General features: G+C 71.3%; 76 protein-coding genes and 3 pseudogenes (1 of these 79 only partly in view). 45 read left to right on the top strand and 34 right to left on the bottom strand.

Annotated features, from left to right (window positions below; translation table 11 throughout):
* Nucleotides 1-111: 111 nt before the first annotated feature.
* Entirely contained in the window at nucleotides 112-1,563 is a 1,452-nt protein-coding gene (locus tag AB0M39_RS03735; RefSeq protein ID WP_365359744.1) for a regulator, read from the bottom strand.
* Between the two features lie 296 nt (nucleotides 1,564-1,859).
* On the opposite strand from AB0M39_RS03735, the gene lipB reads away from it, so the two are divergent.
* The 4 genes from lipB to AB0M39_RS03715 all read left to right on the top strand — a co-directional run bounded on the left by lipB (nucleotide 1,860) and on the right by AB0M39_RS03715 (nucleotide 5,035).
* Nucleotides 1,860-2,702: a lipoyl(octanoyl) transferase LipB gene (gene lipB / locus AB0M39_RS03730; RefSeq protein ID WP_365359742.1), complete on the top strand. Its 843-nt coding sequence runs from the start codon at nucleotides 1,860-1,862 to the stop codon at nucleotides 2,700-2,702.
* Between the two features lie 111 nt (nucleotides 2,703-2,813).
* Complete coding sequence (gene lipA / locus AB0M39_RS03725; RefSeq protein ID WP_365359740.1) at nucleotides 2,814-3,782, top strand: lipoyl synthase; 969 nt, start codon at nucleotides 2,814-2,816, stop codon at nucleotides 3,780-3,782.
* Nucleotides 3,783-4,098: 316 nt separating this feature from the next.
* Nucleotides 4,099-4,308: a hypothetical protein gene (locus tag AB0M39_RS03720; protein WP_365359738.1), complete on the top strand. Its 210-nt coding sequence runs from the start codon at nucleotides 4,099-4,101 to the stop codon at nucleotides 4,306-4,308.
* Nucleotides 4,309-4,327: 19 nt separating this feature from the next.
* Complete coding sequence (locus AB0M39_RS03715) at nucleotides 4,328-5,035, top strand: DUF4191 domain-containing protein (protein WP_365359736.1); 708 nt, start codon at nucleotides 4,328-4,330, stop codon at nucleotides 5,033-5,035.
* Nucleotides 5,036-5,265: 230 nt separating this feature from the next.
* Here the strand turns inward: AB0M39_RS03715 and AB0M39_RS03710 are convergent, their stop codons facing one another.
* Entirely contained in the window at nucleotides 5,266-5,733 is a 468-nt protein-coding gene (locus tag AB0M39_RS03710; protein WP_365359734.1) for an RDD family protein, read from the bottom strand.
* Between the two features lie 209 nt (nucleotides 5,734-5,942).
* Here AB0M39_RS03710 and glnA (AB0M39_RS03705) point away from each other — a divergent pair, with 209 nt between their 5' ends.
* Nucleotides 5,943-7,352 (top strand): type I glutamate--ammonia ligase, encoded by a 1,410-nt coding sequence (gene glnA / locus AB0M39_RS03705; RefSeq protein WP_365359732.1) that lies wholly within the window; start codon nucleotides 5,943-5,945, stop codon nucleotides 7,350-7,352.
* A 206-nt stretch (nucleotides 7,353-7,558) separates the two neighbouring features.
* On the opposite strand, the gene AB0M39_RS03700 is transcribed toward glnA (AB0M39_RS03705), so the two are convergent.
* Entirely contained in the window at nucleotides 7,559-8,089 is a 531-nt protein-coding gene (locus AB0M39_RS03700; RefSeq protein WP_365359730.1) for an NUDIX domain-containing protein, read from the bottom strand.
* 176 nt (nucleotides 8,090-8,265) lie between these two features.
* Between AB0M39_RS03700 and AB0M39_RS03695 the strand changes: the two genes are divergently transcribed.
* The gene (locus AB0M39_RS03695; RefSeq protein ID WP_365359728.1) at nucleotides 8,266-8,526 is read left to right on the top strand and encodes a hypothetical protein; all 261 of its coding nucleotides are present in this window, start codon (nucleotides 8,266-8,268) and stop codon (nucleotides 8,524-8,526) included.
* Here the strand turns inward: AB0M39_RS03695 and AB0M39_RS03690 are convergent.
* Entirely contained in the window at nucleotides 8,520-8,711 is a 192-nt protein-coding gene (locus tag AB0M39_RS03690) for a hypothetical protein (protein ID WP_365359726.1), read from the bottom strand. The two genes, AB0M39_RS03695 and AB0M39_RS03690, sit on opposite strands and share 7 nt — an antisense overlap.
* Before the next feature lie 534 nt (nucleotides 8,712-9,245).
* Between AB0M39_RS03690 and AB0M39_RS03685 the strand changes: the two genes are divergently transcribed.
* Nucleotides 9,246-10,400: a helix-turn-helix domain-containing protein gene (locus AB0M39_RS03685; RefSeq protein ID WP_365359724.1), complete on the top strand. Its 1,155-nt coding sequence runs from the start codon at nucleotides 9,246-9,248 to the stop codon at nucleotides 10,398-10,400.
* A gap of 53 nt (nucleotides 10,401-10,453) precedes the next feature.
* Here the strand turns inward: AB0M39_RS03685 and AB0M39_RS03680 are convergent, their stop codons facing one another.
* Nucleotides 10,454-11,023, bottom strand: coding sequence for a peptide deformylase (locus AB0M39_RS03680; protein ID WP_365359722.1), 570 nt, complete (start codon nucleotides 11,021-11,023; stop codon nucleotides 10,454-10,456).
* A 200-nt stretch (nucleotides 11,024-11,223) separates the two neighbouring features.
* Here AB0M39_RS03680 and AB0M39_RS03675 point away from each other — a divergent pair, with 200 nt between their 5' ends.
* Entirely contained in the window at nucleotides 11,224-12,873 is a 1,650-nt protein-coding gene (locus AB0M39_RS03675) for a hypothetical protein (RefSeq protein ID WP_365359720.1), read from the top strand.
* Nucleotides 12,874-13,169: 296 nt separating this feature from the next.
* Here AB0M39_RS03675 and AB0M39_RS03670 read toward each other — a convergent pair whose 3' ends face one another.
* The 4 genes from AB0M39_RS03670 to AB0M39_RS03655 all read right to left on the bottom strand — a co-directional run bounded on the left by AB0M39_RS03670 (nucleotide 13,170) and on the right by AB0M39_RS03655 (nucleotide 15,123).
* Nucleotides 13,170-13,577: a hypothetical protein gene (locus AB0M39_RS03670; RefSeq protein WP_365359718.1), complete on the bottom strand. Its 408-nt coding sequence runs from the start codon at nucleotides 13,575-13,577 to the stop codon at nucleotides 13,170-13,172.
* A 53-nt stretch (nucleotides 13,578-13,630) separates the two neighbouring features.
* Complete coding sequence (locus tag AB0M39_RS03665) at nucleotides 13,631-13,981, bottom strand: hypothetical protein (RefSeq protein WP_365359716.1); 351 nt, start codon at nucleotides 13,979-13,981, stop codon at nucleotides 13,631-13,633.
* Nucleotides 13,978-14,559 (bottom strand): RNA polymerase sigma factor, encoded by a 582-nt coding sequence (locus AB0M39_RS03660; protein ID WP_365359714.1) that lies wholly within the window; start codon nucleotides 14,557-14,559, stop codon nucleotides 13,978-13,980. Before AB0M39_RS03660 ends, AB0M39_RS03665 begins: the two co-directional genes overlap by 4 nt.
* A 294-nt stretch (nucleotides 14,560-14,853) precedes the next feature.
* Nucleotides 14,854-15,123: a hypothetical protein gene (locus AB0M39_RS03655; protein ID WP_365359712.1), complete on the bottom strand. Its 270-nt coding sequence runs from the start codon at nucleotides 15,121-15,123 to the stop codon at nucleotides 14,854-14,856.
* Nucleotides 15,124-15,245: 122 nt separating this feature from the next.
* On the opposite strand from AB0M39_RS03655, the gene AB0M39_RS03650 reads away from it, so the two are divergent.
* Nucleotides 15,246-15,608 (top strand): arsenate reductase family protein, encoded by a 363-nt coding sequence (locus AB0M39_RS03650; protein WP_365359710.1) that lies wholly within the window; start codon nucleotides 15,246-15,248, stop codon nucleotides 15,606-15,608.
* Nucleotides 15,609-15,808: 200 nt separating this feature from the next.
* Here AB0M39_RS03650 and AB0M39_RS03645 read toward each other — a convergent pair whose 3' ends face one another.
* Complete coding sequence (locus tag AB0M39_RS03645) at nucleotides 15,809-16,342, bottom strand: carboxymuconolactone decarboxylase family protein (RefSeq protein WP_365359708.1); 534 nt, start codon at nucleotides 16,340-16,342, stop codon at nucleotides 15,809-15,811.
* 47 nt (nucleotides 16,343-16,389) lie between these two features.
* Between AB0M39_RS03645 and AB0M39_RS03640 the strand changes: the two genes are divergently transcribed.
* From AB0M39_RS03640 to AB0M39_RS03630, 3 genes and pseudogenes are all read left to right on the top strand, one after another.
* Nucleotides 16,390-17,862 carry a PLP-dependent aminotransferase family protein gene (locus AB0M39_RS03640; RefSeq protein ID WP_365359706.1) on the top strand — a complete coding sequence of 491 codons (1,473 nt, stop codon included), beginning with the start codon at nucleotides 16,390-16,392 and terminating at the stop codon, nucleotides 17,860-17,862.
* Between the two features lie 204 nt (nucleotides 17,863-18,066).
* Nucleotides 18,067-18,693, top strand: a pseudogene (locus AB0M39_RS03635) (hypothetical protein); the annotation flags it as partial.
* A gap of 120 nt (nucleotides 18,694-18,813) precedes the next feature.
* Nucleotides 18,814-19,068 (top strand): annotated as a pseudogene (locus AB0M39_RS03630) (hypothetical protein); the annotation flags it as partial.
* Between the two features lie 161 nt (nucleotides 19,069-19,229).
* Here AB0M39_RS03630 and AB0M39_RS03625 read toward each other — a convergent pair.
* Complete coding sequence (locus AB0M39_RS03625) at nucleotides 19,230-20,147, bottom strand: Gfo/Idh/MocA family oxidoreductase (RefSeq protein WP_365359704.1); 918 nt, start codon at nucleotides 20,145-20,147, stop codon at nucleotides 19,230-19,232.
* A gap of 178 nt (nucleotides 20,148-20,325) precedes the next feature.
* Here AB0M39_RS03625 and AB0M39_RS03620 point away from each other — a divergent pair, with 178 nt between their 5' ends.
* The 5 genes from AB0M39_RS03620 (at nucleotide 20,326) to AB0M39_RS03600 (ending at nucleotide 26,206) form a co-directional block, all read left to right on the top strand.
* A complete protein-coding gene (locus tag AB0M39_RS03620; RefSeq protein ID WP_365359702.1) occupies nucleotides 20,326-21,753 on the top strand; it encodes a hypothetical protein in 1,428 nt (475 codons plus the stop codon).
* On the top strand, nucleotides 21,750-22,889 hold the full coding sequence (locus tag AB0M39_RS03615; protein WP_365359700.1) for a hypothetical protein: 1,140 nt from the start codon (nucleotides 21,750-21,752) through the stop codon (nucleotides 22,887-22,889). Before AB0M39_RS03620 ends, AB0M39_RS03615 begins: the two co-directional genes overlap by 4 nt.
* Before the next feature lie 92 nt (nucleotides 22,890-22,981).
* Nucleotides 22,982-24,013, top strand: coding sequence for a glutamine synthetase (glnII, locus tag AB0M39_RS03610; protein ID WP_365359698.1), 1,032 nt, complete (start codon nucleotides 22,982-22,984; stop codon nucleotides 24,011-24,013).
* Nucleotides 24,014-24,411: 398 nt separating this feature from the next.
* Entirely contained in the window at nucleotides 24,412-25,035 is a 624-nt protein-coding gene (locus AB0M39_RS03605; protein WP_365359696.1) for a winged helix-turn-helix domain-containing protein, read from the top strand.
* Between the two features lie 178 nt (nucleotides 25,036-25,213).
* Nucleotides 25,214-26,206 carry an NAD-dependent epimerase/dehydratase family protein gene (locus AB0M39_RS03600; RefSeq protein ID WP_365359694.1) on the top strand — a complete coding sequence of 331 codons (993 nt, stop codon included), beginning with the start codon at nucleotides 25,214-25,216 and terminating at the stop codon, nucleotides 26,204-26,206.
* 57 nt (nucleotides 26,207-26,263) lie between these two features.
* Here the strand turns inward: AB0M39_RS03600 and AB0M39_RS03595 are convergent, their stop codons facing one another.
* Nucleotides 26,264-28,426: an MMPL family transporter gene (locus AB0M39_RS03595; RefSeq protein ID WP_365359692.1), complete on the bottom strand. Its 2,163-nt coding sequence runs from the start codon at nucleotides 28,424-28,426 to the stop codon at nucleotides 26,264-26,266.
* A 230-nt stretch (nucleotides 28,427-28,656) separates the two neighbouring features.
* Here AB0M39_RS03595 and AB0M39_RS03590 point away from each other — a divergent pair, with 230 nt between their 5' ends.
* Together AB0M39_RS03590 and AB0M39_RS03585 are read left to right on the top strand one after the other, a co-directional pair.
* Nucleotides 28,657-29,925: a histidine kinase gene (locus AB0M39_RS03590; RefSeq protein ID WP_365359690.1), complete on the top strand. Its 1,269-nt coding sequence runs from the start codon at nucleotides 28,657-28,659 to the stop codon at nucleotides 29,923-29,925.
* The gene (locus tag AB0M39_RS03585; protein ID WP_365359688.1) at nucleotides 29,910-30,557 is read left to right on the top strand and encodes a response regulator transcription factor; all 648 of its coding nucleotides are present in this window, start codon (nucleotides 29,910-29,912) and stop codon (nucleotides 30,555-30,557) included. The genes AB0M39_RS03590 and AB0M39_RS03585 overlap by 16 nt, the downstream gene beginning before the upstream one ends.
* 260 nt (nucleotides 30,558-30,817) lie before the next feature.
* On the opposite strand, the gene AB0M39_RS03580 is transcribed toward AB0M39_RS03585, so the two are convergent.
* Entirely contained in the window at nucleotides 30,818-31,351 is a 534-nt protein-coding gene (locus AB0M39_RS03580) for a GNAT family N-acetyltransferase (protein ID WP_365359686.1), read from the bottom strand.
* A gap of 262 nt (nucleotides 31,352-31,613) precedes the next feature.
* Here AB0M39_RS03580 and AB0M39_RS03575 point away from each other — a divergent pair, with 262 nt between their 5' ends.
* Nucleotides 31,614-33,176 carry a DUF1996 domain-containing protein gene (locus tag AB0M39_RS03575; RefSeq protein ID WP_365359684.1) on the top strand — a complete coding sequence of 521 codons (1,563 nt, stop codon included), beginning with the start codon at nucleotides 31,614-31,616 and terminating at the stop codon, nucleotides 33,174-33,176.
* Between the two features lie 251 nt (nucleotides 33,177-33,427).
* Here the strand turns inward: AB0M39_RS03575 and AB0M39_RS03570 are convergent, their stop codons facing one another.
* Entirely contained in the window at nucleotides 33,428-33,919 is a 492-nt protein-coding gene (locus tag AB0M39_RS03570) for a hypothetical protein (protein ID WP_365359682.1), read from the bottom strand.
* Between the two features lie 105 nt (nucleotides 33,920-34,024).
* Between AB0M39_RS03570 and AB0M39_RS03565 the strand changes: the two genes are divergently transcribed.
* The 6 genes from AB0M39_RS03565 (at nucleotide 34,025) to AB0M39_RS03540 (ending at nucleotide 43,273) form a co-directional block, all read left to right on the top strand.
* The gene (locus tag AB0M39_RS03565) at nucleotides 34,025-37,156 is read left to right on the top strand and encodes an alpha-N-acetylglucosaminidase (protein WP_365359680.1); all 3,132 of its coding nucleotides are present in this window, start codon (nucleotides 34,025-34,027) and stop codon (nucleotides 37,154-37,156) included.
* 132 nt (nucleotides 37,157-37,288) lie between these two features.
* Nucleotides 37,289-38,089, top strand: coding sequence for a tyrosine-protein phosphatase (locus AB0M39_RS03560; RefSeq protein WP_365359678.1), 801 nt, complete (start codon nucleotides 37,289-37,291; stop codon nucleotides 38,087-38,089).
* Between the two features lie 282 nt (nucleotides 38,090-38,371).
* On the top strand, nucleotides 38,372-40,318 hold the full coding sequence (locus tag AB0M39_RS03555) for a hypothetical protein (RefSeq protein ID WP_365359676.1): 1,947 nt from the start codon (nucleotides 38,372-38,374) through the stop codon (nucleotides 40,316-40,318).
* 227 nt (nucleotides 40,319-40,545) lie between these two features.
* Nucleotides 40,546-41,430, top strand: a complete 885-nt coding sequence (locus AB0M39_RS03550; protein ID WP_365359775.1) for a metal-dependent hydrolase — start codon at nucleotides 40,546-40,548, stop codon at nucleotides 41,428-41,430.
* 1 nt (nucleotide 41,431) lies between these two features.
* Nucleotides 41,432-42,469, top strand: coding sequence for a PDR/VanB family oxidoreductase (locus AB0M39_RS03545; protein ID WP_365359674.1), 1,038 nt, complete (start codon nucleotides 41,432-41,434; stop codon nucleotides 42,467-42,469).
* A gap of 108 nt (nucleotides 42,470-42,577) precedes the next feature.
* A complete protein-coding gene (locus tag AB0M39_RS03540) occupies nucleotides 42,578-43,273 on the top strand; it encodes a TetR/AcrR family transcriptional regulator (RefSeq protein ID WP_365359672.1) in 696 nt (231 codons plus the stop codon).
* Between the two features lie 375 nt (nucleotides 43,274-43,648).
* Here AB0M39_RS03540 and pulA read toward each other — a convergent pair whose 3' ends face one another.
* From pulA to AB0M39_RS03505, 7 genes and pseudogenes are all read right to left on the bottom strand, one after another.
* Nucleotides 43,649-48,967, bottom strand: a complete 5,319-nt coding sequence (pulA, locus tag AB0M39_RS03535; RefSeq protein ID WP_365359670.1) for a pullulanase-type alpha-1,6-glucosidase — start codon at nucleotides 48,965-48,967, stop codon at nucleotides 43,649-43,651.
* Between the two features lie 169 nt (nucleotides 48,968-49,136).
* Nucleotides 49,137-50,516, bottom strand: a pseudogene (locus AB0M39_RS03530) (alpha-amylase family protein); the annotation flags it as partial.
* Between the two features lie 838 nt (nucleotides 50,517-51,354).
* Entirely contained in the window at nucleotides 51,355-52,422 is a 1,068-nt protein-coding gene (locus AB0M39_RS03525) for a LacI family DNA-binding transcriptional regulator (RefSeq protein WP_365359668.1), read from the bottom strand.
* Complete coding sequence (locus AB0M39_RS03520) at nucleotides 52,410-54,080, bottom strand: glycoside hydrolase family 13 protein (RefSeq protein ID WP_365359666.1); 1,671 nt, start codon at nucleotides 54,078-54,080, stop codon at nucleotides 52,410-52,412. The genes AB0M39_RS03525 and AB0M39_RS03520 overlap by 13 nt, the downstream gene beginning before the upstream one ends.
* Nucleotides 54,081-54,169: 89 nt before the next feature.
* A complete protein-coding gene (locus AB0M39_RS03515) occupies nucleotides 54,170-55,099 on the bottom strand; it encodes a carbohydrate ABC transporter permease (RefSeq protein ID WP_365359664.1) in 930 nt (309 codons plus the stop codon).
* Nucleotides 55,100-55,161: 62 nt separating this feature from the next.
* Nucleotides 55,162-56,160 carry a sugar ABC transporter permease gene (locus AB0M39_RS03510; protein ID WP_365359662.1) on the bottom strand — a complete coding sequence of 333 codons (999 nt, stop codon included), beginning with the start codon at nucleotides 56,158-56,160 and terminating at the stop codon, nucleotides 55,162-55,164.
* 136 nt (nucleotides 56,161-56,296) lie between these two features.
* Nucleotides 56,297-57,565 (bottom strand): extracellular solute-binding protein, encoded by a 1,269-nt coding sequence (locus AB0M39_RS03505; RefSeq protein ID WP_365359660.1) that lies wholly within the window; start codon nucleotides 57,563-57,565, stop codon nucleotides 56,297-56,299.
* Nucleotides 57,566-57,930: 365 nt separating this feature from the next.
* On the opposite strand from AB0M39_RS03505, the gene AB0M39_RS03500 reads away from it, so the two are divergent.
* From AB0M39_RS03500 to AB0M39_RS03490, 3 genes are all read left to right on the top strand, one after another.
* Complete coding sequence (locus AB0M39_RS03500) at nucleotides 57,931-59,568, top strand: alpha-amylase family glycosyl hydrolase (protein ID WP_365359658.1); 1,638 nt, start codon at nucleotides 57,931-57,933, stop codon at nucleotides 59,566-59,568.
* A 25-nt stretch (nucleotides 59,569-59,593) separates the two neighbouring features.
* A complete protein-coding gene (locus AB0M39_RS03495; RefSeq protein ID WP_365359656.1) occupies nucleotides 59,594-60,613 on the top strand; it encodes a LacI family DNA-binding transcriptional regulator in 1,020 nt (339 codons plus the stop codon).
* 121 nt (nucleotides 60,614-60,734) lie between these two features.
* Complete coding sequence (locus AB0M39_RS03490) at nucleotides 60,735-61,607, top strand: phosphatase PAP2 family protein (RefSeq protein ID WP_365359773.1); 873 nt, start codon at nucleotides 60,735-60,737, stop codon at nucleotides 61,605-61,607.
* Nucleotides 61,608-61,751: 144 nt separating this feature from the next.
* On the opposite strand, the gene AB0M39_RS03485 is transcribed toward AB0M39_RS03490, so the two are convergent.
* Nucleotides 61,752-64,751 (bottom strand): bifunctional [glutamine synthetase] adenylyltransferase/[glutamine synthetase]-adenylyl-L-tyrosine phosphorylase, encoded by a 3,000-nt coding sequence (locus tag AB0M39_RS03485; RefSeq protein ID WP_365359654.1) that lies wholly within the window; start codon nucleotides 64,749-64,751, stop codon nucleotides 61,752-61,754.
* Nucleotides 64,752-65,264: 513 nt separating this feature from the next.
* Here AB0M39_RS03485 and AB0M39_RS03480 point away from each other — a divergent pair.
* The 3 genes from AB0M39_RS03480 (at nucleotide 65,265) to AB0M39_RS03470 (ending at nucleotide 68,560) form a co-directional block, all read left to right on the top strand.
* Nucleotides 65,265-67,322 carry a PIG-L family deacetylase gene (locus tag AB0M39_RS03480; protein WP_365359652.1) on the top strand — a complete coding sequence of 686 codons (2,058 nt, stop codon included), beginning with the start codon at nucleotides 65,265-65,267 and terminating at the stop codon, nucleotides 67,320-67,322.
* A 229-nt stretch (nucleotides 67,323-67,551) separates the two neighbouring features.
* Nucleotides 67,552-68,070 carry a pyridoxamine 5'-phosphate oxidase family protein gene (locus tag AB0M39_RS03475; protein WP_365359650.1) on the top strand — a complete coding sequence of 173 codons (519 nt, stop codon included), beginning with the start codon at nucleotides 67,552-67,554 and terminating at the stop codon, nucleotides 68,068-68,070.
* 58 nt (nucleotides 68,071-68,128) lie between these two features.
* Complete coding sequence (locus tag AB0M39_RS03470) at nucleotides 68,129-68,560, top strand: VOC family protein (protein ID WP_365359648.1); 432 nt, start codon at nucleotides 68,129-68,131, stop codon at nucleotides 68,558-68,560.
* A gap of 471 nt (nucleotides 68,561-69,031) precedes the next feature.
* On the opposite strand, the gene AB0M39_RS03465 is transcribed toward AB0M39_RS03470, so the two are convergent.
* From AB0M39_RS03465 to AB0M39_RS03455, 3 genes are read right to left on the bottom strand one after another with little or no spacing between them, the layout of a single operon-like run.
* On the bottom strand, nucleotides 69,032-69,991 hold the full coding sequence (locus tag AB0M39_RS03465; protein ID WP_365359646.1) for an ATP-binding cassette domain-containing protein: 960 nt from the start codon (nucleotides 69,989-69,991) through the stop codon (nucleotides 69,032-69,034).
* A gap of 6 nt (nucleotides 69,992-69,997) precedes the next feature.
* Nucleotides 69,998-70,813 (bottom strand): ABC transporter permease, encoded by an 816-nt coding sequence (locus tag AB0M39_RS03460; protein ID WP_365359644.1) that lies wholly within the window; start codon nucleotides 70,811-70,813, stop codon nucleotides 69,998-70,000.
* Nucleotides 70,806-71,606: an ABC-2 family transporter protein gene (locus AB0M39_RS03455; RefSeq protein ID WP_365359642.1), complete on the bottom strand. Its 801-nt coding sequence runs from the start codon at nucleotides 71,604-71,606 to the stop codon at nucleotides 70,806-70,808. The genes AB0M39_RS03460 and AB0M39_RS03455 overlap by 8 nt, the downstream gene beginning before the upstream one ends.
* 224 nt (nucleotides 71,607-71,830) lie before the next feature.
* Here AB0M39_RS03455 and AB0M39_RS03450 point away from each other — a divergent pair, with 224 nt between their 5' ends.
* Nucleotides 71,831-72,262, top strand: a complete 432-nt coding sequence (locus tag AB0M39_RS03450; RefSeq protein WP_365359640.1) for a VOC family protein — start codon at nucleotides 71,831-71,833, stop codon at nucleotides 72,260-72,262.
* A gap of 180 nt (nucleotides 72,263-72,442) precedes the next feature.
* Nucleotides 72,443-73,006, top strand: coding sequence for a peptidase inhibitor family I36 protein (locus AB0M39_RS03445; RefSeq protein WP_365359638.1), 564 nt, complete (start codon nucleotides 72,443-72,445; stop codon nucleotides 73,004-73,006).
* Nucleotides 73,007-73,085: 79 nt separating this feature from the next.
* On the opposite strand, the gene AB0M39_RS03440 is transcribed toward AB0M39_RS03445, so the two are convergent.
* The 3 genes from AB0M39_RS03440 to glnA (AB0M39_RS03430) all read right to left on the bottom strand — a co-directional run bounded on the left by AB0M39_RS03440 (nucleotide 73,086) and on the right by glnA (AB0M39_RS03430) (nucleotide 77,572).
* The gene (locus AB0M39_RS03440) at nucleotides 73,086-73,481 is read right to left on the bottom strand and encodes an excalibur calcium-binding domain-containing protein (protein ID WP_365359636.1); all 396 of its coding nucleotides are present in this window, start codon (nucleotides 73,479-73,481) and stop codon (nucleotides 73,086-73,088) included.
* Between the two features lie 366 nt (nucleotides 73,482-73,847).
* Complete coding sequence (locus tag AB0M39_RS03435) at nucleotides 73,848-75,764, bottom strand: LamG domain-containing protein (protein WP_365359634.1); 1,917 nt, start codon at nucleotides 75,762-75,764, stop codon at nucleotides 73,848-73,850.
* Between the two features lie 446 nt (nucleotides 75,765-76,210).
* On the bottom strand, nucleotides 76,211-77,572 hold the full coding sequence (gene glnA / locus AB0M39_RS03430) for a type I glutamate--ammonia ligase (protein ID WP_365359632.1): 1,362 nt from the start codon (nucleotides 77,570-77,572) through the stop codon (nucleotides 76,211-76,213).
* 224 nt (nucleotides 77,573-77,796) lie between these two features.
* Here glnA (AB0M39_RS03430) and AB0M39_RS03425 point away from each other — a divergent pair, with 224 nt between their 5' ends.
* The 6 genes from AB0M39_RS03425 (at nucleotide 77,797) to AB0M39_RS03400 (ending at nucleotide 82,739) form a co-directional block, all read left to right on the top strand.
* The gene (locus AB0M39_RS03425) at nucleotides 77,797-78,150 is read left to right on the top strand and encodes a winged helix-turn-helix domain-containing protein (RefSeq protein WP_365359630.1); all 354 of its coding nucleotides are present in this window, start codon (nucleotides 77,797-77,799) and stop codon (nucleotides 78,148-78,150) included.
* A complete protein-coding gene (locus AB0M39_RS03420) occupies nucleotides 78,147-78,401 on the top strand; it encodes a hypothetical protein (RefSeq protein WP_365359628.1) in 255 nt (84 codons plus the stop codon). Before AB0M39_RS03425 ends, AB0M39_RS03420 begins: the two co-directional genes overlap by 4 nt.
* A gap of 223 nt (nucleotides 78,402-78,624) precedes the next feature.
* Nucleotides 78,625-80,757, top strand: coding sequence for an MMPL family transporter (locus tag AB0M39_RS03415; RefSeq protein WP_365359626.1), 2,133 nt, complete (start codon nucleotides 78,625-78,627; stop codon nucleotides 80,755-80,757).
* A 255-nt stretch (nucleotides 80,758-81,012) separates the two neighbouring features.
* Complete coding sequence (locus tag AB0M39_RS03410) at nucleotides 81,013-81,369, top strand: hypothetical protein (RefSeq protein ID WP_365359624.1); 357 nt, start codon at nucleotides 81,013-81,015, stop codon at nucleotides 81,367-81,369.
* Between the two features lie 66 nt (nucleotides 81,370-81,435).
* Complete coding sequence (locus AB0M39_RS03405) at nucleotides 81,436-82,080, top strand: DUF3105 domain-containing protein (protein WP_365359622.1); 645 nt, start codon at nucleotides 81,436-81,438, stop codon at nucleotides 82,078-82,080.
* A 5-nt stretch (nucleotides 82,081-82,085) separates the two neighbouring features.
* The gene (locus AB0M39_RS03400; RefSeq protein WP_365359620.1) at nucleotides 82,086-82,739 is read left to right on the top strand and encodes a DUF305 domain-containing protein; all 654 of its coding nucleotides are present in this window, start codon (nucleotides 82,086-82,088) and stop codon (nucleotides 82,737-82,739) included.
* Between the two features lie 7 nt (nucleotides 82,740-82,746).
* Here the strand turns inward: AB0M39_RS03400 and AB0M39_RS03395 are convergent, their stop codons facing one another.
* On the bottom strand, nucleotides 82,747-83,193 hold the full coding sequence (locus AB0M39_RS03395) for a DUF5990 family protein (RefSeq protein WP_365359618.1): 447 nt from the start codon (nucleotides 83,191-83,193) through the stop codon (nucleotides 82,747-82,749).
* Between the two features lie 108 nt (nucleotides 83,194-83,301).
* Between AB0M39_RS03395 and AB0M39_RS03390 the strand changes: the two genes are divergently transcribed.
* Nucleotides 83,302-83,721, top strand: coding sequence for a CBS domain-containing protein (locus tag AB0M39_RS03390; protein ID WP_365359616.1), 420 nt, complete (start codon nucleotides 83,302-83,304; stop codon nucleotides 83,719-83,721).
* A gap of 314 nt (nucleotides 83,722-84,035) precedes the next feature.
* Here the strand turns inward: AB0M39_RS03390 and AB0M39_RS03385 are convergent, their stop codons facing one another.
* Nucleotides 84,036-84,893, bottom strand: a complete 858-nt coding sequence (locus tag AB0M39_RS03385; protein ID WP_365359614.1) for an alpha/beta hydrolase — start codon at nucleotides 84,891-84,893, stop codon at nucleotides 84,036-84,038.
* A 160-nt stretch (nucleotides 84,894-85,053) separates the two neighbouring features.
* Between AB0M39_RS03385 and AB0M39_RS03380 the strand changes: the two genes are divergently transcribed.
* From AB0M39_RS03380 to AB0M39_RS03370, 3 genes are all read left to right on the top strand, one after another.
* Complete coding sequence (locus AB0M39_RS03380) at nucleotides 85,054-85,587, top strand: hypothetical protein (RefSeq protein ID WP_365359612.1); 534 nt, start codon at nucleotides 85,054-85,056, stop codon at nucleotides 85,585-85,587.
* Between the two features lie 105 nt (nucleotides 85,588-85,692).
* Complete coding sequence (locus AB0M39_RS03375; protein ID WP_365359610.1) at nucleotides 85,693-87,264, top strand: multicopper oxidase family protein; 1,572 nt, start codon at nucleotides 85,693-85,695, stop codon at nucleotides 87,262-87,264.
* Between the two features lie 85 nt (nucleotides 87,265-87,349).
* Nucleotides 87,350-89,107, top strand: a complete 1,758-nt coding sequence (locus AB0M39_RS03370; protein WP_365359608.1) for an NAD+ synthase — start codon at nucleotides 87,350-87,352, stop codon at nucleotides 89,105-89,107.
* Here AB0M39_RS03370 and AB0M39_RS03365 read toward each other — a convergent pair.
* The 4 genes from AB0M39_RS03365 to AB0M39_RS03350 all read right to left on the bottom strand — a co-directional run bounded on the left by AB0M39_RS03365 (nucleotide 89,076) and on the right by AB0M39_RS03350 (nucleotide 94,267).
* On the bottom strand, nucleotides 89,076-90,317 hold the full coding sequence (locus tag AB0M39_RS03365; protein ID WP_365359606.1) for an MFS transporter: 1,242 nt from the start codon (nucleotides 90,315-90,317) through the stop codon (nucleotides 89,076-89,078). The genes AB0M39_RS03370 and AB0M39_RS03365 overlap by 32 nt on opposite strands.
* 201 nt (nucleotides 90,318-90,518) lie before the next feature.
* A complete protein-coding gene (locus tag AB0M39_RS03360) occupies nucleotides 90,519-91,541 on the bottom strand; it encodes an endonuclease/exonuclease/phosphatase family protein (protein ID WP_365359604.1) in 1,023 nt (340 codons plus the stop codon).
* Nucleotides 91,542-91,843: 302 nt separating this feature from the next.
* A complete protein-coding gene (locus tag AB0M39_RS03355) occupies nucleotides 91,844-92,446 on the bottom strand; it encodes a TetR/AcrR family transcriptional regulator (RefSeq protein WP_365359602.1) in 603 nt (200 codons plus the stop codon).
* Between the two features lie 186 nt (nucleotides 92,447-92,632).
* The gene (locus AB0M39_RS03350; protein ID WP_365359600.1) at nucleotides 92,633-94,267 is read right to left on the bottom strand and encodes an MFS transporter; all 1,635 of its coding nucleotides are present in this window, start codon (nucleotides 94,265-94,267) and stop codon (nucleotides 92,633-92,635) included.
* A gap of 157 nt (nucleotides 94,268-94,424) precedes the next feature.
* Between AB0M39_RS03350 and panB the strand changes: the two genes are divergently transcribed.
* Nucleotides 94,425-95,241: the 5' portion of a 3-methyl-2-oxobutanoate hydroxymethyltransferase gene (panB, locus tag AB0M39_RS03345; protein ID WP_365359598.1), read on the top strand. It continues 44 nt past the right edge of the window; 817 of the gene's 861 nt are visible here — the first part of the coding sequence; its start codon is at nucleotides 94,425-94,427; its stop codon lies beyond the right edge, outside the window.

Here is a 95,241-nt window from a genome sequence, read left to right as displayed (position 1 = left end):
CGGCGGGCCGGCCCCCCCCCCCCCCCCACGCCTGCCCTCCGCCGACCCGACCCCGACCGACCCTGTCCTGCAGCCGGCCTGCACCCGCCCTACGCCTCTTCTACGCCTGTCTCAGCCGAGCGCGGCCACCCGGTCGCGGTAGTTGCGCACCGCTGCCGCGTCCCGGTACGGCTCCAGCCGTCGTTCGAATTCGCGTACGTACTCCACCGCGCGCGCCGAGCGCATCTCCGACGCCTGGAGCGCCGCCTCCGCGCCCAGGGCGCACGCCTGGTCCAGCTCGCCCAGGCCCAGCCGGGCCGTCGCCAGGACCACCCGGCAGAACAGCCTGCTGCGGGCGAACGCCGGAGCGCGCAGCTGGAGCGCGCGCTCCGCGTGCTGCACCGCCGAGCGGTACTGCTGGAGGTCCCGGTGGCAGTGCCCGAACTCGTCCGCCAGCTGCGCCTCGTCGAAGAAGCGCGCCCAGTACGGCACGTCGTCGCCGGGCCGCGCCGTCTCCAGCGCCCGCTCGGCGCGCACCAGCGACGCCGTGCACGCCCGCACCTCGCCCAGCACGCCGTGCCCGCGCGCCTCGACCGAGTGCAGCAGCGCCTGCACCACCGGCGGGGCCGCGGCGCCCACGCCCTGCTGGGCCACCCGCGTCAGCTGCACCGCCTCGCGCCCGTGCCCCAGATAGACCGCCTGCCGGCTCATGGTGACCAGCACATACGAGCCGTACGCCCGGTCGCCGGCCGCCTGGGCCAGCCGCAGCGCCTGCACGAAGTACCGCTGGGCGAGCCCGTGCGCCGCGATGTCGTACGACGTCCACCCGGCCAGCCGGGTCAGGTCAGCCGCCGCCGCGAACAGCCGCCGTCCCGTCGCCTCGCCGTAGCTGCCGCGGAGCATGGGCTCCGCCTCGTGCTCGAGATAGCGCACCAGGGCCTGCCGGGCGTGACCGCCGCCGTAGGCGTGGTCCAGCGTGCGGAACAGCTCGCCCACCGACCGCAGCGCCGCGATGTCGCCGCTGGAGACCTTCTGGCCGGGTCCCCGGTCCGTGGTCCGCTGGCGTGGGACGGAGGCCCTGCCCTGGAGCGGCACGCGGGGCGGCGCCGCGCCGTTGTGCACGGGCTCGCCCCGGCCGACCCGCTCGTCGGCCCGCCCGATCAGCCAGTCCCGGCTGGGCACCACCAGGCCTGCGGGCGTGAACGCGATCTTGCGCAGCTCCGCGTGGCTGCCGGAGTCCTTGCGCCAGAGCCCGCTGACGATGTCGACCGCCTCCTCGGGCGTCGCCGCGAACTCCAGGCCGGCGTAGACCGGAGCGCACGCGTCCAGCCCCAGGTCCTGCGCGGACAGCCGTCGGCCGAGGCGCCGGGTGAACACCTCGGCGATCAGGGCGGGCGTCGTGCCCCGTGGCTGCTGGCCGCGGAGCCAGCGGGTGACCGAGGTCTTGTCGTAGCGCAGATCGAGGCCGTGTTCGAGGCCGAGCTGGTCGACTCGGCGGGCGAGGCCTGCATTGGAGAATCCGGCTTCTGCGATGAGCGCGGCGAGCTGTCGGTTGGGGATGCGCTGCGGGGGTCGTTCCGTCATCAGCTGTGCGGTCTCCTGCCTTCCGGGCCCGGGTGCAGCCCATGGGGGTACCTCCTGGGGGTCCCCCCAGGAGGCAGCTCTGGGGGAGAAGCTCTGGGGGAGGAACGGCGCGAATTTAGCTGCCCTTACTGCCCGGACCGCCGCGTTCGTCCCACATTCATCCGATCGTGTGAGAATTGCGGGCGTCGCTGACGAGCCACCCGGAGAACCGACCTGCCCGGCCCGCCGCGGACCGGCGGCCGTACAGTGGCTGGGCGTGCATGCGTGCAGGGTGAAGGTTCTAGGGAGGCACAGCCGTGAGTGACCTGCGGTTCGTCCAGCTGGGCTTCGGCGAGGAAGCCGTCGAGTACCAGGAGGCGTGGCAGCGGCAGCGCGAGGTCCACGCCGCCCGCTTCGCCGACGAGATCCCCGATACCTGCCTGTTGCTGGAGCACCCTGCGGTGTATACGGCCGGACGGCGCACCGCGGACAGCGAGCGCCCCCTGGACGGCACCCCCGTCGTCGACGTCGACCGCGGCGGCAAGATCACCTGGCATGGCCCCGGCCAGCTGGTGGGCTACCCGATCCTGAAGCTGCCGCGCCCGGTCGACGTGATCGCGCATGTGCGCCGCCTCGAGGACGCGCTGATCCGCACCTGCGCGGAGTTCGGCCTGGAGACCACCCGGCTGGAGGGCCGCAGCGGCGTCTGGGTCCTGGGCGACCCGGTGGAGCAGCGTCCGTCGATCGGCGGCCTCTCGCTCGACTTCGACCCGCGCCTGGCGGACGAGGAGTTCGACCCGCGGCTCAACGGCCCGGAGTACGCCCCCTCCAACGCCGGCCAGCGCCGCGAGGACCGCAAGCTCGCCGCGATCGGCATCCGCATCGCCAAGGGCGTCTCGATGCACGGCTTCGCGATCAACGTGAACCCGGACAACACCTGGTTCGACAAGATCGTGCCCTGCGGCATCCGGGACGCGGGCGTGACCTCGCTCTCGTACGAGCTGGGCCGGGAGATCACCATCGCCGAGGTGCTCCCGGTCGTCGAGCGGCATCTGCGGGACGTGCTGGAGGCCGCGGATCCGAGGCCGCGCGAGATCGTGCGGGAGGCGGCCCCGCAGCCGCAGCCCGCGGAGCTCGAGCGGGACGGGGCGACCGCCTAGGCCGTCTGGGGAATGCGCCCCGTCGGCCATCGGTTGGCCAGACGTAAGGCCGCACTTTTAACGGGCGTACTCTGGTGTTCGCCGAAGAATCGAAGCTGTAGGGAGCCGGTCGTGTCCGCAGTCGCACCCGACGGACGCAAGATGCTGCGCCTGGAGGTCCGGAACAGCCAGACGCCCATCGAGCGCAAGCCCGAGTGGATCAAGACCCGGGCGAAGATGGGCCCCGAGTACACGCAGATGCAGAAGCTCGTGAAGAGCGAGGGTCTGCACACCGTGTGCCAGGAGGCCGGCTGTCCCAACATCTACGAGTGCTGGGAGGACCGCGAGGCCACCTTCCTCATCGGCGGCGACCAGTGCACCCGGCGCTGCGACTTCTGCCAGATCGACACGGGCAAGCCCGAGGCCCTGGACCGCGACGAGCCGCGCCGCGTGGGCGAGTCGGTCGTCACGATGGACCTGAACTACGCCACGATCACCGGCGTCGCCCGCGACGACCTGGAGGACGGCGGCGCCTGGCTGTACGCCGAGACGGTGCGCCAGATCCACCTCCAGACCGCGGACCGCGAGGGCGGCCACACCAAGGTCGAGCTCCTCGCCCCTGACTTCAACGCGGTGCCCGAGCTGCTCGATGAGGTCTTCGCCTCCCGCCCCGAGGTCTTCGCCCACAACGTCGAGACCGTGCCCCGCATCTTCAAGCGGATCCGTCCCGGCTTCCGCTACGAGCGCTCGCTCGAGGTCATCACCCGCGCCCGCGCGGCGGGGCTGGTCACCAAGTCGAACCTCATCCTCGGCATGGGCGAGGAGCGCGCGGAGGTCAGCGAGGCGCTGCGGCACCTGCACGACGCGGGTTGCGAACTCATCACGATCACGCAGTATCTGCGGCCCTCGGTACGCCACCACCCGGTGGAGCGCTGGGTGAAGCCGCACGAGTTCGTGGAGCTGAAGGAGGAGGCCGAGGAGATCGGCTTCTCCGGTGTGATGTCGGGTCCGCTGGTGCGCTCCTCGTACCGCGCGGGCCGGCTGTACCAACAGGCGATGGAGCGCCGAGGCGCGACGGCGACGGCCCCGCAGGGCGTGTGAACTCAGGCACAAGCAACTACCGGCGAGTAATAGCCGGTTCGACGCGGTCCAAACGCTTCCCGCAGGTCGGGGCGGCGTATGGGCCGCGTCAGTGTTTTGGCGCAATGAGTAAAGGTTTCATCGGCGTTTGACCGCTCGGTCATGCGCTGGTAACACCAATCAGTAACGATTACTTCACTCACAGCACGCACCGTGTCTCCCCGCACCGCACAGCACCGCCTGGCGCCGCCGTCTCGTACGGCGCCGCCTCGTACCGCACAGCACCGCACCGCACTCCGCTCGTCGCCGTTGCCCACCCCGAGGAGGGACCTCCAAAATGCAGGCCGCGCCGGTTCGTCCCGTACGCGCTAACGCCATTCCGTCCGTCACCGACGCCCTGCGCGTCATGGAGTCCCTGCTCCTGGGCAGCGGCCAGCGCACCGCCCGCCGCAACGCGTGGACGGCGGTCCTCGAAGACCGGCGCCGGGCCAAGGACCGAGTCGAGGCACAGCATGTACTGGAGGCCGTGGCGGGACGCACTTCCTAGGCCACGTAAACTTCCTGTCATGGCGAGGAAGGCAAACACCGACAGCACTGACGCTGCTGCGAATCCCGGGCGACTGAAGCAGATCGCTCTGACGTACAAGATGACCCGAAAGGCCGATTCCAAGATCGGTCTTGTGCTCGCGGGTGTGGGACTCGTCACGTTCGGCGTCTTCCTCGCGATCGGCTTCTTGATCGGCCACCCCATCTATCTCGGCGTCCTGGGCTTCCTGCTGGCCTTCCTCGCCACGGCGATCGTCTTCGGGCGACGCGCCGAGCGAGCGGCCTTCGGGCAGATGGAGGGCCAGCCGGGCGCCGCCGCGGCGGTGCTGCAGAACGTGGGCCGCGGCTGGAGCACGACTCCGGCGGTCGCGATGAACCGCAGCCAGGACGTGGTGCACCGGGCGGTCGGCAAGGCCGGCATCGTGCTGGTCGCCGAGGGCAACCCGAACCGGCTCAAGACGCTGCTGGCGGCCGAGAAGAAGAAGATGGCCCGCATCGTGGTGGACGTGCCCGTGCACGACATCATCGTCGGCACCGGCGAGGGCCAGGTGCCGCTGAAGAAGGTCCGCACCACGATGCTGAAGCTCCCCCGCGTGCTCACGGGCCCGCAGGTGACGGCGGCCAACGACCGGCTGCGCGCCATGGGCGACCTGATGAGCAACATGCCGCTGCCGAAGGGTCCGATGCCCAAGGGGATGCGGATGCCGCGCGGCGGAAAGATGCGCTGACGTACGGCTGACATACGAAGGAGGGGCGGGCGCCTGGTTCGGGCGCACGCCCCTCCTTCGTGTTCGCGCTTGTCTCTCACGCTCTGTTCTTCGCGCCCGTCTGGCCTGAGCGCCCGCCTGGCCTGCGCGCTCGCCTGGCCGTCTCCCGCGTCCGCTGCCGGGCTTCCTGCCCAGCTGGCGCCCGGGCCGCCTCCTGGGCTGCCTATCGGGCTACCGGGCTGCCTCTGGGCTCAGATCCGGACCTGTACGGCACGGCCGAGGCGGTCGTGCAGCCCGCGGCCGTCGCGGTCCCAGATGAGGGCCGGGATGGCGATGGCGAGCAGGAGGCAGCGCACGACGGTCCGCAGGACGCCGAGGCGCCCGCCGTCCTCGGCGATCACCCGGAGGCCGAAGAGCCGCTTACCGGGAGTGCTGCCGATGGTGCCGACGGTGAGCAGGCTCAGGACGAGGAAGACGGCGAGCGCCCAGTTGCCCGCAGCCTGCTGATCACCCTTTGCGAACAGTCCGTATGCGATCAGGAGGCAGAGCCCCCAGTCGACGAAGAGGGCGCCGAAGCGCCTGCCGAGCGGGGCGATGGAGCCCGGGCCGGCCTCCGGCAGGCCCAGCCGCTCGCCCCGGTATCCGAAGTCGGCCCCCATGTCCTCGGCGGCCGCGCGCGGCCCGGAGAGCCACGATCCGATTACTTGCCTGTTGTCCACGGGACAACGGTACTGCGCCCGATTTCGATCACTTCGGGCCGGGTCCTTGACGCGCCTCAGACCCCTCGCCCGGTTAACTTGTGCGAAACAAATGGGTCATGCTTGAGAAATCCCGTCTGCCTATGGTCGGGACCAGCGTGTGCCACCGCACTGGCCGCACGACCGAGCTGCAACCCCGCCCCTCCCGGGTCGGGAGTAGGAGGAGTTGGATGTTCCAGAACGCCGACGAAGCGAAGAAGTACATCGCCGACGAAGACGTCAAGTTCATCGACGTCCGGTTCTGCGACCTGCCCGGTGTGATGCAGCACTTCACGATCCCGGCAGCGGCGTTCGACCCGTCGGAGGAGCTCGCCTTCGACGGCTCGTCGATCCGCGGCTTCCAGGCGATCCACGAGTCCGACATGGCGCTCCGTGCCGACCTGTCCACGGCCCGTGTCGACCCCTTCCGCCGGGACAAGACGGTCAACGTCAACTTCTTCATCCACGACCCGATCACGGGCGAGCAGTACAGCCGCGACCCGCGGAACGTCGCCAAGAAGGCGGAGGCGTACCTCGCCTCGACGGGCATCGCCGACACGGCGTACTTCGGCCCCGAGGCCGAGTTCTACGTCTTCGACAACGTCCGTTTCCAGACCTCGGCGAACGAGAGCTTCTACCACATCGACTCCGAGGCAGGCGCCTGGAACACCGGTGCGGTGGAGAACAACCGCGGTTACAAGGTCCGCTACAAGGGCGGCTACTTCCCGGCCCCGCCGGTGGACCACTTCGCCGACCTGCGCGCGGAGATCTCCCTGGAGCTGGACAAGAACGGCCTCCAGGTCGAGCGCCAGCACCACGAGGTCGGCACGGCCGGCCAGGCGGAGATCAACTACAAGTTCAACACGCTGCTGGCCGCGGCGGACGACCTGATGCTCTTCAAGTACATCGTGAAGAACGTCGCCTGGCGCAACGGCAAGACCGCGACCTTCATGCCGAAGCCGATCTTCGGCGACAACGGCTCGGGCATGCACGTGCACCAGTCGCTGTGGCAGGGCGGCGTCCCGCTCTTCTACGACGAGCAGGGCTACGCGGGCCTGTCGGACACGGCGCGCTACTACATCGGCGGCATCCTGAAGCACGCGCCGTCGCTGCTGGCGTTCACGAACCCGACGGTGAACTCGTACCACCGCCTGGTCCCGGGCTTCGAGGCCCCGGTCAACCTGGTCTACTCGCAGCGCAACCGCTCGGCTGCGATGCGTATCCCGATCACGGGCTCGAACCCGAAGGCGAAGCGCGTGGAGTTCCGCGCCCCGGACCCGTCGTCGAACCCGTACCTGGCGTTCTCGGCGCTGCTCCTGGCGGGCCTGGACGGCGTCAAGAACAAGATCGAGCCGGCGGAGCCGATCGACAAGGACCTCTACGAGCTCGCCCCCGACGAGCACGCGAGCGTCCCCCAGGTCCCGACCTCCCTCCCGGCGGTCCTCGAGGCCCTGGAGGCGGACAACGAGTACCTGCAGGCGGGCGGCGTGTTCACGTCGGACCTGATCGAGACGTGGATCGACTACAAGCGGACAAACGAGATCGCCCCGATCCAGCTGCGCCCGCACCCGCACGAGTTCGAGCTGTACTTCGACATCTAGGAGTCGGGGTCGGGCGACCTGGGCGGAAGCCGTGGAAACAGGCTGTGACCTGCGAGAACTCTGCTCAGTAGTTCTCGCTGTCACATGCGCCGCCTGGCCGATCCTCTGACGTGATGCCGGAACGCTGCGAGGGCCGCTACCTATCAGGGTGGCGGCCCTCAGCTGTGGCGCCGGCCGCGCGTTCATGCCCTGGTCGGTCGTACTGGTCAGTGCCAGCCGTCCAGGGACACCTCGGGCCCGGCGCTCAGGTACTGGCGGAGGGCGCTGGCTGTGGTGTCCACGAAGGCATCGGGGATGGCATCGGTATCGACCCAGCGAACCTGGGAGTGCTTGCGGGGTTCGCGGTTCTCGGGTTCGCCGGTCCATTCGTGGGCGGCGAAGACGACGGTGAGGAAGCCGTTGGGGGCTTCGACACCCCGGGCGGCGTGGATGATGTGGGCGACTTTGAGGGACTCGGGCTTCACCGTGAGGCCGGTCTCCTCGTAGAGCTCGCGGACTGCGGTCTCGGTGATGGGCTCGCCCGGCTCGCTCTTGCCGACGGGGATATCCCACAGGCCTTGGGCGAACTTGGCGTTCTCGCTGCGCTGGAGGAGCACGACGCGGTTGGTGGCCCTGTCGTGGACGATGACGGCCGCGACCAGCAGGGTCATCGATTCGAGCGCCGGCTTGAGAGCTCGGGAGCGGTCGTCGGTCTGCTGAGCCACGGGGTTCCCTTCGTCGGGCGGGTTGTTGGGCATGTTAGGCGAGGGCCTCGCGGGCGCGGCGGACGAGATCGGGGGCACCTATTCGCAAGGAAGCGCCCCCAGCCGCCGGGGGATGCGAGCGGCTGGGGGCGCCGGACCCGTAACCGGTCGGGACATCGGCACGGGTGCTCTGCGGGGCGCTGGGCGCCCTGTTGCTGCCCTTGCCCGGAATGGCAGCCATCGGGTTGTTGCTGACGTGCCGTACCTGGGCGCTTCTAGTTCCTCGTTACGCGTGCATGATCGGTCACGACGCGACGGAACACGACATGGCCAGTACGGCCGGTATGGCGCAGGCACCAGTCCTGGGCCGCTTCCTGTTCCATCTGCGGGCCGGAATCCTCGCCACAGTGGGGCGCAGTGCAGAACGCCTCGAACGTGACTCCGCCATCCGGCAAGTGCCGGATCGTGTGCTCGACGAAACGCACTACTGAACGCGGCACGATTCCTCCCGCTCCTGCCGTTTCGCCGTGCACTGCGGGCATTCGCAGGGCGGGAATCCGAATCCCTTGTCCGACGGATTGCCCATGGGGCACAGGTGCGTCGTCTTGCCCTGAATCTCCGTCCGGGCGCCTGTCTCGGCGTTGATCCGATAGACGGCGATCGTCATGGTGGTCACGTGGTCACGCCGCCTTTCCGGTTGGCTCCGTGCGCCATTCCTCGCCCAGCGAAGCGAGCAAGTACGGCCGGACCGGGGTCAGGGGCCGTTCCCATGGCGCAGGCGGGAACCACTGTGCGCGAGGCTCCGGCAGGAGTGGCACGCATGGCGCGCGCCCCTCGCGGAGCCTGCGTGCTACGACGAGGCGGGCGCCCCAGACTTCAGGAGAGATAAGCCTTACGACCTGCGGAAATGCGGGCGGGACGGGCGGGAGAGACAGCCTGCGGTGCCTACCCGGCTTTCGTCGGCCAAGTAATACCGCAGTCACCCAAACGAGTGCGCGACGCATATGATCGGTCACTGTCGACGCTCCTACTTCAGCGTTGGCCACGCCCCCGGATCGTGTGCAGCGATCGCGGGGGTCCTTGTCGTCATGAGTCAACGCCCCATCTGATCGCCCGACTTGCACACCTCTTGCACAGATGCCGGACGAGCCGCACGCTCCTTTGGGACGATGGGACGTGAGGACGTCACCGAGCGGGGAAGACGCAAGGCATGAGCGCTACGCAGGTACCCGGACCAGGCGCCAACGTCGCTGTGCGCCGAAAGGAAGTCGGGCTGAGCCAGGTAGCCCTGGCCCGTAGGGCGGGGGTGTCAGTGTCCCTTCTCAGCAAGATCGAGGTCGGGGACCGGGCACTCACCCAGGGCGTAGGCGCCGCCCTTGCCCGCGCAATGAATCTGACCCTTGACGAGCTATTGGGCAGCGCCCCGGAAGCGAAGCTCAACGAGCTGAATTACGCCATCCGCAGGTTCGACATTCCAGGGGAACCCCCGGTGCGCCCTGAGCGGTTGCCATCGGAAGTGGACGAACTGAATCGGCTTCGATGGAATACGGAGCTGTCCAAGGTCCTCCAGCGGCTGCCTGGAGTACTCATGAGGGTTACCAACCATGCCCACTTGACAGGGCACCCGCGGGCATGGGGGCTGGTCGCGGACGTATATGGGGTCATCTATTGGCTGGCCGCTAGGCATCGATGGATGCATCTGGCGGAATTGGCGACGCTCAAGCAGCGCATGGCGGCCGAAAGGGCGGACCCGATTGCGGCTATCGTAGCCGCGCGGGATGACGCGGGCACATTCCTCAACTCGGGCGACTTCTCCGGCGGCTTGGCAATCATTGACCGTGCCATTGTCCGGGCAGAGTCCTCACTGGTTGGACGTGACCGGGAGTTCGGACTGGGAGTTCTGCACCTGCGAGGCATGACTCTGGCCGGACGACTGCGAGACAAGCAGGCAACCCGAAAGCACATCGACGCCGCCTGGCGGATGGCTGAGGAAATCCCGGAAGAAATGGCCAAGCACGGAATGCAGTTCGGGCCCGAGCAGACGGCGACACATGTGATCTCTACTGCGTCCGACATGGACCAGCACCGAAAGGCGTTGGAGACTGCGGACGCCTTGATTCGGGCAGGCATGACGCTTCCCGCTAACCGGGTCGCTCCGGTCTACATGAATCTTGGACGCTCTCAGCTAGCGCTAGGCGACCAGGACGGCACACTTGAAAGCCTTGAAAAGGCTTGGGCTGCCTCACCGGAGATGGCCGCCGTGCACCCGACCAGCCTGGAGCTCACGCGAGTGATGGTGTCCAAGCACAGGCGGAGTAACGAGCGACTCTCCAGGTTGGCGCAGAAGGTCGGCATCGCCCTCTAGAGGCAGCGTGAGGCGACAGCACGAGGCCCCTTCGCAATCCCGGCCGCGCAGTTTCAGGAACCGCCGTACACCCAGGCCCGGCCGGTCTGGCGGTACTCCTCCACAGGAATCGGCTGGACCCCAGTCTGCATGCGGGCGAGGTACAGCAGGCCGTCGAGGTGGTCGATCTCGTGGTGGACGAGGCGGGCGAGGCCGCGTTCGTACACGGTGGTCACGGTCTCGCCGGTCAGGGCCGTGGTCTCGACAGTGATCGTCAGGGGGCGGGGAACCAGGCCCCTGACGTCGAAGAAACTCAGACAGCCCTCGTACTGCTCGTCCATCTCCTCGGAGGCGGTGGTGATCCGGGGGTTGAGGAGGATGATCGCGGGCGCGTCGCCGCCAGGCGGTTGGACGACAGCGGCAGCGCGTGCGATGCCGATCTGCGGGGCCGCGATGCCCATGCCCTTGGCGAAGGGGTGGACTTGGCCGATTCGCTCCATGGCGGCGAACAGCTCGTCCGTGATGCGTTCGGCCTCGTCGCGTTCGGCGGGCAGGTCGAAGGCGCGGGCCGGTTCGGCGAGGATGCCGGCGCCGTGCTGGACGACGCCTAGGTCTCGCATCTGCTGGCTGGGCCGCACGCCCATCACCTGAACTCCCTTTGATCTGAGTCGCGTTCGTTCCATGCCCGAAACCGCCGCTCCAGACGGTACCGAGCATGCAGGGCGGGTGTAGTCGTGATCCACGTGAATTGCCGTAGTTCACCGTTGTCGCTGCGAAAACTCACAGGCTCGCAGGGTGGGGCTGATGCGAGGATGATCCTCCACTACCTGGGGGTTTCATCCATATGCCCGGTTCGCTGACCATCCATCGCATACTCGGGGACCACCCCTTCGCCGAGATCGGCAAACCCTCAACCGTGGCTATCAACGAGGAGCGTGGCCTCGTAGCCGTAGGCGGCGACCTGGGGTTTCTGCAGTGGTCCGGGTGCGCGACCGCCACGGACCGGTTTCGGCCGTACCGGGTGGGAATCTATGGCGCGGAAGATCTGCTGTGCCGGTGGGTCCTGGAGTCCAGGTGGCCCGTGCATTCCTTTGCCTTCCATCCGACGCTGCCGATCGTGGCCGTCGGGACCGGTGCGTATGACGGGGGTTACGCCTTCGAGGGTGAGCTGCTGATCCTCGATCTGAGGTCGGGGCGGTCGACCTCGGTGATATGTGGCGAACGTGAGGTGTTGCACGTGGAGTGGCGGAGCGAGCGGGATTTGGGGCTCGTGGTGGCTCCGCCCGACGATCACGCCTTCGACAAGGCGCATGCACATGGGTTCGCTGTGGTCGTCGAACGGTTCGACTGGAGCGATGTCGCGCGCGGCTCGGTACAGCAGAAAGAGTTGAGCGGGCAGTGGGTCGAGTTCGAGCGACCCGCAATGAAGGAAGCGGCCAGTCGGGGCATCGAGTCGCTTGCAAGGTTGGCCGGTGAACCGTGGTGGGAGCCGCGCCGGCAGGTGTGGGATGTTCAGAGGCTGCAGGACGGACGAGTGCTGGCCTGCTTGGAAGGTGTACTGGCCGAGGCGTGGTTGCCGGACGGGCAGCTGGAGTGGCGTGTCCCGGACGAGGAAGGCGGACGGCAACTCGCGGTCCGGGCCGGTCAGCTTGACGCCTGGGTCAACGTGGAGCGGCGACGAGTGCGCTGGGTGGGCAGGGAACGGGTGACCGATCCGCCGCTCGTCGTCCGGGTGTCCCTCGATGACGGGAGGGTGCTCGACTCCCTCCGTCTCGACTCTTCCGTCGCATTCGCGACGCGCGACGACGGTTGGCTGGCGCTCCGCTCCACGGACCTGGACCGGTGCCACCAGGGGCTGGCCGCGCTGGTCCGCCCTACGGGCGAAGCTCCTGAGGTGCGAGTGCCGCTTGGGGGATTCGACCTCTTCAACCATGCTTTTCCGATCCGCCGCAGCAGGCAACTGCTCTTCCTCCAGGGCAAGGAGCGCGAGCCATGGCGGGACAAATGGGTGGTTGCCGTCAATCCAGCTGGTCCGGACGGTGAGCCCCCGGTGCGACAGCTATTCCCCCTCGACTGGGAGGCCAAGGGCGCCAGGCACCTCTTTGGCGGGCCCGGCCTCGAGATCGGCAATGCGGAGAACCGCGACTTGGTGCACGCGGGAGCCGTGCACGACGGTGCTGGCCTGCTGCCCGGCAACGCCTTCGTCGTACGACGGAGCATCAGAGACGGAGCCGTGCGTTGGGTGTTCGCCGCCGACTTTCCGGCCACCGCCCTGGACGGGGACGAGAGTACGGTTTTCGTCGCCTTCAACTCTGGCGAGCTGGTGGCTTTGCAGACCTCAGACGGGGCCGTGCGATGGCGGCAGCATCTGGAAGTCGGCGGCCAACCCGTTGTACCCCTGTCGCTCACGCTCACCAGGCCAGGGCGGCTTCTGATCGGAACCGTGGATGGGCGGATCCTCGAGTGTTCCGTGGCCGACCCAGCGGTTCAATAACCGAGTCCGGCTGTTTGGTAGTCGGCTCGACGCCGGGAACCGACAGGGATGAGACGCTGTCGCCTCCGCTCCCCCGTCTATGAGCACCGGTTGTGCACCGCCCATACCCCAGCAGCCGTATACATACAGGTCAGAGGGATTCCACACCTCTACATCAACATCTGAGGTCACCACAGGTCAGAGCAGGGTTTCCGCGCGCCCGGCCCGTCTGAGGGCCGTCGGCCGTAGCCTTCCCCGGTGGAAGGCGCGGCCGGCGGCCCTCGGCGTTACCCTTCGCCGGCTGCGACACCTCCCGCTCAGCGGCCGACTGCCGCTGGGCCCTGTCGGGTCACGGAGCCGATCACGGCGGAGACGACGGTCGTCGTGAAGAGGCTTCCGATCATGACCATCCCCACGCCGATGACGAAGAGCCCGCTGGCGTCGTCCGACCAGTCGTAGAAGGCGGCGGCCGTCAGGCCGAACGTGGTGCCCAGCACGGCGCCGGCGAAGTAGCGCAGGTATGCCGCCCCGCACACCGGCGCCAGCAGTGTCAGCGCGAGTCCGATCACCTGCCAGGCCTGGTAAGGGCCGGTCTCCGACCCGTCTGGTTGCACATCGCGCTGCTGGTCCCAGCCCAGCCAGGCAGCCCAGGCCGCGAGTGCTGACAGCGTCAGCACGAGAGTGGCGATCAGCTGGGGGGCGAGTTTCAGAGGTCGTTGTCCCATGGCCCCCAGGGTTCCCGCTCGCGGCAGGGCCGAGCAGAGCGCACATACTCAGTTCAACCCGAGTGAACTGAGTACGACCGTGCCCGCCGCGCGTCTTCGGCTGCCGCGCCGTCAGAGAGCCCGCGGGTCTCCAGGGTGCAGACGCCGTCCGTGCAGGTGCGCTTCAGACGGCCGCGGGAGATGGTCTGGGCCAGGCCGATCACCCAGCAGGTCGGGCAGCCGCGGAAGGCGAGCAGGCTCAGGGGTGCGGCCAGCAGGGGGGCGGGGCCGGCGAAGGGCACCAGGGCGATCGTGCCGATGATCAGGCCGAAGCCCAGAGCACCGCGCAGAAGGTGCCGCGGGACCGAGGCGCTGGCGAAGTCCGCTGCCGCGCCGACGGGCTTGCCGGTTTCCACGTTGTTCACGGTCGTACCTCTCCTTCGCCTGCTTCGTCGATCGGCGCCAGGGCTTGCCGCAGGGCGGCCCGGGCGCGGTGGAGCCTCGATTTCATCGCCGCGTCGCTCAGGCCGAGCGACCGGGCGACGAAGCTGCCCGGATACCCCTGGACGTCCCTCATGATCAGCACCTGCCGCTGGTCGCGGGGAAGACCGCTGACCGCGACGGCGACCCGCTCGGCATCCAGTCGCCGCAGGACCGCGTGCTCCGCGGAGGGCGCCGTCTCGCTGCCGGCCTCTTCGGCAACGGAAGCGGTGGCGGTGGTGGTGGTGAGCAGTCGTAGGTGCCGCAGGCATTCGTTGCGCACGATGCGGAACATCCAGGAGGCCAGGGCGCCGGACGCACGGAGCGTGCCGATCTTCCGGTAGAGGATGATCAGTGCTTCCTGAGCCGCGTCCTCGGCGTCCTGCGGTGTCGCGCACAGGGACAGGGCGAACCTGCGCACATGGGGCTGCGACTCCATGATCACGGTGGTCAGCGAGGTGATGTCGCCGTCCTGAGCGGCTTTGATCAGCCGCTCGTCGGGCCACGTGCGGGTTCGGCTCATGCGCCCTGCCCGTGTCCGGCGATCTGCGGCAGCGACCGGTGCGGATCAACCACGGCTCCGGCTCCTCCGCTTGAGCAGCGTCACGGCGCAGACGCAGACCAGCAGTACGCCGACGACGGCGATGGTCGCGATCATCATGCTTCGTTCCTCCATGTATCCGACCGGCGCCCTCGCGGCCGGTTCGCACATAAGAGGCGGCGGAGGGAGAAAAGGATTCAGCTCCGCTGCGGCCATCAAGGGGGACGGGCGCGGGACTCCGTGAAGTCCCGCCCCCGCCCGAACGACCCTTGCCTCTCAGCGGCCGTAGCGGATCAGCGCACGCACCATCCGGCACGTCGTGTCGGACGGCGCGTGGACTCCGATCAGCTCCGCGGTCGCCCGTATCTTGCTGTTGTCGGCCGTCGCCGGGTGGTAGACCCCCGAGTCGAGCAGGGCGATGGCCAGGCGCATGGCCTTCAGACGGCGGTTGTGCGAGACGTACCACTCGCGCGGCTGTCCGGCCGGGAGCGGCTTCTTCTTCAGCGGCTGGCAAACGGGCTTCGTCATGAGTGTGGCAACGGCCATCGGCAACCTCCAGGCGCGGTGGCGGGACCATCCCGAACTACTCCCCATTCTACTTCCGGGCACTGACAATCGTCGCTGGCCAGACGGTGTTTGAGGGGGCTCGGAGAGGTACGGTTGCCGTCATGGAGATCTGGATCAACCCCGCCTGTTCCAAGTGCCGCAGCGCCATCGACCTGCTCGACGCCGAGGGCGCCTCGTACACCGTCCGGCGCTATCTGGAGGACGTGCCGAGCGAGGAGGAGATCCGGGCCGTGCTCGAACGGCTCGGGCTGGAGCCGTGGGACATCACACGCACCCAGGAGGCCGCGGCGAAGGAGCTGGGGCTCAAGGACTGGGCGCGGGACGACGCTTCGAGGGAGCGCTGGATCACCGCGCTCGCCCAGCACCCGAAGCTGATCCAGCGGCCGATCATCACCGCCGAGGACGGGACGGCGGTCGTGGGGCGTACGGAGGAGGCTGTACGGGACGCCCTGGGGCGCTCTTGACCCTCCTGGAGTCTCCCGTCGGCTACGTCGAGAGCTGAGGCGCCGCGCGGGGCCCGATCGGGACCCGCGCCTCTCCGCCCGGCGCGCCTCCGACCCGGGGTGCGTCCGCCTAGCGCTCCTCCGCCCGGGGAACCTCGACCGGCGCGCCTCCACCCGGTGCCCCCGGTCGGGCCTCGCGCGCCCCGCGCCCCCGCCCCCCGTCAGCGCTCGTCCGTGCCCGCGACCTTCCCCGTCGCCAGCGCGATGCGGTTCCAGGTGTTGATCGTGAAGATCAGGGCGAGCAGTTGAGCCAGCTCCCCGTCCTCGAAGTGCTCCGCCGCCCCCGCGTACACCTCGTGCGGCACTCCCCCGTCCGCGATCAGCGTCACCGCCTCGGTGAGGGCGAGCGCCGCCTGCTCCTTCTCCGTGAAGAAGTGCTTCGCCTCCCGCCACACGGCCGTCATGTGCAGCCGCTCCTCGCTCTCGCCCGCCTTGCGGGCGTCGCCGGTGTGCATATGGAGGCAGTACGCGCAGTGGTTGAGCTGCGAGGAACGGATCTGCACCAGCTCCACCAGCACCGGGTCGAGTCCCTCGCGGGCCGCCGCGTCCAGGCCGATCACGGCCCGGAACGCCTTAGGAGCGGCCTTGGCGAAGTCGATACGGGCCGGGGCTGTCTCTGTCGCCGTCGTCTTGATCTCTGCCGTCTTGATCTCTGCCGTCTTGATCTCTGCCGTCTTGATCTCTGCCGTCGTCATGTGTACGAATCTAGGTGCACGAACGACCGGGTACGGGGGGCATTTCCATGGCGGATTCATGGGTCAATTCGGCGGAGAGCCTCGGCGCCGACCTGCATCTGGAGCTGACGGGTCCGGGCAGTCGGCGTGCCGTTCTGATGCGGGCGCTGCGCGACGCCGTGCGCAGCGGACGGCTCGCCCCCGGCACCAGGCTGCCGCCCTACCGCTCCCTCGCCGCCGACCTCGGGATCGCCCGCAACACGGTGGCCGACGCGTACGCCGAGCTGGTCGCCGAGGGCTGGCTCACCGCACGCCAGGGCTCGGGGACCCGGGTCGCCCAGCAGGTCGCCCCCATCGCCCCCGCGCCCCGACGGCGCACCCCCGCCCGTGCGCACCGGCCCGTCTACGACCTGGTGCAGGGGAAGCCGGACCCCTCGGTGTTCCCGCGTGCCGCGTGGCTGGCCTCGGCCCGCCGGGCGCTGTCCGCCGCGCCGCACGAGGCGTTCGGTCCCGGCGATCCGCGGGGGCGCGTGGAGCTGCGGGAGGCGCTGGCCGGGTATCTGGCGCGGGTGCGGGGCGTGCGGACGACTCCGGAGCGGATCGTGCTGTGCTCGGGCGCCGCGCACGCGCTCAGACTGATGGCGGCCGTGGCGGGCGGGCGGTGGGCGGTGGAGTCGTACGGACTGCCCTTCCACCGCGGGCTGCTCGCCGGGGAGGGAGTGGCCACCCGACCGATCGGCGTCGACGAGCACGGGGCCCTGGTCGAGGAGTTGGCGGGCGAGGACGTCGTACTGCTCACTCCGGCGCACCAGTTCCCGACCGGCGGGCCGCTGCGTCCGGAGCGGCGCGCGGCCGTCGTGGACTGGGCGCGGTCGTCGGGCGCTCTGGTGCTGGAGGACGACTACGACGGCGAGTTCCGCTACGACCGCCAGCCGGTCGGCGCGGTGCAGAGCCTGGACCCCGACCGGGTCGTACTGATGGGGTCGGTGAGCAAGAGCCTCTCCCCCACGCTGCGGATCGGCTGGATGGTGCTGCCCGAGCGGCTGGCCGACGACGTGGTGGAGGCGAAGGGCGAGCGCGAGCAGTGGTCGAGCGCGACGGAGCAGCTGACGCTCGCGGACTTCATCGTCTCGGGGGCGTACGACCGTCATGTGCGCAAGATGCGGCAGCGCTACCGGCGCCGGCGCGACCAGTTGGTGTCGGTCCTGGCGGAGCGCGCGCCGCAGGTGCGGGTCACCGGGATCGCGGCGGGGCTGCACGCCGTGCTCGAACTGCCGCCGGGGACCGAGCGGGCCGTGGTGAAGGCGGCGGCGTGGCAGGGGCTCGCGGTGGAGGGGCTCGCCGACTACCGCCACCCCGGCCTCCCGGCGAACGAGCGGGACGGCCTCGTCGCGAACGGACGGGACGGCCTCGTCGCGAACGGACGGGACAGCCTCGCCGCCCACGCGCGGGACGGCCTCGTCGTCGGCTACGCGACCCCGCCCGAGCACGCGTACGCGGCGGCGCTGGACACGCTGTGCCGCGCCCTGCCGCTGGACTGAGACAGCCTGCGAGAGAGCTCGCCGGCGCCCGCGCGGGAGTCGGCGACGGGACGGACGAGAGGGCCCGCCCAACAGCCGCCACCTTAAGGAAAGTTAAGGAAGAGGCGGGTGAAACGGGTGAGCACCTCTGTGCGGCTACTCGTACGTAGGGACACAGGAGAACCCATCCGGCCGCCGTTCACGGCCGGGGACAGGAGCCCCCACGTGTCACGCAAGAAGACCCTCAGCGGCAAGAAGAAGATCGTCCTCATGGTCGGCGCCGCGGCGCTCGTCGGCGGCGGCGCCTTCGCCATGACCGGCACCAGCAACGCGTCCAAGGCGTCCAGCGCCTGCGACGGCCTGACGCAGGCGATCAAGAACAACGAGAACTTCATCGCAGGGCAGCGGGCCAATCCTGACGCCCAGTCGGAGGCGCGGATCGCCAACCGCGAGGCGGTCATCGCGCAGATCAAAGTCCAGCAGAAGGCCGCCGGGTGTGAGGGCGGCGCGGGCGGCGACCAGGCAGCCCCGCCGGCCGAGCAGCCCCCGGCCGAGCAGCCGCCCGCCGCGGAGCAGCCTCCCGCGGGCGGCGAGGCCGGCGGCGCCGGCGAGGTCGTCTGCGCCGGCTCGACCGTGACGCTGTCCGGCGAGGGCGGCGCCCCCGCGGCCTCCAGCGGCGAGTTCCCCATCGGCACCACCCTCAAGGTGACCAACCTCGACAACAACAAGTCCACCACCGTCAAGGTCACCTCGACGTCCGGAAGCTGCGCCCTGCTCAACAACGCGGCCTTCGAGCAGGTCCGCGAGCCCGGCAAGAACCTCATCCGCAAGGCCAAGATCGAGAAGCTCGGCGGCGCGGCCCAGGGCGGGAACGAGGCGGGCGACCAGGCGGGCGGCGACGCGACCGGCGACCAGAACCAGGGCGCAGATCAGGGCGCCGACCAGGCCGGGAACCAGAACGGCGGCGGCCAGGCGGCCGGCGAGGTCGTCTGCGCCGGCTCGACCGTGACCCTGTCCGGCGAAGGCGGTGCCCCCGCAGCGTCCAGCGGCGAGTTCCCCATCGGCACCACCCTCAAGGTGACCAACCTCGACAACAACAAGTCCACCACCGTCAAGGTCGCCTCCACGTCCGGAAGCTGCGCCCTGCTCAACAACGCCGCCTTCGAGCAGGTCCGCGAGCCCGGCAAGTTCCTGATCCGCAAGGCCCGGATCGAGAAGATCGGCTGACCCCGAACGGACTCGGGACGGCGCCGTCCCGCCCGCACCGGACCGTTCGGCCGCAGGGAATCCTCCCTCCTGCGGAGCCGAGCCGGATGTCCGGCGGCGAGCACGGCGCCGTCCTGGCCTTGGGCTCCCCGGCCGGCCCCGCCCGCACGACGAGGCGCTGGCTACACCCCTGGGAGCCCGAGGCCGCGCTCGGCCTCCGCGAGGATCTCGGTGAGCCGCAGCCCGAACCGTATGTCGCAGTCGTGCGCCCGCCCGGTGCGCGCCGCCTCCAGCAGCGCGTCGACCGCCGCCTCGAACGAGCGGACCGGTTCGCCCCACGACGGCAGCGCCGCCGTCCCGCTCTCCCCGCTGAACTCGACGCTCACGCCAGCCGCCTCGACCGGCGCGCTCAGGCTGAGCGTCGCCGTGCTGGAGGCCCCCGACGCGTGCCGCAGCACCAGGTGCACGGTGTCGGACGGGCCGCGGGCGGCGGTCGCCTCCGTCGCGTCGCCGAGGACCGGGAGCAGCACGGACAGCACGTGCGGGCCCACGTCCCACAGCCCGCCCTTCTCGCGCCGCCACGGCGACCGCGCGTACGGGCTGTCCTGGCCGGGCGCGTAGAGCGAGCCGAGCCACCGCGCGTGGGCGGTGTACCAGCCGCCCGCCGCCGTCTGCTCCGCGATCCAGGGCGCGGTGCCCGCGGCGAAGCGCAGCGTGCAGAAGACCACCGAGGCGACGCCCGCGCGCCGCACCGCGTCCGCCGCCTCCTCGGCGGCGGCCGCCGTCGTGGCCACCGGCTTGTCCAGCAGCACATGGCAGCCGGCCGCGGCGGCCCTGACGACGAGCGGCGCCTGCACGTCCGGCGGCAGGGCGAAGGCGACCGCGTCGCAGGAGGCGAGGAGCGCGTCGACGCCGTCGTCGCCGGAGTACGCCCGCACGCCGTGCGCCTCGGCGAGGGCGGCGGACGCCTCGGGCCGTCTGGCCCACACCCCGGCGAACTGGACGCCGGGGTGCGCGGCGAGCGCGGGGGCCTGGGTGCGCTGCGCCCAGGGGCCCGCGCCGAGGAGTCCGATGCGCGGCTGCTTCGCGGTCTCAGTCATGCCGCCCAGTGTGCCCGCCGCCGGAAAATCCAGGAGAGGCGCGAAGGGATGCGGTGCTACGTTCTCAGGGCCGGTCGCGGGACTCCGGCGCGACTTCCGGGACTTGCCTGTACAGCAGTGATTTCGCTGATCGCGCCCTCATTCCCCGGCCGGCTCCAGCGTTCTCACGGGGGAGACGATGACGGAGCCTGGTGCGCGTACGGAGTCCTACGCCGACCTGATCGCGTCCGAGGACGTGCTGCTGTTCGTGAACGCCGCCGTGACGGCGACCGGGCAGCGCGAGTTCCACTCGCAGGCGGACGAGCAGCGGCTCTCGCTGTCCTTCCTCCACGAGTACGTATGCGTCAACTACCGCTCGGTGTACGCGTCCGCGCTCGCCCTCGACGTCAACGACCACAACGCGGCCCTGATCGTCGAGCAGCTGCTGCGCACCGCGGACGAGGCGAGCGCCGAGCAGAAGCGCGTCGAGGGCCGGCTGATCGCGGCCCGGCTGGCCGCGCTGCCGCCGCAGCGCGTGTACCGGCTGTTCCGCGCCCTGCGCGCCGCCAAGGTCAACAACCGCCGCACCCGCGCGATCGTGCGCGACTGGCTGGCGTCCAGGCCCGATCTCGCCCTGGACGCGGTGAAGTACCGCGGCGGGCTCAAGACGGCGGCCCGGCACGCCCATCTCGTGCTCCCCGGGGGCGAGACGGGCGACTTCCTCTTCGCGCCGGGCCGGCGCGTCCGCTACGAGCACGGCTTCCTCGACGCGCACCGCCGCGCCCACTACGAGCAGGGCGCGGTCTACGAGCTGCCGTTCACCGTCGCCGAGGGCTTCGCGGCCCGGCACGGCATCGCGCGCGAGGTGTTCCTGGAGCGGATCGCGCCGCGCATGACCCGGCTGGAGCGGCTGCGCACCCAGCGCGCCGGGACGGCGGCCGAGCTGGGCTCCATGCCGCTCACCCGGCTCGCGCTGTACGTCCTGTCGCTCGGCTTCGAGGAGCGGGTGCGGCGGCGCGCCGAGCTGACCGGCGCGCTGCGCGCGGCGGCGCTGCGGGCGGCGGGGCCCTATGCCGGGGCGTGGGGGCGGGTCGCGGCGGTGCTGGACGACAGCTACTCGTCGTACGGCTCGGGGGTCAAGCGCCGCCGTCCGCTCGCGGTCGCCCTCGGCTGCCACTTCCTGCTGGAGGCGCTGGCCGGCTCGTACCGTGCGCACTGGACCTCGGGGGCGGGCGACCCGCTGCTGGTGCGCCCGTGGGGTGCGACGCCGCTGGGCGGCCGGATCCTGGACGCTCTGGAGGGCGCCCCCGACCGGCTGGTGATCGTCTCGGACGGCTGGGACAACGCTCCTCCGGGGCTGGCCGGCGAGGTGCTGCGGGTCTGGCGCACCCGGCTCGACCCGGGCCGGAGCACGAGTGTCGTCCATGTGAACCCCGTATACGACGCGGACGGCTTCGACGTGCGCCGCCTCGCGCCGAGCGTGCCGACCGCCGGGATCCGCGACGCGGAGGACCTGGCGGCGCTGGTGGAGATCGCGCAGTTCGCGGAGGGGCGCACGGGGCTCGTGGAGCTCCAGGCGTATCTGGACCGTCGCGTCGCGTCGTACGTGAGGGAGGTTCCGGCATGACCCGCATCGATCTGACGGGGCTCGAGACCCGTCCCGCCCAGGTGTGGGGCGGCATCCGGCTCGTTCCGCTGGTGCGCGAGCGGCCGGTCGAGGGGCTGCGGCTGCGCCACGAGGTCTACGGCGCCGAGTACGGCTCGGTGGACGTCGGCGACGGGACCCGCTACACGTCCTACGTGCCGCACGGCTTCGTCGCGGACTGGTCGGGCGACGGCGGGCAGAGCGCGACGTACGGCACGCAGCTCGGCGGGGGCGCCGCGTGCTGCATGCCGGTCCGCCGCCACCACCGGATGGCCAAGCGCCGGCACGCCGAGAACCGGCTCCGGTTCCTGCCGCTGCACCTCGCGCTGGAGGGGTATCTGGCGCTGCACTTCGGCGGCCCGTCCATGGTCTGGGAGGAGTGGTCCCAGCAGGCGCTGCGCGAGGGGCTCTCGCCGCGCGCCGAGGACGCGTACGCGGGGTGGGAGGTGCGGGGGCTGGCGGAGGCGCTGCGGGCCTTCGAGATCCATCCGGGCCAGTGCGGGGTGATGGTGTACGCCTCCGACGCGCTGGCCGCGGCCTTCGTCGTCCCGCACCCCGACGACTACCGCGCGCTGCATCCGTCGCTCGTCCAGGATCTGTACGGGGAGCTGGTCCACCAGTACGGCTGGTTCGGGGCGCCGGTCCCCGAGTTCGGCGCGCGCGTGCGGGACGCGTACGTGGACTCGCTGGCGGATCTGCGGGCGGCGGCGCGGGCTCAGGAGACCGCCTGGGCCGCGTCGCACGGCTCGCTGATGGCGCGGGACCTGCTGGAGACTCCGTACGCCTTCGAGCGGGTGTACCGCATGGACTCCTTCGCGCTGTACCGCTTCCTTCCGCCGTTCCAGCGCGGCGGGCGGGAGCAGCACATCGGCGAGCTGATCACGGACCACAAGGGGCGGGCGGCCTATCTCAAGACGTTCCGGCTCTCCGAGAACCAGATCCGGCGCGGTCATCTGCTGCGCCGGCTCGCGGACTGCGACTGGCATCTGGAGCGCACAGCAAAAGCGATGGGCACCGGCTACCGCGAGCTGGTGCGGCGTATCGAGGCCGCCGGATTCGAGTCCCTGCTGAACGCGCACGTCGTCGCACGCCGCGCGGCCGCTCTGCGGGAACCTTAGGTAACACGGGGTTCACAATCGGGCAACCGCCGGGAAATCGCGCCTTGACAAGCTGCGCGGCATACCGCTGCACCCGCAAAGGATGAGGCCCCGTGACCTTCAAGGCTGAGTACATCTGGATCGACGGCACCGAGCCGACCGCCAAGCTACGCTCGAAGACGAAGATACTGACGGGCTCCGCCGCCGGCGTCGCTGAGCTGCCCATCTGGGGCTTCGACGGGTCCAGCACCAACCAGGCGAAGGGCCACGCATCCGACCGCGTCCTCAAGCCGGTCTTCGCCTGCCCGGACCCGATCCGCGGCGGCGACGACGTGCTGGTGCTGTGCGAGGTCCTCAACACGGACATGACGCCGCACTCGTCCAACACGCGCGCCGCGCTGGCCGAGGTCGTCGAGACGTTCGGCTCGCAGGAGCCGATCTTCGGCATCGAGCAGGAGTACACGTTCTTCAAGGGCGCCCGTCCGCTGGGCTTCCCCGAGGGCGGCTTCCCGGCCGCGCAGGGCGGCTACTACTGCGGCGTCGGCTCGGACGAGATCTTCGGCCGCGACGTCGTCGAGGCGCACCTGGAGAACTGCCTCGCCGCAGGCCTGGGCATCTCCGGCATCAACGCCGAGGTCATGCCGGGCCAGTGGGAGTTCCAGGTCGGCCCGCTGGCCCCGCTGGAGGTCGCCGACCAGCTGTGGATCGCCCGCTGGCTGCTCTACCGCACGGCCGAGGACTTCGAGGTCTCCGCGACCCTGGACCCCAAGCCGGTCAAGGGCGACTGGAACGGCGCCGGCGCGCACACCAACTTCTCGACCAAGGCCATGCGCGAGCGCTACGACGCCATCATCACCGCCTGCGAGTCGCTCGGCGAGGGCTCCAAGCCGCTCGACCACGTCAAGAACTACGGCGCGGGCATCGACGACCGCCTCACCGGCCTGCACGAGACCGCCCCGTGGAACGAGTACAGCTACGGCGTCTCCGACCGCGGCGCGTCCGTCCGCATCCCGTGGCAGGTCGAGCAGGACGGCAAGGGCTACATCGAGGACCGCCGTCCCAACGCCAACGTCGACCCGTACGTCGTGACCCGCCTCATCGTCGACACCTGCTGCGCCGCTCTGGAGAAGGCCGGCCAGGTCTGATCCGCCGCCCATGGGCACGCCTTTGCGAGGACGTCCGCCGGTCAGACCGGCGGACGTCCTCGCGCGCTGCGCCGCAGGGAGCATGCTCGCGCGCCGAACGCGCCGATCTCGCCAATCGGCCGTCAGGTCCGTATCAACGGGCGGAAGCCCACTGCTGCCGCAGCATGACATCTGCTTCAATAGGGACATGGCCAGCCTCCAGCACCTCGCGACAGGTCGCAGCGACCTCGAGCCGTTCTGGCCGTCCCGACAGCACCACGACTTCGACCGGGTGTGTTGCCGCGCGATGAACGCGCCGGCCCTCTAAAGCCGCTCACCCCGGTCTTCGGCCAGCGCGCACGACGTACGTCCGTCCTACCGACACGACGACTTCCTCCGCGCGAAAGAGCTGACCTCTCATGGCGAACACCCGTACCTTCTCCGCCGTCTCCGCTGCGACCGCTTCCGTTCAGGCCCCCTCGGGCCGTCACCGACTCCGTGCCGTCGACCGGGACGAGGTCGTCCACGTAGCGGACTTCCTGCCGCCGGGCGCGACCTGGCTGCCCGCGCCGCAGCACACCCTGCCCACCCTGCCGGGCCAGCCGCCGATGATCGGCTACCTGGTGCTCGTACCGGCCGACCAGCAGCCGCCCGTCGCGTTCGTGCCACAGGCCGCGCAGGCACCGCAGACCGCACAGACCGCGCAGACCGTCGATGCCGGCGGCGTCGGCGCCGACGACGCGGCGGACGCGGCCGAGCGCCTGGGGCCGGTGGCCATCGACGGGGCCCAGCGCACCGCCGAGGTCGACGGGCAGGTGCTGGACCTCACCTACCTCGAGTTCGAGCTGCTGGCGCATCTGGTGGCGCATCCGAACCGGGTGCACACCCGCGACCAGCTGGTGACCACCGTGTGGGGCTACGGGCACGTCGGCGACGGCCGGACGGTCGACGTCCATGTGGCCCGGCTGCGCCGCAAGCTGGGCGCCGAGCACCGCCACACGATCCAGACCGTGCGGCGGGTCGGCTACAAGTACACGCCGTGACCGCGCCCTGCGGCTGTACGCACAGGAGCCCTGCCCGACCTGTCGACGGCAGACAGGGCGGGCAGGGCTCCTTCGTCGTTAGCCAGAGCCAGTCCTTCGGGGCGCACATGCTGTCATCGCTCTCCTGAGAGCAGAAAAACTGTCCCCGCGATCGGTTCGGCAGGCAGAGTCGGGACGCATGAGAATCCTGATTCTGGGCGGCACGGAGTTCGTGGGCCGCGCTCTGGCGGCGGCGGCGCTCGAACGAGACTGGCCGGTCACGGTCTTCCACCGCGGACGGCACCCGGCGCCGGCCGGCGTCGCCGAGCTGCTCGGCGACCGCACGGAGCCGGACGGGCTGGCGGCGCTCGCCGAAGGCGAGTGGGACGTCGTGGTCGACACCTGGTCGGCGGCGCCGTCGGCGGTACGGGACGCGGCCGAGCTGCTCGCCGGCCGTGTGGGCCGCTATGTCTACGTCTCCAGCCGCTCTGTGTACGCCTGGCCCCCGGCGGCCGGACAGGCCGAGGACGGCCCGCTGGTCGAGGGCGCGTCGCCGGACGCGGACGGCTCGGGCGGCCCGGACTACCCGCGGGACAAGCGGGGCGGGGAGCTGGCCGCGATCAGGGCGTTCGGCGAGGAGCAGACGCTGCTGGTGCGCGCGGGCCTGATCATCGGGCCGTGGGAGAACATCGGCCGGCTGCCCTGGTGGCTGAACCGCATGGCCCGCGGCGGCCCCGTCCTCGCCCCGGAGCCGCGCGAGCTGCCGCTCCAGTACATCGACGCGCGCGACCTCGCCGAATGGACCCTGGACGCCGCCGAGGCGGGGCTCTCGGGGCCGTACAACCTGGTCAGCCCGCCCGGCCACACGACGACGGCGGAGCTGCTCACCGCCTGCCTCCAGACCGCGGGCACGGACGCCGAACTGCGCTGGACCCCCGCGCAGTCCATCGTCGACGCGGGCATCGAGCCCTGGTCGGACCTGCCGATCTGGGTCCCGCCGGGCGAGATGTACGACGCGATGCACACGGCGGACGTCTCGAAGGCGGTGGCGGCGGGGCTGCGCTGCCGGCCGGTGGGCGAGACGGTCGCCGACACCTGGGCGTGGCTGCGGGAGGCGGGGGCGGCGCCGGTGCGGGAGGACCGGGGGACGGCGGGGCTGGATCCGGACCTGGAACGCAAGGTCCTCTCCTGAACGCGGGGCGCTGCCCCGGACCGAGGTCCGGGGCAGCGCCCTCAGCCGGCCGCACCCTCAGCCGCGCGCCGCCACCGGTCGCGGCGCCGCGTGGGCCGCGGGCTCCTCCTCGTCGCCGTGCTCCAGCACCGGCAGCCACCGCAGGCCCCTCGGCGTACGCCAGTTGCGCTCGCCCAGCAGCGCCATCACCGACGGCAGCAGCACCATCCGCACGATCGTCGCGTCCAGCAGCACCGCCACCGCCAGGCCCACGCCCATCTGCTTCATGTCCTGCATGGACAGCGTCCCGAAGACCGCGAAGACCGCGACCATGATCGCCGCCGCGCCCGTCACCGCGCCGGCCGTGCGGCGGATGCCCTCGCGGATCGCGTCCCGTGTCGCAAGGCCCCGGTCGCGCGCCTCGCGGATCCGGGAGACCACGAACACGTGGTAGTCCATCGACAGGCCGAAGAGCACCACCAGGACGAACAGCGGCATCCAGCCCTCGATCGCGCCGACCGCCTCCGTGCCCAGCGCGGACGCGCCCCAGCCGTGCTGGAAGACCGCGACCATCACGCCGTACGCGGCCGCCACCGAGAGCAGGTTGAGCAGGATCGAGGTGATCGCGATGACGTAGCTGCGGAAGCAGACCAGCATCAGCAGGAAGGTCACCGCCGTGATGAACGCGAAGACCGGCACGATCCCGCGCTTGAGCTGGTCGTTGAAGTCGACCGACTCGGCCAGCTCGCCGCCGACGTAGACCGTGGCGCCGGTGCCGTCGAAGGCCGCGGGCAGCCGCTTGTCGCGCAGGTCCGCCAGCGCGTCCTTGGAGCGGTCGTCGCTGCCGTTGCCGGCCAGCGGGACCTCGATCTCGGCGACGTTCCGCGCCTTGTGGACGGTGACCTTCGCCGGCTCGCCGAACGTCGCCAGCGCGTCCCGTACCGGCTGCGCGGCGATGTCGTCGGCCTTGACGACGACCCGCGCCGGCTCGGGACCGCCCGGGAACGCCTCCGTGATCCTCTTGAAGGCGACCGTCAGCGAGGCGTCGGCGCCGAACTGCTTCTCCATCCCCAGCTGTTCGGTCTTCATCCCGACGGCGGGGGCGGCGAGCGCCAGCAGCACCGCGACCGCGCCGACCGCGAACAGCTTCGGCGCCGCCAGCACGGGCCTGAGCACCGCGCCCGCCACCTTGCCGCTCTCGTGGGCGCCCTTCTTGCCGCGCCGGTTCAGGAACGGGATCCGGCCCGCGTCGATCCGGTCCCCCAGCCACGCCAGCAGCGCGGGCAGCACCGTCACCGAGCCGAGCATCGCGATGAAGACGACCAGGATCGTGGCGAGCGCGAAGCCCTCGAAGAGCATCAGCCCGGACAGGAACATCCCGGCCATCGCGAGCATCACCGTCACGCCGGAGACCAGGACGGCCCGGCCGCTCGTCGCCGCCGCGATCCGCAGCGCGGTCTCGGCGTCGCGCCCGGCGGCCCGCTCGTCGCGCTCGCGCCGCAGGTAGAACAGGCAGTAGTCGACGCCGACGGCGAGCCCCATCAGGAACATCACCGAGTAGGTGGTCTGGAAGAGGTGCAGCTGGTGGCTGGCGAGCGAGAGCAGACCGAAGGCGGCCATGCACGCGGTCAGCGCGAGACCTACCGGCAGGAGCGCCGCGACGATCGCGCCGAAGGCGACCAGCAGGATGCCCAGCGCCAGGGGCACCGCGGTGAACTCGGCCTTCTTGAAGTCCTTCGACAGCAGGTCGCCGAGCCACTTCTCGGAGCTGGCCTGCCCGAACTGGTGGATCTCGACGCCCGGTTGGGCCTCGCCGGTCTCCTTCACCGCGTCCAGCACGGGCTGCACCCGGTCCGCCGCGGTCTTCGAGTCGCCCTTGATCTGGAAGCGGATCAGCGCGTCCTTGCCGTCCTTGGAGGGCAGGGGCGGCGCGATCTGCTGGGTCCGGCCGGTCTTCTCCAGCGCGACGGTCAGCTCGCGCGCCGCGGTCTTCCAGCCGCCCGCCGTCTGACTGCCGACCAGGACGACCTCGCCGGCCGGCTGGTCCAGGCCCGCGTCGTCGAGGATCTGCACGGCCCGCGCGGAGTCGCCCGTGCCCTGCTCGGACTCGGACATCTCCACCATGCCCGTGGCCCCGCCGACGGCCGTCGCGAGGACGACGAAGAGCAGCCAGCCGATGATCGCCGTCTTGCGGTGGTGTGCGCTCCACACACCGATACGTGCCGCGAGGTTTCGCCTCATGGCGGTTCGCCCCCAGAGTCCGTCGAGTAACGCGCCGAATAAGTCGAGTACGACGCTAGAAACCCGCGGGCGTCCGCCCCAGCCGTCAAGGCCCCCTTCCCGGGAGGCATAAGGCCACTTCACCGGGGTGTTGCTAGGTACACCCCCACTCGGTGTCGGGGCCCCGTGCCAGCCGCCCCCCGCTCCGGCCACACTTATGCCTGAGACCGCGACAACGAGGGGAACCCACCATGATGGCGACGAAGGCACGCGAAGCGGTGACAGCGGGCGTACGGGGATTCGCGCTGACGCTGATGGCGCTGATCGGCTCGGTCACGGTCTTCACCGTGACCCTGGTCTCCATCGCCCTGATCCCCATCGGGATAGGCGTGTTCACCACGCCGCTGATGGTGAGCGTGCTGCGGGCCCACGCCAACCAGCGGCGGCTGCTGGCGGCCCAGTGGTCCTCGGTGCGGATCCCGTTGCAGTACCGCCGGCTGCCCCGCTCGGTGCGCGGCGGCGTCATCGGCCAGGTGGAGCGCTGCACCTTCCTGCTGAAGGACCCGGCGACCTGGCGGGACATGCAGTGGCTGCTCGCGGACATGACGGCCGGCGCGGTCACCGCGCTGCTCGCGCCGGCGCTGATCCTCGAGGGCGTCTTCGGCCTGGTGCTCCTCGCGGGGCTGTGGAAGCCGATCGTGGAGGCGCAGGGCACGTACTGGTACACCTTCGTCCCGGTCGACAGCGGGACGACGGCGGCCTTCGCCGCGGCTCTGGGCCTGGTGTGGCTGACCGTGGCCCTGGCGGCCAACCCGCTGCTGATCCGCACCCACTTCAAGCTCTCCCGCGCCGTGCTCGCCGCGAGCCGCGAGGTCGAGCTGGAGCAGCGCATCGACCGCCTCACCGAGACCCGGCACGACGCGCTGGACACCTCCGCCGCCGAGCTGCGCCGCATCGAGCGCGATCTGCACGACGGCGCGCAGGCCCGGCTGGTGGCCATGGGGATGAACCTGAGCACGATCGAGGCGCTCATCGAGAAGGACCCGGCCCAGGCCAAGGCGCTGATCTCCAAGGCCCGCGAGTCCTCGGCCGAGGCGCTGACCGAGCTGCGCGACCTGGTCCGCGGCATCCACCCGCCGGTGCTGGCCGAACGCGGCCTGGGCGACGCGGTGAAGGCGCTGGCGCTGCGGCTGCCGGTGAAGACCGAGGTCGACGTGGAGCTGTCGGGCCGCCCGGACGCGCCGGTGGAGTCCGCGGTGTACTTCGCGGTCAGCGAGTCGCTGACGAACGCGGTGAAGCACTCGGGCGCGGACCGGCTCTGGGTCGACATGTCGTACTCGGACGGCTCGATCCGCGTCTCGGTCACCGACAACGGCAAGGGCGGCGCCGCGATCGGCGCCGGGTCCGGTCTGAGCGGAATCGAACGCCGACTGGGTACATTCGACGGCGTCCTGGCCGTCAGCAGTCCCGCGGGCGGTCCCACCATGGTGACCATGGAGATCCCTTGCGAGTTGTCCTAGCCGAAGACCTGTTCCTGCTGCGGGACGGCCTGGTCCGCATGCTCGAGGCGTTCGGCTTCGAGATCCTGGCGGCCGTGGAGACCGGGCCCGAACTGACCAGAGCGCTCGCGGAGCTGGAGCCGGACGTCGCCGTCGTCGACGTCCGGCTTCCGCCGTCCCACACGGACGAGGGCCTGCAGTGCGCGCTGGCGGCGCGGCGGGCCAGACCGGGGCTGCCGGTGCTGGTGCTCTCGCAGCATGTGGAGCAGCTGTACGCGCGCGAGCTGCTGGCCGACGGAAACGGCGGGGTCGGCTATCTGCTCAAGGACCGGGTCTTCGACGCGGAGCAGTTCGTGGACGCGGTGCGCCGGGTGGCGGCCGGCGGCACGGCGATGGATCCGCAGGTGATCTCGCAGCTGCTCTCGCGCCGCGCCCAGGACAAGCCGATGGGCGGACTGACCCCGCGTGAGCTGGAGGTCATGGAGCTGATGGCGGAGGGCCGCTCCAACGCGGCGATCGCCTCGCAACTGGTGGTCACGGAGCGGGCGGTGGCCAAGCACACCTCGAACATCTTCGCCAAGCTGGACCTGCCGGTGTCGGACGACGACAACCGCAGGGTGCTGGCCGTGCTGGCGTATCTCGACCGGGGCTGAGAGACGGGCTGTGGCCTGGGGGGCCGCCTCGGCGGACCCCCAGGACTCGCTCGCCGGCGGGGAGGCGGGCCGGCTCGCTCGCGCGGCGGCGGCGGTGCGCCGAGGTCGCCGGGCGGCTCGACGGGCGGCTCAAGACGTACGCGACGTCGTGTGCGGTCGTCGTGGGCGGTCGTCGTGTGCGCGTCGAAGGACCCGCCGGGGACGGCGTGTTCACCCTCGTGGACCTGCGGCTGCGCCTCGGGAGCGGCGAGCGGGCCGGCTCACCTCTCGTACTCGGTGAGGTCGATCTCGTAGACCCGCAGCGGGAAGCCGTACTCCGGGTGGGCCGTCTCGCGCTCCAGGGTCATGCCCAGCTTGCGGATCACGTTCTCCGATGCCTCGTTGCCGACCCGGCAGATGCTGATCACCCGGTCGAGCCCGCGGTCCTGGAGGGCGAACTCCAAGGTCGCCTGGGCCGCTTCGGAGGCGTACCCCTGGCCCCAGAAGGGGCGGCCGAGCCGCCAGCCGATCTCCACGGCCGGCAGCACCTCGGGGAGGAAGGTGGGGACGGACAGGCCGGTGAAGCCCGCCAGTTCGCCGGAGGCGAGCAGTTCGACGGCGAAGATTCCGAAGCCCTCCTCGTCCCACTCCTCCTCCAGGTGCTCGATGGCGTCCGCCGTCTGCTCGAGGTCGCGGACCGAGCCGTCGTCGATCCACTGCATCACGTCGGGGTCCGCGTTGATCTCGGCCATCGGGACGAGGTCGTCGTCGCTCCAGCGGCGCAGAAGCAGTCTGGGCGTTTGAATTTCGGTCATCCGGACATCCTGCACAAGACGACGGCACTCGCGTTAATCGACTGCCGTCCGGCGGGCCTTGGCGGGGCCCCGCCGAGCCTTCGCCGGGCCCGCGGATCACCGCGTCCGACTTCACCGCAATGAGTCGGTTTACGCATGGAGTTTTCTACGAATTCCCCCGCCGCTTGAACACCCCATGAGCCGCACCCGTATGGGACGGAGCGCTTCTACCTCTGCCGGGGACCCCCCTAACCCACACCCGGCAACGAAGCAGAGGAGTTCCATGGGACGCAACAGAAAACGCTCGACGCTGGCGAACCGGGCGATTGTCGCCTCGGCCGCATTGATCCTGGGCGGGGGTGGGCTGGTCGCGGTCAATACGTATGCATCCGCAGGCGAAGGCTGGTCCTGGTCCGGCCAGCGCGAGCAGACGCAGAGTCAGACGAAGGCCGGCGGACAGTCGGTGTCCACCATCGACTGCCCCGAAGTCGCCAACGGTCTGCCCAATGTGCCTCAGCAGGCGCGTCAGGAGGTCGGCCGCGAACTGGCGACGATGGACAGCCAGATCACCGAGGCCTATCAGCGATTCGCTGATCAGAAACAGCAGATCCAACAGGATCCGGGGCTCGCCCAGAACGCCATTCTCAATCCGTTGAAGAGCAAGCGGACGGCGTCGCTCGAGCGCATCTCGAATGCCATCGGCCGAGCGGGCCAGCAGCCGCAGGGGCTTCAGTCCATGGCTCAGTGCGCTCTGGTCGCCGACGACAGCGCGAACGCCGGCAACGGCCAGGCCCAGGGCCAACAGAACGGTCAAGGAGGCGAACAGGGCAACGGTCAAGGTGACGGCCAGGACAATGGTCAAGGCGACGGCCAGGACAACGGTCAAAACGCTGGTCAGGACGGCGGTCAGGACAACGGTCAGGACAATGGCCAAGGCGACGGCAACGGTGGCCAGGCCGGAAACGGCCCCGTGGCCGCTGACTTCGTCGACATCCAGTCCGTCCAGCCGAATGTTCAAAAGCCCCAGCAGCGCCGCGGCGGTTCCAAGGGCACGTTCAGCACCCAGTGCGGGACGAACCAGAACGGCAAGTTCAACCCGGACAACGTCATCGTGGCCCCGGGTGTGAGCAACGGCGCCCACCATATGCACGACTATGTCGGCAACCAGGCAAACGATGCTTTCGCCAGTGACGACGATCTTGCAAATGGCCAGACCACCTGCCGGAACCAGGGCGACAAGTCGACCTACTACTGGCCCGTCCTGCGACTGCAGAACGGCCAGCAGGAGAACGACGCCAACGCCGACGGCGGCGGCAACGACAAGAACGTCGGCGAGATCCTGACCCCGACCCAGGTCACGCTCAATTTCGTGGGCAACCCGAAGAGCAAGGTCGTCGCGATGCCGCGATTCCTGCGGATCATTACTGGCGACGCCAAGGCGTTCACCAATGGAAATGCGAATGCCAATGCCTCGTGGAGCTGCACCGGATTCGAGAACCGTCAGCTGAAGGACAAGTACCCGATCTGCCCGCAGGGCAGCCAGGTGGTGCGCTCGTTCAAGTTCCAGAGCTGCTGGGACGGACAGAACATCGACAGCGCCAACCACCGCACGCACGTGGCCTTCGCCGACGCGAACGGGAACTGCGGCAACGGCTTCAAGGCCATTCCGCAGCTCGTGCAGCGGATCGTCTACAACGTCCCGCAGGGCAGCGTCTTCGCGGTCGACTCCTTCCCGGAGCAGCTGCACAAGCCGGGCACCGACCACGGCGACTTCATCAACGTCTTCAACGACAACCTCATGCGGAAGGCGGTGGGCTGCATCAACGGCGGACGAAAGTGCACCTGAGCCTTCCCCGTGAAATTGCGCGAGTGACTGGCTGAGAGGCGGAGCGGCCCCCTCCTGAGCGGGGGGCCGTTCCGCTGCTGCGGACGTGTCGGACCGACCCCTTCTCAGACACGGTCCGGACTGCGGCGGGCCCGAACACCGACCCGAGCCGGCCTGCCGCTGCCGGAGCGCTCCGCACCAGACCGGCCCCCAGGCGGGGGCCGGTCCGCTGGTCTCCCAGCGAACCGCCCCCCACCCATAGACCTGCGCGGTCAGCTCCCGTGGTGTCCTTCGTGGTCCTTCTCGGTCCCCCCACTGCCACCGCTGTCCCCCGAGTGGTGGTCCGAGCCGGTCTCCACCGTCCCACCGAGCCGGCCGCGCAGCGCTTCGACCACCTTCGCCTCGCCGACCGCGACCCACTTGCGGCCCACGAGGTACGAGCCGCCGTAGTCATTGGCCTCGTTGATCCACTCGCGCTGGCCCCGGTCGGTGGCGAAGGTGGTCAGCACGTACTTGCCGTCGTCCGTCGTGCAGTTGGCCTGCCGCAGCTCGTCGGCGTCCGTCGATATGTTCGGTTTGCACTCGACCTTCTCGGCCAGCTGCTCCAGGCTGCCCGTCGCCGTCTCCGGCTCCTTGGCGTCCCCGTCGCCGCCACGCCCGTCGCCGTCGCCGCCCGAAGTGCAGGCCGCGGCCAGGGTCAGGGCCAGAACTGCCAGTGCCGCGCGGGCTGTGCGCCTCGCGCTCTTCTTCGTACTCGTCCGCATCCGGCCATCGTGCCCTGTCAGCCCTCTTTCGCGCGAGCTGACTTTGGGTAACCTGCGCTCCGCCACGCACACCTGTTGTCACTTGAGCAACATGGAGGAGCGCTGATGAACGACCTGTCGAGACGCACTCTGTTGGGCACGGCCGGAGCGATCGGCGCCGGAGCGGCGCTGGCCGGCCCCGCCCGGGCGGCGACCGCCCCCGCCACGCCCGCCGCCCCTGCCACGCCCGCCATGCCCGCCATACCGGCCGCACGGAGCGCCGAGGCCCCCGCCTTCGCCGTCGCCCCCGCCTACGAGGCACTGCGCCGGCTGCTGCCCCGCCACGCCGACCAGTTCCGGCTGCGACCCGTGACCGGCCCCGAGCGCTTCCGGGTCGAGGGGCGCACCGGCCGCGTCGAGGTCTGGGGCACCAGCCCGGCCGTCCTGCTCACCGGAGTGCACTGGTACCTCAAGTACGTCTGCCGGGCGCACATCTCGTGGTCGGGGTCCCAGCTCGACCTGCCGCACTGGCTGCCGGCCCCGCGCCGGGCGCTGGAGCGGGCGGCGACGGTCCCGCACCGCTTCGCGTACAACGACACCCACGACGGGTACACCGGCCCGTACGCCGACTGGCCGCGCTGGGAGCGCCTGCTGGACGTCCTGTCCCTGCACGGCTGCAACGAGGTCCTGGTCACCCCCGGCCAGGAGGCCGTCTACCGCGGGCTGCTGACCGACTTCGGATACACCGACGTGGAGGCCCGCGCCTGGCTGCCCGCCCCCTCCCACCAGCCGTGGTGGCTGCTGCAGAACATGAGCGGCTACGGCGGCCCGCTCTCGCCCGCGCTCGTCGAGCGCCGCGCGGACCTCGGCCGGCGCATCTGCGAGCGGCTGCGGGAGCTGGGCATGCACCCGGTGCTGCCCGGCTACTTCGGCACGGTCCCGGACGGCTTCGTCGCCCGCAACCCCGGCGCCCGCGTCGTCCCCCAGGGCACGTGGAACGGCCTGCGCCGCCCGGACTGGCTCGACCCCCGCACCCAGAGCTTCGCCGACGTCGCGGCCGCCTTCTACCGGCGCCAGGGGGAGCTCTTCGGCGAGGTCTCCCACTTCAAGATGGACCTGCTGCACGAGGGCGGCGCCGCCGGGGACGTCCCGGTGCCGGACGCCGCCCGCGCCGTGGAGAGGGCCCTGCAGACCGCCCGCCCCGGCGCGACCTGGGTGATCCTCGGCTGGCAGGCCAACCCGCGTCCGGCGCTGCTGGAGGCGGTCGACACCAGCCGGATGCTGATCGTCGACGGACTGTCCGACCTGGACACGGTCACCGACCGGGAGAAGGATTGGGGCGGCGCGCCGTACGCCTTCGGCACGATCCCCAACTTCGGCGGGCGCACGACGATCGGCGCGAACACCGACCGGTGGACGGAGAAGTTCACCGCCTGGCGCGACAAGCCGGGCAGCGCGCTGGCCGGCACCGCGTACATGCCGGAGGCCGCAGAGCGCGACCCGGCCGCCCTGGAGCTGTTCAGCGAGCTGGCCTGGCACGAGGAGAAGATCGACCGGGACGCCTGGTTCGCCGCGTACGCGGACGTCCGCTACGGCGGCGAGGACCCCTCGGCGCGCACGGCCTTCGCCGCGCTCGCCGCGACCGCGTACAAGCTGACCAGCACCGACGGCCGGCCGTACGACTCCCTCTTCTCGCGCCGGCCGGGCATGACGTCCTCCATCGCCACGGCCTTCGACCCGGCCGGCTTCGACCGGGCGTTCGCCGCGCTGCTGGACGTACGGCCCTCGCTGCGCGACTCGGACGCCTACCGCCACGATCTGACCGATGTGGCCCGCCAGGCGCTCGCCAACCGCTCCCGCACCCTCCAGCTGCCGCTGCGCGCCGCCTATCTGAACAAGGACGCGGCGTCGTTCCGCGCGATCTCCGCCCTCTGGCTGAAGCTGATGCGGCTGAGCGACACGGTGGCCGGCTGCCACCGGCTGTTCCTGCTCGGGCCGTGGCTGGAGGACGCCAAGCGGCTGGCCACCAGCCCCGAGGAGGCGGTCGAGCTCGAGCGCACCGCCCGCGCGCTGGTGACCACCTGGGCGGACCGGGCCGCCGCCGACCAGCTGAGCAACTACGCGGCCCGCGACTGGCACGGGCTGATGAACGACGTCCATGTGCCGCAGTGGGAGGCGTATCTGGAGGAGCAGGCCGCGGCCCTGGAGGAGGGCCGGGCGCCCAGGCCCTTCGACTGGTATCCGGCCGAGGAGGCGTGGACGAAGGACCGGCGGGCCTATCCGGTGCGGCCCACGGCCGACGCGCACCGCACGGCCCGCCGGGTGCACGACACCCTGGCCGCCGCGCCCTACCAGGGCTTCGTCACGGTCGCCGTGGACCCGCCGTCCTTCACGCCCGGCTCCACGGGGACCGTCGTCGCCTCCTTCCGCAACTACAACGGACTGCGCGAGATGGGCCGCGTCGACTTCGAGCTGACCGGTCTGGACGCCGTGCCGCTCGGCGACCCGTTCCTGCCGAGCGTGCCCGCCGGCGGCACGGGCAAGGCGTCCTGGCGGGTGACGGCGCCCGCGGAGCCGCTCTCCGAGCCGCTGCGGGCCATGCCGTACGCGCTGCGCACGCGGTACGGCCCGCGCGGCGAGACGCCGGTGGCCGTCACTCAGCGCGGCGCGGTCTTCCTCGCCTCGCCGCTCGATCCCCCCTGGCGCGCCTTCACCAGCAACGCGGCCGTGTTCGGGCAGGTCGGCGACCGTCTCGCGGTCAACGGCGCGGGCAACGACCTCTGGCGGGGCGCCACGCACTTCGGGACCGCCTACCGCGAGGGCGCGCTGAGCGAGGGCGCGAGCGTGGTGCTGCGTGTGGACGCGCAGGACGACACGGGCAGTTGGGCGCGGGCGGGCATCGTCGTGCGCAACAGCCTCGCCCGGCAGGGCGACGCCGGCTTCGTCAACCTGGCGGCCACGCCCGGCCAGGGCGTCGTGCTGTCGTACGACTCGAACGGCGACGGAACTCTGGACGCCTACCGTCGTATCACCGGCCTCAAGGCCCCGGTGCTGCTGCGGCTCGCCAAGAACGCGGGGACGTCCTTCACCGGCGCGTGCTCCACGGACGGCGGCGTGACCTGGCGCACGGTCGCCACGGTCGCCGTGCCGGGGTCCGCCGCCGTGCAGGACGCGGGGCTCTTCATGAGCGCGGTGAGCGGCGGCAGCGGGGCCCGGGGCACGGTCCACTTCAGCGGCTGGTCGATCACGCCGGGGTAGAGGCTGAGCCGGGCCGCAGGAGGCGCGCGGGCCTGGCAGGCGGCCCTGGCGACGGTCACCGACTATCTTTCCCTACCAAACAGGTACAAATGAGGGATATCGACCGATCGAACAGCCAGGGAGCCGCCCGCCATGACCGCGATCCCCGCCACCACCGTCGCCAACCTCCGCGACCTCGGCTCCACGCCTCTGACCGGCGGCCGGTCCGTCCGCCCCGGGCTCGTCTTCCGCTCGGGGCGGCTCGACCGGCTCGACGTCGCCGCCGACCCGGCCTTCGCCGCCCTCGGCATCCGCACGGTCGTCGACTTCCGCACCGCGGACGAGCGACGCGCCCGCCCCGACCACGTCCCGCCGGGCGGCAGGCTCCTCCTCGCCGACGTCCTGGCCGACCAGGTGGCGTCGGGGCGGATGCCGCCGGCCGCCCGGCTCAGCCAGGTGCTGGCCGACCCGATCGTCGCCGAGCGGGAGTTGGGCGGCGGCAAGGCGCGGACGCTCTTCACCGACACCTACCGCTCCTTCGTCACCACCGACTCCGCGCGCGCCGCCTACCGGGCCTTCCTCAACGAGCTCGCCGAGACCGACGCGGGCCCGCTGCTCTTCCACTGCACGGCGGGCAAGGACCGCACCGGCTGGGCGGCGTCCGTCCTGCTCACCCTGCTCGGCGCGGCGCCGGAGACCGTCGAGGCGGAGTACCTCTCCCTCAACCCGGGCGCGCGGGGGGCCTTCGCCCCGCTCGTCGAGGGCTTCACGGCCGAGGGCGGCGACCCGGAGATCGCCCTCGCGCTCATCGGCGTGGTCCCGGAGTACCTGGCGGCGGCCCTCGACGAGGTCGACGCCCGCTATGGCTCGATGGAGAAGTACGTACGCGAGGGGCTGGGCGTCCCGAACCCTGCGGTCGAGCGGATCCGGGCACGGCTGATCCAGGAGGCGTGATCCGGGAGGCGTGATCCGGGCGCGGTGATCCGGGGGCGGTGATCCAGGCGCGGTGATCCGGGGGCGGCGTGCGGGGCGCGGCGTGCGGGGCGCCGTGCGCGGGCGTGCTCCGGGTCGGCTCGCGCAGTCCGGGCGCCGTTCCGCTGGGCCGTACGTCCAGCCGGCCCGCCCAGCCCGTACGCCTAGCCCGGATGCCCGGCCCGTACGCCTGGTCGTGAGCGCATACCCGCAGTACGCGGCGGGCGTCGGTGACCATCGGACGATTCGCTCGTTCTGCTGAACGTGCGCCCACAGGATGTCGTCACCACCGCCCCGCCCGCTCCCGCCGCTGACCGCGTCGAACTCGACCAGGCCGAGGCGGCCCTCGTCGAGCACTACCCCCGGCTGGTGCGGATCGCGTATCTCGTGCTGCCGCCGTCGCTGGGCCGCAACCGCCGGGTGCTGACCGCGCACGCCCTCGCCCAGCGCTCCCTGCCGCGCGGCCGCACCACCCCCGTCGCCGACCACGGCGCCGGGGTCCCGACGAGCAGGCGCGGCCAGGGCGGGCCCGGGCCGGGGTACGCGTATGTGCGGGGCCGGGTGCTGCGACAGGCTCTGGACGCCGGGCTTCCGCTCAGGCGGGCGGCCTGGCCCAAGCGCTCCCAGCTGCCGCCGCTGCTGCCTCATGTGTGGGGCCTGCGGGTCTTCCCGCGTGCGGGCGGCGCCGACGAACTCGCCCTGGACCAGCGGCTCTCCGCGCTCTCGGGGCCGGCGCGGGCAGCGTATGTGCTGCGCGGCCTGGAGCAGCTGTCCGACCCGGACGTACGCCAGGCGCTGAGCGCCGCGGGCGTCGAGGACCCGCAGACGGCGCTGGCGGAGGCGGACGCGACGCCCGCGCAGTACGCGCTGCTGGGCTCGCCGGAGTTCGACCCCTGCTCGCTGCAGGCCCGCCCCACCGACCTGATGCGCCGCCGCCAGCACGCCAAGGCGGCGCTGGTGGCGGCCGCCGCGCTCGCCGTCTGCGGCGCGCTGCTCGGGCTGCCGGGCGACGGCTGGGGGCCCGACGGCGCCGCCGCCCCGCCCTACGCCCGTAACCCGGCGGCCGAAGCCGCCCTGGACCCGGCCCAGTTGACGCGGGTCTCCCCCACGGCCTGGCAGCACTCCACGCGCACGGACTTCTCCGTCTGGCCCGCGCGCGGCGCGCTCGCCGGGGACAGCGCCCTGCTGCGCCGCGCGCTCGCCGTCTGGGCCAGGCCCGGCAGCGCGGTCCAGGTCTCGGCCACTCCCGGCACTCCGCCGGGGCCGCCGATGGGCTCGCCGCAGCTGCTGTACGCGGGCGAGGTCGACCAGGCCAAGGTGGTGCTGCTGTACGACGGGCTGCGCGTGGTCCGCTACGCCGAGCCGAAGGAGGGCGAGGGCGGCGCGGCGCTCGACTTCGCGCGCACGGACGGGGCGGACGCCGCCACGTCGTCCGCGCTGGTGGCGGGCCGCGTCGACGGCAACGTCCGCTATCTGACCGCGCCCTGGGTGCGCAAGGCGTCCGTGCGCGATCTGCTCGAGCCGGACCGCGCGCCCCGGCCCCTCGCACGGGACGCGCACGGGCTCACCGCCTCGCTGCCCAGCCCCGCGCTGGCGTCGGCGTGCGCCTCGTGGGACGTGCTGGAGCTGCGGGACGGCGCCGCGGGGCGGCTGCTGACCGACCTGGGCGAGCTGACCCCGGCCCGGCTCACCTCGGGCCCGCCGTCGGCGCCCAAGGACGTCGCGGGCGACGCGGCGCTCGCCTCATGGGCGCGGACGGCCTGTCTGCTGCCGGGCGTCCGCGCGGCGGGAGTGCGCAGCGTGAACTCGTGGCCGTACGCACGGCAGCCGCTTCCCGAGGCGAACGGCACGGCGGCCTGGCTGTGCACCCGCGCGGAGACCTGGCGCGGCCGGGGCAGCCGGATCATGGCCGAGTTCCAGGCCCCCGGGCAGAAGGCGGCGGCGCCCGGCGCGGTCGTGGCGCGGGCGCAGGACAAGCCGTCCTGCTCGGTGCGGGAGCCTCGGGTGCTCGCGGGCGTGCTGTGGAAGTCGCGGGCGGGCCAGTGGTACGTCCTGGCGGCGGGCAGCGAGCAGTTCGCCTCGGTGGCCGCGTCGGGCGGGGTGAGCGGGAGCGCGGAGGGCAGTCTGCTGGCCGTGCCGGCGAAGGCGGGCGCGCGGGCGGAGCTGAACGGCCGCCTGGAGGACGGCAGCCGGATGGACGCGCTGCACTGAGCGCCCGCCTCCCGTAGAGCACCCCGTGGAGCGCCCGCCTCCCCGTAGAACACCCTGTAGAGCGCCTGGCCGCGCCCGCTCGCGCTCTCCCGCGCGGCGGGCGCGGCTGTTGGGGCAGTCACGGCGGGCGTCCGGCAGCACATCCTCGCAGGGGGCGAAAATCTGGCCGCCTACCTCTGTCGCGGCAGCTTACCCGTCAGTACATTGACGCCATGTCTAATACGCAGCTGTCGCGCACACAGCCCGCGCCCGTCGAAGCGGAGCGGACGCCGCTCAAGGCCCGCAAGGTCGCCTTCGCATGGTCGGACACGCCGCTGCACTGGATACCCGGCGACCCGTTCGCGACCCACACGATCAATGTGCTGCATCTGCTGCTCCCGGCGGGCGAACGCTGGTTCGTGCACGTCTACCAACAGGTGCTGCCGTATATCCACGACGACCGGCTGCGCGAGGACGTCATCGGCTTCATCGGCCAGGAGGCCATGCACTCCCAGGCCCATGACGACGTGCTGCCGCACCTCAAGAAGCTCGGCCTGGACCCCACTCCGTACACCGCGCAGGTGGACTGGCTCTTCGAGAAGCTGCTCGGCGACCGGACGCTGCCGCCCGGCCGGGCGCGCGAGTGGTGGCTGATGGAGCGGGTCGCGACGATCGCCGCGATCGAGCACTACACCGCGTTCCTCGGCGACTGGGTGCTCAACGCCCATGAGCTGGACCGCCGGGGCGCCGACCCGGTGATGCTGGACCTGCTGCGCTGGCACGGCGCGGAGGAGGTCGAGCACCGCTCGGTGGCCTTCGAGCTCTTCATGCACGTGGACGGGGGGTACCGGCGGCGGGCGCGCACCTGGGCCGTCGCGTTCTCCGCGCTGGTCTTCCTCTGGCAGCGCGGCGCCCGGTTCTTCATGGAGAACGACCCGACGCTGCTGAACGGAAAGGCCGGGTTCGCCGCCTATTTCCGTGCCGGCAGCCAGGGCGTGCTGCCCACGCCGCAGGCGATGCTCCGCTCGATCCCCCGCTATCTGAGCCGCTCGTACCACCCCTCCCAGGAGGGCAGCACCGCCCAGGCGGTGGCCTATCTGGCGACCTCGCCCGGCGCGAACGGAGGCCGCTGACATGCCCCGGCTGCGTACGGCCGTGCTGGTCGCCGGCGCCGCGCTGCTCACCCGGCGGGCGATGCGCCGGCGGATCCAGGCCTCTCCGCTGTGGCCGCTGCCCGCCCTGGAGAACCCGGTCTCCGGCCAGGGCCGCCCCCGCGGTCTGCGGCTGCTGGTCACCGAACGGGCGGAGGCCGCCGAGGGAGTCGTACGACTCACCCTGAAGGGCGAGGACTTGCCCGTCTGGGAGCCCGGCGCGCATCTCGACCTGGTGCTGCCGTCGGGCCTGGTCCGCCAGTACTCGCTGTGCGGCGACCCCGCCGACCCCTCGTCGTACACCGTCGCCGCCCGACTGGTCGAGGACGGCCGAGGCGGCTCGCGCGAGGTCCACGAACAGCTCCACGAGGGCACGGAGATCGAGGTGCGCGGCCCGCGCAACCGCTTCCCGCTGACGCCGGCGCCGTCGTACGTCTTCGTGGCGGGCGGCATCGGGATCACTCCGGTCCTGCCGATGGTACGCGCCCTGGCGGCCGCCGGGGCGAACTGGCGGCTCGTGTACTGCGGCCGCTCCCGCGCGTCGATGCCGTTCCTCGAGGAGGTCGAGGAGCTCGGCGGCGACCGGGTGGCGGTCGTCGCGGGCGTTCCGGATATGGCGGACGTCTTCTCGGGCGTCGCCGAGGGCACGGCCGTGTACTGCTGCGGGCCCGAGGGCCTGATGGACGCGGTGGCCCAGGCGCTGCCGACCGGCTGCACGCTCCATCTGGAGCGGTTCGCTCCGCGGGCGCGGGGCGAGGCGGCCGCGTTCGAGGCGGAGCTGCGCCGGACCGGGCGGACGCTGACGGTCGCCGCCGGCCAGTCGCTGCTGGCCGCGGTCCGCGAGGAGCTGCCGAACGTGCCCTACTCCTGCGAGCAGGGGTTCTGCGGGACCTGCCAACAGCGCGTCCTGGAAGGCGAGATCGACCACCGGGACGAGCTGCTGACGGACGCGGAGCGGGAGGACTCGATGCTGATCTGCGTCTCGCGCTGCCGGGGCGAGCGGCTGGTGCTCGACCTGTAGGGCGGCGGGCTGTTCCGCGGCGTCAAGCGGAACCTGGCCGTCAGCGGCCTCTTCGCAGAACCTTCACCCGGAAGGGGAACTTCTTTTCGAGTCGGTACTCTGTTCCGCATGACGACCGGGGTACGCCGCAGAATGGGCGTCGAGGAGCGCAGGCAGCAGCTGATCGGTGTGGCGCTGGAGCTGTTCAGCCACCGCTCCCCCGACGATGTCTCCATCGACGAGATAGCCGCGGCCGCGGGCATCTCGCGGCCGCTCGTCTACCACTACTTTCCCGGCAAGCAGAGCCTGTACGAAGCCGCGCTGCGGCGGGCGGCCGACGAGTTGGCGGCGCGTTTCCAGGAGCCGCGCGAAGGGCCGCTCGGGGCGCGGCTGCTGCGGGTCATGGGCCGGTTCTTCGACTTCGTGGACGACCACGGGCCGGGGTTCTCCGCGCTGATGCGGGGCGGTCCGGCCGTCGGGTCGTCGACCGCGAACGCGATGATCGACGAGGTCCGGCAGGCCGCGTACGAGCAGATCCTGTCGCATCTGGCCGTCGAGAACCCTCCGGCGCGGCTGGAGTTGGTCGTACGGTCCTGGGTCTCGCTCGCCGAGTCGACGGCGCTGATCTGGCTGGACGGCAGGCGCATACCGCGTGCGGAGCTGGAGCGTCAGCTGGTGCACGACTTCGCGGCGCTGACGGCGGTGAGCGCGGCGTACGACGAGGAGATGGCGCAGATCGTGGCCCGGATGCTGGGGGCGGAGCCGGCGGAGGGGCCGTTCGGGGAGCTGCTGGGGCGGTTGACGGTGTTGGCGGCGGCGGTCTAGTTGCTGGGGTGCTGCCCCAGCGTTCCCCGCGCCTCAAACGCCGGCGGGGCTTGAACGGCGAGGCCGCCCGCGGGGCTCCGCCCCGGACCCCGCGCCTCAAACTCCCCCAGACTTCGTCCGGGGGGACCCCCACGAGGCTGATTGTGTGCGGGTCGAGCCCGGGAAACTCAGCCCGTCCGGCGATTGAGGACACGCCCGCAGGGCGTACCGGGGCGTAGCCCCCTGGGGCGGGGGTGACATGCCCTGTGCGGGCGGCCTGCGGGGCGCTGCCCCGGACCCCGCGCCTCAAACGCCGGCGAGGCTGAATGGGCGCGCCTCAAACGCCGGCGGGGCTGAAGGTGCCCGCCCCGTCGGCGGGCAAAGGTCATCGCTCGGTCAGGAGCGCTTGAAGACCGCTACCGTGCGGGACGGGACGGTGAACGCGCCTGTGCTCCCTTCGTAAGAGGACTTCTTGACCGTCGGGTCCGCGCCCGTCGTCTGGGTCGGGTGGAGGGTGTACGCGGTGCCCGCGAGGGAGGCGACGCGCTGGGTCTGGGGCGACGGGGTCGCGTTGAAGACCACCACCAGGTCGCCCAGTGCCATCGTGATCACACCAGGCGTCTCCGCCGTCCCGGAGAGCGGGAAGGAGAGCCTGGACTGGACGTCGCCCGCCGTGGCCAGGCTGAAGTCCGGCTCAGACGTGCGGATCGTGAGGAGATCTCGGTACGCGGCCGACGCTCCCTCGATCTGCGGGCAGCCGACCGTGAGCGAGGGCGTGGTCAGCAGGGACGTGGCGAAGGGCCACTTGGGCTTGTTGTCGGCCGCCGGAGGCAGACCGCGGCCGAAGCCGTTGCCGTCGCGGCAGTCCCAGTGGATCGCGTTGAACCAGTCGCCGCTGTCGTACGAATTGCGGTCCAGCGACTTGGAGCGGAGCAGGTCCGTCCCTGCCTGGGAGAGCGCGGGGCCCTGGGAGAGCGCCGCCGTCGCCATCGCCAGCACCTGCATCCGCGACCGGTCGCCCGGCGATACGGCGGCGGGCAGCTTGAAGGCGAGGGCGTCGTACAGCGACTCGTTGTCGTGGGCGTCCGCGTAGGCGAGGGCGTCGCCGGGAGCGGCCGCGTAGCCGGCGGGGGCGCCGTTGTAGTCGACGTCCGAGCCCTTGACCGTGCGGCCCTTGGTGTCGGTGAAGGAGAACCCGGCGAGGTTGCCGGAGAGACCCACCTTGATCAGGTCCTGGTAGTGCAGCAGCCTGGCCTTCTGCTCCGCCTCCGTGCCGTTCGCCTTCGAGGAGTTGGGGTCGGTGTACAGGCCCGAGGCGAAGCCCTGCACACCCGGGTCCTCGTCGAAGGGACCGCCGCCGCGGACCGCGTCGCGGGCGCGGTCGGAGAAGGTCGCGATCCCCGTGCCCGCCATGTTCTTCTGGGTGGCCTGGACGAAGCGGGCGTCGTCGGCGATCTCGCCGAAGTTCCAGCCCTCCCCGTAGAGGACGATCTTCTTTCCGTCGACGCCGTCCCGCGCGAGGGTGAGCGCGTCGAGAGCCTTGCGGACGGCGAGGATGTTGGCCTTGGGGTGGTGGCCCATGAGGTCGAAGCGGAAGCCGTCGACCTTGTACTCCTTGGCCCAGGTGACCACCGAGTCCACGACCAGCTTGCCCATCATCGCGTTCTCGGGCGCGGTGTTGGCGCAGCAGGTGGAGGTGGCGACGGAGCCGTCCGCGAGCAGCCGCTGGTAGTAGCCGGGCACGATCTTGTCGAGTACGGACTTGTCGGCCTGGCCGCTCGCCACGGTGTGGTTGTAGACGACGTCCATGACCGTGCGCAGTCCGGCCTTGTTGAGCGACTGGACCATCTGCCGGAACTCGACGGTCCGCCGGGTCCCCTCGGGGTCGGAGGCGTACGAGCCCTCGGGCACGGTGTAGTGGAGCGGGTCGTAGCCCCAGTTGTACGCGTCCTTGGCCGCGGCCTTGGCGACGCACGCCTGCTGCTCGTCGGAGTCGGGGGCGTACACCTTGAGGTCGCAGTCGGGGACGGTCTGCCCGGACTTCTTCTCCGGGATGGTGCCGATGTCGAACGCGGGCAGGAGGTGTACGTAGGACGTGCCGGATGCGGCCAGCCGGGCGAGGTGCCTCATCCCGGCGGACGCGCGGTCGGTGAACGCGAGGTACTGGCCCTTGTGGCGCGCCGTGCGGTCCGCGATCGAGAAGTCGCGGATGTGCAGCTCCTGGATCTGCGCGTCGCGCAGCGGCGTGGCGGCCGGCTTCCGCAGGCCCGCCCAGCCCGCCGGGGCCAGCTTGGGGTCGGCGAGGTCGACGACGAGGCTGCGGGCGGAGTCGGTGGTCAGAGCGGTGGAGTAGGGGTCGGTGACCTTGTTGACGACGGTCTTGTGAACGCTGGGCGCCCAGACCTTCACCGCGTAGCGGTAGGGCTTGCCGGCCCAGGACTTCGGTCCGGTGACCGACCAGACGCCGCTCGCGTCGTCCCGCCGCATGGGAACGGTCTTCCCGTCGAGTTCCAGGGCGACGGAGTGCGCGGTGGGGGCCCACACCGAGAGGGTGGGGCGGCCGCGGTCGAAGATGGGGCCGAGCTTCGCCCCCGTGGCGTCGTAGAGGTCGTCGAGGACGCCGGGGGTCTGTACGCCGGTGGCGGCGAGCAGCGCGCCGTTGGCCGCGCGCTGGGTGGCGATCAGCTGGCCGCGCAGCGCCTGGCGGATCCGGTCGCGGTCACGGGCGTCGACGGTGAAGGCGGGGTAGTCCTTCAGATGCGGATACTTCGCCTTCTGGGCGTCGCTCAGGGCGGCGGGCGTCAGCCGCAGCCACTGCCCTTCGTGGCTGAGCGCGCCGTCGACGACGGAGATCGCGCCGTCCTTGGAGTAGACGAGCTGCTGGCTGGTGGCCTCGGTGGCCTTGACCTTCCAGACGACGGTGTTCCGGTCGATCCACTGCGCCTCTGCCTTGGCGAGGTCGAGCGAGGGCGTTCCGCCGGTCTGCGGCAGCAGGTACTTGGGCTGCCCGGCCAGCATCCAGACCTCGTTGCCGTACGTCGCGAGGTCCAGGGACTGGTCGGACGGCAGGTCCTTCTGGTCGCCCTTGTGGAGGATGTAGCTGAGCGAGGTCGCCCCGGCCGCGAGCGGCACCTCGAAGGTGACGCCGTACGCGTCCTTCCTCACCGGCTGGAGCGGCTTGCTCCAGTCGGTCGGGTCCTTCGCGCCGGTCCAGGTGTGCAGGCCCCAGCCGTCGTAGTCCCCGTCGGGACGCTGGTAGTGGAGGAGCGCCTTGGTCTTGTCCTGCGGCGGGTAGGCGCCGTCGGGCGCGGTGTCGGACTGTCCGTCCTCGCCCTGCGCGATCCAGACCTGGCCGGTGCGGGCGAGATCGATCGTGCGCTGGGGTCCGTCGGCGGCGCCGTCCTTCTCGACGCTGTACGGGAGCGAGGAGGCGTTCTCGGGGAGCTTGACCCAGGCGAACGCGCCGTACGCGTCCCGTCCGGTGAAGGCGGTCCGCTGGTCGCCGGTCTTCAGCTGCCAGCCGTCGTAGTCGCCGTCGGCGCGGCGGTAGTGGACGACGGCGTAGTCGCGTTCGACGGCGACGGGCTTCTCGGGCGGCGGGGTGCGGCCCGCGGTCGTGGAGGCGAGGGCGCTCGCGGTGCGGCCCGCGCTGTCGGTGACGACGGCCTTGTAGCGCAGGGGGGTTCCGGCGGCGACGCCGGCGCCCACGTGCTGGGTGACCTTGTACGGGGCGTGGTCCGCGGTCCCCAGCGTCCGCCACCTGCCGTTGCCGGTCTGGGCGGCGAAGACGACGCGGCCTAGCCCTCCGCCGTCGACGTCCGCGCTGATCTCGACGGTCCCGGTCGCGCCGGCGGCGGGTGCCTTGAGCGTGATCGCGGGCGCGGCGGCGGGGGCGGGGCGGGGCGAGCGCGCCTGGAGGACGACGGAGGACAGGGCGGGGACGGTGACCGTGCGCCCGCTGACCGTGCCGGAGGCCGAGCCGGAGCCGCCGTACAGCACCCGGAAGTCGGAGCTCGCGGCCGGGATCTCGACCGTCTTGGCGGTGGCGCCGTTGTTCACGGCGACGACGTACTCGCGGCGGGTCTTCGCGTCCGTGCGGGAGAAGGCGTAGACGGAGTCCTTCGCGTACCGCTGCTCCTGGACGCCGTCGCGCAGGGCAGGGTGCTCCCGGGTGAGCTTCGACAGCGCGGCGATCGAGCGGTAGACGGGGTGCCGGGCGTCGTACGCGTCGTCGGCGTGGGTGCGGTCGGTGCCGAGCTGGTCGTCGTCGAGGTAGTCGGGGGTCTTTGAGGCGAACAGGGTCTGGCGGGCGTCCTTGTCGCCGCCGGCGCCGGTGAAGCCCTGCTCGTCGCCGTAGTAGACCACCGGGTTGCCCCGCGAGAAGAACATCAGCTCATGCGCGAGACGCGCGCGCTGGACGAGCTCGGCGTCGTCGGCCTTCGGGTTGTCCTGCTTGAGGAAGGTCCCGATGCGGCCCATGTCGTGGTTGCCGAGGAAGGTCACCTGCTCGTAGGCGTTGGCCTTGTCGGTGGTGTACCGGTAGTCGTCGGCGAAGACCTTCGCGAGGCGGTCGGCCGGGGCGCTCTGCGAGGCGAAGGCGCGGGCCGCGTCCTGGAAGGGGAAGTCGAGGGTGGCGTCCAGCCGGCCCCGGGTGACGTACGGGGAGGTGATCGCGGTGTCGGCGCTGTAGACCTCGCCGAACATGAAGAAGTCGTCCCTGCCGCGCTTGGCTGCGTAGGCGTCGAGGGCGGTGGCCCACTGGGTCCAGAAGTCGAGGTCGACGTGCTTGACGGTGTCGATGCGGAAGCCGTCGATGTCGAAGTCCCGGACCCACTTCTCGTAGATCTTCTCCATGCCGGAGACGACTTCGGGGCGCTCGGTCCACAGGTCGTCGAGCCCGGAGAAGTCGCCGTACTCGGAGCTCTCGCCGGCGAAGGTGGAGTCGCCGCGGTTGTGGTACATCGTGGGGTCGTTGAGCCAGGCGGGGACCTTGCCGCCGCCGGTGTTCCGCGGGGTGTACGGGAACGAGTCCGCGTCGACCTTGCCGAGCTTCGCCCGGTCGTCGAAGGGACGGCCCTGGGAGTCGAGGTAGGGGTAGGCGCCCTTGGGGCGGTAGCCGTACTTCTTCTCGGCGTAGTCGACGGTGTCGGCGGTGTGGTTGGTGATGACGTCGAAGAAGACCTTCATCCCCTTGGCGTGCGCCTTGTCGATGAGCCTCTCGAGGTCGGCGTTGGTGCCGAAGTGCGGGTCGACCTGGGTGAAGTCGGTGATCCAGTAGCCGTGGTAGCCGGCGGACGCGTCCTTGCCCTCGCCCTGCACCGGCCGGTTCTTGAAGATCGGCGCGAGCCAGATGGCGGTGGTGCCGAGGCCCTTGATGTAGTCGAGTCGGCTGGTGAGCCCCTTGAGGTCGCCGCCCTGGTAGAAGCCCTTGTCGGCGGGGTCGTACCCGGTCTCCAGACGCGAGCCGGTCAGCCCGCCCCGGTCGTTGCGGGGGTCGCCGTTGGCGAACCGGTCGGGCAGGACGAAGTAGAACTGCTCCCGGGTGAGGTCGTGCCGTGACGGCTCACTCGAGAGAGCACGGTCGGAGGGCGGCGCGGGCGGCGCGCTGCCGCGGTCGGCGCCGACGGCGGCGGGCACGCCGGGTATGAGCGCGGCGCACAGCGCGCCGACGACGACAGCGGCGGCGCGCTGGTGGGTCGGCGGGATACGGGTCACCGGTGGGACTCCTCGGTGTGATCGGGATGGTGTGGTCGGGGGTGTGGGGGCGCAGCCCCCAGTCACGGGAAGAGGTGGGGCGGGGTGGGGATCACCCCGCCCCCCGGTGGCGCAGACGTCCTAGCGGAGCGCCGTCGCCGCGTTCACGTGGAACGACGCTCTAGGCGCCGCACGTCCGCGCGTTCACATGCAGCGCCACCGCCGTGTTCGCGCCGAGCGTCGCCGTGAACTGGCCCGAGCCGTTCACCGTGACCCCCCGGCCCGACTGGACGTCGCAGTAGCCGCCGGCGGGCAGCGACGTCTGGAAGGTGCGCGTCAGCGACGACGTCTCGTGGTTGACGGCGACGTACGCCTTGGCGCCCCGGCCGAAGGCGATCGCGTCGCCTCCGTTGTCCCACCAGTGCACGACGCCCTGACCGCGCGCCGTGTTCCGGAAGGCCACCATGGAGGAGATCTCGCGCCATGCGTGCTGGCACTTCCAGCCGTCCGTGTAGCACGCGTTCACCGTGCCCCCGTTGGGCGGTCCCGCGTCCTTGTCCGACCATTCGTAGCCGGAGTGCACGTCCGGCGCGCCGTACGGCCACGCCAGCATGAAGACGTTCGCCAGCGTGTAGTTCGCGCCGTCCTTGTAGTTGAGGGTGTCGCCGCCGCGCTCGGTGTCGTGGTTGTCCACGAAGACCGCCGACCTGCCGGACTGCATATAGCCCCAGCCCTCGCCGTAGTTCTTCAGGTAGGCGAGGTTCTCGTTGTTGAAGACGCGCTTGAGGTCGCGGGCGTAGCGGAACTCCTGTACGTCCCCGTTGCCCAGGTACTCGCTCGGCGAGACCGCCTCGCCCTCGCCGTATATCGCCTCCTGCTTCCAGTAGACGTTCGGGTTCGACAGCCGGCTCTTGATGTTCGCGAGGTCCGCGGCGGGCATGTGCTTGGCCGCGTCGATGCGGAAGCCGTCGACTCCGAGCGAGAGCAGGTCGTCGAGGTATGCGGCGATGCGGCCGCGGACGTAGTCCTCGCCGGTGTCGAGGTCGGCGAGGCCGACCAGTTCGCAGTTCTGGACGTTGCCGCGGTTGCGGTAGTCGGTGATGTGCGACCGGCAGTCGTCCAGGTCGGCGCCGGAGTAGGTCCCGGGGTAGCCGTACTTGGTGTACGGCGAGCCGCCGGTGCCGGTCCCGTCCGCCGAGGCCATGTGGTTGATCACCGAGTCGACGACGACTTTGACGCCCGCCGCGTGACAGGTGTTCACCATGGCGCCGAACGCGGCGCGGTCGCCGAGACGACCGGCGATCTTGTAGCTGACGGGCTGGTACGAGGTCCACCACTGCCCGCCCTGGATGTGCTCCTGGGGCGGGGAGACCTGGACGTAGCCGTAGCCGGCGGGGCCCAGGGAGTCGGTGCACGCCTTGGCGACCGAGGCGAACTTCCACTCGAACAGGACTGCTGTGACGTCCTTTTCGCCCGGTGGCGCCGCCTGCGCGGCGTCCACCGGCGAGACCACGACAGCCGCGGCGCCCGCCACAAGGGCGAGCGCTGCGGCCAGAGGTCTTCCGGCCATGTTTCCTCCTGCGTGGGGGGAGGTGCGGGTGACGGTGAGCCTTGCCCGGCAACGCGCCATGCCCGTAAGGCCTTTGATGTTTCTTGCTGCAAGACGGCAGAAAGCTCTTGCGGACGCGACCGTACGATTCCGTTCGACCCAGGGTCAACCCCTTGGACACACTCCCGTCGCACGGCAGAAATGTTGCCGTTCCGCGACTGCAAAAGCTTTCGCAAGGTTTGCAGCGGTGCTACGTTCAACTACGACTCCGGGCCGCCCGGTCGGGGGTCCGGCCCGCCCGGACCCCACGCGCCCGACCGGCCGGCCCGGTCCGAACCGGCGCGCAGACGGCCGCGATCGCACCCCCTGTTCGCGGCCGGCGCGGCTGCGGCGCGCGCGGTCACCGCAGCCGAAGCGGCCGTCGAGCGCACACCTCCGCGGACTCACCGCATGTGCGCACCCCTCGCGTACACACGCCGCGTACTCACCGCGGACAACCCGCGGGTCCGGGCTCGGCGACCCGCCCCGGATGGGGCTGGCCGTGACGTGCCCTATGCGGGCGGCCCGCGGGGCTCTGCCCCGGACCTCGCGCCTCAATCGCCGGCGGGGCTGAAATTTCAGCCCGTCCGGCGTTTGAGGACACGGCCGAAGGCCGTACGGGGGCGCAGCCCCCTGGGGCGAGAGTGACGTGCCCTGCGCGGGCAGCCCGCGGGGCTCCGCCCCGGACCCCGCGCCTCAAACGCCGGCGAGGCTGAAGGTGCGCCTCAAACTCCCCCAGACTTCGTCCGGGGGGACCCCCACGGGGCTGGATTGGCGCCCTGCCCCGCACTCACCGCGGACAGCCGCCGCGCCCCCGCCCCTACCGCCGCGCCTGCGCCGTCGATCCGCGGACCACCAGCTCGGGCTCGAATACATACTCCGTGCTCTGCACGGGACTTCCCTGGATCTCCTCCAGCAGCGCCCCGACCGCCGCCGCCGCCATCGCCTTCACCGGCTGACGCACCGTCGTCAGCGGCGGATCGGTGAACGCCACCAGCTGCGAGTCGTCGAAGCCGACCACCGAGAGGTCGTACGGCACGTCCAGACCGCGCTCGCGCACCGCGCGGGCCACGCCCAGCGCCATCATGTCGCTGCCGCAGACGATCGCCGTGCACCCCTTGTCCATCAGGGCGCCAGCCGCCGCATGGCCCCCCTCGACGCTGAACAGCGAGCGCTGGACCAGCTGTTCGGACGCGGCGGGGGTGTAGCCGAGGATGCTGCCGAGGGCGTCCGTGAACCCCTCGGCCTTGCGGGTGGCCGGCACATAGCGCAGCGGACCGATCGCCAGGCCGATCCGCTCGTGCCCCAGCTCGGCCAGGTGGTGCACGGCCATCCGCATCGCGGCCCGGTCGTCGCAGGAGACGCACGGCGCGTTGATCTGCTCGCTGTACCCGTTGATGAGGACGAACGGGACTCCGCGCGCCGCCAGTTCGGCGTACCTGCTGTGGTCGGCCGAGGTGTCGGAGTGCACCCCGGACAGGAACACGATGCCGTTGACGCCGCTCTCCTGGAGCTGCTCGACCAGCTCCTCCTCGGTCGCGCCGCCGGGCAGCTGGGTGCAGAGCAGCGGTGTGTACCCGTGCCCCGCCAGTACCTGCTCGACGGCCTGCGCGAAGGCGGGGAAGATCGGGTTGGTGAGCTCGGGCGTGAGCAGCCCGACGAGGCCCGAGCTGCGCTGCCGCAGCCGTACGGGCCTCTCGTAGCCGAGCACGTCGAGCGCCGCGAGCACCCGCTGCCGGGTGCCGCTGGCCACCCCGGACTTGCCGTTCATCACCCGGCTGGCCGTCGCCTCGCTGACCGCGGCCTGGGCCGCGATGTCCGCGAGCCGCGGAGCGGCGCCGGTCTGGACGGCGCCGCTCCGCGACGGGGGGATGGTCACACCGTCCACCACACCGCGGTGTCCGCGGGCAGCTCGGCCTCGCCGTCGACCGGCTCGACCGCGGCGCTGGCCAGCAGGACGCGTCCGGGCGCCGGAATGCGCACGGCCGCGGCGGTGGTGTTCACGGTGCAGACGAATCCGCCCGCGCGGCGGAAGGCGAGGACGCCCTCGGGAGCGTCCAGCCACTCGACCTCCGCGCCCGCGCCGAGCGCGGGGTGCTCGCGGCGCGCCGCGAGCGCGCCGCGGTACAGCTCCAGGGTGGAGTCCGCGACGCCGGTCTGCGCCTCGACGCTGAGCCCGGCCCAGCTGTCCGGCTGGGGCAGCCAGCTGCCGCCGGCGCCGAAGCCGTACGACGTGCCCTCGACGGTCCACGGGATCGGCACCCGGCAGCCGTCGCGGAAGCCGTCCTGACCCTCCGTGCGGCCGAACGCCGGGTCCTGGCGCACCTCGTCGGGCAGGTCGGTGACGTCGGGGAGGCCGAGCTCCTCGCCCTGGTAGAGGTACGCGGAGCCGGGCAGCGCCAGCATCAGCAGGGTGGCGGCGCGGGCCCGGCGCAGGCCGAGCTCGCGGTCGCCGGGCACGCGGATCTGGGTGCCGGCCGGCGGGCCCGCGAAGCGGGTGGCGTGGCGGGTCACATCGTGGTTGGACAGCACCCAGGTGGCCGGGGCGCCGACGGGCCGCATGGCGTTCAGCGACGCGTCGACGACCTCGCGCAGCTCGGCCGCGTCCCAGTGGGTGCCCAGGTACTGGAAGTTGAACGCCTGGTGCAGCTCGTCGGGGCGCACATAGTTGGCGGTGCGCTCGACGGTCGGGGTCCACGCCTCGGCCACCGCGATGCGGTCGCCGGGGTACTCGTCGAGGATCGTGCGCCAGGAGCGGTAGATCTCGTGGACGCCGTCCTGGTCGAAGAACGGCATGACGTCGTTGCCCAGCAGCTTCAGCTGGTCGCTGCCGCCGATGTCGGGCAGTCCGGCCGCCTTGACCAGGCCGTGGGCGACGTCGACCCGGAAGCCGTCGACGCCCATGTCGAGCCAGAAGCGCAGGATCGAGCGGAACTCGTCGGCGACGGCCGGGTGCTCCCAGTTGAAGTCGGGCTGCTCGGGCGCGAAGAGGTGCAGATACCAGTCGCCCGGAGTGCCGTCGGGGTTGTGCGTACGGGTCCAGGCGGGGCCGCCGAAGATGGACTCCCAGTCGTTGGGCGGGAGTTCGCCGTCGGCGCCCTTGCCGGGGCGGAAGTGGTAGCGCTCGCGCAGCGGCGACTGGGGGCCCTCCTTGAGCGCGCGCTTGAACCATTCGTGCGCGTCGGAGGAGTGGTTGGGCACCAGGTCGACGATGATGCGCAGCCCGAGGTCGTGCGCGTCGCGGATCAGCGCGTCGGCGTCCAGGAGCGTGCCGAACATCGGGTCGATGGCGCGGTAGTCGGCGACGTCGTAGCCGGCGTCGGCCTGCGGGGAGGCGTAGAACGGGCTGAGCCACACGGCGTCGACGCCGAGGTCCTTGAGGTACGGCAGCCGGCTGCGGACGCCCGGGAGGTCGCCCATGCCGTCGCCGTTCCCGTCGGCGAAGCTGCGGGGGTACACCTGGTAGATGACGGCGTCTCTCCACCAGTCTGCGGCGGCCGCAGTCCGGTCGGCGGTGTCGTGGGCGTCAGCCAGGTACTGGGTCATTCTCGATCCCTCGGAGGCTCGGTGGAGCGGTTCGGGCACGAAGGGGGCGCCCGGCCTGATGTCGGGCCGGGCGCTCCGGGTCGTACGGGTCAGGATTTGGCGGCGCCGGCGGTCAGGCCGGTGACCAGGTGGCGCTGGACCAGGTAGAAGAACAGCGACGCGGGGATGGCGATGAGCACGGAGGTCGCGGCCATCAGGTCCCACTGGGTGTCGTGCTCGCTGATGAAGGTGGTCAGGCCGATGGCGAGGGTGTACTTGTCCTCGCTGAGCATGAAGACCGACGCGTAGGCGACCTCGGCCCAGGCGGTGAGGAAGGTGTAGAACGCGGCCACCGCCAGGCCGGGCCGGGCGAGCGGCAGGATCAGCCGGTAGAAGGTGCCGAACGGGGTGAGGCCGTCGACGCGGCCGGCTTCGTCGATCTCCTGCGGGATCGTGTCGAAGTACCCCTTGAGCAGCCAGGCGCAGTACGGGATGGCGGTGGTGCAGTAGACCAGGATCAGCGCCCAGTAGGTGTCGAGCAGACCCATGTCGGCCAGGATGTTGTAGAGCGGCACCATGAGGATGGCGACGGGGAACATCTGGGTGATCAGGAAGGTCCACATCAGCTGCCGGTGCCCGGGGAAGCGCATCCGGGAGACGGCGTAGCCGGAGCTGGCGGCGACGAAGACGCCGATCAGGCAGGTGCCGAGCGCGACGATCATCGAGTTGGCGAACCACTGGAGGAACTCGGTGTCGTTGAGGACCGTCGTGTAGTTCTCGAAGCTGATCTTGCCGGCGATGTCGCCGGGGTGGAGGAAGTCGCTCTTGTCCGGGCCGAGCGAGATCCAGGCGATCCAGCAGATCGGGAAGGCGGCGATGAAGCTCGCCCCGATCAGCAGGGTGTGGATCAGCACGGACACGGCGCGGGGGCGCTCTCCGCGCCTGAGCTGCCGCTTGCCCGAGGCGGGCTTGCGGGGCGGGACGGCGGCGGCCGGCGCGGCGGCGGCCTCGGCGACCGGGGCGTCTGCGGTGGTGCTCATGGGGGTGGCTCCCCTCTCTTTCGTCATGGCTGGTGCTGTTCCTCGACGGTGTGGGCGGCCACTCAGGCCGCCTTCTCGTTGCGGGCCAGCCAGCGCCGGTAGAAGGAGGCGAAGACGATGAGCATCGACAGGATGATGACGCCGTACGCGGCGGAGCCGGCGTAGTCGCGCGGGTCCTGGCCGAAGCCGAGGCGGTAGGCCCAGGTGACGAGGATCTGGGCCTCGGTGCCCGCGTTGTTGCCGAACAGCAGGAAGATGACGACGAACTGGTTGAAGGTCCAGATGACGCCGAGCAGGACGACGGTGCTGCTGACCGAGCGCAGGCCGGGCAGCGTCACATGGCGGAAGCGCTGCCAGGGGCTCGCGCCGTCGACCTCGGCGGCCTCGTACAGCTCCTGCGGGATGGACTGCAGGCCGCCGAGCAGGGAGACCATCATGAAGGGGACGCCGACCCAGGTGTTGACCATGATGGCGGAGGTCTTCTGCCAGAAGGGCTCGCTCAGCCAGGCCGGGGTGGGCAGATGGGCCCACTCCAGCGCCATGTTGAGGACGCCGCCGTCGTCGGCGAGGATCAGCCGCCAGGCGAAGACGGTGACGAAGGTGGGCACGGCCCACGGCAGGATCAGGACCATCCGGTAGAAGGTGCGGCCGCGGATCTTGCGGTTGAGCAGCAGGGCGAGGCCCATGCCGATCCCGTAGTGCAGCGCCACGCAGACGACGGTCCAGACGATGGTCCAGGTGAAGTGGGGCCAGAACTGGTTGTCGGCCCCGGAGAGGATCTCCCAGTAGTTGTCGAAGCCCACCCATGAGAAGGAGTCGGGGATCTCGTTGACGCCGATCGTCCGGCCGACGTTGTTGCTGTCGGCGTCGGTCAGCGACAGATAGACACCGCGGATCAGGGGGTAGATCACCAGCACGCCGATGACCGCGACGACCGGGGCGACCATGGCCCAGGCGTACCAGTTGCGGTTGTACGACTGCCTCAAACGGCTGATCGGCCCTGGACGCGGCCCATCGCCACGCTGGGTCTTTCGGCTTCCGCCCTCGACGGCGACGGTCATCTTCGACACCTTTACGACAGATTCTCAGGAGGGTGTTCGGCGGTGCGGCGCCGCCGGGGGTCCGGCCGCGCCACTGCGGGCGGGCCGCCCGGCCCGCCCCCCGGTGCGGGAGCGGTCCGGACGGCCGGCGACCGTCTTAGGAGAAGTCCTTGAGCAGCTTCTTGTAGGACTCGGCCGTGGTGTCCAGGCCCTTCTGGGTGCTCACCTTGCCCTGGAGGATGGAGGTGAGGTTGACGCCGAGGTCGGCGAAGAGCGAGCTGTACTCGGGCAGTTCCGGCCGCGGGCGGGCGGAGGTGGAGAGGATCTGCTGGAACTCGGCGATGCCCGGGGTGGCCTTGACCTCGGCGGTGTAGGCGGAGGTACGGGTCGGCAGGGTGCCGTTCTTCAGCGCGATCTTGGCCTGGGTCTCGCCGGAGGTCATGAACCCGATGAACTTCTGGGCCGCGGCCTGGTGCGCCTTGTCGGAGCCCGCGTAGACCGAGAGGTTATGGCCGCCGGTCGGGGCGCCGGCCTTGCCGGTGGAGCCGGCCGGGACGCCGGAGATGCCGAGGTTGGCCTTGTCCTTGAAGGCGGCGCCCTTGTAGACGTTGGTCAGCTCCCACGGACCCTGGAGGATCATCGCGGTCTTGCCGGTGTTGAACGCGTCCATCATGTGGGCGTAGGAGTCGGCGGTGACGTCCAGCTTGGCGACGCCGGGCGCGTCGAGGAGCGCCTTGGTCTCGTCGACGGCCTTGACGGCCTCGGGCGAGTTGACGGTGATCTTCTTGCCCGCGGCGTCCACCATGTCGGTGCCCTCGCCGAAGAGGAAGGGAAGCTCGAAGTAGGCGTCGGCGCGGAGCTGGAAGCCGTTGACGCCGGCCTTCTCCTTGACCGCCTTGGAGACGGCCTTGACCTCTTCCCAGGTGGTCGGCGCCTTGTCGTAGCCGGCCTTCTTCAGGATCTCCTTGTTCCACATCAGGCCGACGGAGTCGGTGACGAACGGCGCGCCGTAGGTCTTGCCCTGGTACTGGGCCTGCTTCAGGAGCGAGGGAGTGATGTCCGCGGAGTCCTTGAGCGCGTCCGTGCCGTCCAGCGGCGCCAGGAACTGGGACTTGGCCCAGGAGGCGGTCCAGCCGACCTCGGCGCGGATGATGTCCGGGGCGCCCTTGCTGCCGGCCGCGGTCTGGAACTTGTTCTGCGCCTGGTCGAACGGGACGTTGACGTACTTGACCTTGATGTCCTTGTTCGCCTTCTCGAACTCGGCGATCATCGCCTTGTACGTCGGCGCCTCGTTCGTCGCGTTGGACGTGTCCCACCAGGTCAGGGTGACCGGGCCGCCGGCCGTGTCCCCGTCGTCCCCGCCGCACGCCGTCGCTGCCATCGCCAGTGCCGCAACGAGTGCGGTGGCCGCTATGCCACGCCGCATGTGAACTCCTTCAGAGATGCCCGAGATGGCGGAGGCGACCAGGCCCCCTGCCGACCGCTCCCTCGCGGCGCCGGGTTCGGCAGGAACGTAACAAGGATGAAAGAGAGTCGAAAGACCTTGCGACAATTTTCTGCAAGAGCAGGGGATCGTTACATCCACGTGTCCTGACAGTTGCCGATGGATCGCTTGACGGCGGCCGTTTCCCCCGTTCAGAGCGGCCCCACAAGGGCCCCCAATGCCTTTCGCAAGCTCTTGCAGGACTGTTATTTTTGGTCTTCAGAGCACCGTCACTACGGGCCCGCACCCACGTTGACCTCGTTAGTTGTACGTCCCACCGCACCCGGACCGTACGAGAGGGACCCTCGATGACCCATGAGCTCGCCTCCGCCGTCGGACTTCCCGCCCCCACGGCGGCCGAGGGACCGCTGCCTGCAAGCTCTTCCACCGCGGACCGTGGCTGGTGGCGCGATGCCGTCATCTACCAGGTGTACGTGCGCTCCTTCGCCGACAGCGACGGCGACGGCGTCGGCGATCTGCGCGGCGCGGCCCAGCGCCTGCCGTACCTCGCGCAGCTCGGCGTCGACGCCGTCTGGCTCACCCCGTTCTACGCGTCCCCGCAGGCCGACGGCGGCTACGACGTCGCCGACTACCGCGCGGTCGACCCGCTCTTCGGGAGCCTCGCCGACGCCGACGACCTCGTACGCACCGCCCATGAGCTGGGCCTGCGGGTGATCGTGGACATCGTCCCCAACCACACCTCCGACCAGCACGCCTGGTTCCGGGCGGCGCTCGCCGACCTGCCAGGGGGCGCGGCCCGCGCCCGGTACCACTTCCGGCCCGGCAAGGGAGCGGACGGAGAGCTCCCGCCCAACGACTGGGAGTCGGTCTTCGGCGGCCCCGCCTGGACGCGCACGCCGGACGGCGAGTGGTACCTCCATCTCTTCGCGCCCGAGCAGCCCGACCTCAACTGGGAGAGCCAGGAGGTCCACGAGGAGTTCGCGTCGGTCCTGCGCTTCTGGCTGGACCTGGGCGTCGACGGCTTCCGCGTCGACGTCGCCCACGGCATGGTCAAGGCCGACGGCCTGCCCGATATCGGCCACAAGGAACAGGCCAGGCTGATCGGCTCGCAGACCCTGCCCTTCTTCGACCAGGACGGCGTGCACGAGATCCACCGCTCCTGGCGCCGGCTCCTCGACTCCTACCCCGGCGACCGGATCGGCGTGGCCGAGGCATGGGCGCCGAGCCCGGACCGGCTCGCGCTGTACGTACGCCCCGACGAACTGCACCAGGCCTTCAACTTCCAGTTCCTCCAGTGCCCCTGGGACCCGGCGGCGATGCGGCGCGTGATCGACGAGTCACTGTCGGCGACCGCCTCGGTGGGGGCGCCCACCACCTGGGTGCTCTCCAACCACGACGTGGTCCGCCACACCACCCGTTACGGCGGCGGCGAGCAGGGCCTGCGCCGGGCCCGCGCCGCCGCGCTGCTGATGCTCGCGCTGCCGGGCTCCGCGTACGTCTACCAGGGCGAGGAGCTGGGCCTGCCCGAGGTCGCGGATCTGCCCGACGCGGTTCGCCAGGACCCCGCCTTCTTCCGCGCGGCCGGCCAGGACGGCTTCCGCGACGGCTGCCGGGTGCCGATCCCGTGGTCCGGCGAGGCGCCGCCGTACGACTTCGGCCCCGGGTCCAGCTGGCTGCCGCAGCCCGCCGACTGGCGGGAGCTGTCGGTGGCCGCCCAGAGCGGCGACCCGCACTCCACGCTCTGTCTCTACCGCTCGGCGATCGCGCTGCGGCGCGAGCTGCGGGGCGGGCCGATGCACTGGCTGCCGGCGCCCGACGGACTGCTCGCGCTCGCCCGCCCGGGCCTGGTCTGCACCCTCAACACCACCGGCGCCCCGATCGAAGTCCCCCGCCCGGGCCGACTGTTGATCTCCTCCGCGGCCGTGGACGAGCGGGAGGACACCGTCCGTATTCCGGCTGATTCCAGCGCGTGGTGGGCAATCTGACATGCGACCGGTACAGTCCAATCCTGTGACCGCACGGCTTGCCGACATCGCAGCCCAGGCGGGGGTCAGCGAAGCCACAGTCAGCCGCGTGCTCAACGGCAAGCCCGGTGTGGCCGCGGGCACCCGCGAATCCGTGCTAGCCGCCCTCGACGTCCTCGGATACGAGCGCCCCGTGCGGCTTCGGCAGCGCAGCGCGGGCCTGGTGGGCCTCATAACCCCGGAGCTCGACAACCCCATCTTCCCGGCGCTCGCCCAGGTCATCGGCCAGGCTCTGACCCGGCAGGGGTACACCCCCGTGCTGGCGACCCAGACCCCCGGCGGCTCCACCGAGGACGAGCTCACCGAGATGCTCGTGGACCGCGGGGTCTCCGGGATCATCTTCGTCTCGGGCCTGCACGCGGACACCACCGCCGACATGCAGCGCTACGACCAGCTGCGCGGCCAGGGCGTCCCCTATGTCCTGCTCGGCGGCTTCTCCCCCAAGGTGAAGGCCCCCTTCGTCTCGCCCGACGACCGGGCGGCGATGCACCTCGCCGTGACCCACCTCGCCTCCCTCGGCCACACCCGGATCGGCCTGGCGGTCGGCCCGAAGCGCTTCGTGCCCGTGCTCCGCAAGATCGAGGGCTTCCAGCAGGCGATGGACGTCCAACTCGGCCTGGCTCCCGAGGAGTCCGAGGAGCTGATCCAGCACTCCCTCTACTCGCTCGAAGGCGGCCAGGCCGCCGCCGGCGCCCTGATCGGCCTCGGCTGCACCGCGGTGGTCTGCGCGAGCGACATGATGGCGCTCGGCGCGATCCGGGCCGCCCGCGGCCTCGGCCTGAAGGTCCCGAGGGACGTGTCCGTGGTGGGCTTCGACGACTCCCCCCTCATAGCGTTCACCGATCCGCCGCTGACCACGATCCGCCAGCCCGTGCAGGCCATGGGCCAGGCGGCGGTCCGCACGCTCCTGGAGGAGATCGGGGGCACCCCCGCACCGCACAGCGAGTTCGTCTTCATGCCCGAACTGGTGGTTCGCGGTTCAACGGCATCGGGGCCGGGCTCCTGACCGGGCAGGCCCCCCAGACGACCCCCGAGGCGCGGCTCGTTCCCGAGGAGTACCGGGTGCGCCTCGAACCCGACCGGGGGATGATCAGTCAGTGGGCGCGCATCTGGCAGACTCTCCTCCCATGGGTGAAGCGACCGTGAAGACTCTGGAAGACCAGACGGCCACCCCGTCACCCATGGTGGACGAGGCCGTCTACGTGCCGACGCGCAGTCGGCTCCAGCAGCTGCGCGCGCCTCGCCATCCCCGGATCTGGTTCGAAATCCTGCTGATCGCGGTCAGTTACTGGACATATTCGCTCATTCGGAACGCGGTGCCGGAGCAGAAGGCACAGGCCCTGCGGAACGCGGACTGGATCTGGAATGCCGAGCGGTCGCTCGGCCTGGCCGTCGAGCAGTCGGTCAACCACGCCGTGAACTCGGTGACATGGCTGATCGTGTCGATGAACTACTACTACGCCACCCTGCACTTCATCGTGACCATCGGCGTGCTCGTATGGCTCTACCGCTGGCACCCGGGCCGTTACGCAGCGGCGCGGCTTGTCCTTTTCGCCACCACCGGCGTTGCTTTGGTCGGCTACTATCTGTACCCGCTCGCGCCGCCTCGGTTGATGAACGGGCAGAACTTCGTCGACACCGTGCTGGTCCACCAGACGTGGGGCTCGATGGCCTCGGGCAACCTGAAGAACATGTCGAACCAGTACGCGGCGATGCCCTCGATGCACATCGGCTGGTCGCTCTGGTGCGGGATCATTGTCTTCGCGGTGGCGACGGCGCCCTGGGCGAAGATCCTCGGCCTGCTGTACCCGGTGGCGACCCTGGTCGTGATCGTGGCGACGGCGAACCACTTCTGGCTGGACGCGGTGGGCGGGATGATCTGCCTGGCCTTCGGATTCGCGGCGTCGTACGTCTGGTACCAGGCGATGCCGCATCGGCTGCCCAAGACGGTGACGGGGGCGCGGGGCGGCCTGCGCCTGCGGACGCCAGCGCGCGACTAGCAGCGACTGGGACTCGCGCGCTCGTCTCGAGGCCCAGCCCCTGGCCGAGCCTTGACGCCCGGCCCTGGCCGACCTTCCCGTCGGTCCTGTAAGCAGACCGCCCTCCTCGCCGGGCTTCCGCGTCAGCTCTCCGTCAGCGCCTGCTCACGCTCCGTAGAACAGCTCCTCCACCACGGCCCGCGCCCTGCGCGTGATCCGCCGGTAGTCGTCGAGCATGTCCCCCACGTGCCCCGGGCCGTACCCCAAGTACCTCCCGACCGCCGCAAGTTCCCGCCCGTCCGAGGGGAACGTGTCGCCGGCCCGCCCGCGCACCATCATCACGCCGTTGCGGACCCGCGTCGCGAGCACCCACGCCTCGTCCAGGATCTGCGCGTCCTCCGTCGCGATCAGGCCCGCCGCATGGGCGGCGGCCAGGGCCTCGCGGGTGCGGGTGGTGCGCAGACCGGGCTCCGCCCAGCCGTGCTGCATCTGCAGAAGCTGGACCGTCCACTCGACGTCGCTGAGCCCGCCGCGGCCGAGCTTGGTGTGCAGCGTCGGGTCGGCGCCGCGCGGCAGGCGCTCGGACTCCATACGGGCCTTCAGCCGGCGGATCTCGCGCACCGCGTCCTCGCCGATGCCCTCGGCCGGGTACCGCAGCGGGTCGATGAGGTCGATGAACCGGCGCCCCAGGTCGAGGTCGCCCGCCATCGGCTGCGCCCGCAGCAGCGCCTGGCTCTCCCACACCAGCGACCAGCGCCGGTAGTACGCCTCGTACGAGGCCAGGGTGCGGACCATCGGCCCGGTCTTGCCCTCGGGGCGCAGATCGGCGTCGATCAGCAGCGGCGGATCGGCGGTGGGCAGCTGGAGGAGCCGGCGCATCTCGGCGACGACGGTGGTCGCGGCCTGCGCCGCCTCGTGCTCGTCCACGAACTCGCGCGGCTCGTGGACGAACAGCACGTCCGCGTCCGAGCCGTAGCCCAGCTCGTGGCCGCCGAAGCGGCCCATGCCGATGACCGCGAACCGGGTCGGCAGGATCTCGCCCCACTGCTGGCTCACCGCCGCCCGCAGCGCGCCCGAGAGCGTCGCGGCGGTCAGGTCGGTGACCGCGTTGCCGACCCGGTCCACCAGCGCTCCGGGGTCCGCCTCGGCCGGGCTCTCCTCGGTGCCGTACGAGCCGATGATGTCGGCCGCCGTCGTACGGAACAGCTCCCTGCGGCGCACCCCGCGGGCCGCCGCCACCGCGCCCTCCGCGCTGTCCGCGCGGCCGACCGCCGCCAGCGTCTCCTGCTCCAGATGCTCCCGGCCGCGCGGCTTCAGCCCCTCCGGGTCGCCGAGGAGCGCCACCGCCTCGGGGGCCCGCAGCAGCAGGTCGGGGGCGAGCCGGCCGGCCGAGAGCACCCGGGCGAGGTTCTCGGCGGCCGCGCCCTCGTCCCGTAGCAGCCGCAGGTACCAGGGCGTCTTGCCGAGCGCGTCCGAGACCTTGCGGAAGCCCAGCAGCCCCGCGTCCGGGTCGGCCGAGTCGGCGAACCAGCCCAGCAGCACCGGCAGCAGGGTCCGCTGGATGGCGGCCTTGCGGGTCACCCCGGCCGACAGCGCCTCCAGATGCCGCAGGGCGGCGGCGGGATCCGCGTACCCGAGGGCCTCCAGGCGCTGCCGGGCCGCCTCCGCGCTGAGCCGGATCTCGCCGGGCGTGAGCTGGGCGACCGCGTCGAGCAGCGGCCGGTAGAAGAGCTTCTCGTGCAGCCGCCGGACCACCGAGGCGTGCCGCTTCCACTCTTTGTTGAGGTCGGCGACCGGGTCCGTGCGCAGTCCCAGCGAGCGGCCGAGGCGGCGCAGATCGGCCTCGTCCTCCGGGACCAGATGGGTGCGCCGCAGCCGGTAGAGCTGGATGCGGTGCTCCATGCCGCGCAGGAACCGGTACGCCTCGTCCATCTGCGCGGCGTCCGTCCGCCCCACGTAGCCGCCGGCGGCGAGCGCCTTGAGGGCCTCCAGCGTGCTGCCGCTGTGCAGGGAGGCGTCGCTGCGGCCGTGCACCAGCTGGAGCAGCTGCACGGCGAACTCGACGTCCCGCAGGCCGCCCGGGCCGAGCTTGAGCTCGCGCTCGATCTCGGCGACGGGGATGTTGTCGACGACGCGGCGGCGCATCTTCTGCACGTCGGGGACGAAGTTCTCGCGCTCGGCGGCCTGCCACACCAGCGGCGACACCGCGTCGATGTAGTCCTCGCCGAGCGAGAGGTCCCCGGCCACCGGCCGGGCCTTGAGCAGCGCCTGGAACTCCCAGGTCTTGGCCCAGCGCTGGTAGTACGCGAGGTGGCTGGAGAGGGTGCGCACCAGCGGGCCGTTGCGTCCCTCGGGCCGCAGATTGGCGTCCACCGGCCAGATCGAGCCCTCGACCGTCGTCTCGGAGCAGATCCGCATCAGATGGGAGGCCAGTCGGGTGGCGGCCTGGAGGGCCTTGCCCTCGTCGGCGCCCTCGCCGCCGCCGTTCGCCGGCTCGGCGACGAAGATCACGTCGACGTCGGAGACGTAGTTCAGCTCATGGCCGCCGCACTTGCCCATCGCGATGACGGCGAGCCGGCACAGCGCCGCGTCGGCGGGGGCGGCGGCCCGGGCGATGGCGAGGGCGGCGCGCAGGGTCGCGGTGGCCAGGTCGGCGAGCTCGGCGGCGGCCTGGGCGACGTCGACCGTGCCGCAGACGTCGCGTGCCGCTATGGCGAGCAGGCACCGGCGGTAGGAGACGCGCAGCGAGACGGGGTCCGTGGCGTCGGCGAGGCCGCGCTCGAACTCCTCGACGCCGGGGTGCAGATCCGCGGCCTCGTAGGTGAGCAGGGCCTTCCAGTCGCCGGGGTGGCGGGCGAGGTGGTCGCCGAGCGCCTCGGACGCGCCGAGGACGCCGAGCAGCCGGTCGCGCAGCGGCTTGGCCGTGACCAGGGTGGCCAGCAGCGGCTGACGCCCGGCGGGCTCCTGGGCCTCCACCAGCCGTACGAGCCCGCGGAGCGCGAGGTCGGGGTCGGCGGTCGCGCCGAGGGCGTCGAGGAGGACGGGGTCGGTGCGGCCGGGGGCCATGTCCGGGAGGTCGAGGAGACGTTCGGCGGCGGACGGATCGGTGAAGCCGTGCCGCAGCAGTCGGGTGAAGGTACTGCTTCTGCGCCCCGGCCCTGTCATCCCGCGGTCTCCCGTCCTTGCCTGTCCTGCCCAGTCCGGCCCTGTCCTGTCCTGCCCCTGTCCTGTCACGTGCCGATCGTCTGCGTACGTCCTCGTACGCCGCCGCACGTCTTCGTACGTCTTCGTACCGATCAAGGTCAGGTTTCGAGCCTATCCGCAGGGGCCCGCCCGGGACCCGTTGTGCTCCTCGGTGATCCCAAGGGCTGGGACGGCCGCGTGGCCGGGTGCGGTCCGAGCGACCGGACGGGGGCCGACAGCAGCCATGTCGCCGCCGAGCCCGGAAGGTTGTGCTCTCACGCCCATGAATCGAGTGAGATACGCCATGTTGTTCGACCTTCTCGCCGGATGAACCGCAAACTCGATATTTCCGTCTTCATGGCCGATCACAGTGGTCAATCAAAGATCAGTGCTGGTCAGAACCTTATTCCTTGAACACCGAAGGCCACTGCCAGCATGTTGTCGTCTGGGCTCCGCCACTCTGCCCTGTTCTCCCGTCGCGGTCTGACGACGGCCATGGCCCTCGTGCCGCTCGTCGGCGCCGCCTTCGTCGTGGGCACCGAGAAGGCCAGCTCCGACGCGCAGGACGCGCCGATCCAGCCGACCCGCCCCGCCGGCGAGTCCGTGATGCAGATCGTCGCGCACCCGGACGACGACCTGTTCTTCATGAACCCGGACACCAGCCACTCGGTCCGCTCCGGCCGCAGCCTCACCGCCGTGTACCTCACGGCCGGCGAGTCCGACGGCGTCAACGCCGCCCGCAGCGGCCCGAGGGCGGTCGCCACCCCGCCCCCCGCGGACAAGGCGCGCTACGCGGAGGCCCGCCAGAACGGCATCCGCGCCGCCTACGCCGAGATGGCCACCGGCGACCGCACGAGCCCCTGGCAGCGGACCGTCATCCCCACCGCGGGCGGCGGCACGGCCGAGCTGGACACCCTGCGGGCGCGGCCCGAGGTCAACCTGGTCTGGGTGCAGTTGCGCGAGGCCGGCTCCATATCCGGCGACCGGCCCAACAGCCTGCACGGCCTGTGGGACGGCAAGGTGCGGACGCTCGGCTCGCAGCTCTCCTCGGGCACGCCGGTCGAGAACAGCTTCTCGTACACCAAGGACCAGGTGATCGAGACGATCGCCGGGCTGCTCCAGCGCTTCGGGCCGACCCATGTGCGCACGCTGGACCCGACGCCGGGCAAGGTGGCCAAGACGGGCAAGATCTCCGACCACCAGGACCACACGTACGCGGCGCGGTTCGCGCAGGCCGCGCTCATGCGGTACGCGGAGTCCCCCGGCGGCCCCCGCTTCAGCGTCCAGAGCTACCTGGGCTACCCCGTCGGCGGTCTGCCGCACACCCTGGACCCGGTCACGGCCGCGGCCAAGCTGCGCACCCTGAAGACGTACGCCTGGATGGACCCCGCGAACTACTGCGACGACTCCGCCGGCTGCGGCGACCTCAAGGTGGCCGCCCGGCCCGCCGGCCACGGCTGGGCGCAGTCCGTGCGCTACACCCGGGGCGAGTCCACGACCTGGGTGCAGCAGGGCAAGAACGGCGGGCTCTACGCGTTCGCGGTGCTCGACAACAAGCTGGCCGTCTGGCAGCGGACGGCGGGCCCGAAGGGCGTGTGGTCCGGCCCGACGACGCTGCCGGGCGGAGGCCTCGACAGCGGGGTCGCCTCGGTGCGGCTGCCGGACGGGCGGATCGCGGTGTTCGCCACCCGCACGACGCTGGGGAAGACCCCGGGCGACTACCGCAGGGACGTCGTCACCGCTGTGCAGGCCGCGCCCGACGGCCGGTTCGGGGCGTGGCGCTCGCTGGGCACGCCCGAGCGGGACGACAAGAGCAGCCTCTCCGACATCAGCGCGCCCGCGGTGGTCGTGGACAAGGCCGGCCGGATGAGCGTCTACCTGCGCAACGGCGGCCACTCGCTCAGCTCCCGCAGCCAGAACGCGGACGGCTCGTGGGCGGCCTGGAAGGCGCGCGGCGGCAAGGAGCTGCACGGCGACCCGGTCGCCGCGACGGACCGCTCGGGCCGGCAGTACGTCTTCGCCGGCACGCCGACGTCGGTGGTGGCCTGGACGCAGGCGAAGGCCGGCGCGGCGCTGTCCGGCCCGACGGCGACGGGACTGCCGCCGACGACGCTCGCGCTGAGCACGAGCGCGGACGGCGACGGCGTACGGCTCTGGTTCCGCAAGCCGGACTCGGGCGAGGTCCGCACGGTCAAGTTCGCCGGGGCGAAGTCCTCCGCCATAGCCGACCTGGGCGGCCCCTCGGGCTTCGGCCCGGTCAGCGTGTCCGGCCCGAACAACTCGCTGCTCGCGGTCCGCTCCGGCGTGGGGACGCCGGGCACGGCGCTGGCGGCCTTCCCCTCGGTCGGCGCGGGCGGCGGCAAGAAGGCGGTGCCGGCGCAGCCGGGCCGGGCGAAGTGGAAGTCGGCGGGCTCGCTGTTCGCGGGCGCGCCGGCGGGCCTGGGCAACGGTCCGGCGGGCGGCGGCCTGGCCGCGGTGGGCCTGGACGGCCGGCTGTACTGGGGGCAGTCGGACGGCCGGGGCGCGGTCGGGCCGTGGGCCTCGGTGGGCTGATCTCGGGCCGAGGAGTTCGGGCGGGCGCGATGAGTTTCGGGCGGCGCGCGGGTCTCACCTTCGTATCGGCGTCGATGGCGGCGCCGAGTGATCTGATGACCTGAGTGACCCATGCGACTCATGTGATCCGAGGGGTCCGAGGGGTCCGGCCGATCCGAGTGATCCAACCGGGCCCAGTGATCCCAGTGATCCCAGTGATCGAGTGATCCGAGTGTGAGAGGACCGCGCCATGCCTGTTTCCACGCCGCAGACCGATCTGGACGCCCGCTACAGCGACCCGAGGGCCTCGGCCGCCGAGTGGGCTCAGGCGGTGGAGAGCCTGAAGGCGGCGGAGGTCTTCTGGCTCTCGACCGTGCGGCCCGGGGGACGTCCGCACGTCACGCCGCTGATCGCCGTCTGGCACGACGGCGCGATGCACTTCTGCACCGGCGCCGACGAGCGGAAGGCCAAGAACCTCCGCGACAATCAGGAGGTGGCCCTCACCACCGGCGCGAGCACCCTGTCCGAGGGCCGCGACCTGGTCGTCGAGGGCGAGGCGGTGCGCGTGACGGACGAGACGCGGCTGCGGGCGCTGGCGGAGGAATACGTCAGGAAGTACGGCGCGGACTGGACGTTCGAGGTCCGCGACGGGAAGTTCGTGGGCGACGGCGGCGAGGCGCTGGTGTTCCGGGTGGCCCCGCGGACGGCGTTCGGCTTCGCGAAGGACCCGTATGCCCAGACGCGCTGGACGTTCGATGAGACGCTGTGAGACTCGTGAAGCGCTGACTCATCCTGAACTCATGCTGAACTCATAAGGGAGCTTTTCGATGGAACTGACCCTTGAGGTAGTCATGCTCCCGGTCACGGACGTGGACCGGGCGAGGGACTTCTACCGCGACAAGCTGGGCTTCGCGGTCGACACGGACACCCAGATCAGCGACACGGCTCGGATCGTCCAGCTGACCCCGCCCGGCTCCCGCTGCTCGATCGCGATGGGCACGGGCTTCCCGGAGTTCCCGGGCCAGAAGGCTGCCGCCCCGGGCTCGGTCCAGGGCCTCCAGCTGTGCGTGACGGACATCGAGGCGGCGTACGAGGAGCTCACCTCCCGCGGCCTGGACGTCACCAAGGTCCAGCACCTGGGCGCGACGGGCTGGGAGGACGGCAAGGGCGAGACCTGGAACGCCTTCATGAGCTTCAAGGACCCGGACGGCAACGGCTGGGTGATCCAGGAGGCGCCCGCGCCGCTGTCGGAGCGCTGAGCGATCGCCCGCTTTCGCGTTTCATGCGGCCGGGGGGATGAAATGGGTCCGGAAGAATACAGGGCAAAAAAGGAGAAAGTCGCACGCGCTCTTCAGAAGTGTTGGATGCGCGACGGTTCGGTAATTGGTGTCCTGCGGCTACTGGTATCAGAAATTGGCCCGAGGGATGACCTAGGAGCTGTGGCATTCGGCGTAGTTGGGTGCATGCATGATGCGTTTGACATGCCATTGGGTGAGGCAAAGCGAATCTCGCGGTGGCATGCAATCGGAGGGGACCTCTCGGATGCGGAGATCGAACAGCGAATCGGCACTCTCGTGCCTCGCGAACTAGACTCCTGATACCTGATTTCCTTCGGGGGAAGATTGAGGGCCTCGCGGTAATTTCCGCGAGGCCCTCAGCGTTTGTCGATTCTTCTCGGTTGTCGAGCCCGAGCCTGCACCGCGAAGCGGGGATGTGCTCACCCACCGTGCTCACCCAGCCGGTCTCTCCGCGTACATCTTCGCGATCACGGACTCGATGTCCGGCTCCCGTACCGAGAGGTCCACCAGCGGATACTTCTCGGCCAGCGCCGCCACCAGCGGCGCCGCCGACTGGTCGGCCGGGAAGGCCAGCCACTGGCGCGGCCCCTCCACCTTCACCGTCCGCGCGGAGTCCAGCGTGATCGGGGGCAGTTCGCGCTCCAGGTCCACCACCAGCGTGCGCTCGCTCTCCCCCACCGCGTGGAGGCCCGCCAGCGCGCCGTCGTACATCAGCCGCCCGTGGTCGATGACCATCACACGTTTGCACAGCTGCTCGATGTCGGTCAGGTCGTGCGTGGTCAGCAGCACCGTCGTGGACCGCTCGGCGTTCAGCTCGCGCAGGAACTCCCGCACCTTGGCCTTGGAGACGACGTCGAGTCCGATGGTCGGCTCGTCGAGATAGAGCACCTCGGGGTCGTGCAGCAGCGCCGCCGCGATGTCGCCGCGCATCCGCTGGCCGAGCGAGAGCTGACGCACCGGCACGTCCAACAGCTCGGCCAGATCGAGGAGTTCGACGCACCGGTCGAGGTTCTCGCGGAAGCGCGCGTCGGGAATCCGGTACATCCGGTGCACCAGGCGGTACGAGTCCTTCAGCGGCAGGTCCCACCACAGGGTCGTACGCTGCCCGAAGACCACGCCGATCCGCTGCGCCAGCTTCGTACGCTCCTTGGACGGGTCGATGCCCGCGACGCGCAGCCGGCCGCCGCTGGGGGTCAGAATGCCCGTCAGCATCTTGATGGTGGTGGACTTCCCCGCGCCGTTCGGGCCGATGTAGCCGACCATCTCGCCGCGCGGCACCCGGAAACTGATTCCGTCGACCGCCCTGACCTGGCGCTTCTCCCGGCGCAGCCGGCCGACCCTGCGGCGTACGTCGAAGACCTTCTCGACGCCGTCCAGCTCGATGAGGTCCATGTGCTCTCAGCTCCCCGTGCTCCGGTACGTACGAAGGCCGGCCCGCCAGGCGAGCCCGGCCAGCCAGCAGGACAGCGCCGCCACCACCGGAGGCAGGAAGGCGAGCTGCGGCGGCAGGTCCAGCGGATAGGGGCGGCCCAGCACATAGAGCGTGGGCAGCCAGTTGACGAAGGCCAGCGGCACCACGAAGGTCACCCCGCGCACCAGGTCCTTCGCGAAGATCGTCGGCGGGTACTGCAGCAGGGTGCTCCCGCCGTAGGTGAAGGAGTTCTGCACCTCGGAGGCGTCCTGCGCCACGAACTGGAACCCCGCCCCGGCGACGAAGACCGCCGAGAAGATCACCGCCCCGCTGATCAGCATCATCGGCACCATGAGGACCCGCAGCGGCGTCCAGTCGACGTCCACGGCGAACAGTCCGTAGCCGAGGACGGCCAGCCCCTGGGTGATCCGGCCCAGCCTGCGCAGCGCGAACCGGTCGGCCGCCACCTGGGCGAGCACGGGCGCCGGCCGCACCAGCAAGGTGTCCAGCGTGCCGTCCCGCACCCGTCGCCCCAGCCGGTCCATCGAGCCCATCACCAGGTCGGCGAGGCCGAAGGAGGTGGCGGCGGCGCCGTACAGGAAGGCGATCTCGGGGAGCGAGTAGCCGCCGAGCGCGTCCACGTGCGAGAACATCAGCAGGATCGTGACGAAGTCGAAGCCGGTCGCCGCGAGGTTCCCGATCGTCGTCATCGCGAAGGACGCGCGGTACGTCATCGTGGAGCGGATCCACATCGCGGCGATCAGGAAGTACGCGCGCAGGCCGTGCCGCAGGCTCTCAACCACCCTGGACCACCACCCTGCGGGTCGCGGCGGACTGGAGCGCACGCCCGGCGGCCAGCAGCGCCAGCGCCCAGCCGGCCTGGAAGGCGTACGCCTGTACGAGCCCCCAGCCCGTGTGCTTGCCGAGGAAGACGTCGGCGGGGACCTGGAGCAGCGAGGACCAGGGCAGCGCGCGGGCGACCTCGCCCAGCGCGCCGGGGAAGAGGTTGAGGGGCAGCAGCATCCCGGAGAAGAACAGCCCGGCCAGCCAGCAGATCTGCATGACGCCGGCTCCGTCCATCAGCCAGAACGCGCAGAGCCCCACCAGGAACCGGATCGCGAAGCTCACCACGACTCCCAGGGCGACGGAGACGAGGAAGGCGATCCAGGTGAGCGGGTTGCCGGGCAGCGCCAGATCGAAGGCGAGCGCGCCGAGCACCATGGGCGCGATGCCACGGCCCAGGAGGTGGAAGGCGGCGCGTCCTAAGTCACTGGCCATCCACCACAGTTGGAGGTCGGCGGGCCGGTAGAGGTCGACGGCGATGTCGCCGGTGCGGATCCGCTCGATCAGCTCGTCCTCGAAGCCGCCGCCCATCATGGCGCAGGTCATCAGCAGCGCCTGGCCGAGCCACACATAGGTCAGCGCCTGGGAGAGGTCGTACCCGCCGAGCTGCGGACGCTCGTCCCACAGGGCGATGTAGGTGTACGCCATGATGAAGCCGAAGACGGTGTTGGTGAACACCCCCGCGGCCGTCGCCACCCGGTACGTCGCATAGCGCCGGAACCCACCCGCCGCGACGACCGCGTACAGCCGCACCTGACCCCTCCCCCGCCGAGCCGAAGCGCACGACCCTAGCCCAGGGCCGGGGGACGCCGCGAGGGGATTTCCCGACGAGAGCCTCGGAGTCGTTCCCCGGATGGAGGCGCGGCCGCGGGTTCCGGAGGATGCCGCGGCCGAGGGGGCAGTATGGGCGGGCATGGGCGACGGGTCGCAGGCGGCCCGACCCCGCGGAGCACGCGTCGACGAAGCGGAGGCACCGGATGGACTGGACGCTCGAAGTGATCGTGGTTCCCGTCGGCGACGTGGACCGGGCGAGGGACTTCTACCGCGACAAGCTGGGGTTCGCCGTCGACGTCGACACCCGGGTGACCGAGCAGACCCGCATCGTCCAGCTGACCCCGCCCGGCTCCGGCTGCTCGATCGTCATCGGCGAGAACATCCCCACGCCCGACGGCCGCACCTCCGAGCCCGGCTCCTACATGGGCCTGCAGCTGGTCGTCGCCGACATCAAGGCGGCCCATGCCGAGCTCGTCGAGCGCGGCGTGGACGTCTCCGCCCCGATCGAGGTCGCCCCGGGCGACGGCGGCACCTTCCTCCACTTCAAGGACCCGGACGGCAACGGCTGGGCGGTCCAGGAGTACCGCGTACGCGCCACCACGCCGCTGTACGAGGCGATCCGCCCCAGCGACTAGCAGACGGAATCCAACCCGCCACCCCATACCGCTCCGTTAAGTGGCGCAACGGCATGGATGGCGTGTACTGGACATCTCCGGAGGAAGCGCTTGCTCGCGACTTTCCACCCCCGCCAGACTCGTTGGCATGCCTGGCGAAAAGAACGCGCAGGCAGCAGCGACCAGTTGGGGGAGACACGCATGGCTTTGCGCAGGCTCACGGTGGCGCTCTTCGGGGTCATCGCACTCATCGCAGCCGCAGTGATCGGCATGACCGGCCCCGCCTCCGCCGCCGGCGGAGCGCAGGGCTTCGCCGCGCAGGCGGAGCGCGCCGGACTGACCGAGCAGCAGGCGGACGGGCTGCAGCAGCGAGTAGACCGTCACCTTGAGATGTACGGCGGGACGCAGACCGCCGCCAACAAGATCGAGCTGGCCGGCAAGGGCGAGATCGTGGCCGTCGTGCCCGGCGAGCAGTACGCCCGGAACCTGGCCGACGCTCCAGGGGCCATGGCCGACTGCCCCTACGAGGACTTCTGCATGTTCACCGGCACCGACTTCACCGGCGACCAGTTCAACCTCTGGCAGTGCGGCACGTACGACCTGCAGAACTGGAACGGCCCCGGCTCCTGGATCAACAACCAGACCCCGGGCACCCAGGCGCAGTTCCTCGACCAGGCCGGCACCGTCATCGACGTGACGCCCGGCGCCTACTCCGACAGCCCCTACTACGACTGGGCTCCCGTCTGGCACGTCGTCCCGTGCTAGACCTCCCATAGGACGATCCGGGCCGGCGCAGCCGAAGAAGCCGCCGGCCCGGATCCATGTCCGGCGTCATGCTCCCGCGCTACTCGCAGGCGACGCCGTCGCCGTCGCGGTCCAGGTGCCTGCCGTAGCCCGGGTCCCCCGTGCGAATCGGATCGGCGCCGGCGGCGCGCACCTCGGTGCAGTTCGCGTAGTAGGCCGAACCGCCCGGCTCCTCGCCCCCGTCGTCGCCTCCGCTGCCCACAGCGGGGGCCACCGTGACACGGACCGTCTTCGTCTTCGTCACGGTCGGGGCGGGCTCCGGCTCGGCCGTCACCGTCTCCGCGGCGGCCGGCGCCGCCGTGGCGGTGACCGTGGCGGTCGCGGTCACCGTGGCAGCGGGTGCGGCCTTCTTGCTGGCTGCCGTGTCGGTCTTCGTCTCGCCGCCGGACCCGGCGACGACGCCGACGAAGAACAGCATCAGCGCGGCCGGGATCAAGATCCTCTTACGTGCCCACTTCGGGCGCTCCGGCTGCGGATCCGGAGTCGGAGCCGTGTACGGGTTGGCTCCCCCAGGGGCGGGCGGCTGGCCCCAAGGCGGCGGCTGCGACGGCGGGTTGTGTGACATAGGTCCCCCCAAGGACGCGATGAGGAAGCCGACCGTAGCGGATGCGCCGCTGGATACTGGCCAGTTTCGCCAGAATCCGGAACCTCTGGAAGTGAATCCTGACCGAGTAGCAGGCGGACGGTCCGGGCCGGCGACGCCGAAGAACCCGCCGGCCCGGATCCAGCGCGAACCCGGAGTCGCCGGTGGGCGGGAGCGCAGAGCCCCCGCCCACCGACTGCGTCTACGTCACATCACCGTCTACGACACGTCGTCGCCGAGGCTCACGCCGGACTCGAGCCCGGCCACAGTCGATACGAGCGGCTGGTCGAGCGCGCCCTCGAAGACCCGTACCTCGTCCAGGGCGCCCGAGAAGTACTCCGCGCCCTCGCCGAGGCCGGTCCGGCCGATCTGGAGGCCGGTCTTGGACAGGTCCCATGAGTTGGTCCAGCGCACCGGCGGTCCGGCCGGCTCTCCGTCGACGTACAGCTGGACCTCGCCGAACAGCGCGTCGTAGCTGAGGGCGAGGTGGTTCCCGTCTCCCTCGGTGTCCGGCCGCGCGCCGACGGCGGTCGACGTGGTCACCGTGGCGCCGTTCGCGTCCTTGTCGGTCAGCGCCAGCTGCCAGCGGCCGCTCTCCGCGTCGTAGCGCACCAGAGCGGCCGTGCCCGCGGTCCCGGCGAGCGAGATGACCGTCTGATCGCCCGCAGGACTGGTGGAAGCCGGCCTGGCCCGTGCCGTCAGGGTGAAGCTCGCCTTCGGCTTGAGCAGCCCGGGGCCCCGGCCGGCGTAGCCGTTCCTCCCGTCGAGAGCGAGATGACCGTCGCCCCAGAGAGGTTCGGCCGCAGGCATGCACGCCGGGTCGGTAGCGGGGTCGCAGGCGTCGTCCGGCAGCCGGTAGACAGCGGCCCCGCCGTGCAGGGAGAGACCTGTGCCGCCCCGCACCTCAGGGACGGTTTCGCCCGTCTTCTGGTCCATGGTCCAGTAGCCGAGCTGCCGTGGCCGCAGACCGCCCAGCCCCGTGCTCTCGCCTGCGGTCACCACTCGGTCGAAGACCTGCACATCGGCGACCGAGCCCTTCAGGTGCGCGGTGTAGCCGGCGGGTACGAGCGCCCGGCCGATCTGCAGGGGGCCGGTCGCGCTCCACGTGGTCGAGCGCTCCTGGACGTCGCCGGTGACCAGGCGGCCGTCGACGTACATCCGCATCGTGCCGGGCGCCTTGCCGTCGTACATGTCGTAGACGCCGACCAGGTGCGTCCACTCGCCGGGGACGGGCTGTGGGCCGAGGACCTGCCACGAGGTCATGGAGTCGATCTCGCTGTCCGGCGTGAGGAACGACCAGCGCTTGCTGGCGCCGTCGTACCCGAGCGAGAACCCGGACTGGGCGGAGCCGTCCTGGCTGACGACCGTCATCGACGACTTCGGCAGCTCGGGCAGCATCACCCAGGCGGCGACGGAGAACGACTTGGCCGTGTCGACGATGGGCTTGCCCGCGTGGAGGTACGCGCCCGGGGAGCCGTCCAGCTGGACGGAGCTACGCACCGAGCCGTGAGGCCCCTTGCCGCCGAAGGCGACTCCCGGCCCCGCGGCCGCACTCGGCCCGCCGTTCCCGCCCGTCGCGTGCGTCGAGCCCGCCGTGTCCGCCAGCGACCACGAAGCCTTCGGCGCACGGCCCTTGCTGACGAGGAAGGTGTGGCCGGCCTTGGTCCCCCGGCTCTTGCCCGCGCGGTCCACGGCCTCGGCGGTGAGGGTGTACACCCCCTCGCTCTCCGGCTTCCAGCGAATGACGGCAGGCCGGCCCGGCTCGACGGGCTTGACCGTCTTCCGCGCCTGGCCGGTGATCTCGTAGCGGTAGGAGGCCACGTCGGTACCGGGCGAGTGGAGGGAGAACGAGCCGTAGTCGCCCACGCCCGGGTGCCAGGCGCCGTCGGCCGGGTACTCCGCCGACGTCACCGTCGGGGCGTCCGGCACGGGTTTCTCGCCGCGTTCCCCGGGCGCCTTCGCCAGGCCCCCGGCTGCCGCGGTCTTCGGGGCCTCCAATTGCGCGGCCATGGCCGCGGGCGCGAGGTCCTGCCCGGCGCCGGGCAGACCGGTGGCGCCTGTCGCCAGTACCGACGCGAGGACGCCGACGACGATCGCGGCCCTGCGCCAGGCGTGGCGCGCTGTTCTGCTGCTCACTCTTCCCCCTGGTCGATGTCGTGCTGGACGTCAGCGGGTCACCGACCCGAAGGCGGCGGCCTTCGGGTCGGGACCGACCGGCAGGCAGGCGCGCTGGTCCGCTGCCCGCTCCGTTCCCCTGGCCGTCCGCACATGCGACGACGGCCACGTCATCCACAGTCGGTCGCGCAGAGGCAGTCACGCCGCCGCGATCCTCCGGGCCTGACCAGGCCCCAGCACACAAGTGCCGATCCTGTGAAGATCAGCTGACATACCGTGACACGGACACCCGGTCACGACAAGGCCACTCCGCGCCAGATTCCCGCCATCGCAGGAGCCTGATCCCCCGCCAAACCGTCCGCACCCACGGCGAAACGGGGGTCTCCGCCCTTTTCCGAGCACACAGAACGACGCCGGGCCGACGGCGCAGCGCCGTCGGCCCGGAACAAAACAGGTGTGTCCTGCCCCTACAGCACCGGCAGGTTCTTCCGCAGCTCGAAGGCCGTCACCTCGCTGCGGTACTCCTCCCACTCCTGCTTCTTGTTGCGCAGGAAGAAGTCGAAGACGTGCTCGCCCAGCGTCTCCGCCACCAGCTCGCTGCGCTCCATCAGCGAGATCGCCTCGCCCAGGTTCTGCGGCAGCGGCTCGATGCCCATCGCGCGGCGCTCCGCGTCGGAGAGCGCCCATACGTCGTCGTCCGCGCCCGCCGGGAGTTCGTAGCCCTCCTCGATGCCCTTGAGGCCGGCGGCCAGCAGGACCGCGTACGTCAGGTAGGGGTTCGCGCCCGAGTCGATCGAGCGGACCTCGACGCGCGCCGAGCCCGTCTTGCCCGGCTTGTACATCGGGACGCGGATCAGCGCCGAGCGGTTGTTGTGGCCCCAGCAGATGTACGAGGGGGCCTCGCCGCCCGCGCCCGCGCTGCGGGCCGAGCCGCCCCAGATGCGCTTGTAGGAGTTGACCCACTGGTTGGTCACGGCCGAGATCTCGGCGGCGTGCTTGAGCAGGCCGGCGATGAAGGAGCGGCCGACCTTGGACAGCTGGTACTCCGAGCCCGACTCGTAGAAGGCGTTCCGGTCGCCCTCGAAGAGGGAGAGGTGAGTGTGCATCCCCGAGCCCGGGTACTCCGAGAAGGGCTTCGGCATGAAGGTCGCCTGCACGCCCTGCTCCAGCGCCACCTGCTTCATGACCAGGCGGAACGTCATGATGTTGTCCGCCGTGGACAGCGCGTCGGCGTAGCGGAGGTCGATCTCCTGCTGGCCGGGCGCGCCCTCGTGGTGGGAGAACTCGACCGAGATGCCCATCGACTCCAGCATGGTGATCGCCTGGCGGCGGAAGTCCATGCCGACGTTCTGCGGGGTGTGGTCGAAGTAGCCGGAGTTGTCCGCGGGCACCGGGCGGGAGCCGTCCAGCGGCTTGTCCTTCAGCAGGAAGAACTCGATCTCGGGGTGGGTGTAGAAGGTGAAGCCCAGGTCGGACGTCCGCGCCAGGATCCGCTTGAGCACGAAGCGGGGGTCAGCGAAGGACGGGGAGCCGTCGGGCATCAGGATGTCGCAGAACATCCGGGCCGTGCCGGGGGCCTCCGCGCGCCAGGGCAGGATCTGGAACGTGCTCGGGTCCGGCTTGGCGATCATGTCGGACTCGTAGACCCGCGCGAATCCCTCGATCGCCGAGCCGTCGAACCCGATCCCCTCGTCGAAGGCCTGCTCGAGCTCGGCGGGCGCCACCGCGACCGACTTCAGGAAGCCGAGCACATCGGTGAACCACAGGCGCACGAACCGGATGTCGCGCTCCTCGAGCGTCCGGAGCACGAATTCCTGCTGCTTATCCATTTCCACCCAATCCTTGCTGGTCAAGCCACCTGCTCCGGACGAGCATGCCACCCGCGGGTTTCAGGCGCGTTGCGAACGGCAGCTGAGCCCATTGTCGGTCAGGGCATACCCCGAGACGACCCTGACGCCTCCCTCACCTCTCCCCGACATGTGTCAGATTTCTTTGACACATAGCGGCCGGGTGCGTCAGTCTGAGCTGACAGGTACAGAGGAAGGGAGCTGCGATGGGCGAGATCCCAGCCTCGGAGCCGACCGGCGACGCGTTGCTGAAGGTCCTCACGGCCCTCGGCAATCCGCACCGGATGCGGATCGTCGAGGCCCTGCTCGGCGGCCGCGACTACGTCAGCAGGCTCGCCCGCGAACTCGGCATCGGCCGCCCGCTGCTCCATATGCACCTCCAGCGACTCGAGGCCGCCGGTCTGGTCACAGGTGTGCTGGAGCTGTCGGAGGGCGGCAAGGCGATGAAGTACTTCGAGCTCACCCCCTTCTGCTACACGCTGACCCCCGAGGTCGTCGCGGCGGCCGCGCGGACCCTCAGCGAAGAACAGAAAGACACGACGAAGGAGACAGCGAAATGAACGCGGACTGGGTGGGCGTGGCCGGAGCTTGCGGGTTCTTCCTGCTCCTCATCGTCATCGTCTGGCAGACCGCCGCGACCTGGCGGGCCCGGATGCTGGCCGCCCGTGAGGATCAGTATCGCGAGCTCTCCACGAAGTACGCGCAGCTGCTGGAGGACAACGTCGAGCTGCACCGCCGCACCCTCGAGGAGCTGACGCAGACCCGTACCTCGCTCGCCTCGATGGAGAAGATGATGCGCGAGATCGAGTAGCGGCTCGGCGCGCAGTCCAAGAGCCCGCAGCCCCCGAGCCCTCGGTCCAAAAGAACGCGCAGTCCAGAAGAACGAAGAGCGGTACGGCCAGGAGCGGCAACTCCCGGCCGTACCCACGGAGAGCTCATCCAGGCACAACCCCCCACGCCACGGCAGGTCGGCAAACCATCACGCCGTGGTGCGGGACCCGTGCGCCCCGAACTCCACACACAGGAGACTACTCATGAAAGCGCTGCTCAAGCGCCTGGCCAGTGCGCCGGGCGGCAGTCGGGCCAAGTGGCTCGTGCTCGTCGGCTGGCTGATCCTCGCCGCCGCCCTCGGCCCGCTCGCCGGAAAGGTCGGCGAGGTCGAGGAGAGCGGACCCAACGCCTTCCTGCCCCGCGCTGCCGAGTCCGCGCAGGTCAACACGGAGCTGGAGAAGTTCCGTACGGACGACGACGCCGTGATGCCCGTCGTCGTCGTCTACAGCGCCTCGGACCGTCCCGTCGGCCAGGCGGAGCGCGCCAAGGCCGAGGCGGACCGGACCGGCTTCGCGCGGCACGCCGCCGAGGGCGAGCAGATCCCCCCGGTCATCGCCTCCGAGGACGGCAAGGCGCTGATGACCGTCGTCCCGCTCTCCTCAGGCGACGGGATGACCACGAAAGTGAAGGAGATCCGGGACACCGCCGGGGCCAACGCCCCGCCCGGACTCGACGTCGAGGTCGGCGGACCCGCGGGCTCCCTGGTCGACCAGATCGCCGTGTTCGACTCGCTCGACGCCACCCTCATGATCGCCACCGGTCTGGTGGTGGCCGTGCTGCTGCTGATCACGTACCGCAGCCCGATCCTGTGGCTCTTCCCGCTGCTGGCCGTCGGCTTCGCGACCGTGCTCACGCAGGTCTCCACGTATCTGCTGGCCAAGTACGCGGGCCTGCCCGTCGACCCGCAGTCCGCGGGCATCCTGATGGTGCTGGTCTTCGGCGTCGGCACCGACTACGCCCTGCTGCTCATCGCCCGCTACCGCGAGGAGCTGCACCGCCACGAGGACCGGCACACCGCGATGAAGCTCGCGCTGCGCCGCTCGGGACCGGCCATCCTGGCCTCCGCCGGCACCATCGCCGTCGGCCTCGCCTGCCTCTCCCTCGCCGACATCAACTCCTCGCGCTCGATGGGCCTGGTCGGCGCGGTCGGCGTGATCTGCGGCTTCGTCGCGATGATCACGGTCCTGCCCGCTCTGCTGGTGATCGCGGGCCGCTGGGTCTTCTGGCCCTTCGTACCGCGCTTCGGGACCCCCGCGCGCAAGTCGACCACCGTCTGGGCCCGGATCGGCACCGCGGTCGCACGTCGCCCCCGCTGGTCCTGGCTGATGGCCGTCGCCGTCACCGGCGTGCTCGCGCTCAGCGCCTTCGGTATCAACATGGGCCTCCAGCAGTCCGAGATGTTCCAGGACAAGCCCGAGTCGGTCGTCGCCCAGGAGCGGATCTCGGCCCACTACCCGTCGGGCGCCTCCGACCCCGCGACGATCGTCGTCGCCGCCGACCGGTCCGCCCAGGTGAAGGCCGCCGTCACGGACGTGCCCGGCGTCGCCCGGGTCCAGGACGGCGAACGCACCCCCGACGGCAAGCTGGCCACCCTCTCCGTCGTACTCGAGGACGCGCCCGACAGCCAGGGCGCCAAGGACACCGTCGACCGGCTGCGCGAGCGGGCCGGGGACGTCGAGGGCGCGGACGCGCTTGTGGGCGGCACCACCGCGCAGACCCTCGACACCCAGCGCGCCGCCGACCGCGATCTGCGGACGGTCATCCCGGTCGTCCTGCTCGTCGTCCTGCTGGTACTGGTCTGGCTGCTGCGCGCGATCGTCGCCCCGGTGCTGCTGCTGGCCACGGTCGTGCTCTCGTACTTCGGCGCGCTCGGCGCCTCGAACCTGCTCTTCGAGCACGTGCTCGGCTACGCCGGAGTCGACTGGTCGATCCCGCTGATGGGCTTCGTCTTCCTGGTGGCCCTGGGCATCGACTACAACATCTTCCTGATGCACCGGGTCAGGGAGGAAGCGGTCAGGCTCGGCCACGCACGCGGGGTCCTGGAGGGCCTGACGACCACCGGAGGCGTCATCACCAGCGCGGGCATCGTGCTCGCCGCGACGTTCGCGGTCTTCGCCGGGCTGCCGCTGGTGACGATGGCGCAGATGGGCGTGATCGTCGGCATCGGCGTCCTGCTGGACACCTTCCTGGTGCGCACGGTCCTGGTGCCCGCCCTCGCCCTCGACCTGGGGCGCTGGTTCTGGTGGCCGGGCCGCCTCTTCCGGGCGGGCGACGCGGAGCCGCAGGACCGCCCCGCTCCGGAGCCCGTCGAGGAGCGCACGCCCGAGCGCGTCTGATCCGTACGAGAGGCGATGTCTGTCCGTACGAGAGCCGATGTCCGGTCCGTACGAGATGCGATGTCCGGTCCGTACGAGGCGAGATGTCCGGTCCGTACGAGGCGAGATGTCCGGTCCGGACGGCACGACGACTCCCGAAGGGCCCCGTCCGCACCCCGCGGCGGGGCCCTTCCGCGCGGCCGGGTAGGGCCGTCCGCGGCCTTTGTGTGGCCCAACTGAGGTACGAAGCCCGCGCGCCTACTACCATCTGCGGCCATGGGGGGTTCGCGGATCAACCGCCTCCAGCGCGCCACGCGTCCCACGGCCCTGACAAGCGCCGTGGCGACGCTCCTCGGCGTGCTGTTCCTCTGTCTGAGCCCGGCGGGCGCGCACCACGACGCCCCGCCGGAGCACACGGGCTTCGCCTACAGCTGTCCCTACGACAAGGGCGACTGCGGGCTGCTGCCCTCGCTGAGCCCGGCGGTGCTCACCGCGCCGCCGCTGGACGCCCCGCCGCTGGCCGGCGCGCAGCCCCCGCAGTTCGCCCCGCCGTCGCCCGCCGGCGACCGGCCCCGCTCCGGAGCGCATCCCCGCGCCCCGGATCTGCACGTCCTTCAAGTGCTGCGGACCTGAGCGGTTCCGCACGTTCCGCACTTCCCCCACCGACCTCCGCAGAACTCACGAAGGACTACCGACACCATGGCTTCCCGTACCAGCAACGACCGCAGGGCCCGTATAGAGGAGATGCGCCGCGCCGAGCACGCCCGCGAGCGCCGCAACCGCATCATCACCATCGCCGTCAGCGGCGTCGTCGTCGCCGGCCTCGTCGGCTTCGGCGTCTTCGTCCTCAACAAGGAGTCGGAGGAAAAGGAGCAGCGGATCATCGAGGCCAAGGCGCCCGTCACCGAGGAGAAGTCCTGGGACGCGAAGAAGCTGGGCCGCAAGCACGTCGACAAGCAGGTCAGCTACCCGATGAAGCCCCCGGTCGGCGGCGACCACAACCAGGTGTGGATGAACTGCGACGGCGACGTCTACAAGGAGCCGATCCCCGAGATGAACGCCGTCCACTCGCTGGAGCACGGCGCGGTCTGGGTGACGTACAACGACAAGGCTCCCAAGGGCGACGTCGACAAGCTCGGCGAGAAGGTCAAGAAGACGCCGTACTCCCTGATGAGCCCGGTCAAGGAGCAGTCCGGGGCGATCATGCTGACCGCGTGGGGCAAGCAGGTCACGGTCGACGGCGCCGACGACCCGCGGGTGAGCCAGTTCTTCACGAAGTACGTCCAGGGCCTGCAGACCCCTGAGCCGGGCGCCGCGTGCACGGGCGGGCTGGGGTCCCAGTGACGTCCATGACCCGTACGCACTGGGCGGCGATCACCGCGGTGGTGCTCGCGCTGCTCTTCGCGGGGGCGGCCACGGTGGCCTCCGCCGGGGGCAACGACGCCGCCGCCCCGCGTACGCCGTCGACGGCCTCGGCGGACGCGGGCTTCGCCCGCGACATGTCCGTGCACCACCAGCAGGCGGTGGAGATGTCCTTCATCGTCCGCGACCGCACGCAGGACGAAGAGGTGCGCCGGCTGGCGTACGACATCGCCAACACCCAGGCCAACCAGCGCGGCATGATGCTGGGCTGGCTGGATTTGTGGGGGCTGCCCAAGCTCGCCGCGGACGCCACGCCCATGGACTGGATGAACGAGGACGGCGGGCACGCGTCGCACGGCGGCGGCCACGAGGTCCAGGACGGCTCGCTGATGCCGGGCATGGCCACCAAGACGCAGCTGGAGAAGCTGCGCAAGGCCAGCGGCAAGGAAGCCGAGATCCTCTACCTCCAGCTGATGATCGTCCACCACAACGGCGGCGTCGCCATGGCCGAGGGCTGTGTGCGGCTCTGCACGGTGGGCGTGGAGCGGGATCTGGCGCAGGGCATGGTCGACGCCCAGCGCTCGGAGGTCGAGCTGATGGTCGACCTCCTGCACAAGCGGGGCGCGGAGGTCATGGCCTGACCTCGGGTCAGCCCTCTGAGCCGTCCGCCCCGGTCAGCCGCCAGGCGATCCGGGGCGGGCGGACCGCGGCGCACAGCGGCAGGCCCGCGGAGTCGGTCAGTGCGAGCCCGGTCTCCACCGCGCCGCCCGCGAGCGCCTCCTGGGGCAGGTCCGCGAGGAACAGCTTGGTCCGGCGGAACATCGTGAACTCGCCGCCGGCGGGCAGCTCGCCCCACGTCAGATAGACGAACCGCTCGCCGCGCCGGCCCTGGACGTACGGGCCGCGGAAGTCGGGCGTGCCGTCGGAGGCCGTCACGGTCTCGACCGGGATCTCGAAGACCGCCTCGGCCGCGTCCGCCGACACCAGCTGGTCGGGCTCCCGGCCGCGCTGCGTGCCGACATGGACGTCGCGGTACTCGCCGCAGGCGCCGCCTGGCAGCTCGCGGCCCGTGATGCGCAGGGTCAGCTGTGCCATGGCGGAGGCTCCTTCTCGCGGGGCGCGGACCGCAGCGGTCGCGTACGCCGAACGGACCAATGACAATAGGTGGGGCTCGGGGCACGGCACTCAGGAGGCACGAACTCCATGACCACAGCCAAGGACATCATGCACCCGGGGGCCCAGTGGATCCCCGCGCACGAGACCCTCGACCGGGCCGCGCAGCTGATGCGGCAGCTCGACGTGGGGGCGCTGCCCATCGCCGACTCCCAGGAGCGGCTCTGCGGCATCCTCACCGACCGCGACATCGTGGTCGGCTGTGTGGCCATGGGCCATGACCCGTCGACGGTGACGGCGGGCGCCATGGCGCACGGCACTCCCCGCTGGATCGAGGCCGACTCGGACGTCAGCGACGTGCTGGACGAGATGCAGAGCCACCGGATCCGCCGGCTGCCGGTGATCGAGAACAAGAAGCTGATCGGCATCATCAGCGAGGCGGACCTGGCCCAGCACCTGTCGGACCAGCAGCTCGCGACCTGGGTCGAGCGGGTGTACGCGAAGGGCTGAGCCAGCGGGTCTAAGCGGAGGGCCGGAGCGACGGGGGGGGCGAACCTCGCGGGCGGCCTGGGCGCGGGCCGCCGAACCCAGGCCCGCGCCGGCCACACCTCACGCTCGCACTGAGCCAGGGGCTCGATGAACCTCGGGCGCGCTCAGCCGGGAGCCTGCCGAACCTCACGCGCGCGCCGAGCCGCGGGCCGGCCGAACCTCACGCTCGCGCTGAGCCAGGGACCGCCGGAGCCCCACCCGCGCCGAGCCGCGAGCCCGATGAACCTCGGGCGCGATCAGCCGGGACCCGCCGAACCCACACCCGCGCCCCCGCCTCAGCCCCGCTTCCGCAGGGCCGCCGCCGGCTCCCCCAGCACCGCCGCCGCTACCGCGTCCGGGCGGTCCAGCATCATCAGATGGCCCGACGACGCGACCGCCTCGCAGCGGGCGCCGAGCCGCTCGGCCAGTGCGCGCTGCCGGTCCAGCCAGCACGCGCCGCCCGCGGCCGCGGCGAGGACCGCGAACGGGACGCCGTCCGGCAGCGGGTGGCGCTCGCGCAGGGCGAGCAGCTCGGCGGCGACCGCCCGGTAGTGGGTGTTCTCCAGGAGGGCGCCCTGGAGTACTCGGGTGGTGGCGTAGCAGCGGCGTACGAGGGCCGGCGGCGCCGGGTCCCCGCCGGAGGCGCGGGAGAGGCGGACCACCGTGCGGCGGGTGAGCGGTCCGAGAGCCGCGGGCGCTCCGGCGGCGCCGAGCGCCGTGCCCAGCGCGCGGGCGGCGGCGGTGCGCACGGCGGGCGCGGCGGGCACGTGCGCGTGCTCCTCGACGCTGGAGTCGACGAGGACGGCGGCCGCCGTACGAGAGGGGTGCAGGCGGGCGAACGCCTCCACGTGGAACCCGGCGATCGAGTGCCCGACGACGGCCGCGGGCCCCTGAAGGCCGAGCGCGTCGAGGACGCCCGCGATGCGGTGGGCCTCGCCGGCGGCGGAGGGGGGCACGGCGGCGGGGGCGCTGAGCCCGTGTCCCGGCCGGTCGAAGCGGACGACGGTGCGGTGCGGGGCGAGCAGGGGCACGACGGGATCCCAGTCGAACCAGCTCATCGCGAGCCCCGCGCTCAGGACGCAGACGGGCCCGTCGCCCTCGACGACGGCATGGTGCGGCACGCCTCCCACCCGTACGAATCCCGACCACGACACGCTCGGCCCGCCTCTCCCCTCTCGCGCCCCGAACGGCGCGAGCACCGCCAGCCAGCCTGCCACGAAAAGGACTTGAAGCCCTCGGCCGCGCCCGGACAGGCGGCCCCGCAAGAGCGGGCCACCGGGCAGCCGGATACCGGGTGGGGGTAAGCTGCCGGCCATGGTGATCACGGAGCGCGCACGCTGGGGGCAGCTGCTGCTGCTCGTCGCGCTGCTCTTCGGAATCGCCACGATGCACACGGTGGGACACCCGACATCCGGGTCGGCACACGGGATGGCACACGGCTCGGGACAGAGCTCGGAACACCGGTCGGGACAGAGCGCGGGGCAGGGCGCCGGCCACACCGCGGGGCTCGCCGCGGGGCACACCGCCGAGTCGCCCCCGCCGACCGCACCCATGGCGTCGCAGGACGCCCCGCACGGAAGCACCCCGTACGTCTCGACGCAGACGCCCCGGCAGCACGCCGACGCCGACGCGCAGCCCCCCGCCACCCCCACAGGCATGGACCCCTCGTCCGTCTGTCTGGCCGTGCTCGGCGCATGGGGCGTGGCCCTGCTCGCGGCCCGTCTGAGCGCCCGTCACCGGGCGGGTCTGCGTATCGCGGCCCTCGGCGGCCTGCTGCTGCGGGCCCTGTGGCCCAGCCCCCCGCCCCCGCGGACCGTCCTCGCGACCCTGTCGGTGCTGCGGATATAGCGGCGGCCCGGTCGCCCGGTGTCCAGACGCCCGACGGCGCGCACCGGGCGGCAGACGCGCCCTTCGCCGTCTCCCCACACCACACACCACGAGGTGTTCTCCGTCATGCGCTCTACTCCCACTCGCCGCGCCCTGCTCGGCGGCGCCGTCGCCGTCGCCGGCTCGGGCGTTCTGGCCGGCTGCTCCGGCCCGTCCGGCTCGGACCACCATGCGCCGGGCGGCGGCGGCACTCCCCAGCCCGCCCCCGACGGCTATGTCGCCCCCGACGGCCCCGAGGTCGCCGCCGCCGAGGCCGCCCGCGGCGCCGGCCCCGTCCGGACCGTGCGGCTGACCGCGACGCCCACCACGCTGGAGCTCGGCGCCGGCCGCACGGTCAGGTCCTGGGCGTACGGGGACCGGCTGCCCGGCCGGGAGGTCCGCGTCACCGCGGGCGACACCCTGGCCCTGACCCTGGCCAACCATCTGCCCGAGGCCACCTCGCTGCACTGGCACGGGATCGCCCTGCGCAACGACATGGACGGGGCGCCCGGACTGACGCAGCGGGAGGTCAAGCCGGGCGCGGAGTTCGCGTACCGCTTCGCCGTGCCGCACCCGGGGACGTACTGGTTCCATCCGCACTCGGGGGTCCAGCAGGACCGCGGTCTGTACGCCCCGCTGATCGTGGAGGACCCCAGGGAGCCGCTGAGCTACGACAAGGAGTGGGTCGTCGTCCTGGACGACTGGGTCGACGGCGTGGACGGCTCCACCCCGGACGCGGTCCTCGCCGAGCTCCGGAAGGGCATGGGCGGCGGCGGGACAGACCACGGCGGCCACGGCAAGCCGCCCGCGCCCGAGGCCGGCGGGCCCTCGCGCATGGCGATGGGCGCGAAGAGCGACCTGCTGGGCGGGGACGCGGGAGACGTGGCGTACCCGCGCTATCTGGTCAACGGCCGTACGGCCGAGGATCCTTCGGCTTTCACGGCCAAGCCCGGCGACCGCATCCGGCTGCGCATCGTCAACGCGGGCGGGGACACCGCCTTCCGGGTCGCGCTCGGCGGTCATGAGCTCACGGTGACGCACACCGACGGCTTCCCCGTCCGGCACGCCACGACGGACGCCCTCCTGCTGGGCATGGGCGAGCGGTACGACGTGCTGGTCACCGCGGGGGACGGCGTCTTCCCGCTGACCGCGCTGGCCGAGGGGAAGGACGCGGCCACGATGGCGCTGCTGCGGACGGGCGGGGGCGCCGCGCCCGCCCCGTCCGTACGGCCGAAGGAGCTGTCCGGCCGGATCCTCACCGCGGACAGGCTCCGTGCGGACGACGCCGTCGCGCTGCCCGCGCGGAAGCCGGACCGCACCATCGACCTGCGGCTGACGGGCAGCATGGCGAAGTACGACTGGGCGTTCGACGGCAAGCCCTACGCATCCGACCAGCGCCGTCCGGTCCGCGCGGGCGAGCGGGTGCGGCTGGTGCTCCACAACGGCACGACGATGTGGCACCCGATCCATCTGCACGGCCATACGTTCGCTCTGGCGGACGCCGAGGGCCGCCCCCGCAAGGACACCGCGAATCTGCTCCCGGGCCGGAAGCTGACCGTGGACTTCGACGCGGACAACCCGGGCCTGTGGATGCTCCACTGCCACAACGTCTACCACTCGGACTCGGGGATGATGACGGTCCTGGGCTATCTGCGCTGACGGGCGCCGGGGCGTCCCCGGAGTGGGACGCCCCACACCGCCCCGGCCGGGACATCGCGTCAGTAAGACGATTACACTGGGCCGCGTGCCTCAACTACGTCTCGCCCTGAATCAGATCGACTCGACCGTCGGCGACCTCGCCGGCAACGCCGAGGCGATCGTGCACTGGACCCGGCACTCCGCCGAGCAGGGGGCGCACCTCGTCGCCTTCCCGGAGATGGTGCTGACCGGCTACCCCGTGGAGGACCTGGCCCTGCGCTCGTCGTTCGTGGAGGCGTCCCGGACGGCCATGCGGGCGCTCGCGGCGCGGCTCGACGACGAGGGCTTCGGCGAACTGCCGGTGATCCTCGGGTATCTCGACCGCGCCGAGCACGCCCAGCCGAAGTACGGCCAGCCGGCGGGGGCGCCGCGCAACGCCGCCGCCGTGCTGCACCGCGGCGAGGTGGTGCTGACGTTCGCCAAGCACCACCTGCCCAACTACGGCGTCTTCGACGAGTTCCGCTACTTCATGCCCGGCGACACGATGCCGGTGATCCGGGTGCACGGCGTCGACGTCGCGCTCGCGATCTGCGAGGACCTCTGGCAGGACGGCGGGCGGGTGCCGGCCACCCGCTCCGCCGGCGCCGGGCTGCTGATCTCGATCAACGCCTCGCCGTACGAGCAGAACAAGGACGACACCCGGCTGGAGCTGGTGCGCAAGCGCGCCCAGGAGGCCGGCTGCACCACCGCGTACCTGGCGATGATCGGCGGGCAGGACGAGCTGGTCTTCGACGGCGACTCGATCGTCGTCGACGCCCACGGCGAGGTCGTCGCGCGCGCCCCGCAGTTCGCCGAGGGCTGCGTCGTCCTCGACCTGGAGCTGCCCGCGGCCGCCGCCGAGCCGCCGACGGGCGTGGTCGACGACGGGCTGCGCATCGAGCGCGTCGTGCTGTCCGAGGACCCGCTGCCCGCGTACGAGCCGGAGCTCGCCGGCGGGTACGCGGACCGGCTGGACGACGACGAGGAGGTGTATTCGGCGCTGGTCGTGGGCCTGCGCGCGTACGCCGCCAAGAACGGCTTCCGTTCGGTGCTGATCGGCCTGTCCGGCGGCATCGACTCGGCGCTGGTCGCCGCCATCGCCTGCGACGCGCTGGGCGCGCAGAACGTGTACGGCGTCTCCATGCCGTCGAAGTACTCCTCGGACCACTCCAAGGGCGACGCGGCCGAGCTGGCCCGCCGCACCGGGCTGAACTTCCGGACCGTGTCGATCGAGCCGATGTTCGACGCGTACATGGAAGCGCTGGGCCTGACCGGCCTGGCCGAGGAGAACCTCCAGTCGCGGCTGCGCGGCACCACGCTGATGGCGATCTCCAACCAGGAGGGCCACATCGTGCTCGCGCCGGGCAACAAGTCCGAGCTGGCGGTGGGGTACTCGACGCTGTACGGCGACTCCGTCGGCGCGTACGGGCCGATCAAGGACGTCTACAAGACGACGGTCTTCCGCCTCGCGCGGTGGCGCAACCGCTCGGCCGAGGAGCGCGGCCAGACCCCGCCGATCCCGGAGGCATCGATCACCAAGCCGCCGAGCGCGGAGCTGCGCCCCGGCCAGGTGGACACGGACTCGCTGCCGGACTACGACGTGCTGGACCGGATCCTCGAGCTGTACGTCGACCGGGACCAGGGCAAGGACGCGATCGTGGCGGCCGGCTTCGACGAGGAGCTGGTGGCCAGGACGCTGCGGATGGTGGACACCGCGGAGTACAAGCGGCGCCAGTACCCGCCGGGCACGAAGATCTCGGCGAAGGGCTTCGGCAAGGACCGCCGGCTGCCGATCACGAACCGCTGGCGGGAGACGACGGGCTGAGCTCCTCGGCATGGGGGCTTCCCGCGGCGACGACGCGGGAGGCCCCCTTCGTCGTACGGTCGCGCCTCGTCGTACGGTCGAGCAGCCCGGCCGTCACCGCGAGGGCGAGGCCCGCCGCGGCGAGGGCGGCGCCGACGACGGCCGGGGAGGTCCAGCCCCAGCCCGCCGCGATGGCCGCGCCGCCCAGCCAGGCGCCGCCGGCGTTGGCGAGGTTGAAGGCGGAGTGGTTGGAGGCGGAGGCGAGCGTGGGCGCGTCCTTCGCCTTCTGCATCACCAGCATCTGGAGCGGGGTGGTGGTCATGAAGCCGACCGCGCCCAGGAGCACGACCGCGACGAGGGCCGCCCACGGGATGTGCGCGGTGAGGCGGAAGAGGACCAGCACCGCGGCGAGCGCGGCCAGCGATCCGTACAGCGTGGGCCGCAGGGCGCGGTCGGTCAGCGGGCCCGCGGCCAGCGCGCCGAGGGTCATGCCGATGCCGAACAGCGCGAGGACCAGCGTCACGGAGGACTCGCCGAAGCCCATGACCTCGGTGGTGATGGAGGCGAGGTAGGAGTAGACGGCGAAGACCCCGGCGAAGCCGAAGACGGCGGTGAGCAGGCCGAGCAGGACCTGCCGGTCGCGCAGGGCGCGCAGCTCGCGGCCGACGCTCTGGTGCGCCTCGACGGGCACGTACGGGACGAGCCGGGCGAGCGCGGCCATGGCGACCAGGCCGATGGCGGTGACGACCAGGAAGGTCGCCCGCCAGCCGAGGTGCTGGCCGAGCAGGGTGGCGGCCGGGACTCCGACGATGTTGGCGACCGTGAGGCCGAGGAACATCGTCGCCACGGCGCGCGCCTGCCGCCCCTGGGGGACCAGTCGCGCGGCGACGACCGCGCCGACGCCGAAGAACGCGCCGTGCGGCAGCCCGGCGAGCACGCGGCCCGCGATCAGGGTCCAGAAGCCGGGCGCGAGGGCGGAGGCGAGGTTGCCGACCACGAAGAGCGCCATCAGGAGCATCAGCATCCGCTTGCGCGGGACGCGGGAGCCGAGGGCGGTCAGCAGGGGCGCCCCGACGACGACGCCGACGGCGTACGCGGAGACGAGGTGTCCGGCGGTGGGGACGGAGGTGCCGAGGTCGTCGGCGACGTTGGGCAGCAGGCCCATCATGACGAATTCGGTGGTGCCGATGCCGAAGGCGGAGACGGCGAGCGCGAGCAGCGCCAGGGGCATGGGAGGGCCTTTCGTTCAGTCGCTGCGGTCGCCGACTCGGCACACGGTTTAGTTCGCTGACTGAACAAAGTGTCTCAGATCATTTGACCCTCTGGGTGAACCGCGGGTTTCGTACGGCTTCAGAGTCCGTGCGACGCGGATCTGCGGGGTCTCAGGTCCACGCGGCTTCAAGTCCGTACGGGGCCCCCGCGGCCCCGCGCCTCAGAGGCTGACGCTCGCCGCGATCGGGAGGTGGTCGCTGTCCGTGCGCGGCAGCGTCCACGAGGAGACCGGCTCCACGCCCTTGACCATGATCTGGTCGATGCGCGCCATCGGGAAGGACGCCGGCCAGCTGAAGCCGAAGCCGTCCCCCGCCGCGCCCTGCGTGGAGCGCATCTGCGAGGTGACCGCGTTCAGCGAGCGGTCGTTCATCGTGCCGTTGAGGTCGCCGAGGAGGACGACCTTGCCCACCGACTCCCGGGCGATGGCCTCGCCGAGCTCGTCGGCGCTGTTGTCGCGCTGGTTGGCGGTGAAGCCGGCGTGGAGCTTGACGCGGACGGAGGGCATATGGGCGACGTACACGGCGACCTCGCCGTCGGGCGTCGCCACGGTGGAGCGCATGGCGCGCGTCCAGCCCATCCGGATGTCGACGGGCTCGGTGCCGCTCATCGGGTACTTGCTCCACAGGCCCACCGTGCCCTGCACGGAGTGGTACTTGTACGTGTCGGCGAGCGCCCGTTCGTACGTCTCCACCTGGCCGGCCGGCAGCTCCTGAAGCGCCAGCACGTCCGCGCCGGACGCGGCGACCGCCTTGGCGGTGCCCGTCGGGTCCGGGTTGTCGGCGTTGACGTTGTGGGTGGCGACGGTCAGATCGCCGCCGGACGCGGCCGACTTGCCGGTGAGCAGACCGCCGAACAGGTTGAGCCAGACGACGAGCGGCAGCAGCACGGCGATCAGCGCCGTGGCCGAACGCCGCCACAGGGCAGCCGCGATGAGGACCGGGATGAACACGCCGAACCAGGGCAGGAAGGTCTCGCTGAGGCTGCCGAGGTTGCCGATGCGGTTGGGGATCTGCGCGTGCAGGATCATCAACAGCGCGATGAACACCGCGCAGGCGGCGAGGACAGTGCCGCGCCGCCAGATGCCCCGGTCGTCTCGCCACCGCTCGAGCAGACGCCTGACCCGGGATCCCGAGGGCCGCATCTCCGCGCCGCCGTTCCCGTTGCCGATGTCCGCCTGCACCATGAAGATTTTCCTCACTTGCCTTGCCGTCACGCTCACCGCTGCCAAGGTCTCGACCCTAGGCGATGAACGTGGCTACTCCGCCGTCGAGGGACGACCGTTCTGCCACGATGACGACGAGGCGGCGTACGGGGTTCCTGGTATCGGGCCAGGTGGGGACGCTGTGACAGAACGCGCACACTTCCGGCGGGCCGGATCGGCGGGTCGGCGAACACGCCGGGCGGGACGCTCGACGGGGCGACGCGCGGGCGCCTCGGCAGCTCAGCGGCGTCCGCTCGTCAGCTCAGCGCCGTCCGCCCGTCCGCTCAGCGCCGTCCGCGTACGCCTTCCAGCACCGCGTCGACGATCCGCTCGGCGGCCCCCTCGCCCGGCGCCCCCTCCGGGCGCAGCACCGTCCGCACGAGCATCGGGCCGACGAACAGGTCACCCAGAAGGTCTATGTCGACGTCGCCGCGGATCTCGCCGCTCTCGACGCCGCGTCGCAGCACGTCGTCTATCCGCTCGCGACGCGGCAGGACGGCGACGCGGTGGTACATGTCCCATACGGAGGGATAGCTCTGCATCTGCGCGAAGACGTTGTGCAGCAGGACGGAGGAGCGCTTGGCGAGGCCGCGCAGGCGCAGCGTCTCGACGATGGCGACCAGGTCGTCCCGCACGGAGGCGCCGGGCAGCGGCGGGTCCACGGGCTCCATGGAGCGCACGACGTCGACGAAGAGGGCCTCCTTGCCCTCCCAGCGGCGGTAGATGGTGGCCTTGCCGACGCCGGCGGTGCGGGCGATGCGCTCGATGGAGAGCTCGGAGAGGGGCACGCCTTCCTCGAGGAGCCGCACGACGGCGCCGACGATGGCGCGTTCGGCGGCCTCGCTGCGGGGTCTGCCGCGGGGCGTCGACTGCTGCTCCGTGGGCACGTGCGCTCCGTTTCTCGCGATGGTCAAGGGGCGGTCCGGGCGGTCCCATTCTCGCCGCGGCGCGGGGCGGACCGAGCAACAGGGTTGGGGAGCACGGCCTGTGGAGCATCCGCACGGCCTGCGGCCCGCTCCTCGCCCTCCCCCGCCTTCTCTCCCGGTTCCTCTTCCGCCTCCTCTCCCGCCTCCTCAGTCGCCGTCCTCGGCCGCCGGCTGTGCCGACGTCCGCGTCGACGCCGGCGCGGGGCTGCGTCCCTGCGGCGCCTTCACTCCTCCCCTCGGGAGCAGGAACCCCACCACCGCGGCCCCCGCCAGCGCCACTGCCGCCGACGCCAGGGCCGTCAGATGCATCGCGGACAGGAACGCCTCCTTCGCCGGGGCGATCAGCGCCTTGCCGGCCGGGCCGAGCCGCTCCGCGACCGCCAGCGTCGCCTCGAGCGACTCCCCCGCCGCGTGCCGCTCCCCACGAGGAAGGCCCTCCAGGCGGTCCTCGACGCCCGCGCGGTAGCGCGTCGAGAGCAGGGAGCCGAGGACGGCGACGCCCATGGCCCCGCCGACCTGCCGGACGGTGTTGTTGACCGCGGAGCCCGAGCCCGCCTTCTCCCGGGGCAGCGACTGCATCACCGAGACGGTCACCGGCGGCATGATGTGCGCCATCCCCGCGCCCTGCGCGAAGAACACGAGGCCCAGCGCCCATGCCGGGGTGGACTCGTCGAAGAACGCGAAGGCCGCCAGCCCGGCCGCCACCAGGAGCATGCCCCCGGTGCACGCCGCCCGCGCCCCGTAGCGGTCCACCGCCAGCCGGGCGCGCGGCGCGAAGATCAGCTGCGCGGCCGCCAGGGGCACGATCAGCACCCCCGCCTCCAGCGCGCTGTAGCCGCGCAGGCTCTGCAGATAGAACGCCGAGAAGAAGGTCACGCCCATGACCGCGAAGAAGACCAGCGCGATGGCGGCCACGGCGGCGGCGAAGGAGGGCTGCCTGAAGTAGGACAGGTCGAGTGCCGGGTGGTCGCTGCGCCTCTCGTGCAGCACGAACAGGCCCAGCACCGCCGCCCCGGCGGCCAGCGGCAGGAGCACCGAGGGGGCCGTGAAGTCGGCGAGCTCGCCGCCGCGGATGATCCCGTACACCAGCAGGACCAGCCCGACGACCGACATCACCACGCCCAGCGGGTCGATCCGGCCGGGGTCGGGGTCCCTGGAGTCCGGGATCAGCAGGGCCATCGCGATCAGCGCGACCACCACGATCGGCACATTGACCAGGAAGATCGAGCCCCACCAGAAGTGCTCGATGAGCAGTCCGCCGGTGATCGGGCCGATCGCGATGCCCACGCCGACGCTGCCCGCCCAGATCCCGATCGCCCTGGGCTGCTCGTCGCGCTCGAAGACGTACATCAGCACCGCGAGCGTGGCCGGCATGACGAACGCCGCCCCGAAGCCCATCACCGCCCGGTACACGATCAGCTCCTCGGGCGACTGGGAGAACGCGGCGAGCGCCGAGCCGACCCCGAAGACGAGGATCCCGAAGAGCAGCACCTTCTTGCGCCCCACCCGGTCGCCCAGCAGTCCGGCGGTGAAGAGCATCCCGGCGAAGACCAGGGTGTACGAGTTGATCGCCCACTCCAGCCGGCTCTGCGTCGCGCCGATGCCGACGGGCGCGGGGCTGGCGATCGTCTTGACGGCGACGTTCAGGATCGAGTTGTCCAGCACCACGATGAGCAGGCTGAACATCAGGACGGTCAGGATCCACCAGCGGCGGCGGTGGACGGCCTCGGGGATCCGATGGGCGGGCTGCGGCACGGCAGGCGTGCCGGACGGTGTCGCCATGTTCTCCAGCGTACCCTTTTCGATACGAGACCGTCTCGTATAGGAAAGCAATCGAACGAACGGGTCCTCTTTCGCCGATGCGGCACGAGGTGCCACCATGGAGGAGATCCGGGGACGCCGTCAGGGCGCCTCGAGATGACGAAGGAGCCGTTTAGCCATGACGCTTCAGGCTGCCCAGAAACCCGCCGACAGCAGCAAGACGCTGTACGGCGGCAAGGGAACCCGCCGTGTCACCGTCCACGACATCGCCGCCGCCAAGGAGCGCGGCGAGAAGTGGCCGATGCTGACCGCCTACGACGCGATGACCGCTTCCGTCTTCGACGAGGCCGGCATCCCGGTCATGCTCGTCGGCGACTCCATGGGCAACTGCCATCTCGGCTACGAGACCACCGTGCCGGTCACGATGGACGAGATGACGCTGCTGTCCGCCGCCGTCGTACGGGGCACCCAGCGCGCCCTCATCGTGGGCGACCTCCCCTTCGGCGCGTACCAGGAGGGCCCGGTCCAGGCCCTGCGCAACGCCACACGGCTGATCAAGGACGCCGGCGTCGGCGCCGTCAAGCTCGAGGGCGGCCAGCGCTCCCTCCCCCAGACCGAGCTGCTCGTCCAGGCCGGCATCCCGGTGATGTCGCACCTGGGCCTGACCCCGCAGTCGGTGAACACCATGGGCTACCGCGTCCAGGGCCGCAGCGACGAGGCGGCCCACCGGCTGCTCCACGACGCGAAGGCCGCGCAGGACGCCGGCGCGTTCGCCGTCGTCCTGGAGCTGGTGCCGGCCGAGCTGGCCGCCGAGGTGACGCGCAGCCTGCAGATCCCGACCGTCGGCATCGGCGCGGGCCCCGAGACGGACGCCCAGGTGCTCGTCTGGACCGACATGGCCGGGCTGACGGCCGGGAAGACGCCGCGCTTCAGCAAGCAGTACGCCAACCTCCGCCAGACGCTCGGGGACGCGGCGAAGGCCTTCGCCGACGAGG

Origin of the sequence: Streptomyces sp. NPDC051907, assembly GCF_040681075.1 — a bacterium.
Lineage (GTDB): Bacteria > Actinomycetota > Actinomycetes > Streptomycetales > Streptomycetaceae > Streptomyces.
This window is presented reverse-complemented; position numbering and strand designations above follow the sequence as displayed.

Bases quoted from the DNA above. Each gene is read 5' to 3' on its own strand.
- AB0M39_RS03450 (WP_365359640.1), top strand. From the start codon at position 71,831: ATGGACTGGACGCTCGAAGTGATCGTGGTTCCCGTCGGCGACGTGGAC.
- AB0M39_RS03685 (WP_365359724.1), top strand. From the start codon at position 9,246: ATGAGCGCTACGCAGGTACCCGGACCAGGCGCCAACGTCGCTGTGCGC.
- AB0M39_RS03485 (WP_365359654.1), bottom strand. From the start codon at position 64,751: ATGACAGGGCCGGGGCGCAGAAGCAGTACCTTCACCCGACTGCTGCGG.
- AB0M39_RS03645 (WP_365359708.1), bottom strand. From the start codon at position 16,342: ATGACGACGGCAGAGATCAAGACGGCAGAGATCAAGACGGCAGAGATC.
- AB0M39_RS03660 (WP_365359714.1), bottom strand. From the start codon at position 14,559: ATGAGCCGAACCCGCACGTGGCCCGACGAGCGGCTGATCAAAGCCGCT.
- AB0M39_RS03720 (WP_365359738.1), top strand. From the start codon at position 4,099: ATGCAGGCCGCGCCGGTTCGTCCCGTACGCGCTAACGCCATTCCGTCC.
- AB0M39_RS03490 (WP_365359773.1), top strand. From the start codon at position 60,735: ATGGGTGAAGCGACCGTGAAGACTCTGGAAGACCAGACGGCCACCCCG.
- AB0M39_RS03545 (WP_365359674.1), top strand. From the start codon at position 41,432: ATGCCCCGGCTGCGTACGGCCGTGCTGGTCGCCGGCGCCGCGCTGCTC.
- AB0M39_RS03680 (WP_365359722.1), bottom strand. From the start codon at position 11,023: ATGGGCGTGCGGCCCAGCCAGCAGATGCGAGACCTAGGCGTCGTCCAG.
- glnA (WP_365359632.1), bottom strand. From the start codon at position 77,572: ATGGATAAGCAGCAGGAATTCGTGCTCCGGACGCTCGAGGAGCGCGAC.
- AB0M39_RS03515 (WP_365359664.1), bottom strand. From the start codon at position 55,099: ATGAGCACCACCGCAGACGCCCCGGTCGCCGAGGCCGCCGCCGCGCCG.
- AB0M39_RS03505 (WP_365359660.1), bottom strand. From the start codon at position 57,565: ATGCGGCGTGGCATAGCGGCCACCGCACTCGTTGCGGCACTGGCGATG.
- AB0M39_RS03640 (WP_365359706.1), top strand. From the start codon at position 16,390: ATGGCGGATTCATGGGTCAATTCGGCGGAGAGCCTCGGCGCCGACCTG.
- AB0M39_RS03700 (WP_365359730.1), bottom strand. From the start codon at position 8,089: ATGCCCAACAACCCGCCCGACGAAGGGAACCCCGTGGCTCAGCAGACC.
- AB0M39_RS03365 (WP_365359606.1), bottom strand. From the start codon at position 90,317: ATGCCCCTGGCGCTGCTCGCGCTCGCCGTCTCCGCCTTCGGCATCGGC.
- glnA (WP_365359732.1), top strand. From the start codon at position 5,943: ATGTTCCAGAACGCCGACGAAGCGAAGAAGTACATCGCCGACGAAGAC.
- AB0M39_RS03405 (WP_365359622.1), top strand. From the start codon at position 81,436: ATGGCTTCCCGTACCAGCAACGACCGCAGGGCCCGTATAGAGGAGATG.
- AB0M39_RS03410 (WP_365359624.1), top strand. From the start codon at position 81,013: ATGGGGGGTTCGCGGATCAACCGCCTCCAGCGCGCCACGCGTCCCACG.
- AB0M39_RS03350 (WP_365359600.1), bottom strand. From the start codon at position 94,267: ATGGCGACACCGTCCGGCACGCCTGCCGTGCCGCAGCCCGCCCATCGG.
- AB0M39_RS03480 (WP_365359652.1), top strand. From the start codon at position 65,265: ATGGCCCTCGTGCCGCTCGTCGGCGCCGCCTTCGTCGTGGGCACCGAG.
- AB0M39_RS03475 (WP_365359650.1), top strand. From the start codon at position 67,552: ATGCCTGTTTCCACGCCGCAGACCGATCTGGACGCCCGCTACAGCGAC.
- AB0M39_RS03575 (WP_365359684.1), top strand. From the start codon at position 31,614: ATGGGACGCAACAGAAAACGCTCGACGCTGGCGAACCGGGCGATTGTC.
- AB0M39_RS03715 (WP_365359736.1), top strand. From the start codon at position 4,328: ATGGCGAGGAAGGCAAACACCGACAGCACTGACGCTGCTGCGAATCCC.
- AB0M39_RS03420 (WP_365359628.1), top strand. From the start codon at position 78,147: ATGAACGCGGACTGGGTGGGCGTGGCCGGAGCTTGCGGGTTCTTCCTG.
- AB0M39_RS03470 (WP_365359648.1), top strand. From the start codon at position 68,129: ATGGAACTGACCCTTGAGGTAGTCATGCTCCCGGTCACGGACGTGGAC.
- AB0M39_RS03445 (WP_365359638.1), top strand. From the start codon at position 72,443: ATGGCTTTGCGCAGGCTCACGGTGGCGCTCTTCGGGGTCATCGCACTC.
- AB0M39_RS03390 (WP_365359616.1), top strand. From the start codon at position 83,302: ATGACCACAGCCAAGGACATCATGCACCCGGGGGCCCAGTGGATCCCC.
- AB0M39_RS03380 (WP_365359612.1), top strand. From the start codon at position 85,054: ATGGTGATCACGGAGCGCGCACGCTGGGGGCAGCTGCTGCTGCTCGTC.
- AB0M39_RS03500 (WP_365359658.1), top strand. From the start codon at position 57,931: ATGACCCATGAGCTCGCCTCCGCCGTCGGACTTCCCGCCCCCACGGCG.
- AB0M39_RS03565 (WP_365359680.1), top strand. From the start codon at position 34,025: ATGAACGACCTGTCGAGACGCACTCTGTTGGGCACGGCCGGAGCGATC.
- AB0M39_RS03735 (WP_365359744.1), bottom strand. From the start codon at position 1,563: ATGACGGAACGACCCCCGCAGCGCATCCCCAACCGACAGCTCGCCGCG.
- AB0M39_RS03375 (WP_365359610.1), top strand. From the start codon at position 85,693: ATGCGCTCTACTCCCACTCGCCGCGCCCTGCTCGGCGGCGCCGTCGCC.
- AB0M39_RS03595 (WP_365359692.1), bottom strand. From the start codon at position 28,426: ATGAGGCGAAACCTCGCGGCACGTATCGGTGTGTGGAGCGCACACCAC.
- AB0M39_RS03675 (WP_365359720.1), top strand. From the start codon at position 11,224: ATGCCCGGTTCGCTGACCATCCATCGCATACTCGGGGACCACCCCTTC.
- AB0M39_RS03510 (WP_365359662.1), bottom strand. From the start codon at position 56,160: ATGACCGTCGCCGTCGAGGGCGGAAGCCGAAAGACCCAGCGTGGCGAT.
- AB0M39_RS03540 (WP_365359672.1), top strand. From the start codon at position 42,578: ATGACGACCGGGGTACGCCGCAGAATGGGCGTCGAGGAGCGCAGGCAG.
- AB0M39_RS03425 (WP_365359630.1), top strand. From the start codon at position 77,797: ATGGGCGAGATCCCAGCCTCGGAGCCGACCGGCGACGCGTTGCTGAAG.
- AB0M39_RS03395 (WP_365359618.1), bottom strand. From the start codon at position 83,193: ATGGCACAGCTGACCCTGCGCATCACGGGCCGCGAGCTGCCAGGCGGC.
- AB0M39_RS03520 (WP_365359666.1), bottom strand. From the start codon at position 54,080: ATGACCCAGTACCTGGCTGACGCCCACGACACCGCCGACCGGACTGCG.
- AB0M39_RS03625 (WP_365359704.1), bottom strand. From the start codon at position 20,147: ATGACTGAGACCGCGAAGCAGCCGCGCATCGGACTCCTCGGCGCGGGC.
- AB0M39_RS03695 (WP_365359728.1), top strand. From the start codon at position 8,266: ATGGCAGCCATCGGGTTGTTGCTGACGTGCCGTACCTGGGCGCTTCTA.
- AB0M39_RS03400 (WP_365359620.1), top strand. From the start codon at position 82,086: ATGACCCGTACGCACTGGGCGGCGATCACCGCGGTGGTGCTCGCGCTG.
- AB0M39_RS03615 (WP_365359700.1), top strand. From the start codon at position 21,750: ATGACCCGCATCGATCTGACGGGGCTCGAGACCCGTCCCGCCCAGGTG.
- AB0M39_RS03605 (WP_365359696.1), top strand. From the start codon at position 24,412: ATGGCGAACACCCGTACCTTCTCCGCCGTCTCCGCTGCGACCGCTTCC.
- AB0M39_RS03590 (WP_365359690.1), top strand. From the start codon at position 28,657: ATGATGGCGACGAAGGCACGCGAAGCGGTGACAGCGGGCGTACGGGGA.
- AB0M39_RS03600 (WP_365359694.1), top strand. From the start codon at position 25,214: ATGAGAATCCTGATTCTGGGCGGCACGGAGTTCGTGGGCCGCGCTCTG.
- AB0M39_RS03655 (WP_365359712.1), bottom strand. From the start codon at position 15,123: ATGGCCGTTGCCACACTCATGACGAAGCCCGTTTGCCAGCCGCTGAAG.
- AB0M39_RS03415 (WP_365359626.1), top strand. From the start codon at position 78,625: ATGAAAGCGCTGCTCAAGCGCCTGGCCAGTGCGCCGGGCGGCAGTCGG.
- AB0M39_RS03465 (WP_365359646.1), bottom strand. From the start codon at position 69,991: ATGGACCTCATCGAGCTGGACGGCGTCGAGAAGGTCTTCGACGTACGC.
- AB0M39_RS03620 (WP_365359702.1), top strand. From the start codon at position 20,326: ATGACGGAGCCTGGTGCGCGTACGGAGTCCTACGCCGACCTGATCGCG.
- AB0M39_RS03360 (WP_365359604.1), bottom strand. From the start codon at position 91,541: ATGGTGCAGGCGGACATCGGCAACGGGAACGGCGGCGCGGAGATGCGG.
- AB0M39_RS03560 (WP_365359678.1), top strand. From the start codon at position 37,289: ATGACCGCGATCCCCGCCACCACCGTCGCCAACCTCCGCGACCTCGGC.
- AB0M39_RS03670 (WP_365359718.1), bottom strand. From the start codon at position 13,577: ATGGGACAACGACCTCTGAAACTCGCCCCCCAGCTGATCGCCACTCTC.
- AB0M39_RS03570 (WP_365359682.1), bottom strand. From the start codon at position 33,919: ATGCGGACGAGTACGAAGAAGAGCGCGAGGCGCACAGCCCGCGCGGCA.
- AB0M39_RS03580 (WP_365359686.1), bottom strand. From the start codon at position 31,351: ATGACCGAAATTCAAACGCCCAGACTGCTTCTGCGCCGCTGGAGCGAC.
- AB0M39_RS03650 (WP_365359710.1), top strand. From the start codon at position 15,246: ATGGAGATCTGGATCAACCCCGCCTGTTCCAAGTGCCGCAGCGCCATC.